This is a genomic window from Paraburkholderia sp. EG304, assembly GCF_046543485.1.
In the GTDB taxonomy this organism is placed as follows: Bacteria; Pseudomonadota; Gammaproteobacteria; order Burkholderiales; family Burkholderiaceae; genus Paraburkholderia; species Paraburkholderia youngii.
In genome coordinates this window covers 1-108,149 of sequence record NZ_JBKGUA010000026.1, presented here as the reverse complement: position 1 = coordinate 108,149, position 108,149 = coordinate 1, and the positions used below count along the sequence as shown (strand labels likewise).

Sequence of the window (108,149 nt, the reverse complement as noted above, 5' to 3'; positions counted from 1 at the left end):
CCGCCATGCGGCAGTTCGCGATCCTCTACGAGGATCGCTTCACACGACCCAACAGCTAGAATGAAATTGATCGCCTGCCACGCCTGAAATGTTCAGACGCCTTGCACACAAAAATTCAGACACTCCCAGACCGCCACCACAAAAAAATTTTTTATCGTCGAACAGGGCAAATTCTTGTTCAAATGCGGGTCGTCGCCACTGGTCGAAAAGGACCGTGCAGCACGATCCGTTCCAGCCGAACCGGCCCCACAAACAGGCGATGTCTAAAAGCGGTCAACCTCCGGGTAATTGCGAGCTTTTGCAGCCAAATCATCCCGGCCCGCCAAGCCGTTTGTAGTCATGTGCAAACGCACATTTTGATGCGTTTTGCAAGCGTCCACGTCGCAACAATCTACTCCGAAGGGATTTCGCGGCTGCTGCGATGCAAAATTATTCTTATCTTGGTAATCTCCCACCCTCGGTCGGTCGGCTGCGGGTAAACGTGTAGCGGGAAACCCCTCCACGCGTCAATTTCAGCGCACTCCAACTTACATTTCTATTTCAATGCCTGCTGTTTTGGCGGCATTGACGCAGCGTTTTGTACTTCAAGTTTTGACAGAGCACATGCCATTGCCTCTCCTAAGTCTTCTCATCTGGATCCCAATAGTCGCCGGCTTCGTGGTTCTGCGCGCCGGGTCCGACGCGGCGCGTAATCGCACGCGCTGGCTCGCGCTGATCGGCGCGGTGGCGGGTTTCTTGCCGGTGATTCCGGTCGTGGCGAATTTCCGCAACGACGTGACCTCGATGCAGTTCGTCGAGAACGTCCGCTGGTCGCCGACGTTCGATATCGCATGGCATGTGGGAATCGACGGGATTTCGCTGTGGCTCGTCGCGCTGACCGCGCTGACGACGATCATCATCGTGATCGCGTCGTGGGAGTCGATCACGCAGCGCACCGCGCAGTACTACGGCGCGTTCCTGATGCTGTCGGGTTTCATGCAGGGCGTGTTCACGTCGCTCGACGGCATGATGTTCTTCGTTGCATTCGAGGCGACGCTGATCCCGCTGTACCTGCTGATCGGCACGTACGGTCACAAGAACCGCACGTATGCGGCGGTGAAGTTCTTCTTCGTGTCGTTCCTCGGCTCGCTGATGATGCTGATGTCGCTGCTCTATCTGTACAGCCAGACGCACAGCTTCGACCTCGCCGTGTGGCGCGAAGCGCATCTCGACATGGTGCCGCAGACGCTGATCTTCCTCGGCTTCCTCGCCGCGTTCGGTGTGAAGGTGCCGATGTGGCCGCTGCACACGTGGCTGCCCGACGTGCACCTCGACGGCCCGACCGGCGCCGCGGTGATGATCGGCATGCTGAAGATCGGCGGCTACGGTCTACTGCGTTTCGCGCTGCCGATCGCACCGCAAGCGAGCCACTTCTTTGCGCCGATGATGATCACGCTGTCGCTCGTCGCGGTGATCTATTCGAGCCTGCTCGCACTCGTGCAAACCGACATGCGCCGCCTGCTCGCGTATTCGACCGTCGCGCATATGGGCCTCGTCACGCTTGGTCTGTTCGTCTTCAACCGCTTCGGTCAGGCCGGCGCAATCGTGCAGATGATCTCCTATGGCGTAGTGTCCGGCGCGATGCTGTTGTGCACCGGCATGCTGTACGACCGCACGAAGAGCGCATCGATCGCCGAATACGGCGGCGTCGCGAACACGATGCCGCGCTTTGCCGGTTTCGTGATGCTGTTCTCGATGGCCAACATCGGTCTGCCGGGCACGTCGGGTTTCGTCGGCGAATTCATGGTGCTGATGGGCGCGATCCGCTTCAACTTCTGGATCGGCGCGATCGCCGCGACCACGCTGATCCTGAGCGCGGCCTACACGCTGTGGATGTATAAGCGCGTGATCTTCGGCGCGATCGCCAATGCGCGCGTTGCGAATCTGAAGGACCTCGGCAAGCGCGAGTTCGCGCTGCTCGGTGCGTTGGCGCTGCTCGTGCTCGCGATCGGACTTAATCCGAAGCCGTTTACCGATGCGATCGATCCGTCGGTCGGCACGCTGCTCGCGCAATCGGAACGCTCGGCGCTGCCTTCTGACAACGTGCCGGCCGAAGCTGGCGAGCATCTGCAGGCGGCGGTGCCCGGACCGGCACCCGTCGCCACGCACAATCCGGGTTAAAAGAACAGAGCGCAAGAACCGTTGTCGCATCCGCGCGTCAGGATGCGGCGACGCTTTTGCGCTTTTGCGCGTCGCTATCAACCCCTTTATGAATGCATGCACGGAGGAGTACTGCGAACCCGCCGCGCGCCAAGCGGTTTTCCAGCGCTTATTTGAAGGGGCTCTTGCGATGCGTCAACTTTTCGATGCTTCGTTTTGAAGCGTCGCAAACGACGCTGGTGAATAGGGTGTGCGGGGAAATGCGGCAACGTGTCGCACTGCGGCGCGCTGCAATAGATCGTTGCAAATTCGAGTGTTTATTACCATTGGATGCCCCCCTATTATGCGAGCGCTTATTACTGGAGAGCCGTCGAATGACGTTCGTTGAAGTCAAAAAAACGAGGCAGTGGATATGAAAGGACGGGCGCTGGGAAGGCCGGCAAGTTTCATTTCCGCCAGCCTCATGTTGCTGCTTTCGGGTTGCAGCAACCTCGATATTCTGAATCCGAAGGGGAGTGTGGGACTGGCGGAGCGTGATCTGATCGCGACTTCGGTGTGGGCCATGCTGATTGTCGTGGTGCCAGTCATTCTGATGACACTGTTTTTCGCGTGGCGTTATCGCGCGTCGAATAGAAACGCTGAATACAAACCGGGGTGGACGCATTCCACCGCGATCGAAGTCGTCGTCTGGACGATTCCGGCGCTGATCATTTTGTTCCTCGCCGTGTTGACGTGGAAGAGCACGCATGAGCTCGATCCGTATCGTCCGCTCGAGTCGGAGGTCAAGCCGATCAACGTCGAAGTCGTCGCGCTGGACTGGAAGTGGCTGTTCATCTATCCGGACCTCGGTATCGCGTCGGTGAACCAGCTCGCGATCCCGGTGGGCACGCCGGTGAACTTCCGGATCACGTCGGACACGGTGATGAACTCTTTCTTCATCCCGCAATTGGGCGGCCAGATCTACGCGATGGCAGGCATGCAGACGCGCCTGCACCTGATCGCCGATCACGCCGGCGACTACGCGGGCCTCGCGGCGAACTTCAGCGGCAAGGGCTTCTCGGACATGAAGTTCCGAACGCTCGCCTCGTCGCCTGAAGAGTTCAACGCCTGGGTCGAGAAGGTGCGCGCTTCGTCGGACCGCCTCGACATGGACCGCTATCACGCGGTATCGGAACCGAGCGAAAAGGACCCTGTGCGGTACTTCTCGACCGTCGATCCGAAGCTCTTCAACAACATCATTGCCAAATACAACAACGGCAACGTCATCGACAACATGAAAGACGCCAACTGTGCGCCTAAGGGGTAACTCATGTTCGGAAAACTCACTCTCGATGCGATTCCGTATCACGAGCCCATCATCGTCACGGCGGGCGCCGGCATGGCCCTCGCCGCATTGGCGGTGCTCGGCGGAATCACGTATTTCGGCAAATGGCGCTACCTGTGGAGCGAATGGCTGACGTCCGTCGACCATAAGAAGATCGGTGTCATGTACATCGTCGTTGCGTTCATCATGCTGCTGCGCGGCTTTGCCGACGCAATCATGATGCGTATGCAGCTGGCGCTGTCGTACCTGAGCCCAGGCTATTTGCCGCCGCATCACTACGACCAGATCTTCACCGCGCACGGCGTCATCATGATCTTCTTCATGGCGATGACGTTCATGATCGGTTTGATGAACATCATCGTGCCGCTACAGATCGGCGCGCGCGACGTCGCTTTCCCGTTCATCAACTCGCTGAGCTTCTGGCTGACGGCAGTCAGCGCGATTTTGATCAACATTTCGCTGGTGGTTGGTGAATTCGCACAGACGGGCTGGCTCGCTTATCCGCCGTTGTCGGAATTGCAGTTCAGTCCGGGTGTCGGCGTCGACTACTATCTGTGGAGTCTGCAGATCTCCGGTGTCGGCACGTTGCTGACCGGTGTGAACTTCTTCGTGACGATCGTGAAGATGCGCGCTCCGGGCATGTCGTGGATGAAGATGCCGGTATTCACGTGGACCTCGTTGTGCGCGAACGTGCTGATCATGGCGTCGTTCCCGATCCTGACCGTCACGCTCGCGCTGCTCGGTCTCGACCGTTACCTCGGCATGCACTTCTTCACGAACGAAGCCGGCGGCAACGCGATGCTGTACCTGAACCTGATCTGGGCCTGGGGTCACCCCGAGGTGTACATCCTGGTCCTGCCGGCGTTCGGTATCTTCTCGGAAGTCGTCGCGACCTTCGCGAAGAAGCCGCTGTTCGGCTACAAGACGATGGTCTGGGCGACTTGCGCGATCATGGTGCTGTCGTTCCTCGTGTGGCTGCATCACTTCTTCACGATGGGCTCGGGCGCGGACGTGAACGCGTTCTTCGGCATCGCGACGATGGTGATCTCGATTCCGACCGGCGTTAAGGTGTTCAACTGGCTGTTCACGATCTACAAGGGCCGTCTGCAATTCACGACTCCGGTTCTGTGGACGATCGGCTTCATCATCACGTTCACGATCGGCGGTATGACCGGCGTGATGCTGGCGATCCCGGGCGCGGACTTCATGCTGCACAACAGCCTGTTCCTGATCGCTCACTTCCACAACGTGATTATCGGTGGCGTGCTGTTCGGCTATCTGGCTGGCTTCAACTACTGGTTCCCAAAGGCGTTCGGCTTCAAGCTGAACGAGAAGCTCGGCAAGGCCGCGTTCTGGTTCTGGCAGATCGGTTTTTGGGTCGCATTCACGCCGCTGTACGTGCTCGGCTTCATGGGCGCGACTCGTCGTCTGAACCACTACGACAACCCGGACTGGCATCCGTGGATGATCATCGCCGCATTCGGCGCGGTGCTGATCGCAATCGGTATCGCTTGCCAGCTGCTGCAACTGGTCGTCAGCATCCGCGATCGCAACAAGATGGAAAACCGCGACCTCACGGGCGATCCGTGGGACGGTCATACGCTGGAATGGGCGACGAGCTCGCCGCCGCCGGTTTATAACTTCGCGCACATCCCGGATGTCCGCTCGCTCGACGCGTTCAGCGAAATGAAGTCGCGCAAGGGCGGTGTCAAAGTGCCGGCGTATCGCGACATTCACATGCCGTCGAATACGTCCGCGGGTCTGCTGGTGGGACTGTTCTCGCTGGTGCTCGGATTTGCAGCCGTGTGGCACATCTGGTGGCTTGCGATCGTTGGCCTGGTTGGCACCGTGCTCACCGTGATCGTCTACAGCTTCATGGACAACGACGGCTATTACATTCCGGCGGACACTGTCGCGCTGATTGAAGAGAAACGCAACGGCGGTGCTGGCGCCGTGGCCGGTGTCGGCGCAGGCGTCGGCAAGCAGGTCGCGCTGGAGGTGGACTGATGTTACAGAAGACTATTGCGGTTGAGCCGCATCTCGCGCCGGACCACGTGCCGTCGCACTCGGTGTTCGGCTTTTGGGTGTACCTGATGACCGACTGCATCATCTTCGCGGCACTGTTCGCAGTGTTCGCGGTGATGAGCCAGCAGTTCGCGGGCGGTCCGACCGGTAAGGAGCTGTTCGAGATTCCCGGCGTCGCGCTCGAAACGACGATGCTGCTGCTCTCGAGTATCACCTACGGTTTCGCGATGCTCGGCGCGCACAAGAACCGCAAGGGCGTGCTGCTCGGCTGGCTCGGCGTGACTTTCCTGCTGGGTCTCTCGTTCCTCGTGCTGGAATTGCGCGAGTTCTCGCACATGATCGCCGAAGGCGCGGGTCCGAGCCGCAGCGCGTTCCTGTCGTCGTTCTTCACGCTGGTCGGCACGCACGGACTGCACGTGACGTTCGGCCTGATCTGGATGGTGGTGCTGGCGCTGCAGGTGCTGCGTCATCGCGACCTGACCGAACGCGACATGATCCGTCTGACGTGCCTGAGCCTTTTCTGGCACTTCCTCGACGTCGTGTGGATCGGCGTTTTCACCTTTGTCTATCTTGCGAGCGTGATCTAAATGGACCATAGCCATAGCGCCCATGGCGCACACTCGGAAGGCGGTCACGGCAGCTTCGGCAGCTATATGACGGGCTTCGTGCTCTCCGTCATTCTGACCGTCGCGGCATTTGCGATCGTGATGACCGGCACGTTGACGGGCCAGAGCGCGTTGTTCGCGATCGCGGGCCTCGCGGTCGTGCAGATCCTCGTGCATCTGGTGTTCTTCCTGCATATGAACGCGTCGTCGTCGCAGCGCTGGAATGTGACGGCGTTTGTGTTCACTGCGTTGACCGCGGTTATCGTGGTCGGCGGAACGTTGTGGGTGATGCATAACGTCAGTATGAACATGATGTCGCGCTAAGCGGATAATGCTTTAGCGTTAGCTTCGATAAAAAGCCCCGCAAGATTGCGATCTTGCGGGGCTTTTGCTTTGATGGCGGCATGACGAGAGAGAACCCAAAACCTTATGCGACAGACATATCAGACGAAGAATGGGGCTTCGTCTGTAACGTGACAATGTTATTGAGTGGACGATTGGTTTGTCCGATCAGCGAGAAAACGTAACGTTCCAATTCTTTGAGATGCTTGAGGTCGCGCAGCCTATCGATACAGTCGACTTGATTTTCAATCATGGTTTGCCGACGCGGTTTCGCGAAACTCGGATGTGCGGTGAAATCGGCGATCTCGCTCCACTCAACGGGACAGGCTCCTGGTAACCGGCCTGAACCGCAGACGGTTGCACCGGTATGCGTTTGTCTGGGTAGTATTGCAGTGATCGACTTTGCTCAGTGGCTTTCGATGCGCTGAAAAGGCCCGGTGTGTCGAGCTCGAGTTATCCCCGCAAGTGCACAATACCCCCGACACCCACCCGCAACCCCTCGAAACCAAGGACCCCCCATGCCCCACCTCAAACCCCTCGAATACGCCGACGCATCCCCCGAAGTCCGCGCCGTCTACGACGACATCAAAGCGACTCGCCAGGTCGACGACGTGAACAACTTCTGGAAGTACATCGCGCAGCATCCGCCGACCCTCGCGCGCACGTGGGACAGCCTGAAGGAAGTGATGGCGCCCGGCGCGCTCGATCCACTCGTCAAGGAACTGCTGTACGTCGCGGTCAGCGTGACGAACAACTGCGGCTATTGCGTCGCGAGCCACACGGCGGCCGCGCGGCGCGCCGGCATGACCGACGAGATGTTCGGCGAGTTGCAGGCGATCGTCGGAATGGCTAACGAGACGAACCGGCTCGCGGTCGGCTATCGCGTGCCGATCGATCCGGCCTTCGAATAAGAGCATGAAGCGCACGTTGCGGCCCGATCGTACCGACCCGGCCCGCAACGCATGCATGCTTGCGCCGTTGCACGCAGCGGCGCGAGGCCTCGTGCTTACAGCGGCACGACCTTGATCGGCTCCGGATGGCAGACCGGGGTATAGACCGGCTCGCAGCCGTAGTGCACCGGATGGCAGGGATTGTAGGAGGGCGGGTTGTAGTAGGACGGCCCGCGAACCGGCGGTTTTTCGCCGTAACACGAAGGCGGGTATTCCGGCGAGTGGCACGAGTGGCCGCCGCGTACGGACTGTGCAGCTACGTGGTCGAGGTCGTCGCAGCGCGACAGGTCGGCAAGGGTCAAGTTGGACATGATGAATCTCCGGCAACGTTGGATGGGTAGCGAGCGCGCAAATGCTTTACGCTCGGGCGTTCCTGTTGCACGCACCATGCCATGCGGCGGGATTCAACGTCTGTACTGGCGCGAGCGCTGATCGACTACCTCCGCGCAGTCGGTAACTGATCGTCGTCGGCCAACTTGCGGCAGGCCGGTGTCGTTCAGCCGCCAACACGTCGGCCGATCAGCGCTTGCTCCATCCGGCGAGCAACGCGGGTAGCTCGGCCATCTCCCTGAACACGTGCACCGCGCCCGCGCCATGCAGCGCGGTCGCGCTGCTGTGGCCGAGGTGCGTCGGGCAATAGCCGAATACCGTCGCACCGGCCGCGACGCCCGCGGTTGTGCCCGTCACCGTATCCTCGACTACCGCGCAGCGTGCCGGGTCGACGCCGAGTGCCGCGGCCGCGGCGAGATAGACGTCGGGAAACGGCTTGCTGCGCGGCATTTCGTGTCCGCTGAAGATGCGTCCTTCGAAGCAGTCGAGGAGGCCGGCCTTCACGAGCTGCAATTCGATCTTGATGCGATCCGCGCCCGACGCCACCGCAATGCGTCCGTTCAACGTTCGGTGCAGCGCGTGTACCGCGAAAGACGCGCCGTCGATCGCACGCAACTCCCTGTCGAGCGCCGCGTTGCGACGCGCGCGGAACTGCGCCAGCCACTCGGCCGTGATGGCAAAGCCGGTGTGCGCTTCGATCAGTTCGGCTTCGTCCCTGACCATCTTGCCGACGAAAATGCGCATCGTCTCTTCGACGCTCATATGCCAGCCGAGCTCGCCGAGCATTTCGGTGAGCACGCGATTCGTGATGGGTTCGGAATCGACGAGCACGCCGTCGCAGTCGAAGAGCACGGCGTCGAAAGGAAAATCGGCCATCGGGGAGGGTAGGGATAGAGTTTGCTAAACCGGCAAGGATACCCCACCGGCTCGCGGGCCGCAGCGCGATGGCCGCCCGTCACGCGCGCGCAGTCATTCCCTGTACCCGTCGCTCAGCGTCTGCAGGAACGCGATGATGTCCCGAATGTCCTGGTCGTTCATCGCGGGTTGATCGCCGAACTTGCGGTCGAACGGCGCGTCGGCGACATCGATGTTCGCGTGATACCGCGGCGGCAGATCGTCGTACTTGATCACCTTGCCCGACGCATCGCGTGGATAGATCTTGTCCGGCGCCGTGTCGCGCAGATTGTAGAAGTCCATCACGTGCTTCAGGTCGTGATACACGCCGTTGTGAAAGAACACCTTGCGTTCGGCGACGTTGCGCAGCGTCGGCGTGAGGAACATGCCACAGTACTGGGTCTGCTTCGCGAGGTCGTCGCGAAACGGTCCGCATATCCCCAGGTCGAAGAACTTCGGGTCCTTGTTGATCGGAATCGCCGGATTGCGCGGCACACCCAATGCCTCGTATTGCGTATCGGTGAAGAGCGGCGGGAGGCCATCGCGGCTCGGCTGGCTCAGGTGGCAGCCCGCGCAATTCGCCTTGTTCTTATCGTTGAACAGTTGCAGACCGTGCAGTTCGGCATGCGTGAGCCGCGCCCTGCCTTCGAGCCAGTAGTCGTACTTGCTCGTGAACGCATGAAACGACGGATCTTCGATCTGATAGCGCCCCACCGCGAACATCGCTTCGGAAATCAGCAGGCTCGGGTTGTTCACGATGCCAGCTCCGAAGATCCGTTTGAACTGATCGAGGTAGCGCGTTTGCAGCAGCTTTCGCGCGACGTCGGCTTCGCTCGCGTTGGCCATCTCGACCGGATTCGTCAGCGGGCCGATTGCCTGGTTCTGCAACGTATCGGCGCGGCCGTCCCAGAACAGGCCGCCTTGCGGCACCATCGCCGGCGTCTTGGGCGCGGCGAGCGCGGTCTTCTGCGCGCGTTGCATGCCGGCGGCCTGCGAGGCGAACTGCGTCACGTCGACGGGAACGTCGGTATCGCCCTGATCGGGGCCGATGCTGAACGGCGCCTGCCGGTACAGATATGCGAGCGATGGCGGTGGACGATAGCCGGCCTGGTCAAGATGCAAGCCGCCCATCTGCACCGGCAACGCGTTATCCGGTCCATACGAATGCTGCGGCGAGTGACATGTCGCGCACGACTGCTGACCCGACGCGGACAGCGTCTTGTCGAAGAAGATCTGTTTGCCGAGCACCGCAACCGCACTGAGCGGCGCTTGCTGCGGACGCATCAGATGCACCGGATGCGGATTCGCACCGGTGATCTCCTCGACGATTTCGCCTACCGCCGGCGGCATCCACTCCGGATACACGAGTGCGTACGCGGAGAACGCGGCAAAGCCGAGCACGACAGTCGCTACGCTTCCCGCGAACAGCCGCAGCCACGCGCGGCGAGTGCTCGCGGAGTCCAGCAGCGGCGCTGGTGCAAATGCGTCTGACGGTCGGTTCATGACGTTGACGAATAGATCGAACGCATACTAAACAGCGACTTACACGTCAGCGGCACCCGCTCAAGTCGACGGCGGCTTAGACAGCTTCGTGCCGAGGTTTTCGTCGAGATACAACGGCGCGGTGTTGCCCGTACCCGAGAAATTGAACATGTTCATGATGCTGCCGGCCGTCGCATCGAAAGAGCCGCCGCCGAGGCGCTGGCCGCCGAGCCAGTTGTCCTCGATGAAGCGCACCACCGACGCCTGCGTGATCGGCGTGTCGTCGACGAAGTTGACCTTCGCCCACGGCGACACGACGATGAATGGCGTGCGCGTCCCCGGCCCGCAGCGGCCGTTCACCACGTCGCCGTTGACGCCTTGCGGCTGTACCGCGCCCGCGGCCGTGCACTGGCCCGCCGCGCTGAGGTTGTCGCTGCCGGCCACCGTCGCGCCGCCCGCCGATTGCGGACTCGTCGAGTCGAACGACGCGCTCGTCGGCGCCTTGTAGCGGTGGTCGTACCAGCCGTCCGAATCGTCGTAGGCAATGATCACCGCGGTGTTCTTCCAGTCAGGCTGCTGTTCGAGGAAGTTGATCACCTTCGTGACGAACGCCTGCTCGTCGATCGGGTCCGAGTTGCCCGGGTGGCCGTCGCCGATGGCCGGCGCCTTCAGGAAGTTGACCGACGGGTAGTTGCCGGCCTTCACCGCGGTGAAGAAATCGTCGGTGTCGTACTGGTGATGCACCGGGGTCGCGGAGTTATCGAGCGGATCGGTCCCACCGATCGCCGCCGTCGACGACGGCCGCGTATGCGCGAGGTTCGCGGTACTCGCGTAGTACTGGAACCACGCGTGGTGCTGCACGTAGTCGGCCTTGCTCGCGTTGAGCACCTGCGAGAACGTCGAACGCGCGCAGCCGGTCGTGCCGTTCGGGTTGACGGTCTGCAGATTGAAGCCGCCCATGAAGCCGCCCCACGTGATGTTCTTCGCGTTCAGCAGGTCGCCGATGTTCCTGTTCTTCGACGACATCGCGCCGGTCACCTTGCTGCCCGCCGCGATCGTGCAGGCGTCGCCGGTCGGGTCGAGGTCGCCGATCATCGTGTTGCCGCCGGCCGAGTCGGGGATTGCGTTGGCCGACGTGCCGCCCGTCAGGATCACGCCGTTGTTCTGGCCGGACACGACTGCGAGTGCGCCGGGCGTCGACGGTCCGTAGGTATCCGTATACGCGTTCTGGTTCATCGCGAAGTTCTGCGCGTAGTTCCACATCGCGGTGACCGTGTTGCCGTCGAAGTAGCCGAGCACCTGGCCTTTCGTCGCGAACGCGCCGGTGCTGCCGGCGATCGTCGTGCCGGCCGCCGTGAACAGCGGGAACGAATCCATCGCGCCGTTGTTATACGCGAGTTGCTCGGCCGCGTACGCGTGATTCTGGCTCGACGTATTCGCCTGCGAGCGATCGAGGCGGAACGGCAAGAGGTCCGCGGCCGGCAGCCCGAGACCCGCGATCGGCACCGTGCCGACCGTGCGGCCCGCCGTGTTCGGCGAGCTCGCCAGCGCGTTCGGGTTCGATGTCAGCAGATTGTTGCTGCTGAGGTTGTTGACTGTCGGCGTGCCCGCGGCCGCGGTGAATTGCGGTTCGCCGACCGGGTTGGTCGCTTGCGGATAGGTGCCGAAGTAGTGATCGAACGACACGTTCTCGCCGAAGATCACGACGACATGCTTGATCGGCGTCGCGGTCGTCAGCGAGTCCTGCGCGGACACCGGGGCGGCCGGCGACGATGCGCCCGTGGTCGACGCCGCGGGCGTGCTGACGCTGTTGTTGCCGCAGCCGGCGAGCATCAGCATCGCGGCGAACGGAATGGGTAACAAAGCTCTACGGAACATGTGACTGACTCCAGATTCGACCTTCGCCGCGGAATATGGGTAGAAATGCCGTTGCTGTTACTGTTGTTGCCGCAATCAGGCTGCCGACGATTTCAGCAGTCCGCGATTAAAGATTCGAGTCGCGGACATTACGCCGGCTATCGGTTCCCATTCATCTCCCTGACTTCCGGTTCGCGCCGCGCTAATCGTGAAGCGCTTTCTTCCCGCCGCACTTTTTTGCACGCAGAGCGACGGATTTCCCCCAATTGACCCGTTGAAGCAGAAACGGGGCCACGCTGTCTCCGGCTTTTTTCGGTCCTATGGGAGAAAACGACATGATCTCTAACCGCATGAGTCGCCTGCTCGGTTCCACGCTGAGCGCCGCGCTGTGCTGCGCGGCCACGCTGACGGCCACACCCGCCTTCGCGCAAGTGGTGATCGCGCCAATGGCGCCGCCGCCGCCGCGCGTCGAAGTCGTGCCCGCGCCGCGGGACGGCTACGTATGGGATCAGGGCCGCTGGCGCTGGGAGCATGGCCGCTATGTGTGGGCGCCGGGCCACTGGCAGCCGGTGCGCGTGGGCTATCGCTGGGTGCCCGGCCATTGGGCGCAACGTGGGCCGCACTGGCGCTGGATCGAAGGACATTGGGCTTGAGCGAGGCTTGCGATGAAAACACTCGTGATGATTCTGCTGGCGGCCTCGCTCGCCGGCTGTGTGGTCTATCCGGCACGTCCGGCCTATTACCGTCCGGCGGTCGTCGTATATTGACCGCGTACGTGATACCAGGCCGGATAGCGGCGTAGCGGCAGCAAAACCATAACAACACGACAGCTGAAGGAGCGGCGGCAAGTGAACGACGTTGATCCCGTGATGCGGCCCGCACGCGAACGCGCGCGCGTGACGTCGCGACGGAGCCGCACGCCTTGAGCGACGCGCCGCCCGATCCGGACGCCGAGCTGATCGCGCGGGTAGGCCGCGAGGAGCCCGGCGCGGTCCGCTCGCTGGTCGCGCGCAAGCTGCCGCGGCTGCTCGCGCTCGCCACGCGCATGCTCGGCGATCGCATGGAAGCGGAGGATGTCGCGCAGGAGGTCTTCGTGCGAATCTGGAAACAGGCGGCTCGCTGGCGCGAAGGCGAAGCGAAATTCGACACGTGGATGCATCGGGTCGCGCTCAATCTTTGCTACGACCGTTTGCGCGGCCAGCGCGAAGACCCGAGCGACGAACTGCCCGACACGGCCGATCCCGCCGCGCCACCCGAAGCGCGGCTCGAAGCACGCGCCGACCACGCGCGCGTGCGCGCGGCGCTCGCCGCGCTGCCGGCGCGACAGCGCGAAGCGCTCGTGCTGAGCTATTACCAGGAAATGTCGAACGTCGACGCTGCCGCCTTGATGGGCGTCAGCGTCGATGCGCTGGAGAGTCTGCTGAGCCGCGCGCGCCGCGGTTTGCGCGCTCAACTGGCCGGCAGCGGCCTTAGCAAGGACAAGTCATGACGCCCGAAAGATTCCAACAGATCGTTGCAGCGTACGGCGCCGACGCGCGTCGCTGGCCGGAGCGCGAACGCGCGGCCGCGCTGGAGTGGGCGCGCGCGCATCGCGACGAAACCGACGCGGCGTTGAGCGATGCGGCCGGCCTCGACGCATGGCTCGCCACGGACCGGATCGAGCCGCCGAGCCTCGAACTGCAGCGTCGCATCATCGATGGCGCGCCAGCGCGACGCCCGGCCGCGCGCTGGCGTTTTTGGTGGTCGGGCGCGGCGGTGGCAGGCGTCGGGCTGCTCGGTGGCGTGGCTGGTGCGCTCGCGGTGTCGTTCTTCGTGCTGACCGAGAACGCGCCGGTCGTGCATGAATCCTCGTATCTGACTTCGAGCTTCGGCGGCAGCTCCGCCGATTGGAGCGGCGAATGAACGGGCGCTCATGGAAATTTGCGCTGCTGGGCTCCGCGGTGCTCAACGTGTTCCTGCTCGGCGCGATCGCCGGCGGCGCGTATCAGTGGTTCGCCGCGCACGGTGCGAATCAGCCGGTGGCGCCGGACCAGCGCGCGTTGCGGTTCGCCGCCGAGCCGCTGTCGGCGCAGCAGCGCCAGGCGTTTATCGACGGCCTGAAGAACGCGCGGCGCGACGGTCGCCAGTATGCGCGTGACGCTCGCGAAGGGCGTCGCGAGGTATTGCGGTTGCTCGCCGCGCCGCAGTTCGATCGCGCCGCGCTCGATGCCGCGCTCGCGCGTACCCGCGCGGCCGACAGCAATCTGCGCGCGATGGTCGAAGCGAGCGTCGCCGATTTCGCGGCGACGCTGACGCCCGAGGAGCGCGTCAAATTCGCCGAGAGCTTGAAGCTGCGCGGGCAATGGCGCGAAGCGCAGCCCGCTCCGAACACGAAGAAGCCGGAGGCGAATGGCGCATCCGGCGAATAGAAAAATGCGTGCGGTGGCGACGGATTTTCGTGTGTCGGCCGTTTAACGGACATGCAGGCGTGTTACCTGCCGACGAGGATCGTATGGCCCACTCACCGAATCTGAATGCCGCGGCGATCGCACTGAACCGCTTCGGCCTCGGCGCGCGCGCCGACGATACGCCGCCAGCCGATCCGAAGGGATGGCTGCTCGCGCAGTTCGAGCAGTATCAGCCGCGGCCGGACGCGTGGGCGAACCAGCCCGATTCAATCGCGTTGTCGACGCAGCTCGTGCAGCAGCGCATGCAGATCGAGCAGCAGGCGAAACAGAAGGCGGGCGAAGAATCCAACTCGAACCAGAGTGCGAACAACCGCGCGACCAACATCGCCAGCAACGCGGCAGCAGCCAGCCAGACCGACGCGCAAGCTGCAAAGCAATCCGAGCGAAAGGCGTTTCGCGTCGAAATACTCGACATGTATCGCTCATCGGTGAATGCGCGAGTCGCCAGCGCGCTGAGCACTCAGACGCCATTTATCGAACGCCTCGTGCATTTCTGGGCGAACCACTTTGCGGTATCGGCGGAAAAGCCCGGCGTCGCGGCGCTCGCCGGGTCGTTCGAAGCGGAGGCGATTCGCCCTCACGTGCTGGGCCGTTTCGAGGACATGCTGGTCGCCGTCGAGCGTCATCCGGCCATGCAGCTGTTCCTCGATCAGACGCGCTCGGTTGGTCCCGACAGCATGGCCGCGCTGCGCGCCGCGCAACGCAATCCGGACAACAGACGCGGACTCAACGAGAACCTCGCGCGCGAGATCATGGAACTGCATACCCTCGGCGTGCGCAGCGGCTATAGCCAGGACGACGTGACCGAATTCGCGCGTGCGCTGACCGGCTGGAGTCTCGTCGGCAATCCGGGCAACGGCGGCGCCAATCCAAACCGGCGCACGCAGGAGCCAGGCGGCGAACCCGGCAGCTTCGTGTTTCGCCAGGCGCTGCACGAACCGGGCTCGCGCACGATCATGGGACGCCGCTACGACGAAGCCGGCGAACAGCAGGCGCTCGCGATCCTGCACGACCTCGCGCACGCGCCGGCCACCGCGCAGCATATCGGCACGAAGCTCGCGCGCCATTTCGTCGCCGATAATCCGCCGGCTGGCGTGAGCGCTCGTCTGGCCGATGCGTTCGCTCGCAGCGACGGCGATCTGCCGACCGTCTATCGCGCGTTGATCGATACACCGCAAGCGTGGTCGCCGGGCGCGGTGAAGTTCAAGACTCCGTGGGAGTGGACCATTTCGTCGATGCGCGGACTCGGCTGGCACGACCTCGGTAATCTGCAGAGCGCGCCGATCCTGACGCAGCTAGGCCAGCCGGTGTGGCGGCCGGGTTCGCCCGCCGGCTACGACGATATCGCCGCGAGCTGGGCCGCGCCCGATGCGCTCGTGCGCCGCGTCGAAGTCGCGCAACGTTTCGCTTCGCGCGTGGGTGACCGGCTCGATGCGCGCTCGCTCGGCCAGACCTTGCTGGCTGGCTCGCTCAGCGAGCCGACGGCCACGGCGGTATCGCGCGCGGAAAGCGCGTCGACGGCGATAGCGCTGCTGCTCGTATCGCCCGATTTTCAACGGAGGTGAACGCCATGCTGTCACGCCGCCAGTTTCTGAGCGTCGCCGCCGTCGGTGCCGGCGCACTGCTCGTGTCGCCGCGAATTGCGTTCGCGCATGTCGCGACCGACCGCCGCTTCGTGTTCGTGATCCAGCGTGGCGCGGCCGATGGCCTGAACATCGTCGTGCCTTACGCGGACCCCGCGTATGCGAGTTTGCGCGGACCGCTCGCAATCGATGCGTCGAACGCGCCGCATCTGGACGGCACGTTCGCGCTGCATCCGGCGCTCGCGCAAATGGCGAAGCTGTACGCGCAACGCGAGGCGCTGTTCGTGCACGCGGTCGCTTCGCCGTATCGCGACCGCTCGCATTTCGACGGACAGAATGTGCTGGAAACCGGCGGCACATCGCCGTATCAGACAAAGGATGGTTGGCTCAACCGGCTCGCCGCGCAATTGCCCGCGACCCGCGAGAACGCGATCGCGTTCGCGCCGACCGTGCCGATGGCGCTGCGCGGTCCCGCTTCGGTGACGTCGTATGCGCCGTCGGCGTTGCCGCAGGCGCCCGATGATCTGCTCGCGCGCGTGTCGCAGCTGTACGAGCAGGACGCGCAGTTGCGTCCGCTGTGGGAATCGGCGATGGCGGCGCGCGGCGTCGCGGGCGATGCCGGCGCACGTCAGGACCCGGCGAGCCTCGGCAAGCTCGCGGCGAGTTTTCTGGCGCGCGACGACGGTCCGCGTATCGCGATGATCGAGACCGGCGGGTGGGATACGCACAGCGCGCAGAATGCGCGGCTCGCGAATCAGCTGAAGGCGCTCGACACGATGCTCGCGGCGTTGCGCGACGGCATGGGACCATCGTGGAGCAAGACCACGGTGCTGGTCGCGACGGAGTTCGGCCGGACCGCGGCCGCGAACGGCACGGGCGGCACCGATCACGGCACCGGATCTGTCGCGATGGTGCTGGGCGGCTCGGTGCAGGGCGGTCGCGTGATAGCGGATTGGCCGGGGCTCGCGCCGCATCAGCTGTATCAGTCGCGTGACCTGAGGCCGACCACCTCGCTCGATGCGTTGATCGCTGGCGCCGCGAGTGAGAGCCTCGGGCTCGATCCGGAACGCACGGCAGCGGCGCTGTTTGGCCGGACGGTGGCGGGCAAACCGATGACGGGCGTCGTACGGGCGTGACGCGTGGATGGTCGGCGCGGCAAGCGAACTTATTGCGCTCAATCCGGAGCGCACCGCGGCCGCGCTATTCGGCCGGAGGATCGCGGCGCTCGGCCGACTCCAACGCGCAGTGAGACCTCAACGCGCGCAGACGGACGCTTCGCCTTGATTCGCCGCGACCTGATGCGTCGCCTGCACCGAGCGCTCGCCGACGCGATGATAGCGGCGGCCGTAGTAGATCAGCGCATCGCCCGCGTCCTGCGTTCGCGTGGCCTTCACCGCGCAGAAGAACACCGTGTGCGTGCCGACGACTGGGGATTAGCGGGAGACACCGCACGCGTCGCAGGTTCGCGGCGCTCCCGTTCGCGAGTCGGATGCCGACGCTCAGCTTCCACCACCTCCGCGGGACGGGAAATTCAGCGTGAGCTTATTGGTCACCGAGGTCACGCCTGGCACGCCTTTCGCCACGTCGGCAGCCTGCTGGATCATGCCGCTTTCAGGCACCGAGCCGGTCAGCGTCACCGCGCCGCCGCGCGCCCGCACGAACACGTTCGAGACGTTGAAGCCCTGCGCTCTCGCGAGCGCGCGCCGCACGTCGCGGCCGAGCTTGCGATCCGCCGCACGCGTCGATTGGGTGGTCGTGGCCGGCGCGGCTGCCGTGGCGGCAGGCGCCTGAGCGTCGCTTGCCTGCGCGTAGGCGCTGGATGCGGTTGCCACGCACAATGCAATTCCGAGCATCTTCAAAAGATTGACTGTTTTCACGGTTTCACCATCCTCGAAAAGTTGATGTCGCTTCCTTGCATGTTAGAAACGTCGCGCTTTTGTCGAGCTGGTCCCGACTCTGGGAAGTGCCTGTCTTGTAGAGGAGTGGCGGTTTGGGCCCTTCCGGCGCGGTTAAACGATACTCCTGGCGGGGCTGGCATGCCAAAAAACCGTACCGCGGGGAGGTGCGACCAGCTATAAGCGCGGGCGGGTGGCGGCCAGTTTGTCCCAGAACGACGGGGGCAACGAAATCCTCGAGTCTCCTTTACCGGCATCTCCGCGGGAAAACTCGACGGACGGACCGAGATAGCGGGGCGGCGAATACGGATTCAGCGAGTATCGCAGGCCCGTTGACCAAAAAAGATCGGGGACAGGCGTGCTGAAAGTGCGCTGTGCAAGCAGCCTCCCGCTCTTTGCATCGAATAGTCGGCCGACATATTCAGGGCTCCCGCTGCGGCCCGGAGTCCATCGCAACAGGCAAAGCTCTGCTCTGTATATGCCGTCGACAGGTGCCGAATGACGACACTCGAGTCCATGCGGAGTATGGTCGAAGAGCCCAAAATAAAGCCCTGCGCTAAGACCAGCCAATAATGCAGCACGCTTAAGGATGCGCTTCATAGGTAGAGCACGATCGGCGGGAAAAGCGGAACGTAGCGACGGTCCGAGTAGATGATGAAATCGCCGCCGCGCTGATGTCTGATTGCCCACTGCCGGAAGTCGCTGTTATGGATTGGGTAGTAAACCTGTCCTTTGATAACTGGATCGCCAAGCGTCACCGGCGACTCCACGTAGGGAATATAACGAGACGTGGCCGCCACGCCATCAAGTGGCATCACGATAACACCGTTGCTGCTCCAATGCCCTAGACATTGGGACCGCTCCCCGGGCTCATCGGTAAACGTGAAGTTGTCTTTTATGTACACCCATGCGCCAGTTACTTCGGCAGTCGTCCTTCGCGTGCCAAACGGCTCCCTTGACAGTCGAACATGACCTGTAGCGGCATAGATTACGAACGATCCAAGCGCGGCGGTCAAATCGTCGGGGACACCTGATCGCGTAGTATCCGCCATTAGCTTCAGTTTGATTTTTTCCGCAAACGTACCGTCAACTTCGACGTGTTGAAATTGAAAAAACTGATGCAGATGCTGGGGATCGTCCCGACAGATATGGTGCGTAGATAGCTCACTACTATGCCTGTAGAAACGGAGCTTCTTGTGAAGCACTTGAAGTGCCGCTGGTGACCGTATTGCATCGTTGACCAGGAAGTCGTATTTCCGTTTGGCGCGAGCGAACTTCAGTACCCAGTCCATCTTTATCGTGGTTGTATCGTACATGTCAGGCGGGTATGGCTTGCCCTCCTGATTGATTTCTTTGAGCTCGTCGCTGGGTACTGCGGAGTAGTTCAATCGGCCGGCAAACCATCGCTCCATCAACTTCGCTCGGATAGGCATCATTTCTTTGCGCAGAGCGTTCGGAATCTCCTGGATAATCGAATAGCGGTACCGTCTTTTTCAGGGCGACGATCTTCGTCGCTTCGGACGGTTTGGACGGCACAGGTGTGTTCAACCATGTTCTGAAACGGGAAACCGAATCGGCGACCTTGAGAAGATCGTTGATCATTTTTACGGTTGGATCAGGTTTGGGAGACTTGGCTGGGCGAGGCACGGCATTCGATTTCGCGAATGGCGAGTCCGGAAACGGCGGCGGTGCCTTGTCCGTCGAAAGCGAGACCTCATGCACGATCCGAGCCCCGTCTTGCTTCTTCCAACGCCAAAACAGCTTGTCGATCTTGTAGTAAGAGTATTTGTCGTCGTGGTTCATGGGCGCTTACGGCTCTTAAGCATAAGTGAATGGAACCGGATCGCCTCAAACGTTCGAATTCGACCATTGGGAATTGAGCATGGCCGTGACGTTTTCGATCCGCGCCACTATTGTTCGCGAGTCAGTCCGCGGCGAAATGCGGAGAAATCTGAAAGTGAGGCCGCAAGGGCACGCCGCTGCCCCGATACCAGTGCCAGGTGGCCTGCTGAGCGGACTCTGGTGCGGCATCCCGGAACATCTCGACCACTCCCACGGCTCGCATCATCGGCACCAGGCGGCCGTTTCACGGCAAAGGAATTTCGCCCACGGATATCCGTCGACGAACCGACGAACGCACCCGACGACCGTTACAGCGCGCATCCCGCCATTTGCCTGTAAGCTTCCGTGACGGGTTCGCGCCAAGGCTGCGCGACCCGCTTTGGTGCTTCACGATTCGCAGACGGACCCGCACGTTATTGCCAATTTTTTGGGAGATATCAGTTATGAAGAGCTTCGCCATTAAACGAATCATGCTTGGGGTTTCGGCCGTCGCACTGGTGGCCGGCACCATTCCGCTCGCGGTCGCACAGGGCTCGACGGATGCTGCGGCCCAGCAAGGCGCGACGACCACCACTCCCAAGCCAACGAAGGCCGAGCGCAAGGCAGAGCGCAAACAGGCTCGCGCGAAAAAGAACGCCGAGCTGAAAAAACTCGAAGACGCGGGCTACCAGCCGGCGCAGAACGATCCGAACTATCCGGACAAGCTGCAGGCGGCGCAGAAGAAGGCCGGCGTCGGTGCGCCGGCAAGCCAGTAACGGACAAGCGGACAAGCCCACGCCCGGCGCGGTAATCAGCGCCGATGAGACGCCGGGCGGCTTCGGTCAGGCTTTGCCGTCAGCAACGCGATCCGCGGGGAACGTGATCATGGCAACGAAGCATGAAGTGAAACGCTACAAGGCGAATCTCGCCGACGAACTGCACAGCGCCGCCCTGTACGAGACGCTCGCGCGCGTCGAGAAAGACGAGACCCGCAAGCAGGTCTATCAGGATCTCGCGCAATCGGAACACAGTCACGCGCAAGTGTGGGCCGACAAGCTCCGAGCCAACGGCATCGAACCGAAAGGCCGCGGTCATGCGATCAAAACGCGTTTGATGAAGGGGCTCGTGCGCGTGTGCGGCGCGGACTTCGTGCTGCCTACTCTTGCCGCCGCCGAATACGCGGACCGCAACAAATATCGAGGCCAACGCGACGCAGGCCACATGTCCGCCGACGAGCATCACCACGCGGCGGTCGTGCAGACGCTCGCGAGCACCAGCAATACCGACCTGTCGCCCGGCGCGCGCATCGCCGCGGCCGAGTCGTGGCACAAGGGCGCCGCATCGGGCAACGATCTGCGCGCGGCCGTCCTCGGCGCGAACGACGGCCTCGTGTCGAACTTCTGCCTGATCATGGGCGTCGCCGGCGCGGGCACCGGCAACAAGGCGATCCTGTTGACCGGCCTCGCCGGGCTGATCGCCGGTGCCTGTTCGATGGCGCTCGGCGAATGGCTGTCGGTCACCAATGCCCGCGAACTCGCGAGCACGCAGATCGCCAAGGAAGCCGAGGAGATCGAGGAACAGCCCGAAGCGGAGGAGCACGAGCTTGCGCTCATCTACCGCGCGAAAGGACTCGACGCGAACGAGGCGAAACGCGTCGCCGCGCAGATGATGCGCGACAAGGACAAGGCGCTCGACACCCTCACACGCGAGGAACTCGGTCTCGACCCGGCGGAACTGGGCGGCAATCCGTGGTCGGCGGCGGGCGTGTCGTTCTGTCTGTTCTCGCTGGGCGCGATTTTTCCGGTGATGCCTTTTCTGTGGTCGCACGGCGTCAGCGCGATCGTGCAGTGCGTCGTGCTGAGCATGCTGGCGCTGGCGTCGATCGGCGTGTTCACGTCGCTGTTCAACGGCCGCAGCGCGGGTTTTTCGGCGCTGCGCCAGATCATCATCGGGCTGATCGCGGCGGGATTTACGTTCGGCGTCGGACGTTTGCTGGGTGTGTCGATTTCCTGAGCGGTTCAGCTCCCACGCACCGTCTCGCCCCTGCCGCCGTCCGGGAGCAGCTTTTGCTCTGTCGCGACATCCTCCGCGCGCGGGCCAACCCGCGCCAATCCCTTCTCCCACAAGGCTTTCGCCGCCGAGTCGAGCGCTCACGGCGCGGCCGGGTGTCGCATTTCCTCATGTGCTTGTCGGAATTAGTCGGCTAACCGCACTTTTTTCTGGCAACTATGTAGGCACAGCGCGGGCGACGTCCGCAAGCGAGGAGAGCATTCGATGAATTCCCCCAAGGTCGTGGTCGAAGGGCTGTGCAAGGTATTCGGCACCAACCCTAAACAGGCGCTCGCAATGCTGGCCAGCGGCGCCACCAAAGAGGAGGTGTTTGCCCGCACCGGTCAGATCGTCGGCGTGCACAACGCGTCGTTCGAGGTTCGCGAGGGCGAGATCTTCGTGCTGATGGGACTGTCCGGCTCCGGCAAGTCGACGCTGATTCGCCTGATCAATCGGCTCGTCGAGCCCAGCGCCGGCAAGGTGCTGATCGACGGCCGCGATGTCGCGAGCGTGCCGCGCGCGGAGCTGACGGCGCTACGCCGCAAGGACATGAGCATGGTGTTCCAGTCCTTCGCGCTGATGCCGCAGCGCACCGTGCTGTCCAACGCGGCGTTCGGCCTCGAGGTCGCGGGCGTCGGCCGCAAGGAGCGGGAGGCGCGGGCGCTGACGGTGCTCGAACAGGTCGGCCTCGCGCCGTTCGCGCAGAAGCTGCCCGCCGAGCTGTCGGGCGGCATGCAGCAGCGCGTCGGGCTCGCGCGCGCGCTCACGGTCAACCCGTCGCTGATGATCATGGACGAGGCGTTCTCCGCGCTCGATCCGCTCAAGCGCAAGGAAATGCAGAACGTGCTGCTCGATCTGCAGCGCGAGCAGCAGCGCACGATCCTGTTCGTATCGCACGATCTGGAGGAGGCAATGCGCATCGGCACGCGCATCGCGATCATGGAAGGCGGCCGCGTCGTGCAGATCGGCACGCCGCAGGAAATCATCAAGAATCCGGCCGACGACTACGTGCGCGCGTTCTTCGAAGGCATCGACACGAGCCGCTATCTGACGGCCGGCGATCTGATGCAGACCGACGACGTGCCGCTGATGCACGCGCCGCAGATCGACGCGTCGAGCGTCGCCGCGACGCTGAACGGCAGCGCCGACTACGCGTTCGTGCTCGACAGCGAGCGCAGGATACGCGGCTTCGTGTGCCGCGACGCGACGGGCAGCGTGTCGCCGCAGCTCAACCAGATCGAATGCATCCATCGCAGCACGCCGCTCAACGACGTGGTCGAGCGCGTGGTGGCGAGCCGCGCGCCGCTGCCGGTCGTCGAAGCGGACGGTTCCTACTGCGGCTCGGTCAACAAGACGAACGTGCTGAGCGTTCTCACGCATCATCGAGGTTCCCATGTCTGAAATCATTCCGCTTGGCGCCTGGGTCGATCACGGCGTTCACTACCTGCTCGATCATGATGCGAAGACCTTCGACACGATTGGCAAGGTCATCGAGAGCTTCGCCGCGGCGGTCGAGCACAGCTTGCAGGCCGTGCCGATGTGGGCGCTGATGGCGTTCTTCGTCGGCATCGGCTTGTGGCGCGTCGGCTGGCGCTTCGCGGTGTTCACGCTGGCCGCGCTGCTGTTGATCTACGGCACCGGCTTCTGGGACCAGATGGTGATCACGCTCGGCCTCACGCTGTCGTCGACGGTGATCAGTCTCGTGCTCGGCGTGCCGCTCGGTATCTGGATGGCGAAGAGCCGCACCGTCGAAATGATCGTGCGCCCGGTGCTCGATCTGATGCAGACGATGCCCGCGTTCGTCTACCTGATTCCGGCCGCGATGCTGTTCGGCCTCGGCCGCGTGCCCGGCATCCTGTCGACGGTGATCTTCGCGATGCCGCCCGCGGTGCGTCTGACCGCGCTCGGCATCAAGCACGTGAATCACGAGATCGTCGAAGCGGGGCAGGCGTTCGGCTGCACGCCGTGGCAACTGCTCTACAAGGTGCAGTTTCCGAACGCGCTGCCGTCGATCATGACGGGTGTGAACCAGACCATCATGATGGCGCTGTCGATGGTGATCATTGCGTCGATGGTCGGCGCGGGCGGCCTCGGCAACGACGTACTCGCGAGCATCCAGCGGCTCGATATCGGGCTCGGCTTCGAAAGCGGCATGTCGGTTGTGATGCTGGCGATCATTCTGGACCGCATCACCGAGAGCTTCGGCCGGGCGCCGGGCAAGGCACGCGCACCGTTGTTCGCCGGGCTGCGCCAGGCGATGAAAGTGCGCCGGGAACCGGCGGCGCAACACGGCTGATGGTCTGATCCGATACGTCCATGAAGCGCGACGCAATCGCCACAACCGAAGAAGCCGATGCGCGGCTGTCCGCCGTCGCGCACGTCGGCTTCCTGACGCTGCCGAACTTCTCGATGATCGCGTTCACCAGTGCGGTCGAGGTGCTGCGCATGGCGAACTACGTGGGCCGCGCACAGTACTACCGGTGGTCGGTAGTCACACCGGATGGCGAGCCGGCGCGCGCGAGCAACGGCATCACGGTGAAGCCGACCACCACGCTCGCCGAGTCCGGCATGCCGGACCTGCTGTTCGTGTGCGCCGGCTGGCACGTGCGCGAGTATGTGAACGACGAGGTGATCGCGCTGCTGCGCGACGCGGGCGCGCGCGGCGTGCCGCTCGGCGGCATCTGCACGGGCCCGTATGCGCTGCTCGCGGCCGGGCTGCTCGACGGCTATCGGGCGACCGTGCATTGGGAGGACATGTCGCCGTTGCACCAGCGCTATCCGCACGTGCATTTCGACGACGAGCTGTTCGTGATCGACCGCGATCGGCTCACCTGCACCGGCGGCACCGCGCCGCTCGATCTGATGCTGCATCTGGTGGGCATGCGGCTCGGGCCCGCGGTGGCCGCGCAGGTGTCCGAGCAGTTCATCGTCGAGCGGATTCGCGGTTCGACCGATCACCAGCATATTCCGGTCGATGCACGGGTCGGCCTGTCGCGCGCCGAACTGATCGAAGTGGTGCGGCTGATGGAAGCGAACATCGAGGAGCCGCTATCGCTCGATGAACTCGCGCGGCTCGTGAACCTGTCGCAGCGTCATTTGCAGCGGATGTTCAAGCTGTTCCTGAACGTATCGCCGACGCATTACTACCTGAGCCTGCGGCTGCGCCGCGCGCGCGATCTGCTGCGCAATACCGATGCATCCATCGCACGTGTGACCACGGTGTGCGGTTTTCATTCGCCGTGTCATTTCAGCAAGGCGTATCGCGCGCAGTTCGGGCATGCGCCGAGCGTCGAGCGGCGCATGCCGGAGTAGCGCAGGCCGCGTCAATTCAGATCGCCTGCGCGCGCCCAGGAAACGTTTCGTCGTAGCACGAGCCGTCGTCGACTTGTTGCGCCGTGCCGCGCTGCTCGCGATACATCATCGGCGGCACGCCGAATTGTTTGCGAAATTCCCGCCCCAGGTGCGACGCGTCCGAAAAGCCGCAGCTCGACGCGATATCGGCGACGGTCTTGTCCGAACTCGTCAGCAGCCACGCGGCGGTGCGCAGCCGCACCTGCTTCGCGTAGGCCTGCGGCGCCTTGCCGGTCTGCGCCTTGAACAGCCGTTCCAATTGACGCGGCGACAGATCGAGCTTGCCCGCCAGTTCGTCGAGCGACAGCGCGCGGCCCACGTGCTGCTCCATCAGCAGGATCGCGCGCTTGACCTTCGGATGCGAGGCCGGCGCAAGACCGGGCGGATGCGGCTGCGGCGCGTTGCCTTTCTGCAGATCGTCGACGAGCAGGATGCGCAGCGCCTTCTGCACCGTCGCCGTTTCGAAGTGGCGCAGCAGGATCGCGGCGGCGACGTCGATCGACGCGCGCCCGCCCGAACACGTGATGCGCCGCCGGTCGATCACGAAGAGGCGGTCGGCGACCAGCATCTGTTCGTCGACCGACGGAAAGCGCTCGATGAAATCCCAGTAGTGAAACCAGCTCACGCAGATCCGATGGCCGTCGAGCACGCCCGCGCGCATCAGCGAGAACACGCCGGTGCACATGCCGACCAGCGTCGCGTCGCGCGCGGCGGCGCGGCGGATGAACGCGAGCGTCGCCTCGCTGGCGGCCGGCCCCGAGTGCAGCAGTCCGCCGACCACCACCACGTAATCGAACTTTTCCGCGGTCTCGAAGGTTTCCCACGGCGTGATCTGGATGCCGCAACTCGCGCGCACCGGAGCAAGGGTTTCCCCGATCACGCTCCACGAACAGCGCACCGGCTTGCTGAAGTCGCCTTCGTCGGCGGACAGGCGCAGCAGATCGACGAAACCCGAGAACGCGGTCAGCGTGAAGTTGGGCAGCAGGATGATGCCGAAGCGGATGCGCTGCTTCGTGGCTGTGTCGAGTGAGGAAGGGGCAAGCGTTTCAGCGGAATTCATGCGCGCGGCGGTCGGTGAAATGAACTGCGAAAGAGGGACGAACGTTGACCGAAAAGGGTATAGGCAAGCATAGCACCACGGACCTTCAGCATTGCCTGCCGCCATCGGGCCGCCTTTCGCTAATGCGTCGCAAGTCATCGCAAATCCGCCGGAAGGCCCGCCTGACGGGTCGTTTGACGACGCCATCCCATTGCGATGCCGTTTTTATTCTATCGATCGGGCCTGCCGTGCGGTGCAATAGACGCACTTTCCATCCGGGCGCATCAGTCGAGTCACAGCGCTTCCGGCGATCGCAACTCGCAGGACACAACGCACAAGGCAAGCCATGAACGTCAGCGTCTTCGATCTGTTCAAGATCGGCATCGGTCCATCGAGCTCACACACGGTCGGGCCGATGATCGCCGCATGCCGCTTCGCATCGCATGTCGAGGACGCGAATCTGCTCGGCTTCGTGCGGCGCGTCAGAGCCGAGCTGTTCGGCTCGCTCGGCGCGACCGGCAAGGGCCACGGCACCGATAAGGCGGTGCTGCTCGGCCTCGAAGGCAATCTGCCCGACCAGATCGATCCCGACCTGATCGAGCCGAGGCTGCGGGCGATCCGCGAAACCAAACAGCTCGTGCTGCTCGGCAAGCATCCGGTCGCGTTCGACGAGCGCGAGCATGTCGGCTTCTACCGCAAGCTGATGCCGGGCGCACCGGGCTCGGGCGTCGTGCATCCGAACGGCATGCGTTTCCAGGCTTTCGACGAGAACGGGCAGTTACTGGTCGAGAAAGAGTATTTCTCGATCGGCGGCGGCTTCGTCGTCAATCGCGACGGCGATCGCGTGAACGGACGTCGCGCGACTGCGGAGGTGCCGTATCCGTTTCGCACCGGCGACGATCTGATGCGCGTGTGCCGCGAAAGCGGCCTGTCGATCGCCGAAGTAACGTTGCGCAACGAATGCGCGACCCGGCCCGAACAGGAAGTGCGCGAAGGCCTGCTGGCGATCTGGCGAACGATGGCCGCGTGTGTCGAACGCGGCTGCAAGGTGCGCGGCGAACTGCCCGGCCCGATGCACGTGAAGCGTCGCGCGGCCGAACTGTGCGAGCGCTTGCGCGCACGCTCGGAGGAATCGCTGCGCGACCCGCTGTCGATGCTCGATTGGGTCAACCTGTACGCGATGGCCGTCAACGAGGAAAACGCCGCGGGCGGCCGGGTCGTCACCGCGCCGACCAATGGCGCGGCCGGCGTGATCCCGGCGGTGCTGCACTACTACGTGAAGTTCATGCATGCGGCGAACGACGCCGGCATCGTCGAGTTCCTGCTGACCGCCGCGGCGATCGGCATCATCTACAAGGAAACCGCGTCGATCTCCGGCGCCGAAGTGGGCTGCCAGGGCGAAGTGGGCGTGGCCTGCTCGATGGCTGCCGCGGCGCTGGCGGCCGTGATGGGCGGCACGCCCGCGCAGGTCGAGAACGCCGCCGAAATCGGCATGGAACACAACCTCGGCATGACGTGCGACCCGGTCGGCGGGCTCGTGCAGATTCCGTGCATCGAGCGCAACGCGATGGGCGCGATCAAGGCGATCAACGCGGCGCGCATCGCGATGAAGGGCGACGGCAAGCACGTGGTGTCGCTCGACAGCGTGATCCGCACGATGCGCGAAACCGGCGCCGACATGAAGACGAAATACAAGGAGACGTCGCGCGGCGGGCTGGCCGTGAACGTCATCGAGTGTTGAACCGCTACCGCTACACCGTATCTGCAAAACCGCAAAGGACCCACGATGAGCCGCTATTCGATATTCAGCCTGCTGCGCAACGGGATGTCGTATCACGAGAACTGGGAGCGGCAATGGCGCAGCCCCGAGCCCAAACGTGAGTACGACGTCGTGATCGTCGGCGGTGGCGGGCATGGTCTCGCGACCGCGTACTACCTCGCGAAGGAACACGGCGTGCGCAACGTCGCGGTGCTCGAGAAGGGCTGGATCGGCGGCGGCAATACCGCGCGCAATACGACGATCGTGCGCTCGAACTACCTGTGGGACGAATCCGCCGGGCTCTACGAGAAGGCGATGAAGCTGTGGGAAGGGCTCTCGCAGGATCTGAACTACAACGTGATGTTCAGCCAGCGCGGCGTGATGAACCTCGCGCATACGCTGCAGGACGTGCGCGATACCGAACGCCGCGTCAACGCGAACCGGTTGAACGGCGTCGACGCCGAATTTCTCACGCCCGCGCAGATCAAGGAACTCGAGCCGACCATCAATCTGAATAGCCGCTACCCGGTGCTCGGCGCCTCGATCCAGCGGCGCGGCGGCGTGGCCCGGCACGATGCGGTGGCCTGGGGCTTCGCGCGCGGCGCGGATCAGGCCGGCGTCGATATCGTGCAGAACTGCCAGGTGGTCGGCATTCGCCGCAACGGCAGCCAGGTGACGGGCGTCGACACGACCAAGGGCTTCATCAAGGCGAAGAAAGTCGCGGTGGTCACGGCCGGCAACACGTCGACGCTCGCCGATATGGCCGGCGTGCGCCTGCCGCTCGAAAGCCATCCGTTGCAGGCGCTGGTGTCGGAGCCGATCAAGCCGGTGGTCAACACGGTCGTGATGTCGAACGCGGTGCACGCGTACATCAGCCAGTCCGACAAGGGCGATCTGGTGATCGGCGCGGGCGTCGATCAGTACACCGGGTTTGGGCAGCGCGGCAGCTTCCACATCATCGAGGGCACGCTCGAGGCGATCGTCGAAATGTTCCCGGTGTTTTCTCGCGTGCGGATGAACCGGCAGTGGGGCGGCATCGTCGATGTGTCGCCGGACGCGTGCCCGATCATCAGCAAGACCGATGTGAAGGGGCTGTATTTCAACTGTGGCTGGGGGACGGGCGGCTTCAAGGCGACGCCCGGTTCGGGATGGGTCTTTGCGCACACGATCGCGAAGGACGAACCGCATCCGTTGAACGCGCCGTTTTCGCTCGACCGGTTCTATACCGGTCATCTGATCGATGAGCACGGCGCTGCTGCCGTAGCCCACTAGTCGACGAGGAGACACAGATGTTGCTGATCGAATGCCCGTGGTGCGGTCCCCGCGCCGAAACCGAATTCTCCTGCGGCGGCGAGGCGGACATCGCCCGCCCGCTCGACACCGAATCGCTGACCGACAAGGAATGGGGCGACTACCTGTTCATGCGCAAGAACCCGCGCGGCGTGCATCGCGAGCAATGGTTCCATACGCAGGGTTGCCGCCGCTGGTTCAAGGCGCAGCGCGACACCGTCAGTTATGCGTTCCAGGGCTATCAGACGTTCGAGCGTCCGTTGCTGGCGCTGGACGCTAGCGATCCACAGGCAGCCAACGCACAGGTAAAGGCGAAGGCACAAGAGGGCAAAGCATCATGAGCCAGAAAGACCGACTCCCAACCGGCGGCCGCATCAACCGCGCGATCGCGCTCAGCTTCACGTTCAACGGCGTCGAATACCAGGGCTATCAGGGCGATACGCTCGCGTCCGCATTGCTCGCCAACGGCATGCACTTCGTCGCGCGCAGCTGGAAATATCATCGGCCGCGCGGCATCGTGACCGCGGGCGTCGAGGAGCCGAACGCGGTCGTGCAACTGGAGACCGGCGCCTACACGGTGCCGAACGCGCGCGCCACCGAGGTCGAGTTGTACCAGGGCCTTGTCGCGAGCAGCGTGAACGCGAAGCCGAGCATCGAGAAAGACCGCATGGCGATCAACCAGAAGATCGCGCGCTTCATTCCAGCGGGCTTCTACTACAAGACCTTCATGTGGCCGCGCAAACTCTGGCCGAAGTACGAGGAAGCGATCCGCGACGCGGCCGGCCTCGGCACCGCGCCGAAACAGCGCGACGCGGACCGCTACGACAAGTGCTTCGCGCATTGCGACGTGCTGGTGGTCGGCGGCGGCCCGACCGGGCTCGCGGCCGCGCACGCGGCGGCGTTGTCCGGCGCGCGGGTGACGCTCGTCGACGATCAGTCCGAACTCGGCGGCTCGCTGCTGTCGTGTGCCGCGGAGATCGACGGCAAGCCCGCGCTGCAGTGGGTGCAGAAGATCGAAGACGAATTGCGGCAATTGCCCGACGTGAAGATCCTGAGCCGCAGCACCGCGTTCGGCTATCAGGACCACAATCTCGTTACGGTCACGCAGCGACTGACGGATCATCTGCCCGTGTCGCAACGCAAGGGCACGCGCGAACTGCTGTGGAAGATCCGCGCGAAACGCGTGATTCTGGCGACCGGCGCGCATGAACGGCCGATCGTGTTCGGCAACAACGATCTGCCTGGCGTGATGCTCGCGTCGGCGGTGTCGACCTATCTGCATCGCTATGCGGTGCTGCCGGGTCGCAACGCGGTCGTGTTCACCAACAACGACGACGGCTATCAATGCGCGCTCGATCTGAAAGCGGCCGGCGCGCAGGTGAGCGTCATCGATCCGCGCGCCGGTGAATCGAAGGGCACGCTGCCCGCGCTCGCGCGCCGCCACGGCATCAAGGTGCTGAACGGCACGGTCGTCACGGCGGCGCACGGCAAGCTGCGCGTCGCGTCGGTGTCGATCGCGTCGTATGCGAAAGGTCAGATCACCGCTCAACAGGGCCAACTGCCGTGCGATCTGCTCGCGATGTCGGGCGGCTGGAGCCCGGTGCTGCATCTGTTCGCGCAGTCGGGCGGCAAGGCCCACTGGCATGACGACAAGGCCTGCTTCGTGCCGGGCAAGGGGGTCCAGCCGGAGACCAGCGTCGGCGCCTGCGCGGGCGACTTCACGCTCGGCCAGGGCATCCGTTTCGCGGTCGATGCCGGCGTCGAAGCGGCGCGCGCGGCCGGGCACATCGTCGCGCGGCCCAAGCCGGTGCAGGTCGCCGAACTGAGCGAAACGAAGCTGGAGCCGCTGTGGCTCGTCGGCGGACGCGAACTGGCCACGCGCGGGCCCAAGCAGTTCGTCGATTTCCAGAACGACGTCTCGGCCGCCGATATCTTCCTCGCCGCGCGTGAAGGCTTCGAATCGGTCGAACACGTGAAGCGCTACACCGCGATGGGCTTCGGCACCGACCAGGGCAAGCTCGGCAACATCAACGGCATGGCGATTCTCGCGCAGGCGCTCGGCAAGACCATTCCCGAGACCGGCACCACGACGTTCCGGCCGAACTACACGCCAGTCACGTTCGGCACGTTTGCCGGCCGCGAACTGGGCGAATTGCTCGATCCGGTGCGCAAGACCGCGATCCATGAATGGCACGTCGAACATGGCGCGGCGTTCGAGGACGTCGGCAACTGGAAGCGGCCGTGGTTCTACCCGAAGAAAGGCGAGGACCTGCACGCGGCGGTTGCGCGCGAGTCGCTCGCGGTGCGCACGAGCGTCGGCATTCTCGATGCGTCGACGCTCGGCAAGATCGACATTCAGGGCCCGGACTCCGCAAAGCTGCTGAACTGGGTATACACGAACCCGTGGACCAAGCTCGAAGTCGGCAAGTGCCGCTACGGCCTGATGCTCGACGAAAACGGCATGATCTTCGACGACGGCGTGACCGTGCGTCTCGCCGATCAGCACTACATGATGACGACCACCACCGGCGGCGCGGCGCGTGTACTCACGTGGCTCGAACGCTGGCTGCAAACCGAATGGCCCGACCTGCGCGTGCGGCTCGCATCGGTCACCGATCACTGGGCGACGTTCGCGGTGGTCGGACCGCAGAGCCGCAAGGTGCTGCAAAAGGTTTGCGAGGACATCGACTTCGCGAATGCGGCGTTCCCGTTCATGACGTATCGCGAAGGCACGGTCGCGGGTGCGGCGGCGCGTGTGATGCGCATCAGCTTCTCCGGCGAACTCGCTTATGAAGTCAACGTGCCGGCCAACGTCGGACGCGCGGTGTGGGAAGCGTTGATGGCCGCGGGCGAGGAGTTCAATATCACGCCGTACGGCACCGAGACGATGCACGTGCTGCGCGCGGAGAAGGGCTACATCATCGTCGGCCAGGATACCGACGGTTCGATGACGCCGCACGACCTCGGCATGGGCGGGCTCGTCGCGAAGTCGAAGGACTTTCTCGGCAAGCGCTCGCTCTCCCGCTCGGACACCGCGAAGGCGGGCCGCAAGCAACTGGTCGGGCTGCTATCGGAGGATGCGTCGTTCGTGATCCCCGAGGGCTCGCAGATCGTCGCCGGTCCGTTCCAGGGCGAGACCGCGCCGATGCTGGGGCATGTCACGTCGAGCTATTACAGCCCGATTCTGCGGCGCTCGATCGCGATGGCGGTCGTCAAGGGCGGTCTCGACAAGATCGGCACGACCGTCACCATTCCGCTCGCGAGCGGCAAACAGATCGCGGCGAAAATCGCGAGTCCGGTGTTCTACGACAGCGAAGGAGCACGTCAACATGTGGAATGAAACAGGCGGAACGGTATCGGTCGTGGACCGTACGATCGGGCGGCAGAACGGCGCGTGGCAGGAGTCGCCGCTCGTCGGTGTGGATGGCCTGCTGAAACAGCATCAGGCCAGCGCGACTGCCGCGTTCCGGCTCGGCGAGCGGCCGTTTCTCGAACTCGTGAACGTGCGCGGCGATACGCGCGACGCGGCGTTCGTCCGTGCGGTGGAACAGGTGATCGGCTGCAAGCCGCCGGAGAAGGCGAACACCGTCGCGCGCGGCAACGGCTACGACATGGTGTGGCTCGGCCCGGACGAATGGCTCGTGCGTTCGGAGACCGCGCATGATGCGACCCGCACGGCGCCGTTGCTGGCGTTGCTCGGCGCGGCGTTCGCGGGCGTGTTCGCCTCGGCGGTCGATGTCGGCAGCGGCTATACCGTGCTCGAAATCAAGGGCACCCGGACGCGCGACGTGCTCGCGCGCGGCTGTCCGCTCGATCTGCATCCGAAACTATTCGGCGTGGGGCAGTGCGCGCAGAGCCATTATTTCAAGGCGTCGATCACGTTGCTGCCCACCGGCGCCGACAGTTTCGACATCGTCGTGCGCCGCAGCTTCGCCGATTACTTCGTCAGGATCATGCTCGACGCCGCCGAGCCGTTGATGTCCTGAGCGGGACACGATGGGCTTTGCCAATCGATGGCGGCCGGTGTGTGCGCGCCCCGGCCGCCGTTTTTTCCGTCTCTTCTTCCCCGTCTTCCGCCATGACGTCGACCCGGGTCGCCACCGCGCGTCTCACCGCGCGCGCGTGCGATGAGCACGATGCCAGTGCCGCGCTCGCGCTGCTCGATCAAAGCATCGCGCTGCGCCACCGCCGCATCGCGCTGATCCGTTATCTGCTCGCACGGCAACTCGGTGCGCCGCTCGAAGCGCGGCATCACGCGTACGTCGAAAAAGTCGCGGCCCGTCTGAGCGCAGAGGCGCTTGCGCGGATCGCCACCGCCGCGCATGCGCGGCTGCGCACGTAGCGCCGAAACCTGGCGGCATGGCGGACGCGTCACGACGCCTCTGTTCCATCCCGACGACGCATTTCTTCTATGTGGCCGATTTATGTCGGCATCTACTGAGGACACAGTTTGCCCCATCCACGCGGACGTCACCGCGTCAACCGCCGTATCCACGAGGGGATCACATGTCCACTGCTTTCCCGCTTCGCGCCAGCGCAGCCGCCCGGCTCGAACGCTTGCCGTTCTCCGGCTATCACCGAACCCTCTTCATCATCGTCGCGATCGCGTTCTTCTTCGATTCGGTCGACCTCGCCACGATGACCTTCGTGCTCGGTTCGATCAAGAACGAGTTCCAGCTGTCGACCGCGACGACGGGGCTCGTCGCCAGTGCGAGTTTCTTCGGCATGGTGATCGGCGCGGCCGTGGCGGGTCTGGTGGCGGATCGCTTCGGACGCCGGCCCGTGTTTCAATGGAGCATGGTGCTGTGGGGGCTGGCGTCGTATCTGTGTTCGACCGCGCAAAGCGTCGACGCGCTGATCCTGTATCGCGTGCTGCTCGGCGTCGGCATGGGGATGGAGTTTCCGATCGCGCAGACCTTGCTGTCGGAGTTCGTGCCCGCCGCATCGCGCGGCCGCCTGATTGCGCTGATGGATGGTTTCTGGCCACTCGGCTTCATCACGTCGGGCGTCGTGTCGTATTTCGTGCTGCCGAACTTCGGCTGGCGCAGCGAGTTCGCGCTGCTCGCGATTCCAGCGGTGTTCGTGCTGATCGTGCGCCGTGTGGTGCCCGAGTCGCCGCGTTGGCTCGAACATCGTGGCCGTCATGAGGAAGCCGATCGTATTCTCGCCGGCATCGAGGCCAAGGTGATGCGCTCGGCGAACGTGAGCCAGTTGCCAGCACCGGTGATGCTGGCGGAACCCCCGGCGGCGAAGGGCACTGGCGCGTTACGCGAAATCTGGAGCCTGGCGTACCGGCGTCGCACGATCATGGTCTGGACGCTGTGGTTCTTCGCATTGCTCGGCTTTTATGGGCTGACGTCGTGGCTCGGCGCGTTGATGCAGCAGGCTGGCTTCGCGGTGACGAAGTCCGTGCTGTACACGGTGCTGATTTCCTTGGGCGGCGTGCCCGGCTTCATCTGCGCGGCGTGGCTCGTCGAGCGCTGGGGCCGCAAGCCGACCTGTATCGCGTCGCTCGCGGGCAGCGCGGTGATGGCCTACGTCTACGGGCAAACGGCGCTGCATGTGCAGACGCCGGGGCTGCTGATCTGCGCCGGACTCGCGATGCAGTTCTTCATGTTCTCGATGTGGGCGGTGCTGTACACGTACACTCCCGAGCTCTACGGCACCGGCGCGCGGGCGACCGGATCGGGCTTCGCGTCGGCGGTCGGCCGGGTCGGCTCGCTCATCGGTCCTTATGTCGTGGGCGTCGTGCTGCCGGTCTTCGGACAGGGCGGCGTGTTCTCGCTGGGCGCGATGTGCTTTGTGGTCGCCGCGGCGGCAGTGTGGATACTCGGGATCGAAACGCGTGGCATGGCGCTTGAAACGCTCATGTCCGAAGCGGTCGGAGCCGATGCGCGCAGCGCGTTGACCCCTGTGCGGGAATGAAAGTCACGGGACGGAGCGCGCTGCACGCGACCGTACCCCGTCCCGCCGTACTCAATCCATCAATGCTCGCCGCCGTTCAGCGCCGTGAGGATCTGATGCGCGGCGCTCACGCGCGCCTCGTTCGGGAAATTGCGGTTGGCGAGCAGCACGATGCCGATGCGCTTTTGCGGCACGAAGGCGACATACGCGCCGAAGCCATTGGTCGAACCGGTCTTGTTGATCCAGACATTCTGCTGCGGCTGCAGCGGTGGTTTGATTTCGGTCGCCGGCTTGCCGTCGCGGACCATTTCCGCCGAATTGCCGGCCAGCAAGGTCGGCAGCGCGACTGGATACGGGTACTGCTCCCAGATCAGATCCTGGGTCAACACGCCCGCCTGGAAATAGCCGGTATGCGTGTCCGTGATCGCACGCTGGAGCTGGCTGTCGAGCGGAAGCAGGTTCATGTTCGCCTGCACGTAACGCAGCATATCGGCGGCGGTCGACTTCACCCCGTACGCTTCGGCGGCAATCACGCCGCCCGTCAGGCGGACGGGCGCACCATCTTTGGCATAGCCCTGCGCGTAGTCCGGCATCTTTGCCGCGGGGACGTCGATGTAGGTGCTCTTCATGCCGAGCGCCGGAAACACGCGTTGCTGCATTAGCACTGTGAAGTCCTGCCCCATGCTTTTCGCGGTGATCAGGCCCAGGGTGCCGATGCTGGGATTGGAGTAGGTGCGGAACGTGCCGGGCGCATGAGCGGGCTGCCAGTCGTGGAAGTACTGCAGCAATTCGGCGTTGTTGTGGATGTCGTCCGGAACCTGGAGCGGCAGACCGCCGGGCGTGTGCGTGCCGAGGTTCAGCAGGCTCACTTTGCCGAACGGCCGGCCGCGCAGCGTCGGCAGATAGCGCTCCGTGCTGTCCGCCAACGACAGCTTGCCGTCGAGCTGCGCATACGACGCGAGCGTCGCCGTGAAGGTCTTGCTGACCGAGCCGAGTTCGAACAGCGTATCGCGCGTGACCGGCTTACCGGTTTGCGTCGAGGCGACGCCGTAGTTGTACACGTAGGGCTTGCCGTCGTCGATCACGCCGACCGCCATCCCGGCGATATGGTATTTCGCCATCAGCGGCCGGATCGCGGCATCGACCGTGGGTTTGAGTTGCGCGGCGGCGGGCTCGGCCGCGTGGCTGGCGGCCGAGGTCGCGCACAGCGTGAACAGTGCGAAGGTGGCGGTTGTGATGTGTCTGAGCGCACGGATGTTCATGGCAAATCGGTTCTGGAGCGTGGATCGGCGATACGACTGAGCCAGCACTATCGGGGTTTTGCGAACCGCTGACAAACGAGGATAAGTTGCGCGAGGGTAAAGAAAAAGTTGTAGGCGGCAACGCTAACGTCTCCGGCGTTGTCGGCTGAAGCCAAACCCGTGTCGCGTTCGGCACAGGGATCGCTGCGGGCGGGCGCTACGCTCGTGAAACGGTGCGCCATGCAGCGTGCGGGCGCGCCGCTCACGAACATGGAGACGAGACAATGAGCAGCAATCGCGGCGTCGTGTATCTGGGGCAGGGCAAGGTCGAAGTGCAGTCGATCGACTATCCGAAGATGGTCGATCCACGCGGCCGTTCGATCGGCCATGGCGTAATCCTGAAGGTGGTGAGCACGAATATCTGCGGCTCCGATCAGCACATGGTGCGTGGCCGCACGACCGCCGAGGTCGGCCTGGTACTCGGGCACGAGATTACCGGCGAAGTGATCGAGGTAGGGCGCGACGTCGAAACGCTGAGCGTCGGCGATCTGGTGTCGGTGCCGTTCAACGTGGCCTGCGGACGCTGCCCGACCTGCAAGGCGCAGCATACCGGCGTGTGCCTGAATGTGAATCCGTCGCGCGCGGGCGGCGCGTATGGCTATGTCGACATGGGCGGATGGATAGGCGGCCAGGCCGAATACGTGCTGGTGCCTTACGCGGACTTCAACCTGCTGAAATTCCCGGACCGCGCGCAGGCGATGGCGAAGATCCGCGACCTGACCTGCCTGTCCGACATTCTGCCGACCGGCTATCACGGCGCGGTGATGGCCGGCGTGAAGCCCGGCGCGACTGTCTATATCGCGGGCGCGGGACCGGTCGGCATGGCGGCGGCCGCGTCCGCGCGCCTGCTGGGCGCAGCGTGCACGATCGTCGGCGACATGAACGAAGCGCGCCTCGCGCATGCGCGCAAGATGGGCTTCCAGACCATCAATCTGTCGAAGGACGCGACGCTCGGCGAACAGATCGAGCAGATCCTCGGCAAGCCCGAAGTGGATTGCGCGGTGGACTGCGTCGGCTTCGAAGCGCACGGTCATGGCAGCAGCGGCTCACACGAGGAAGCCCCGGCCACGGTGCTCAATTCGCTGATGGAAATCACCCGCGCGGCCGGCGCGATCGGCATTCCCGGCCTCTACGTGACCGATGATCCGGGCTCGACCGATGCCGCCGCACGAAAGGGCAGCCTCAGTTTGCGTTTCGGCCTGGGCTGGGCCAAGTCGCATTCGTTCCACACCGGGCAGACGCCGGTCATGAAGTACAACCGCAATCTGATGCAGGCGATCCTGTGGGATCGTTTGCCGATCGCCGATATCGTCAACGTGACGGTGGTATCGCTCGACGATGCGCCCGAGGGCTACCGGCAATTCGACGGCGGGGCGCCGAAGAAGTTTGTGATCGACCCGCATGGGCTTTTGAAGGCGGCTTGAGGTTCGCTAGCCGCGAGCGTGCCGCGACAGCGCTGGGTGGGCTGCTGGTCCACGCAGCGCGTCGTCTTTATGCACGCGCTGAACGGAGACACCGTTCAGCGCGTATTTTCATCGATCAAGCCGCCAACACGGGCGCACTGGACAGCGAGGGCACCTGGCTGCGGCGCTCGCGCGTCGGCGCGGTGCCGAACGCATCGCGGTAGCTCTTCGAGAAGTGGCAAGCCGACTGGAAGCCGCACGCCATCGTGATGTTCATGATCGACATGTCGGTCTGCAATAGCAGCTCGCGTGCGCGCCGCAGGCGCAGCGTCAGGTAGTAATGCGTCGGCGTCATGCCCAGGTGCTCGCGGAACAGCCGTTGCAACTGCCGTTGCGACATGCCGGCGAGCCGCGCGAGCTCCTCGCGCGACAGCGGCTCCTCGATGTTGTTCTCCATCAGCGAGATCACCTCGAACAGCGACTTGTTGGCCGAGCCGAGCCGCGCGACCAGCGGCATCTTTTGCTGCGCGCTGGTGTCGCGCACGTGTTCGACGATGAACTGCTCGGCGATCTGCGTGACGCGCGCGGTACCGACGCGTGGCGAAATCAGATTCAGCATCATGTCGAGCGGCGCGACGCCGCCGGTGCAGGTCACCCGATCCCGATCGATCACGAACAGCTCTTTCAGAAAGCGCGTGTCGGGAAACTCCTCCTTCAGCGCCGACATGTTTTCCCAATGAATCGCGCACGCATAACCGGCCAGCAGACCGGCGCGCGCGAGCGCATAGGTGCCCGTGCACAGACTGCCCAGCACGCAGCCCATGCGCGCGAAACGGCGCAGCGCGGACAGATGCTCGGCGGTGGTGGAGCGCTGCACGTCGATGCCGCCGACCACGAACACGATATCGGGTTGCCCGACGCATTCGACCGGACCGGTATCGACGGAAAGCCCGTTGCTCGCCATGACCGGCCCGCCGGCCGGACTCACGATCGACCAGCGGTAAAGCGTCTGGCCCGTCAGGTAGTTCGCCATGCGTAGCACTTCGATCGCGTTGGTGAACGCGATCATCGTGAAGTTGGGAACCGGCATAAATGCGAAATGCGACAACGATGCCGTGCGATCGGTGGACATGGGAACGGGGAATCCTGATGTAATTTTCGCGTCGCCGTGGGGAAGGCGACTATCTCAATTCTGAGTAGCAGGGCAACTACCATGCCATCAGGCTAAACCCTTGGATGCTCCGCACAAAGCCTGGAATGGCTAAGCAATCCGCTGATGAAATCGCTTCCAGGCGGCACCACAACGGCGCCGCGACGGCATACGGCGCACCCGAACGGCGCAGCAAGTCTGCGTTGTAGTGCAGCCCCACGCGGGCGGACTGCGCCGACTTGTCGAAAAAGGACGCGCATGGCGGAAAAGGCAAAGAACGCGTCTGAATTCGTAAATCGACGCGCGGGCCGACCGTCAAGAATAGATCCAAGGCAAAGCGGCGGCGCGACCCCGCCGGCAACCCGCAACGGCCTCCCCGTCAACGTTCTTACGGACCTTCCATGTCGAACCCGAATCCCTTCTTCGAAGACTCGCTACCGGCGCGCGATCCGGCAGTGCGCGGCGCCATTCTGAAAGAGCTCGAGCGTCAGCAGTCGCAAGTCGAGCTGATCGCGTCGGAAAACATCGTGTCGCGCGCGGTGCTCGACGCGCAGGGCTCGGTGCTGACCAACAAGTACGCGGAAGGGTACCCGGGCAAGCGCTACTACGGCGGCTGCGAATACGTCGACGAGATCGAGACGCTCGCGCTCGATCGTATCAAGCGGCTTTTCGACGCGAAGTTCGCCAACGTGCAGCCGCATTCCGGTGCGCAGGCGAACGGCGCGGTGATGCTCGCCCTGACGAAGCCGGGCGATACGGTGCTCGGCATGTCGCTCGACGCGGGCGGGCATCTGACGCACGGCGCGAAGCCCGCGTTGTCGGGCAAGTGGTTCAACGCGGTGCAGTACGGCGTGCGGCGCGACACGATGCTGATCGACTACGAGCAGATCGACGAACTAGCGCAACAGCACAAACCGACGCTGCTGATCGCTGGCTTCTCCGCCTATCCGCGCGCGCTCGACTTCGCACGGCTGCGCGCGATCGCCGACGGCGTCGGTGCGAAGCTGATGGTGGACATGGCGCATATCGCGGGCGTGATCGCGGCCGGCCGTCATGACAATCCGGTCCCGCATGCGCACGTGGTCACGTCGACCACCCACAAGACCTTGCGCGGTCCGCGCGGCGGCTTCGTGTTGACCAACGACGAAGAGATCGCGAAGAAGATCAACTCCGCCGTGTTCCCCGGCTTGCAGGGCGGCCCGCTGATGCACGTGATCGCCGGCAAGGCGGTCGCGTTCGGCGAGGCGCTGCAGCCGGGCTTCAAAACCTATATCGACAGCGTGCTCGCGAACGCGCGGGCGCTCGGCGACGTGCTGAAAGCGGGCGGCGTCGATCTGGTGACGGGCGGCACCGACAACCATCTGCTGCTGGTCGATCTGCGGCCGAAGGGGCTCAAGGGCAATCAGGTCGAGCAGGCGCTGGAGCGCGCGGGCATCACCTGCAACAAGAACGGCATTCCGTTCGATACGGAGAAGCCGACGGTCACGTCCGGCATTCGCCTCGGCACGCCGGCGGGCACGACGCGCGGCTTCGGCGTCAGCGAGTTTCGGGACGTCGGGCGTCTGATCGTCGAGGTGCTCGATGCGCTGCGGGCGTCCCCCGAAGGCGACGCCGCCACCGAACAACGCGTGCGCCGCGAGATTTTCGCGCTGTGCGACCGCTTCCCCATTTACTGATTACGTGCGGAGCAAACGATGAGTCAATTGCACGAGAACAGCATCATCATCGACGGGCTGAACATTTCGAAGTTCGAGCGCTCGGTGTTCGAAGACATGCGCAAAGGCGGCGTCACCGCCGTGAACTGCACGGTGTCGGTCTGGGAAAGCTTTCAGAAGACCGTCGACAACATCGCCGAAATGAAGCAGCAGATCCGCCAGTACAGCGAGATCCTCACGCTGGTGCGCACCACCGACGACATTTTCCGCGCGAAGAAAGAGAACAAGACCGGCATCATCTTCGGCTTCCAGAACGCGCATGCGTTCGAGGACAACCTCGGCTATATCGAAGCGTTCAAGGATCTCGGCGTCAACGTGGTGCAGCTTTGCTACAACACGCAGAACCTCGTCGGTACCGGCTGCTACGAGCGCGACGGCGGTCTGTCCGGCTACGGGCGCGAAGTGATTCAGGAGATGAACCGCGTCGGCATCATGGTCGATCTGTCGCATGTGGGCGGCAAGACTTCGTCGGAGGCGATCGCGGCGTCGAAGAAGCCGGTCTGCTATTCGCATTGCTGCCCGTCCGGGCTCAAGGAGCACCCGCGCAACAAGACCGACGAGCAACTGAAGAAGATCGCCGATGCGGGCGGCTTCGTCGGCGTGACGATGTTCGCGCCGTTCCTGAAGCGCGGCCCCGATGCGACCGTCGAAGACTACATCGAGGCGATCGAGTACGTGGTGAATCTGATCGGCGAGGACCAGGTAGGAATCGGCACGGACTTCACACAGGGCTACAGCACCGAGTTCTTCGGCTGGATCACGCACGACAAGGGCCGTTATCGCCAGTTGACGAACTTCGGCAAGGTCGTGAATCCGGAAGGCATTCGCACGATCGGCGAGTTTCCGAACCTGACCGCCGCGATGGAACGCGCCGGCTGGAGCGAGACGCGCATCCGCAAGATCATGGGCGAGAACTGGGTACGGGTGTTCGGCGAAGTCTGGAAGGTGTGAGCCTTTTTACAGCGGATAGAAACGGAGTTCCCCACATGCAACCTCAACTGCCCATCGATGTGAATCCGGACACCGGCGTCTGGACCACGGACGCGCTGCCGATGCTCTACGTGCCGCGTCATTTCTTCACCAACAACCACGTCGCCGTCGAGGAAGCGCTCGGCCGCGACACGTACGCCGAGATTCTCTACAAGGCCGGCTACAAGTCCGCCTATTTCTGGTGCGAGAAGGAAGCGAAACAGCACGGCCTCACCGGCATGGCGGTATTCGAGCACTACCTGAACCGTCTGTCGCAGCGCGGCTGGGGCCTGTTCAGGATCATCGAAGCCGATCCGGCGAACTCGCATGCGCGGATCGAACTGCGGCACTCGTCGTTCGTGCTCGCGCAACCGGGCAAGACCGGCAAGCTCTGCTACATGTTCGCCGGCTGGTTCGCGGGCGCGATGGACTGGGTCAACGACACCGTGCCCGACGGCGCGCGCAAGGGTCCGCCGTCGCAATCGAAAGAAGCACGCTGTGCGGCGGAAGGACACGAACACTGCGTGTTCGAAGTGTCGCCGCTGGCATCAATCTAATCCGAGCATTCCGAGGTCGACCGCGATGCGTTACCCGAACCTTTTCAAGCCGCTCACGTTGAACAAGCTGACGCTGCGCAACCGCATCGTCAGTACCGCGCACGCGGAGGTCTATGCGGAACCGGGCGGTCTGCCCGGCGACCGTTATATCCGCTACTACGAGGAAAAGGCCAAGGGCGGCGTCGGACTCGCCGTGTGCGGCGGGTCGAGCCCGGTGTCGATCGACAGCCCGCAAGGCTGGTGGAAGTCGGTGAATCTCGCGACCGACAAGATCGTCGATCCGCTCGCACGGCTCGCCGAAGCGATGCACACGCATGGCGCGAAGATCATGATTCAGGCCACGCACATGGGACGCCGTTCGGCGTTTCACGGCGAGCACTGGCCGCATCTGATGTCGCCGTCCGGTGTGCGCGAGCCGGTGCATCGCGGCAATGCGAAGATCATCGAGGTCGAGGAGATTCGCCGCATCATCGGCGACTTCGCGGCGGCGGCGAAGCGCGTGAAGGATGCGGGCATGGACGGCATCGAAATCTCGGCCGCGCACCAGCATCTGATCGATCAGTTCTGGAGCCCCCGCACCAACTTCCGTACCGACGAATGGGGCGGCTCGCTCGAAAACCGGCTGCGTTTCGGCGTCGAAGTGTTGCAGGCGGTGCGCGCCGCGGTGGGCGCCGACTTCTGCGTCGGCCTGCGCATGTGCGGCGACGAATTCCATGAAGACGGGCTCGATCACGAACAGCTGAAGGAAATCGCCCAGGCAATGAGCGAGAGCGGCCTGATCGACTATCTCGGCGTGATCGGTTCGGGCGCCGACACCCATAACACGCTCGCCAACTGCATGCCGCCGATGGCGCTGCCGCCCGAGCCGTTCGTGCATCTGGCGGCCGGCATCAAGCAGGTCGTCAAGGTGCCGGTGATGCACGCGCAAAGCATTCGCGACGCGGGCCAGGCCGAGCGGCTGCTGGCGAGCGGCATGGTCGATCTGGTCGGCATGACGCGCGCGCAGATCGCCGATCCGCATATGGTCATCAAGATCCGCGATGGCCGCGAGGACGAAATCAAGCAGTGCGTCGGCGCGAACTACTGCATCGACCGTCAGTACAACGGGCTCGACGTGCTGTGCGTGCAGAACGCCGCGACCTCACGCGAAGCGACGATGCCGCACGTGATCGTGAAGTCGCGCGGGCCGAAGCGCAAGGTCGTCGTGGTCGGCGCGGGACCGGCGGGGCTCGAAGCGGCGCGCGTCGCGAAGTCGCGCGGTCACGACGTGGTGCTGTTCGAGAAGAACGATCACGTCGGCGGCCAGATCATGCTGGCGGCGAAAGCGCCGCAGCGCGAGCAGATGGCGGGCATCGTGCGCTGGTTCGACATGGAGACGAAGCGCCTCGGCGTGGACCGCCGCCTCGGTGTCGCCGCCGACGAGCGGACCATCATGGCCGAGAAGCCCGACATCGTCGTGCTCGCCACCGGCGGTTCGGCGTTCACGTCGCAGGTCGCGGCATGGGGTGTCGACGCGGGGCTCGCGGTCAGTTCGTGGGACGTGCTGGCCGGCAAGGTCGAGCCGGGCAAAAACGTGCTCGTGTACGACGGCGTCAGCACGCATGCGGGCGCGGGCGTCGCTGATTTCATCGCGAGCCGTGGCGGGAACGTGGAGATCGTCACGCCCGACGTGAAGGTTGCCGACGACGTCGGCGGCACCACGTTCCCGATCTTCTATCGCCGGCTGTACGCACAAGGCGTGATCCATACGCCCAATTACTGGCTCGACAAGGTGTATGAGGAGGACGGCAAGAAGATCGCCGTGATCCGCAACGAGTACACCGAGGAGCAGGAAGAACGCGCGGTCGATCAGGTGGTGATCGAAAACGGCAGTACGCCGAACGACCAGCTTTACTGGAAGCTGAAGCCTGAATCGCTCAATCGCGGCCAGGTCGACGTGCACAAGCTGTTCGCGTCCGAACCGCAGCCGTGTCTGGACGAAGAACTCGGCAACGGCCGCTTCCTGCTGTTCCGGGTCGGCGACTGCATCTCGATGCACAACATTCACGGCGCGATCTACGACGCGCTGCGCCTTTGCAAGGATTTCTGACGATGAGCCCCGTGTTTGTCATCACCGTCCTGCTGTGGGTGTCGGTGGCCGGTCTCGCGTTCGCGCTGGCACGCCGCGCCGCCTACTGGCGCGAGGGCCGCGCGACCGTCGCGGGCGCCTACGGCTGGGCCAATCTGCTCGCGATCCCGAAGCGCTACTTCGTCGACCTGCATCATGTGGTTGCGCGCGATCCGTACATCGCCCGCACGCACGTTGCGACGGCGGGCGGAGCGATCCTCGCGATGGCGCTCGTGTTCGTCAACTACGGCTTCGCGATCTACTCGCCGTGGCTCGACAAGCTGATCTTCGTCGCCGCGCTGGCGATGCTGATCGGCACGGTGTTCGTCTGGCGCCGCCGGCATGGCGCGAAAGCAGTGCCGGCGCGGCTCTCGCGGGGACCGTGGGATCAGTTGCCGTTGCTGCTGGGTTCGTTCGCGCTCGGTCTCGCCTTGTTCATCGCATTGCCCGCGACGGCGATGTCCGGTGCTCTTGCTGTGATCGTCGCGCTGCTGATCGCGGCGGGCGCGTTCACGATGACGTTCGGCGCGGCGCGCGGCGGTCCGATGAAGCATGCGTTGGCCGGGTTGCTCCACCTCGCGTTTCATCCGCGTCAGGAGCGCTTTGCCGATGCGGCCGCGGCGCGTAACGCTCCTGACGCGGTGCCGCCCACCGCATTGAAAATGCCGCTGCTCGACGCGAAGGAATACGGGGTCGGCAAGCCGGTCGAATTCCGCTGGAACCAGTTGCTGAGCTTCGATGCCTGCGTGCAATGCGGTAAATGCGAAGCGGCGTGCCCCGCGTTCGCGGCGGGACAGCCGTTGAACCCGAAGAAGCTGATTCAGGATCTGGTGACCGGCATGGTCGGCGGCACCGACGCGCAGTACGCGGGCAGCCCGACGCCCGGCATTCCGGTCGGCAAGCATGGGGGCGCGCCGGGCAAGCCGCTGATCTCGTCGCTGATCGAAGCCGACACGCTGTGGTCGTGCACGACCTGCCGCGCCTGCGTGCAGGAGTGCCCGATGCTGATCGAGCACGTCGACGCGATCGTGGACATGCGCCGCAACCAGACGCTCGTCGAGGGCAGCGTGCCGGGCAAAGGGCCGGCGACGCTCGCGAATCTGCGCGAGACCGGCAGCAGCAACGGCTACGACATCGGTGCGCGTTACGACTGGGCCGTCGATCTGCAGGTGCAGGTCGCGCAGCCTGGCCGTCATGTGGACGTGCTGCTGATCGCCGGCGAAGGCGCGTTCGACATGCGCTATCAGCGCACGCTGCGCGCGCTGGTCAAGGTGCTGAACCGCGCCGGCGTCGATTACGCGGTGCTGGGCGGCGTCGAAACCGATACCGGCGACACCGCGCGGCGTCTCGGCGACGAAGCCACGTTCCAGCAACTGGCTCGTACGCTGATCGGCACGCTCTCGCAGTACTCGTTCGCGCGCATCGTCACCGCCGATCCGCATGTGCTGCATAGCCTGCGCAACGAGTATCGCGCGCTCGGCGGCTTCTACCAGGTGCAGCATCACACGGCGCTGATCGACGAACTGATCGCGAGCGGCAAGCTGTCGCCGCGCGCGGCCGCCGCCGTGACGGAGCGCAACATCGCGTATCACGACCCGTGCTATCTGGGCCGTTACAACGGTGAGACCGAAGCGCCGCGCCGTGTGTTGAAGAGCATCGGCATCAAGGTGGTCGAGATGGAGCGGCACGGGATGCGCGGACGCTGCTGCGGTGGCGGCGGCGGCGCACCGTTGACCGATATTCCCGGCAAACGGCGGATTCCCGATATCCGTATCGATGACGCGCGCGCGAGCGGCGCGGAGATCGTCGCGGTCGGCTGCCCGAATTGCACGGCGATGCTCGAAGGGGTAGTGGGGCCGCGCCCGGAAGTGCTGGACGTGGCCGAACTGGTCGCCGCGGCGCTGGAGTAACGCGATGATGAATACGCTCAAACGAATCGATCCGCGCCGGCCGTTCACGGTGACGGCACACGGACTCAAGCGCATCACGCTCGGCGCAATTGGCGTGACGGCTGCCGGCGGCAGTGCGTCGTTAGCTGATGCGCGTCATGCCGCGCATCGCGAGCAGCCGAAGCCGCGCCGTACGACGGCCACGCCGCACCATGTGCTGCTGGTAGCGGCGCACGCGGATCGCGGCGCGCTCGATGAACATGCGCGGCAAACGCTCGCCGCCGCGGCGCTGATCGCGGACTTGCAAACCGAAGTCGCGCTGCTGGTGTTCGGCGAATTTACCGGCGATGCCGCCGCGCTCGGCGCCGACAAACTGATCGAATTGCCGATGTTTCATCGCCGCACGTACGCGCCGGACGATGAGCTGAATGCGCTGGCGGCCTGCGTCGCCGCATACGCGCCGGCCCATGTCTTCCTGCCCGACAACGCGACCGGCGACGGCGACCTGGGCCGCCGTTATGCGTCGGTGGCCGATGCGAGCGTCGCGACGCACGTCGTCGAGATCGATGCGGCGCACGTGTCCACCTATATCCGCGCGAATACGGCGCTAGCCAGCCGCGCGCTGCCCGAAGTCGTGCTGCTCGCGCCGAATGCGGTCGACCCGAAGCTGCCGTTCGTCGGCGCGGGCGAACGGGTCGCGTGGCGCTTCGACCGGGAAGCGGATCGCCCGCTCGTGCAACGCGCAATACGCGATCTCGGCATCGACGAAATCGACGCAGCGCAGGTCGCGTTGGAAGAAGCGGACTTCATCGTATCTGCGGGCAATGGCGTGAGCGACGTAGCCGCGTTCGAGCGGCTCGCGACGACCCTCGGCGCGGCGATCGGCGCGAGCCGGGTCGCCGTCGACGACGGCAAGTTCACGCGCGACAAGCAGATCGGCGCGACCGGCAAGACCGTCGAGGCGAGCGTGTATATCGCGTTCGGTATCTCCGGCGCTGTGCAGCATCTGCAGGGCATCAAGGATTGCCGCCATGTGATCGCGGTGAACCTCGACGCGAGCGCGCCGATCGCCAAGCGCGCGAATCTGACCGTGATCGCGGACGCGCAGGAAACCATCGCGGCGCTCAACGAAGCGGCGGCCGCGGCGCGCGGCGCGCGTGCGACGTCGGCCGCACTGCTGCAGCCGGGCAAGCTTGCCGAAGGAGTGCTCGCATGAAGATCGCCGTATTGGTTTCAATCGGACGTCATCCGGTTAGCGGCGTCGCGCGCTACAGCCGCAACGATGCGGCGGCGTTGACGCTGGCGCTGTCGCTCGCGAGAACGCACGGCGCGACGCTCGACGTGCTGCATGCGGGCGATCCGTCGAACGCCGCACTGAACGAATATCTGGCGCTCGGCGCGCGTTCGGTCGAAGTGCTGGAGATGCCACCCGACGCCGATCCGGCGCCGCAACTCGCCGCGCGTTTGCGTGGCTATGAACTGGTTCTCACCGGCACGCGCGCCGAAGGCGGCTTCGATAGCGGCATGCTGCCGTATCGCGTCGCGCATGCGCTGGCGGTACCGCTCGTCGGCGCCGCCGTGGATCTGGCTGTGCGCGACGGTTGTGCGCAAGTCCGGCAGTTCATGCCGAAGGGCCTGCGACGGCGCGTCGAAGTGCGACTGCCCGCGTTGATCGCCGTGCATCCGCTCGCGAACGCCGCGACCTCGTACGCGTATGCGCGGCTGCGCGAAGGCAGGATCGAGCGCACCGCCGCGGTCGGCGGCGCCGCGCCGCAGCGCACCACTCCCGAACAGTCCGCGTGGACGATCGGCCCCGCCTCGAAACCGGTGCGACTCGCCGCCGCCGAAAAGCGCTCGGGCCACGCCCGCATGCTGTCGGCGACGACGACCGAGAGCCGCGGCGGCAGCGTCGTAATTGAAGGGAGTTCCGTCGAAAAAGCACAAGTGATCCTCGCGTATTTGCGCGAGCATCAACTGGTGGATTACTGAATTCCGGCTCGGGCCAGCATGCGACCAGGAGGGCCTGGCGCGGCGCCAGACGTGACACGCAACGGAGCACACAATGAAAGTTTCCGCAGACGTTCGCGCAATGATCGAACGCCGCAAGCAGAATTACACGCTGGAAGCGCCGTTCTATACGAGCGAGGAAATATTCGCGCTCGATCTCGACGCGATTTTCCGCCAGCACTGGATTCAGGTCGCGGTCGAGCCCGACGTGCCCGAGCCGGGCGACTATGTGACGGTCGAGATCGGCAACGACTCGATCCTGATCGTGCGCGACGACGACATGCAGGTGCGCGCGTTTCATAACGTCTGCCGCCATCGCGGCGCGCGTCTGTGCAATACCGGCAAGGGCTCGCTCGGCAATATCGTCTGTCCGTATCACAGCTGGACGTATAGCCTCAATGGCGACCTGATGTTCGCCGAGCACATGGGCGAACAGTTCGACCGCTGCAAACATAGCCTGAAGGCGGTGCATGTCGAAAATCTCGCGGGGCTGATTTTCATCTGTCTCGCCGAGCAGCCGCCCGCCGATTTTTCAGTGATGCGCGCCGCGATGGAGCCGTATCTGTTGCCGCACGATCTGGCCGGCTGCAAGATCGCCGCGTCGATCGACATCATCGAGGAGGGCAACTGGAAGCTGACGATGGAGAACAATCGCGAGTGCTATCACTGCGTCGCGAACCATCCGGAGCTGACCATCTCGCTGTACGAATACGGTTTCGGTTATCAGCGCACGCCGGCGAACGAAGAGGGCATGGCCGCGTTCGAGGCGACGGTCGCGCGCCGCACCGCGCAGTGGGAGGCGATGCAGTTGCCATCGGCGGAAATCGAGCGGCTCGCCGATCTGGTCACCGGGTTTCGCACGCAACGTCTGCCGCTCGATCGCGACGGCGAATCGCAGACGCTCGACGCGAAGGTCGCCTCGAAGAAACTGCTCGGCGGTTTCAAGGAGGCCGACCTCGGCGGCCTGTCGTTCTGGACCCAGCCGAATTCGTGGCATCACTTCATGAGCGACCATATCGTCAGTTTCTCGGTGATTCCGCTGTCGGCCGGCAAGACGCTGGTGCGCACCAAATGGCTCGTGCACAAGGACGCGCGCGAAGGCATCGATTACGACGTCGACAATCTGACCGCCGTGTGGCGAGCGACCAACGACCAGGATCGCGCGCTCGTCGAATATTCGCAGCGCGGCGCGACGAGCAGCGCGTATGAGCCGGGTCCGTATTCGCCGTTCACCGAAGGACTCGTCGAAAAGTTCTGCGAATGGTATATCGGCCGTCTCGCGGATTACGACGCGAACCCGCGAGCAGCGCACGACGAGAAAGTCGTGTCGTTCGCGCGCTGAGTGCAACACCGCAATGACGAGCGGGGGGACAACCATGATGCGCGATCAGGCCATGTTTCAAGCGGATATCGAGCAGACTTCACAGAATCCAGCGGGCGCGTTGAGCCGTGTGACGCAGCCGCGCTTCTGGGACGCGCTGCCGGCGCGCTGGAGCAGTGATTCCGACGACACGCTGGAGTGCTGCCAGGTCCGCAGCGAAACGCACGACGTGAAGAGCTTCTTCTTCCGCGCGCCATCCGGCCGCGCGTTCGTGTTCGAGCCGGGGCAATTCATCACGCTGGAGCTGGAGATCGACGGCGAGCGGATCAATCGCTGCTATACGATCTCGTCGCCGCCCACGCGACCGCATACGATTTCGATCACCGTCAAGCGCGTGCCGGGCGGCCCGGTGTCCAACTGGCTGCACGACCATCTGCATGCGGGCATGCAGGTACGCGTGCTGGGGCCTGCCGGCGAATTCACCTGCGCGCGGCATCCGGCGCGCAAGTTCCTGTTTTTGTCGGCGGGCTCGGGCATCACGCCGCTGATGTCGATGAGCCGTACGCATCATGAACTCGGCGAGGACAGCGATATCGTCTTCGTGCATAGCGCGCGCACGCCGGACGACATCATCTTCGCGCGCGAACTCGATCTGATCGCCGCAAATCAGGCGCATTTCCGCACCGCGTTCGTCTGCGAGCGCGTGGGCGCGCGCACCAATTGGCCCGGCATCACCGGCTTTCTGACGCTGCCGCTGCTGAAACTGATTGCGCCGGATTTTCTGGAGCGCGAAATCTTCACCTGCGGCCCCGCGCCTTATATGCAGGCGGTGCGCAAGCTGCTCGACGAAGGGGGCTTCGATCGCCGGCACTATCACGAGGAAAGCTTCTCGTTCGAGACCGTCAGCGAGGTGGCCGCGCCATTGGCCGAAGCGCATGCCGCCGACGAGCTGCGCGATGCGCCGGCGCCAGTCGAAACCGAAGCGCGCTACAAGGTGAGCTTTGCGCGCAGTCATCGCGAGATCGAGTGCGGCGCTGGCCAGCACGTGCTCGAAGCGGCGAAGCAGGCGGGCGTGCGGCTGCCGGCGTCGTGCACGCAAGGCATGTGCGGCACCTGCAAGGTCAAGCTCGTGTCGGGCGAAGTGGCGATGAAGCACGCGGGCGGTATCCGTCAGCGCGAGATCGATCAGGGCATGGTGCTGCTGTGCTGTAGCAAGCCGCTGAGCGATCTCGTCGTCGACAAGTAATACGACTGATAACACCACAAGAAACAGCAAACACTGCGCGGATGTGCGTGGAAGTCGCATGCGGACAACTGCATGTCGCAAAACAACACTACCTGGCAATTCTGGCTGGCGATTCTAAATGCGCGATCTGCGGTTCGATGGCAAACGCGTCAATTGGCAAATGTATCAACGGGAGAACGTCGATGAGACTGATCGGAAAGATAGTGGTGGCAAGCGCGTTGGGGGTGATGCTGGCGGCGGTCAGTGCGGGCGTGTCGGCCGATTCGAAGCCGACCATCAAGATCGGTTACGTGGAGGGCTGGGACGATAGCGTTGCGACGTCGAACGTGGCCGCCGAGGTGATCCAAAAACGCCTCGGTTATCAGGTGCAACTGGTGCCGGTGGCGGCCGGTGTGATGTGGCAAGGCGTGGCGCGCGGCGATCTCGACGCGACGCTGTCCGCGTGGCTGCCAGTCACGCACGGCGCGTACTGGAACAACTTCAAGGACAAGGTGGTCGACCTCGGGGCGAACTTCAACGACGCGAAGATCGGGCTGATCGTGCCGGACAACGTGGACGTGAAGAGCGTCGGCGATCTGCAGGCGAAGAAGGCGGAATTCGGCGCGCGCATCGTCGGCATCGACGCTGGAGCTGGCGTGATGCAGAAAACCAGCGAGGCGATCAAGGCGTACGGACTCGACTATCAGCTGATGCCGAGTTCCGGCAGCGCGATGACCGCCGAACTGGCGCGCTCGGAGGCGGCCAGCAAGCCGATTATCGTGACCGGCTGGAAGCCGCACTGGATGTTCGCGAAGTACAAGCTGAAATTCCTCGACGATCCGAAGAAGGTGTTCGGTGAAGCGGAGCACGTCGATACGGTGGTGAATCCCGAGCTCGAGAAAAAAGCGCCGACGGTGGTCGCGTTCTTGAAGAAGTTCCAATGGAAGCCGGGCGAGATCGACACGGTGATGCTGGCCACGCAGAATGGTGAAAAGCCGACTGCGGCGGCCGACGCGTGGATCAGCGCGCATTCGGACCGCGTGGATAGCTGGGTGAAGTAAGTCGGCAAGCGCCGGCTCAGCCTGATGAAAACGCCGCTTTTCAGCGGCGTTTTTCTGTTTACCGCAGCACGACGGTGCGCTCGCCGTTGATGAACACGCGCCGCTCGACGAACGCCTTCACCGCGCGCGCGAGCGTGATGCATTCGACGTCGCGTCCGGTCGTCAGCAGCCGTTCGGGGCTGTACGAATGATCGACCGGTTCGACTCCCTGCTCGATGATCGGACCTTCGTCGAGATCGTCGGTGACGAAATGGGCGGTGGCGCCGATCACCTTGACGCCGCGCGCATGGGCCTGATGATACGGTTTCGCCCCCTTGAACCCCGGCAGGAACGAATGATGGATATTGATCGCGCGACCGGCGAGCGCGCGGCTCGTTTCGGCGGACAGGATCTGCATGTAGCGCGCGAGAATCAGCAGCTCGGCGCCGGACGAGTCGAACAGCTCGAGCAGTTGCGTTTCCTGTTGCGGCTTCGTGTCGGCGGTGATCGGCAGATGATGGAACGGCAGGCCGTGCTGCCGCGCGAGCGGTTCGAGATCGCGATGATTCGAGCCGATGCCGACGATGTCCATTTTCAGCTCGCCCATGCGCCAGCGAAACAGCAGATCGGCGAGGCAGTGTTCGAGCTTCGACACCATGATCATGACCTTCGGCCGGACCGACAGATCGTGGATCGCCCACGTCATCCGGAAGCGTTCGGCGATCGGCGCGAATTCCTGCTTCAGCGTGGCGATCTGCAACGCGTCGTCGCGATCGACGTGGTGAAACACACAGCGCACGAAAAAGCGCTCGCTGAGTTCGTCGTCGAAAACGGTGAGTTCGTCGACATAGCAACGATGCCGTTCGAGAAAGCCGGCGACGGCGGCAACCTGGCCCGCCGCGCTCGGACACGCGACGGTGAGGACCCTTTGAGCAGGACGGGAAATGGCGGACATGAGCTCTCCACATTGACGATCAGGCGCGGCCGCGGGGCGCGGCGCGCATCGTCGCAGTAGAGCAAATCGGGCGATCGCGGGGATAGAAGCTAACCGCCGTTGCGCTGGAATGGGAACGCCAGGAGGATCTGCCGCGCTAGTCCGCGGGGTCCGCCGCGAGCCTTCGCTTCAGCGTATCGATCAATGCGCGCACTTTCGCCGGCGGGTGACTCGTCGGCGGAAACACGGCCTGGATGCTCGCCGGCGCGGTTGCCCATTCGGGCAGCAGCCGGATCAGCCGTCCCGCCGCGACGTCGTCCGCGATCGAAAAATCCGTCAGCAGACCGATGCCGCCGCCCGCGAGCGTCGCCGCGCGGCAGGCATCGGCCGTGTTGACACGCAGAGCGGACTCACAGCGCACGCTCGCGGTTCTACCGTCGGCGTGGCGCAGATCGAGCGTCAACGGATGCGGCAGCACCGACAACGCGCAATAGGGCAGGGTCTCCAAAGCGGCCGGCGTATTCGGCACGCCCCACGTGTGCAGGAACTCGGGACTCGCGACGAGCCACTTGACGAAGCTGCCGAGCTTCACCGCGCGATAGTTCGAATCCGCGAGACGACCAAGCCGGATCGCGACGTCGATGCCATCGGCAATCAGATCGACGTAGCGGTCACTGCTCAGCAGCTCCACGTCGAGCTGTGCGTGGGTGCGGCGCAATTCGACCAGCGCGGGCGTGACGACGAGCGCGCCGTAGTCGTTCGGCGCACTGACGCGCAGCGTGCCGCGCACCGGCGAGGTTTCTCCGCCGAGCGCGTTCAACGCGTCCTCGGTGGCGCGCAGTATCTTCACGCTCGCCTCGTAGAACGTGCGGCCCGCCTCGGTGACGCCGAGCCGCCGCGTGGTGCGCACCAGCAGGCTCGCGCCGACCTCCGCCTCGAGTCGCTGCATGTGCGTGCTGACCATCGTCTTCGCGAGTCCGAGCCGCGTCGCGGCGGCGCTCAGCGAGCCCGCCTCGATGACCGCGACGAAGATCGCGAGGCGGTTCAGGTTCACGTTGCGCACATCGGCCATGATCGATTGTCCATTCTCGCTTGACTGTGTTTCCCGGATTATCGGGCTTCCGCGCGGTAGTGCCTACGCCCTATGCTGGGCGTGTCATTCAACCTGTCCGGAGACCTCCATGTCCGCCACCCGACCCGCCCAGCCTATCAAGCTGTATACGACACGGCTGTCAGGCCACGGTCATCGCGTGAAGCTGTTTCTGTCGCTGCTCGATCTGCCGTTCGAGGTGATCGAGCTGGACATGAAGGCGGGCGAGAACCGCAAGCCCGAGTACCTCGCGCTGAACCCGTTCGGTCAGGTGCCGACGATTCAGGACGGCGAGCTGACGCTGTTCGACTCGAACGCGATTCTCGTTTATCTGGCGAAGCGCTATGGCGACGCGTCGTGGCTGCCCAACGATCCAATCGGCGCCGCAGCGGTGCAGCGCTGGCTGTCGCTCGCGGCAGGCCAGATCGCATACGGGCCGTGCGCGGCGCGGCTCGTTACCGTATTCGGCGCGCCGCTCGACCACGAGCGTGCTAAGCAGATCGCCGTCAAGCTGTTCGACGTGATCGACGCGGAGCTTGCCGGCAAGCCGTTCGTGGCTGGCGCGCACGTCACGATCGCCGATATCGCCGCGCACACGTATATCGCTCACGCACCCGAAGGCGGCGTGTCGTTGCAGCCGTATCCCAATATTCGTGCGTGGCTGGGTCGCGTGGAAGCATTGCCGCGTTTCATCGCGATGCCGTCGACGAAGGCGGGTTTGCTGGCGGCGTGATACGCGTTCAGAGCCGCTTCAGATCTTGCAAGGGAGTCAGATCATGTCCGAGTTCGTTCCGCTCAATAACTGGGGAGCCGACGTGTCGCCGTTTCATGCCGGCGAGCAGGATGCGCAGCAGCGCGCGGGTGTGCGCGACGTGGCGGAGTCGATGGGGCGTCGGGGCATTCGCCGTTTCATGCCGGAGCAGCATCGCGAGTTCTTTGCCGCGCAGCCGTTGCTCGTGATCGGCGGCGTCGATGCGAGCGGTCAGCCGTGGGCGACGCTACGCGCGAGTTCGCCGGGCTTCGTCACGTCACCCGACGCGCGCACGCTGCGCATCGAAGGCGGCGCATTGGCTGGCGATCCGCTCGCCGCGGCGTGCCGCGAAGGGGCGCAGCTCGGCGCGCTGGGTATCGAACCGCGCACGCGGCGCCGCAATCGGGTGAATGGCGTCGTACGGTCCGTGCAGGGCGACGCGTTGCAGCTCGAAGTCATGCAGAGTTTCGGCAATTGCCCGAAGTACATCCAGAGCCGTACGCCGTCTTTCATCGAGCGGGACCCGGCCGCGACGGGCGTGCAGCCCGAGATCTCCACCCGCCTGGACAGTGCCGACCGCGAATTGCTCGCGAGCGCGGACACGTTCTTTATCGCTAGTGCGAATCTGAGCGAGGAAGCGGGGGTGGGGAAGGGTGTAGACGTTTCGCATCGCGGCGGCGCACCGGGCTTCGTGCGCGTGGACGACGCAAATACGCTGACCACGCCCGACTACAGCGGCAACCGCTTCTTCAACACGATCGGCAACCTCGTGCACGATCCGCGCGCGGGCCTGCTGTTCATCGACTTCGCAACCGGCGATCTGCTTTATCTGGCGGTGCGAGCGGAGATCGTCTGGGACGGCGACGAACTCGCGGCATTTGCGGGCGCGCAGCGGCTCGTGCGGTTCCATGTGGACGAAGTCCGGCGCAGCCGCGGCGCGTTGCCGTTCCAATGGTCGCAGGTCGAATTCGCGCCGCAGTTTTTGCCAAAGGTTCGAGAAAGCGCCTGAGCCGATGCGAACGCGCGTGCGTTAGCCTGGTGCGGCCGCCGTTTTAGTGTGCATTTCGGCCGAGCCGGTAAGACACGCCGAGTCTGGTGGCCAGTTGCCATACATAGACCCGCGAGTAAGAGATGCCGAACTGACGGCTTATCAGCTCGCGCATGCGCGCATTGCTCCAGCCATCGGAGTCGAAGCCATAGTCGCGCGGCGAGGCCCTCAGCGCCTCGGCCAACCAGTCCAGATCCGCCACCGCGAGTGCGGAATGGCGCCCGCCGACGCTCATGTTTCTGAGCGCGTCGAGCCCGCCTTGCTCCAATAGCTTGCGGTATCGCTCGACGGTCGTCTTTGCCATTCCCATCTGTTTCGCGACCTCGGCCGCAGCGATGCCGTCGAGCAGTTTCTTGCCCGCCGTGAGACGTCGTGCGACGGTCGGTAAATCGTCATTCGGTCGATGCATTGAAGAACTCCGCCGTTGGGTCGCTGACCGGACTGCAATCGGTTGCTGGTGTAGACAGAGAAGAGGGCACGCCCACTTACAGATAATCGAAAAGTCGCCCGCTGTGTCTAAAAGAATAAAAAATCAATCGCGTCTTTCCTCTGATAGAAAACGACGTAATCGTCGAGTAAGACGTCCGCACTATCTTTTTCTTTCTACAACCGTAAAGATCTTCCTTGCGATTGAATTTCACGTTTGCTAACCTGATTGAACTGATTTAAAGAAAAGATCAATCTGGCTGGGCTCGCGCCGATAGCCGCCAAATACCGCCAAGCCGCACAGAGCTTGGCGTCTGGGGCTTGATAGTGGGCGCGGCAGGTCGGAAGACAGAATCGTTTGAATGCGTGGATTTCTGTTTTGCGAATGCAATTCGAATGCATTTTTCGATGCAGGGTCGCATTCGCTTGAAATCTGCGAAAAATGGGTTCTGAAGATTGAAAACCGTTTCGCGGCGCTTTTCCAGGCGGACTATAGGAAAACGGGACATTCGCGCAGAGTATCGCTGTGAATCCCGACTCCGGTAACCATCTGCTTAATTTGACTGCGTCGCTCAATACCCGGAAATACTTTCCCCCGGGCACTTTCTGACTCGATACGCATAAAACGATCAAAGGTGACAGCAGCGCTCTCATCGGTGCCATTGGGCACTGCAAGCAGGTGGTAAGGAGAATGACATGAACACTGATAGGACCCGCGATATTGCCGCGATGCTATTGCGTGCCGCCAGGCGCAAGAGACTCGTGTCTTATCAGGAACTGCACGCTCTTTTCGGTCGCGACGAACCGTTGCAAAGCCGTTATCGCGCGTTGGCGGACGCGGCGCGCTCGCTGAGCGATTGCGCGTCGCTCGACTACGGCTGCCTGATGAGCCTTGATAACGGCCTGCCGGGGGATGACTTCTTTAATCGTTTCAGGCACGACAGGCCGGGTGAATACGAAAAGGTGATGGGCTTCGGATCGGCGGGACGCTCGACGACCAAGAAACGACTGATTGCGGATGCCGAGCGTCTACGGGTGTTCGAACATGCATCGAAGACCGAGGCAAACGGCAACGCGGCGAACGCGTTGTGTCCGTGCGCCGCGTCGAAATGTACGTAGCGCATGCGCAGTCTTCTGGCGCGAGGAGACGCTCGCCGGGCGGGAGAAAATGCGAAACGTCTCTGAGCCACAAGCCAATAGACAACGATAAAAAATCCGCTTGAGCTGCGATAGCGGTATTCGCGGTAGCTTGAAAGCTTATTCCTCAAGGGCACAAAGAAAGATTTAGCAATTGTCTAATTGCGGCATATCGCGCGCATGGAAGCACCCGATCCGAGTGGAGGGTCGTAATTCGTGAAGGATCTGATTGAGTGCGCGGAAAGTTGACATTGAATTGTCGAGCCAGCTTTGTTGACGATCACTGAATCGTCCAGCATCCGGGCGTCGATTGCGGTACGACGGAGACTCGCGCTTTGGACAGCTCGCTATCGTGATTGGGCATCGTCGGTGTCCCGTGGTGGCGGTCTTCGACAAATATGGAATTTGACATAATATAAATTATCAATATTTTTGACGTAGGTCCCAAATAGAAATGTCGGGTTTCCGCTAAATAGAAATGTCGTGTTCTGGGTAGTTTGACTGCCGGACATCCGCTCAGGGAGCCGGCGATGAACGCGACTCGGACGATCACGATGACGATGCGCGAGATCGATCGGCTGAAGGTCATCCAGGCCGTGACCGAGGCCCGGCTCAAGCCGGGCCAGGCCGCCGAACGTCTGGGGTTGAGCGTGCGCCAGATCGAACGGCTGGTGCTGCGTTACGACGCGGCCGGCGTGGCCGGGCTGGTGTCAGGCAAGCGTGGGCGTGCGGGCAACCACCAGCTGCCTGCTGGCAAGGCGCAGCGGGCGCTGGCGCTGATCCGCGAACGCTACGCGGATTTCGGGCCGACCCTGGCGCGCGAGAAGCTGCGGGAATGTCATGGCATCGAACTGGCGGTCGAAACGGTGCGCACGCTGATGATTGCCGCGGGACTGTGGGTGCCGCGCAGGGATCGGCCGCCGAAGGTGTACCAGCCGCGTAACCGCCGCGCGTGCCTCGGTGAACTGATCCAGATCGACGGCAGCGATCACCGCTGGTTCGAGGACCGGGCGCCCGCCTGCACGCTGCTGGTCTTCATCGACGACGCGACCGGACGGCTGATGACGCTGCACTTCACGGCGACGGAGTCGACCTTCAGCTATTTCGAGGCACTGTCGAAGTATCTGGGCGCGCACGGCAAGCCGGTGGCGTTCTACAGCGACAAGGCCAGCGTCTTCTACGTGAAGCAACGCTCGGAGACGGCGGGCAAAGGCGTCACCCAGTTTAGCCGGGCGCTGTATGAGCTCAATATCGACGCATTCTGTGCCAACACGAGCCAGGCCAAGGGACGCGTGGAACGCGCGAACCAGACGTTGCAGGACCGGCTGGTCAAGGAGCTGAGGCTGCGCGGCATCAGCACGCGGGACGCCGCGAATGCGTATGCGCCCTCCTTCATCGCCGACTTCAACCGGCGGTTCGGCAAGCCACCCAGGAGCGACTACGATGCACACCGGCCGCTGCGCGACGACGAGGATCTGCGGCAGATCCTGGCCTACCGTGTCCCGCACAGGATCTCGAATGCACTGACGGTGCAGTACGACCGGGTGCTGTACCTGCTCGATGACACGCCCGTCAGCCGGGCGCTTACGCATGAATATGTCGAGGTCGTCGAGTATCCCGATGGCGTGATCGAGGTGCAGGCCCGCGGCGCGGTACTGCCGTACCGGCAATATGACCGCATCACCCATATCGATCAGGGCGCGGAGATTGAGAACAAGCGCCTCGCGGGCGCACTGGAAGTCGCCCGCCGCGTTCAGGCCATCCGCGACGATCGCCGGGCAGCGGGGTCCCCATCGCGCACGCACTGCGGCGAGCAGGTCCAGGCAAAGAAGGCGCTGATCGGGCTGAAGAAGCAGCGCGCAATCGAGGTCGCCGACCTTAATCAGGCGATTCTCGAAGTCAGCTCAAAATGAGGGATGGACAGGGGGCGGCTTCGCCGCCCCGCCCCAAAACCTTGAAAAAAGACAGGAAACAGCGAGAAAAACCCGACATTTCTATTTAGCTGGCACCACGACGTTTGAACTTGACGGGGACATTTGATGCGGTGCAATCGTACAATCGGAAAATTACGCGGCGGCTCCGCTAGACCGGCTCGCGCGGGACTTCAAGGCAGCCTTTCCCGACATGCGCGGATTCTCCTCGCGCAACCTAAAGTACATGCGAGCCCTGGCGCAAGCCTTTTCCGCAGCCGGAATCTGTGCAACAGCCCGTTGCACAATTACCGTGGTCGCATGTCGTCATGCTGCTCGACAAGCTGGACGGCGGCGCATGCGCGTGCCGGCAGCGCCGTCACGAATTTCGCCGACCGGCTGCCCCCCCAGCAATCCGATCTCGCGCGCGACGCCCTCAAGGATCCCTATATCTTTGACTTCCTCGGCTTGACCGAGAACGCCCAGGAGCGCGACATCGAGCGTGCACTCACGCAGCACATCACGCGGTTTCTCCTCGAACCGGGTACCGGCTGGAGGTCGGCGGTGACGAGTTTTTCATCGACCTGCTTTTCTATCATCTGAAGCTGCGCTGCTATGTCGTCGTCTAACTGAAAACGACGCCGTTCAGGCCCGAGTACGCAGGCCAGCTCAACTTCTACCTTTCCGCGATCGACGCACAGGTCAAGGCTCCGGAAGACCAGCCGACCATTGGACTGCTACTGTGCAAGGAGAAGAACCGGCTCGTTGCGGAATATGCGCTGCGCGGCGTTGCCAAGCCGATGGGTGTCGCCGAATATCAGCTTTTGCGCCATGTGCCTGAATCGCTGGAAAGCGGGCTGCCATCCATCGACCAGATCGAGGCGGAACGCCGACCGGACTTGCCGACGCACACGGCCACTGAGCCACACGCGCGATTGGACGATTGCGCGATACATGGTGCCTGCGATGACGCCCTTGTCTGCCGGGACTTGTACGCACCCGAGCTTTTTCGAGCCGCTGCTGCGCATCCATCCGCCCCGGGGCTATTGAGTATGTTCGGGCGCACGAGACGCAGTCTCCTGCCCTACGTCGCCCATCTAACCGCGCTGCACGTCGCGCCAGACTGTCGCTTCGCTTGAGCAATCAGTTCCTTGAACACCTCGATCCCGGCATCCGTGAACCGGTTACCGTGACCAACTACTCAGCGAGGACGTCCAGATCGCGGATGATCCCGAGGCACCCGTCCTCTGACTCCAGATTCATCCAGATTCATATTCGCCAGTTCGTCAAGCCAGTCCCTCCGACTCTCCGAGCATCGCGTCGCCTGACCAGACAGCCGCGCAACCAGCGCAAAGATTCGGCGTTGAAACAGCGCCGTCCGTCACGTCTCAACCAGCTCAAGCCCCTTTTCGGCACACCATTGCATCAACACGCTTTCGTCAGCATCGGCCGCCAAAGAATACCAACGCTCGGGAACGGCTTCACGCTCGAGCAAACCTTTGAAACGCGCACAGGCCCCCTGCCGCCGGAAGAATCCCTCGACCTGCTCGTAACGCGCAGGCAACTCCTGCGCGACAAAGCGCAGCGCGTGATGTCCTCCGAGATCAAACTCGTTCTTATGCGGTATCGCAAGATAAGTATCTGAAGTTTCAAGATTGTCGGGGAGCTCCTCGTCGAACGCGTCACTGGAATCGGAAGTCCACCAGATCACGCCCGTATCGAGCGAGACATACGCGTTATGCTCCATTGGACCTCCGTAACTGACGAAGTCAAAGGCCATCGCAAGATCGTCGTGTATGACTGCGACCATAGCTCTGCCCCGCTAGCGTTGCCACGTTCGAGCGGCCGGGCTGGAATACCGTTTCCGAGCCAACGTTCGGGGCCCATTCCGCAGCGTCGGCGTTGCAATTCAAAGCTCTTCGCTCGGATCAGCGATATCGAGCCGGAAATACCGTCCTTCCATGCTCATGAGCATTCGCCCAAGCTCGTTCCACGAGACCTTCTTGCCGTCGATCACCACAAGCGGCAGGTATCCTGCCTGCGACTCGTCCCGTCCGATACGCCCACGGACCGTGCTGTCGATAATCCGGCGTTCATGAATAGCGATGCGCCTCACCGACAGCGCGCGACTTACCATGTTAGGTCCCCAACACCTGGCGCCCGGCTTCCACAGCGTTTCCCCGGAAAGTATTCCATCCAGTGCCAACTATCCTTAGCTCAATTCGATGTTTTACCTTCTCCGTCCATGCGGTTTAGATTCGCAGCACAGTGCGACTTCCCCCTTCACACGGCGAAAGCCTGGACAACGAATCGACTACGACATGAACCGCGAGACAACCCGCTCCATCGCTCCGATCAAACGCGCCGCTGCCGCGCTTGCCGTCGCCCTCGGCGTATTGACAGGATTCAACGCCGTAGCCCACGCCCAAGGTGATGCCGATGTACCTTCGCTCAAAGGCAAGCGCATAGGTATTACGGCGGTGGGCACGGACCACTACTGGGATCTGAAAGCCTATCAAGGCGCCATCGACGAGGTGAAGCGTCTGGGCGGCACGCCGATCGCGCTTGACGCGGGCCGTAACGACAATCGCCAGATCGCGCAGATACAGACGCTCATCGCGCAGAAGCCCGACGCCATCATCGAGCAGCTCGGTACCGCGACCGTGCTGGAGCCGTGGTTGCAAAAAATCCGCCAGGCCAGCATCCCGCTGTTCACCATCGATACGGCGTCCCCGTCGAGCCTCAACGCCACCACATCGGACAATTTTTTCATCGGCGAACAACTGGCGCTCAAACTCGTCAACGACATCCATGGCGAAGGCAACATACTCGTATTCAACGGCTTCTACGGCGTGCCCGTGTGCGCGATCCGTTACGACCAGTTGAAGGCCGTGCTCAAGTATTACCCGAAGGTGCACATCATCGAGCCTGAATTGCGCGATGTGATTCCCAACACCGTGCAGAGCGCCTATGCGCAGGTGAGCCAGTTGCTCACGAAATACCCCAAGGGGCAAATCTCGGCGATCTGGGCCGCGTGGGACGTGCCGCAGGTGGGGGCGACCCAGGCCGTCGATGCAGCGCATCGCAGCGAGATTCGCACCTATGCCGTCGACGGCAGTCCGGACGTGGTGTCGCTAGTCAAGGATCCGAAGTCGAGCGCTGCCGCCGTGGTGGCGCAGCAGCCCGCGCTGATCGGCAAGACCGCCGTCGACAATGTCGCGCGCTATCTCGGTGGCGAGCGCAATCTGCCGCCCTACACTTACGTCCCGTCGATTCTCGTGACCAAGGACAACGCTGCCGAAGTGCAGAAGACGCTCGGTCAGTCCGCACAGTCCGGCCAGTTCGCCTCGAAATGAGTGAGCCGCTCAACGGCAAGCGGGCCGCAGCCGTTGCGCCCGCACTCGAACTGCGCGCTCTCTCGAAGCAGTACGGCGGCGTGCAGGCGCTGCGTGGCGCATCGTTGAGCGCCGCGCGGGGCACGGTGCATGGACTGATTGGCCAGAACGGCGCAGGAAAATCCACGCTCATCAAGATTCTCGCGGGGCTCGAGCGAGCGGACGCGGGCGAGATTAAGGTCGATGGCGTTGAGATTGGCGCGGGAGTGCGCAGCGAGATTGCCTTCATTCACCAGGAGCGTCTGCTCTCACCGACATTCACGGTGGCCGAAGCGCTCGCGCTCGGTGACGAGCCAGTAGCCGTGCCCGGCGTGCGCCGTCTGCGCGCCCTGCTGCCGCTCGATTTGCGCCGCATGCGCCGCCGCGCGAACGAGGCGCTGGCCGTGCATTTCGACATCGCGTTGCCACCGGAGCGTCTGATCGGCGAATTGAGCGTCGCAGAGCAGCAGATCGTACAGATCACGCGCGCGCTCATGCGCACGCCGCGCATCCTCGTGTTCGATGAGCCGACCGCCGCGCTCGTGAGTAGCGAGGTCGAGCGCCTGTTGCAGACCATTGATCGCCTCCGTGCACGCGGACTCACGATCCTCTATGTCTCGCACTATCTGAACGAGATCGCCTCGCTGTGCGACCAGGTGACGGTGTTGCGCGATGGCGTCGATGTGGCGCACGTCGATGCGCGCGACACGCCCCTCGACGTGCTTGTCTCGGCGATGATCGGCACACAGCCTGCGGCGCGTTCGCGCCGTGAAACCGCATCGCCTCGGGAGGTCGTGCTTGAAGCACGCGATCTCTGCGCCACGGGACGCTTCGGGCCGTTGTCCTTCGCGCTAAGGCGGGGCGAAGTGCTGGGCGTAACGGGGCTGGTCGGCTCGGGCGGCAAGCCGCTGGTGCGCAGCCTGTTCGGCCTGGAGCGCGGAGTCCGTGGCGAATTGCGTGTGCGCGGCAAGCCCGTGCGCTTGCGCCGACCGGCCGACGCAGTGCGCCAGGGCATCGCTTTCGTGCCTGAGGATCGACGCCGCCAGGGCGTCGCGACTGCACTGTCCGTGCGCGACAACCTTTCACTGCCGAGCCTCGCGCGCTTCAGCCGCTTTGGCGTCTTGAATACGCGCCGCGAGACCGCGTCAGCATGTGCACTGATCGACACGCTCGGCGTGCGCACGCCTGGCCCGCACGCGCCTGTGCGCCATCTCTCGGGCGGTAACCAGCAGAAGGTCGCGCTCGGCAAGTGGCTCGGCCGCAAGACAGTCGACGGCGCGGCTATCTATATCCTCGACGAGCCGACAGTCGGTGTGGACGTCGGCGCGAAAGCGGACATTTATCGCCTCATCGATGCCCTCGTGGCTGAAGGCGCGGCCGTGCTGATTTTCTCCAGCGACCTGCACGAACTGCTCGATGTGACCGACCGCGTACTCGTGCTTGCGCGTGGCGCGATCGTCCAGAACGTGCCCTCGCACGCTGCCAATACCCAGGACCTGCTCGCGTGGGCCACGCTCGCGCGGTCGCGCGAAGAAAGCGCACCGAAACAGGAGAATGCAGCATGATCGGCAAGGTGATCGAGCGCCTGGATGCGCTGCGGGGCAACGACGATCTTGCCGGAGATCGCGCCGGTTCGGCGACGCCCCAGCCAGACGCCCCTCGCGCGCAATTCTGGCTGCGCGGCGGCGCCGTGCTGGCCTTCGCACTGGTGTTCGCGGTTTTCGCGGCGACCTCCCCGCTCTTTCTCACGCTCGCCAATCTCGCCAATATCGTGCAGCAGTCGGCCGTGCTCGGCGTGCTCGGGTTCGGTCTGACCGCAGTGCTGATCGGCGGCGGCGCGGACTCGATCAAGGGTGGACTGGATCTGTCGATCGCCGCGAACATGGGTCTATGCGCGGCTGCTCATGCGGTGGCACTGCGTGCGGGTGTGTCGAGCGCGGGCGCGGTCGGCCTCGCGCTCGCGGCAGGCGTGACGATCGGCGCGCTCAACGCCTTCGCGGTGCTCGGCCTGCGCATCCTGCCGCTGCTTGCCACGCTCACGACGATGAACCTTTGCGCGGGCCTCGAGCTCGTGCTCACGCAGAACACCTCGGTGCCGGCTACTTCCCCGCTGCTCGCCTTCCTGATCGGTGAAGGCGCATCAGGTATCCCGCATCTTGCGACAGCGTTGCTCGCCGTCGCCGTGCTCGTCACTCTGCTGGTGCACTACACGCCATTTGGGCTGCGCCTGCGCGCGTGCGGGGAAGACGCCCAGGCAGCCCGCGCGGCGGGATTGAATGTGCGCGCTTATGCGGCCGCAAGCTACATTCTCGGCGGCTTCGCGGCGGCGCTCGCCGCGCTGGCGTCGTCGGCGCTCCTGAGCGGCAGTTCGCCGGGCGCGAGCGAAAACCTGCTCGCCGTCGTGGCAGCGGCGCTGCTCGGGGTGGTTTTCTCGCGCCGCATGCTGCCGACGATGCCGGGCACGCTACTGGCCGTGCTCTTCCTCGGCGTCGTCAGCAACGGGTTTCAGCTCGACAACGTCTCCAGTTACTGGGTCAACGGCGTGGAAGGAGCGCTGATTCTGTTCGTCGTCTCCACCACGGCGCTGCTGCGTCGCCGTCACCTCGGAACGCATGCTCATGACTGATCGGCTCGTGCACATCCAGCGCTTTTCGCTGCCGGGCGCGCTGGTCGCCGTCAGCCTATTCTTCGCGGTGTGCTCGCCAGGTTTTGCGCAGCCCCGCAATCTAGGCAATGTGCTGCTCAACGATTTCGCGCTGCTGGCGATTGCTGCGCTCGGCATGACCCTTGCGCTATCGATCGGCGCCGTCGACCTGTCGCTTGGCACGGCTATCGACGTGAGCAGCCTCGTTTTCGTCCTTTTGAGCGCACATCACGTGGGGGTACCGCTGGCCGCCCTCGCCGTGCTCGGCGCAGCGCTGCTGGTGGGCGCGTTCAACGGCATGCTGGTGGCGGCCCTCGGCATCGCACCATTTCTGGCGACGCTCGGCACGCTCTTCATCGGGCAGACTCTGCAGCAGCTTGCGACCGATGGCGGTCAGCCCGTCTACCTGCTCGGCCTCCCGTTGCCGCCGCTGTTCGGCGCGCTGGCGCACGGCACGTGCGCCGGCGTACCGGTGCCCTTGTGGATCGTGGCGGCGCTCGCGCTAGTCGTACACGTGTCGCTCGCGCATTCGGTGTTCGGCCGCTACAGTGCCGCACTCGGCACGCAACCGGGCGTCGCTCGTTATTCCGGCCTGCCGGTTGCGATCATTGTCGTCGCAACTTTCGTGGCGGGCGCGCTGGTCTATGGCGTGGTGGGCCTGCTGCTGTCATCGATGGTGAAAGCCTATGTGCCGCAAGCTGGCAACGGCTACCTGCTCAACGCGATCGGCGCGACCTTCATCGGCACAACGCTGTCGCGCGCGCGGCGACCCAATGTGCCCGGCACGCTACTCGGCGTGCTGCTGCTGAGCCTCGTGGCAAACGGGCTGTTGCTGATCGGCTGGAACTTCTACTGGCAGCAGGTCGCCACGGGCGTGCTGATCTTCGCGGTGCTGGCGTTCAGCTTCGCATCGCGGAGCGAGCAACAGGCCTAGTATTCGGCGGACGAATCAGGAGTTTGGTATGGCCGAGCCCACGCAGCCATGTTTGATTCATAGGTGTTTGATCACACTGCCCGTCAGCATGCGTAGCTCGTCGAACTGCGTGGCGAGTTCGAGGCACACGATAAAGGCCAGCATCGCTGATGGTCCCGGGTAACGCTCCATCCATCGCAGCGCCGGAGTGGCGCAGCGCACGCGAATCGCGTCTCGCGTCATCAGATAGGTGATTCCGACTCCCACGAGCGCGCCCGCCAGCAAGTCGGTCGGGTAATGAAAGCCAAGATAGGCACGCGGCAGGCAAATGACCAGCACCACATAGAGAATCGCCAGCACGCCGATGCCCCGCCACACGAGGAAGATGCCAGTGGCGACCGCCATCCATAACATCGCGTGGTCGCTTGGGAAGGAACTCCAATTCGACAGCTGTGCGTCCTCGATGACGTGACCTGCAAAGTGCAGATGCAGTTCGCCGCTAAAAACAGGGCGCGCTCTGAACGGTAACCAGTGAGCCAGCAATCTTCCGACGAGGAGCGCCAGGAGACCGCTGAAAAGCGTTGTGAGCACCATTTCTCGCCGCCATTCTCGACGCTCATCTGGCTGAAACCACATCCACCACAGCAACGGTATGAGTACGAGCCCTTTGAAGGTGTAGAGGTCGGCAATGACCTCTATGGTTTTGGCCGCGAGATAACCGAAGTGGAGGGAGGATAGATATGTCTCGATAGACGAATCGAAGCTATTCATAGTCTTGTAAGAAAATCGGACAAAGCCAATTTCCGATGCGACTAGCTCGTATCGGGCTCTGTCGTCGGCAAAGCCTTGAACCAAAGACGTTGCAACCGACGACGATAAGCAATAACGACAGCCTCCTCGATGCGCCCCGTCGACCGATGCATTGTCTAGTCCGTCTAACTCTCGTGCGTCATGGTCGTCTGCGGTCGATATTTGAACTCAACGGGGACGCAGTTCATAGAGCCGATGTTCAGGTAACGTCGCAACGAGTTGCCATCCATCAAGCGTCTCGGGTAAGCGCCGGTACGGGTCAAGTACCGCAAGATAGACCGTCGTGAACCGGCTTGTAAGGTCAGGAAAACGATCCAGCAGCTCAGTGGACCACGCGCGTAACATGTCGCCATTTGCCAGGACATTCGGTTTTCGGGTAGAGCTGTCGTCCTGGAACTCCCTCAATGCTACGTTCTCGCTCCGGTAAAGCACGGGTTGCTGGCCCGCTTTGAGATACAAATCGGGCACGAGAACGCCATTCACTGTTGCGAGCGCCACCACCTTGTCCAAATATGGGTTCCAGCGGTAGGGGTCCTTCCATGGAGAGCGGTCGGCGGTGTCCTGCTTGTACTGGAACAAGACGGAACCAGCCTTCAAGGACGCGAACGTGGTGCGGTAAGTCTGAATGACAGGACTGCCGACCTGCCAATCCTCAGTCACGGTCACGATCCGGAAAACAAAGACAAGCGTGAGAGCGAGTGCGCCGACTCCCTGGAGACGTGGCGCCACCGAATGTCGTACGCCAACCAGCGCAGTCAGCAAAAACGCGAAGCTGATCGCGCATCGCTCTATCACACCGTACGAAGCAAACGCGTCAAACGGTGCGAGCAGGACTACCAGCGGAAGCGAAAAGACGGTTATCCGGAACTCTGGCTGGCACGTCCACCATTTCAGAACCAGACCAATGACCACGAACAGGCTCAGACCAGCCACGATAGCCACATCGCCTGCACGATTGCCCACTGAAAAGACATCGATGCAAAGAGCGAGCTTCGAAAGTACGTGGGTAACGCCGAAATGGGTTGACCCATGAAGGCCGCCGGTGCTGCTGTGGATCAACAGTGCAAGGGGGAGCAGCAACGGAACCAGGCTCGCGGCCGCGTGACGAGCCAGTGAATGAATCGAGACCTTCCCCTCTCGAAGAAGACAACCAAGTTCCCACGTGCCGACAACCAGAGCGAAAACGGCAAGCGGAAACAGATGGCAAAAATAAATGACAAGGGCACTGAAGCACGAAACCAGTACCCGCGCGACGGTGGCCCGGCGCAACGCCACGTGCGCAGCGATCGCCCAAAAGGAAATCCCGAGACCAAACAGAAAGTTATCGTAGCCGCGTATGAGTATCCAGTTATAGAGCAGCAGGAAGCTGATAAACGGTAACCACGACCAACGGCCATTGGCAACACGGCTCAACACGAGGCAACCCGACGTCAATAGCGCGAGTTCGACGAGGGTAAACAGCCAGGCAGCCCATTCTACGGGTATCAGTTTCGTGAACCACGGTAGGGCGAGGTCCATGGCAAGGTCGGGCACGGCTTCCCACCGAACGACAAAATTTCTTGCATACGATGCCGGATGAGAAAGGATATCGAGCCGGACGATATTGTAAAAGTGTTGCCCAAGAGGAGGATACGGCGTGACGAAGAATGGCATCGACGCAACCACGGCCGCAATCAGCCACACACTCCACAGACGCAAAGGAGAAATGCCAGTGTTCATCGGGCTTCTGATAGTCATCAAAAACCTCGGAAGGTTGATCTGGAACCCTCCACGCAAGGTATTCTCGATTTGTTGGGTTATACGAAATGCACATTGCTTACGGAAGATGTCGCGTAGCTAAACCCGTGGCCGGCTTTCGATCGCATCGTGCTATATGTCATTTTTTTGACGAGTATACGCGCGCCACTGTAACCATTTGTTCGTCACCTCACACAAAGCTCAAGACATTCCTTTGCGCTCGCTCACGAAGGCACGGAGGTTCCTGGACAGGCGGGAAAAATGAAGCGATAAAGCAGACGAAATCGGTTTATCCGTCGCCGGTCACCAACGTCGTCGTCGGCTGTGCCGTTCGCTGGTATGACAGTTCGGCCTCTTCCTGCGCGGCAAACCGAACGAGACATGTAGAGACGACCACGCACGACAAGAATCTGCTATTCAAGCCCGCGTCGGTCGAGGGCCTGGGCCCGCTAAGCTCCACGGGTCCAGACGTCCTTGCATTTCGTCATACGCCTTCGACGAGAACCGCACGATAGCGCGCGCCCTTGAAACGGTGCTGCGCGACTTCCTGACAGGCAGGGCCGTCGTACCACGCGCGCGGCCTGTTCTCGAAGAGACTTCGCCGAGTAGCTACGTCAAACCGGTGTATCGACGGCCGAGCGTTACCCGGAGCGTTGTCTATGGGCCAGCAACTGGCCACGTTCGAAAGCGGAGCCGCGTCCTGACGATGCGCTGCTGATCGACTGGCCGACGCGCTGCGCGCGGGATGAGGAGACCGTTAGAAGGTCCTCGTGGATAACGGTTTTGCGAGCCGGTGACTGTGTGGAGCGTGAGTACCGCGCGTTGTACGCCGCCTTCGTCTTGCACCGGTTCGAAGTGACGCTTCGACACTGCCAGCCTTTGTCACGCTTCTCGCAGCTTACTGCGCGGCAGGAATCCACGCAGCGGTGGCCGCATCACTCGAACGGAACGCAGGGAATTTCTCGCCAAGATCCGCAATCGTTTTGATGTCGTTCTTCAACAGATCGTCGCGCGTGATCAGCGTCGGCTTTACCGCGATGTGATGACCCGGGTCCTGTCCTGCCACCAGCAAGGCCGCCGCACGTACCGACACGGCGCCGACCACGGCGGGATTGGTCGCCGCTGTCGCCACCCAAGCGCTGCCTGGCGCGCGGATCGCTTCGATATCGGCAGTCGAAATGTCCGCACTGTAGATGCGCAGCTTCGACGACAGCCTGGCTTCGTCAGCGGCCAGTTTGGCGCCGCGCGCAAATTCGTCGTACGGTGCGAACACGACGCGGATCTCCGGATGCGCGCGGTACGCGGCCGACGCCTGATTCGCAACGGACTGCGCGATCGGGTTATCCACCGTGCCCCAACGCGCCTTCTCCTGCACGTTCGGATGCGCGCGCTTGAAGTCGCGCCACACCGCGTCACGCCTGTCGAGCGGCGCGAAGCCCGCGACATACACGTAACCCGCTGCGAACGCGTCGCCGTTGTCCTTCACAGCCTGATCGAGCAACAGCGACGCGAGATCGTGATCGCTCTGCTCGATTTGCGGCACCTTCGGATTGGCGAGATCCACGTCGAACGCGACGACCTTGACGCCCTTGTCCAGCGCACGCTGCACGACGTCTTTCAGCGACTCCGGCAAGCCGTGATTGACGATGATCGCCGAGACACCCAGGCTGATTGCCTGCTGGATCTGCTCGCGCTGCTCCGACGCATCCTGGCGGCCCTCGTAGATGCGCAAGTCGACACCTAGCGCCCTCGCCTGCTTCTGCGCGCCCGCTTCGTAAGCCTGGAAGAAGTCACCCGTCGACAGATAGTTGACGAGCGCGATCCGCACACCGCCCTTGTCGAACGGCGCCGGTGCGCCTTTGAGCGGCTCGCAATGTGCGGATACGGCAGACAGCACGGCAGCCGAGCACAACGTCAGTGCGCCCAGCGCACGCACCCAGATCGAACGGCTTTGAAACAGCGATTTCATCGAAAGTCCCCTTGTTTGATGCCTGATTACTGGCAGCGTCAGTTCCATGCGTGACGTGCCGGTTTCACGCCGTTCAGATAGTAGTTGCCGACGAGGTGATACTTCCATCGGACGGGATCGTGCAGCGTATGCGTGCGCGCGTTGCGCCAGTGACGGTCGAAGTTGTGTTCGCTTAGGGTCGACTGGGTGCCGGCCAGTTCGAAGAGCTTTTCGCCGGCCAGCAGCGCGATTTCGGTCGTCAATACTTTTGCCTCGCCGACGGCGACCGAGGCACGCGCGACATCGTCTGCCGTGGTCGCGCCTTTGGCCGAGAGTTCGTCGAGCGCGCGTGCAGCGCGTTCGAGCAGGGCTTCGGCGGCATGCAGCTGGATGTGCAGGCGGCCGATTTCACGCAGCGTAAGCGGATCGTCGCTGGCCTTGTCGACGCCGCTGTCGACCCACGGTCGCGTGCGCGTGCGAACGAATTCGAGCGTATCGGCGATGGCGGCTTTCGCGATGCCTGCGTCGATGGCAGCCTGAATGATCTGCGACACGGGGCCATTGAGTGTTGGTTCGTCGGAAACGCGCTGCGCAGGCAGCACATGCGACGCCGGCACGCGCACGTCTTCCAGCGTGACCGTACCGCTTGCCGTCGTACGCTGGCCAAAGCCGGACCAGTCGTCGATGACTTCAAGACCCGCCGTGCCCTTGGGGATATACGCGAGCCACGCTTTGCGTTTTTCATCGAGGCCAAGCACGGGCACGTAGTGCGCGAATAGTGCCCCTGTCGAATAGAACTTCGTGCCGTCGATCACATAGTCGTCGCCATCGCGCCGCACCGTGGTCCTGAGATCGAGCACGTTCTTCGTGCCCTTTTCGGAGAAGCCGTTGCCGAAGCGCTTGCCCGCCAGGATCTCCGCAAAGAAATAGCGCTTTTGTTCTTCGGTGCCTGTCAACACGATCACATCGACCAGGCCGAAATGATTCTGCGGCAACTGGCCAAGCGACGGGTCGGCCGCAGAGACGATCTTGATGACCTCCGTCAGCGTGACGAACGACACGCCCGCGCCGCCATACGCCTTCGGCACCGTGATGCCCCACAGCCCCGATTGCGAGAACCACTCGATTTCTTCGCGCGGCAACCGGCGCTCGCGATCGCGCTCGGATGCACCCGCCGCAATACGCCGCGCCAGCTCATGCGCGACGGCAATGGCTTGCGCATCGTCGGCGATCACCCGCACCGCGCGGGCATGCGCGTCCGCCCGCTGTTGATCGGCTACGTCGGTTTCGGCCATGAATGTCTCCCTTTGATGACGATTGGCACAATCTAGCAACGCTCGTCACGAACACAAACTGAGCGATTCGAAATTAGATATGACGTCGATGCGCAGAAGGTTTTCTCGTTTCACACGCGCGCACCCGAACGCGAGCCGACACTGAATGTGAAAGCCAATGCAAACACGAGCATCACGCCCTTGATGAAGTCCTGCATGTAGTACGGCGCGTTCAGCATGGTCAGGCCGTTGAGCAGCACGCCGACGAACACCGCGCCCACCACCGTGCCGAGCACGTTGGGCCGCTTCGCGCCCCATACCGCGTAGCCGACCAGCGCCGCCGCGACGGCGTCGAGCAGCAACGAATGCCCCGCGCTCACATCGCCCCGGCCGACGCGTGCCGCAATCAGCACACCGCCCAACGCGGCAATCGTCGATGACGCGACATAGGCCGCGATGCGATAACGAGCCGTCGGCGCGCCGGCGAGGCGCGCGGCCGTTTCGTTGCCGCCGATCGCATAGATCACCCGCCCCCAGCGCGTCGCCTCCATGACGAAGCACGCCACCGCCGTCAACGCCGCCAGCAGCAGAACAGGCAGCGGCACGATGTCGAGCAGGCGCGAACGCCCCAGCGCGAGAAACAGATCGGGAAAGCTGCCCGTCGCTTCCGTGCCGTCGGGCAGCACGGTGCCCGTCGCAAGCGAACGCCCGCCTGTCGGAATCAATTGCAGACCCGCCAGCAGGAACAGCGTGCCGAGCGTGGCAAGCTGGTCGGGCACGCGCAGACGTGTGATAAGCACACCATTGAACAGGCCCGCGACCACGCCGAATGCCAGACAGGCCAGCACGGCGCTCCACGCTCCGCCATGCCATACGATCAGCACATAGCTCGCGACCATTTGCGCGGTTGCAGCGACGCTGCCTACCGAGAGATCGAAGCCGCCTGCCGCCAGCGTGATCGTGACGCCTATGCCCAGCAGCGCGACGATCGACACGGCCTGCAGAATGCTCAGCAGATTGTCGACGTTCAGAAAGGCCGGCTCGCGCACCGCGAACACGACGATCAGCACGGCCAGCACCAGCAGGATGCCCGTGCGTTCCAGATGCTCGCGCAGACTGCCCGAGCGCGGGCGCGCCGACGATTGGGCAGGGACGTTCGTCGTCACGGACGGGGTGGTGGATTTCATGAATGAGGGAGAGCAACAAAAGAAAGAGAATCGGCGGGAGCCGCGCGCTCGAGTGTCGTACCGCGATCGAAATGCACGACACGATCGGCGATTTCGAACGCTTCTTCGAGATCGCTGACGAACACCAGCGTGGCACGCCCCGCCGCACGCTTGCGCAGCAGTGCCACGATGTCGGCGCGCGCGCCTGCATCGACGCCCTGAAACGGTTCGTCGAGCAGCAACAGCTTCGATGGTTCCGCGTGCCAACGCGCGAGCACGACCTTTTGCTGATTGCCGCCCGACAGACGCGACAGCCGGTCGTCCGGTCCCGTGCAGCGCACGCCGAATGCGGCAATCGCCTCGCCGGCCGCCGCCCGCTCCGTCTCACGACGCACGAAGCCGCCCTTATGCCAGCGTGACAGAAATGGAAAACTGAGCGTGCCCGCGATCGATGCGAACGGCACGCTGTCCGGAAAGAGCGACGAGCGCCAGCGGTCCTCTCCCGCGAGGTAGACACCCGCGCGAATCGCGTCAGCGGGCGAGCGCGGTCGCCATGGCTTGCCGAGCAAGTGCATGTCGCCTTGCACGGCGCGCGTTTCGCCAAAGATGACGCGCGCGAGACGCGATTTTCCGCCGCCGATGGGGCCAGCGATCGCCACGATCTTGCCTTCTTCGACGTCCAGATCGAAAGGTATCGAGGCTGGCGTCAGCTTCAGATCGCGCGCGCTGAACACCACATTGCTGGATGTGCCGCTGTCGTGCGGCGCAGCGCGATCGGCGGGCAGTGCATGGCCGATCATCGTTTCTACCGCGGCGTCGAAATCGATGGGCGGACGCAGATCCGCCACGATGCGGCCATCGCGCATGACGGTCACGCGGTCCGCGATGCGGCGCAGGTCACCTAGCCGGTGAGACACCAGCAAGATCGCCGCGCCGTCGGCACGCAAACGCTCGATCAAGGCGAAAAGCCGCTCCGCTTCGGGCGCAGAAAGACTCGCCGTCGGCTCATCGAGAATCAGCAACGACGGATTGCCGGCCAATGCACGCGCCAGGGTCACAAGTTGCTGCCCTGCCAGCGACAGCGTATGCAACGGCGCAGACAGGTCGACTTCGAGTCCGACGCGCAGCGCAAGGGGCCGCGCGGCATCGACGCGCACCGCTGGCGTCATACGCCACGCAGACGCCGCATCGCAAAGCTGATCGAGCAACAGGTTATCCGCAATAGATAAGGCCGGTACCACGGCATCGGCGGTGCTCTGATGCACGGTCGCGACGCCAAGCCGTTTGGCCTGCTGCGGCGACGAAGGCGCGAAGGTTTCGCCGCGCAAAGTCAGCGCACCGCTATCCGCTCCGTAGACGCCGCTGATTATCTTGACGAGCGTCGATTTGCCAGCGCCGTTCGCGCCCATCAACGCAACCACTTCTCCCGCACGGATGTCGAGGTCGAGATGGGTCAGCGCAGTCGTCGCGCCGAATCGCTTCGTGATGGAGACGGCCTTCAGGACAGGCTGATTCATTGCAGGGAGGATCGCTTCTGGATGCATGACCGTTCATGCTAGACAAGCTCGTCCATGCCGCAAACGAATCGCTATTCATATGCTTAGTATTCTCAACCGCTTGATGGCATTTTCTGTCCCCGCAGTCATACCACCGCTATCGCGCCGACATTAGTCGCCATACGGATAACGATCTGCCAATCCGTTATTTACGTGCGGCGAGCGGTGATTTTTATACTCGCCATTGTCCAGCGCTCAACCCGCGTCGTGGGCTTCGCTACTGCCTTTTCAAAGGATGTGCATGACCTCATCGAACGCCGCCGATCTCTCCGTCGGAACCGACTACGAATCACTCGCCAATCGCTTTCGCCCAATCTTCGAGCGGATCGCCGCGGGCGCGGCACAGCGCGACCGTTCGCGCGAATTGCCGCATGAAGCGATTGGCTGGCTCAAGGACGCGGGCTTCGGCGCAGTGCGGATACCGGTCGCGCATGGCGGTGCCGGTGCGTCGCTGCCGCAACTGTTTCGTCTTCTGATCGAACTCGCCGCGGCCGATTCGAATCTGCCGCAGGCGTTGCGCGCGCACTTCGCTTTCGTCGAAGACTGGCTGAATGTGCCGCCCGGCGCCGAGCGCAACACCTGGTTCGACCGTTTCGTGAGCGGACAACTGGTGGGCAGCGCGTGGTCTGAAGTGGGCGACGTCGCCGTCGGCACGCTGTCGACCAGGGTATCCCGACGCGATGGCCAGTACGTGCTGAATGGCTCGAAGTACTACAGCACAGGTAGCATCTTTGCCGAGTGGATCGACGTGCTCGCGAAACGCGAGGAAGACGGCGCCGACGTAATCGCCGCCGTCAGCACGAATCAACCCGGTGTGTCACGCAAGGACGACTGGGACGGGTTCGGCCAGACAACCACGGGCAGCGGCACGACGGTATTCACCAATGCCTCGGTCGATGCCCATAACATCATTGCGTTCGAGCGGCGCTTCAAGTATCAGACCGCGTTTTATCAGTTGGTGCATGTCGCCACACTGGCGGGCATCGGTGCGGCCATTACGCGCGACGTCGGCACGCTGGTGCGGCAGCGCAAGCGCATCTATAGCCACGGCAACGCGCCGCACGTGAGCGAAGACGCGCAGATCCAGCAGGTGGCAGGCGAAATCGCCTCATGGGCCTATGCGGCACAGGCGCTGACCGGGCAGGCGGCGCAGCCTTTGCAACGCGCGTACGAAGCCCGTTTTTCCAACGATGCCGAAGCGCAGCATCGCGCCAACGTCGATGCCGAACTCGAATCGGCGCAGAGCCAGCTTGTCGTGTCGGACCTCGTATTGCGCGCGGCGACGCATCTGTTCGATGCGCTCGGTGCGTCGGCGACCAGCACCACGCAGGCGCTCGATCGTCACTGGCGCAACGCGCGCACCGTGTCGTCGCACAATCCCCTCGTCTACAAGGCGCGCATCGTCGGCGACTGGGTGATTAACGGCAAGGAGCCGCCGTTTATCTGGAGTATCGGCAACGGCCCCGGCCGAGGGAGCAAGTGAGCGTCATGACCAAACCCATTCGCTTCAATGCATTCGAGATGAATTGCGTCGGTCATCAGTCGCCGGGCTTGTGGGCGCATCCGCGCGACCGCTCCTGGCAATACAAGGATCTCGAATACTGGACGGATCTCGCGAAGGTATTGGAGAAAGGTATTTTCGACGGCATCTTTATCGCCGACGTGATCGGCTATTACGACGTCTACAAAGGCAACAACTATCACGCGCTGCATCAGGCCGCGCAGATTCCCGTCAACGATCCGCTGCAACTCGCCGCGCCGATTGCGATGGTCACCGAGCACCTTGGCATCGGCATCACGGCGTCGACGAGCTTCGAGCATCCGTATACCTTCGCGCGCCGCCTCTCGACCGCAGATCATCTGACGAAGGGCCGGCTCGCGTGGAATATCGTCACGTCGTATCTGGAGAGCGGCGCGAAGAACATCAGCGAAGGCGGATTGCGCGATCACGGCAATCGCTATGAAGTCGCGACGGAATACGTCGAAGTCTTGTACAAGCTTCTGGAAGGAAGCTGGGAAGACGGCGCGGTTGTCCGCGACCGCGAGAAGCGCGTGTTCACGCATCCGGAGAAGGTCCACGAAATCGGCCACAAGGGCAAGTACTTCGAAGTGCCCGGCTATCACCTTTGCGAGCCTTCTGCGCAGCGCACGCCGGTGCTCTTTCAGGCGGGTGCATCGGGTCCGGGTAAGGCATTCGCTGCGCAGCACGCCGAATGCGTGTTCGTCGCCGCGCCGACGCAAGCCGTGCTGAAAAACTACGTGAGCGATGTGCGACGCCAGGCAGCGGAAGCAGGCCGCGATCCGGACAAGCTGCTTATCTACAACCTCGTCACCGTGATCGTCGATGAAACGGATGCGAAGGCGCAGGCCAAGTTCGAAGAGTACAAGCGCTATGTGTCGTATGACGGGTCGCTCGTGTTCATGTCGGGATGGACGGGTATCGACTTCGGCCAGTACGCGCCCACCGATCTCGTGAGACGCGTCGAAACCAACGCCATCGTCTCGGCCGTCGAACATCTGTCAGGGGGCGACAAGGCATGGACCATCGAGGAACTCGCGATCTGGGGCGGCGTCGGCGGCATGGGTCCTGTATTCGTCGGATCTCCTTCGACGGTGGCGGACATCCTGCAGCAATGGGTCGAGGCGACCGGCGTTGACGGATTCAATCTTGCGTATGCCATCGCGCACGAAACGTTCGAAGACGTCGTCCATTACCTCGTGCCGGAGTTGCAGCGCCGTGGCGTGTACCCGACCGCGTACACGCCCGGCACGCTGCGCGAGAAGCTGTTCGGCGACGGTGCGCGTCTGCCGCAGACGCATCCGGCTACCCGCTTTCGCGATATCGAGCGGGTCAAGCGCGAGTCGCAACAGGCGCAGCCGGTCACGGCAACGCCCACCGTTGCCGAACCCCATGCGGTGAGGTAAGCGCGTTGTGGCCCGTCATACCGCTGTTCACATTCCTGCGTCTATCCGGCCGTGCCAAGCGCTTATGCGATCTTGCCCGTGCACGCTTCGGCAAGCATCAGAAGAACAATAGCGTGCGCAGTTCGATACTCCGACGCGGTCTTGCGTCCGGCGGCGACGACGGATCATCGAATGCCGTATGTGCTGTCAGCCGCGCGACACCGTCGCCAGCGGAATCGTAGATTTTCAGGAGCAGGACTTCTTCCGGCTTCATCAGCGGAAAGTAGTACCAGCGGTGCTTCGGGTTGTACACGAACGCATAGGTCTCGCCGACTTTGTCCTGATAGATCAGATCCGCCGGCACCAGATCAGTCGGCGCGATACTGCGCGCATCGCACAACGCCAGCGGCGACGATTCGACCGTCGATCCGATCGGACGCCACAGGTTGACGATCGCCACCCTGCCCTTGAGCAGTTCTTCCGCTTCGTGCGGCGGCAGGTGATCGCGCACGCGGCGCGGACCCGATACGAAGGTCTGGTCGTTGTGAATGAACTTGACCGGCTCGCGCACGTTGCCTGGACGCGCCGCATGGCCATCGCGAATCGTGTGATCGAAGATGACGGCGCGCTTCGCGCCCGTCCAGCGCCTTAGCAGCGCCTCGGACTCGGGATAGTAAATGCGTTCTATCGCAGCAGGGTCCGTGAAATCGCGGAGCGCGCTCGCGTACTGCCGCAACTCGAAACCGTTGCGGTCCAACGATAAACCACCCGGCGGTGGCGAAACCCGCGCATTGACGATATTCACACGCTGCGTCCGATACACGCCACTGCGCTGCGGCACGCCAGCAGGCGGCTCATAAGCGTAGGTAGCGGGCTTTTCCCCCGTCGCGACGAGATAGTTCAAGGCGGCTTCGACGACGGCCGGCTGTTCAATGACGACATCGCTCATTAGTTGCGCTCCTTGCCTGCGAGTGAACGAATTCAGTCCGGCGCTATTTCGCCGATGATCTGACACGAATCGGATGTGACTGTGATGTTGAAGTAGCCGGCGCGCGCATAGCGGGCAATGCGTTCGAGGCGCTCAGGATCGTCCTTCCACGTATGCTCTGGTACAGACGGCACAGCCCGCGCCTGCGCGCGCTGACGCACGAATTCGAACGGATGAAGCACGGCCAGACGGCAAAACGATGCGAGGCTCATCGACATGATGCGCCCTCCTGCTCATGGCAACCTCAGTTGAATCTAGTCAGTGAAGTGGCAATGCACAAACAAGCATTTGTGCTTTGCTTTGCAACGTTTGGACCTTGTATAGGCTGGCCGTTCGAAGCGCGTGGCGCGTCTGCGCAGCGGCACACCCGCCGACGAAAGCCGACGCGCAGTCTGCTTCCCAAGGCGCGTCGGTGCGTCGGATGCACCGACGCTCTACACGATTTGCACATTCCTTCCGCCACGCTATCAATGTGCAAAACGCTTATTTGGGCGTCGCAAGGGTGGCTTTTTGGGCCGCTCACGAATGCCTCTTGAACGAATCAAGCGCACATCGTAGTTCGATAAAAAGCCGTTGAAAACGAATTGATCCGCACAACGATGTCAGCAGATGCAACAGCGTGGGCGGCTCAGAAGCGTGACTTACGACGACATCGGGACCTCGCCAGCGGGACCAAAGCGGTTGTAAGATTGCTCGGGTGCCAGTTTGCCGGTCGTCCAGGGCCCCTTCGCAATGAAACTACTTCCAAAGCAACTGAACACCCGCCTGCAACTGCGCAAGCAACTGCGTCGCGCCAGCGGCTTTCAAATCGCTATTGCGCATCGCCTGCGACAGCTTAACGTGGAGGATTGGCGCACAGTCACTGCTGCGCAAAGCTTTTATTTTTCGCCTGAATACCTGCAAATGATCGAAGTGGCCGGTCCGGCCAATCTGGAGCCGCGCTACGCCTTGATCTCGGATGACGACGGACCGCGAGCCGCAGTCTGCATGCAAATCGTCCAGGTAAGCCTCGAGCACTTCGGTGAACCAGGCAAGCGCAAACTCAAAGTGCCGCTCACCGAGCGTATTCTTGTCTGCGGCAACCTGCTCAGTTACGGGCAGCACGGCGTTTGTTTCGCGCCCGGCAGTACTCCTGCGGAACTGTGGCCCGCCGTGGCGGACGCACTGTATCGTACCCGCCGATGCGAAAAGCTGGACGGACAGACCAACCTTATTGTGGTTAAGGACATTCTCGAAGCCGACAAGGAACCCAGCGCCTGCCTCGGCAAACTCAGCTATTCCGCCGTCGAAACCGAACCCAACATGGTGCTGACGCTACCCGAAGGCGTCCATACCCACGCTGACTATCTTGCCAATCTTGCTTCCAAGTACCGCAATGCGGTCAAGTCCCAGATCTACAAACCGTTCGATGCGGCTGGGTTCCGGATGGAACGTCTTGACGACGTGGCGTCGGTTACTGGACATCTGCAAGATCTTTACCTGCAGACCCACACCAATGCCAGGTTGCGGCCATTTATGCTGGATCAGGAATACTGGCCAGCGTTAGCGGCAGCCGCCGGCGCAAGAATCGTTTTCCACGTCGCGGTCAAGGGTAGCCATATTTATGGCTTCGTTGTCACGCTCAAGGACGCGGACACGGCGGTCGTCTGGCACATCGGTTTCGATCGCGAAGCTGCTACCAATGGCGTGCCGCTTTATCTACGCCTTCTGCATGCGTCGCTGACGCAGGCAATCGATTTCGGTTGCCGACGCGTCTCTTTCGGCAGAACGGCGCTCGCACCCAAAGCCCGCATCGGCTGCCGGCCGGAGCCGATGCAGGTTTGGGTGCGCCACCGCCAGCCTCTGCTGAACCGGGCGATCAGCCCTTTGCTGCGACTGATCCAGCATGAAGACGCGCCGGAATACTCTCCGTTCAAAAAAGACAACCAACCGCTCTGAAGCGCTTTGATATCTGCTCGAAGCAATCCATCAGGCCGCGGACCGCGGCCTACGTGACCGTCTGCTGCTGCGCGATCCTGGCATCGCCTCCGGTTCGCGGTCCACACGCCGAAATTCAATGGTTTGCTGTCGGAGTTTTCACGCGTCAAGATCCATGTCGGTGCTGTTGCAGTTTGTGTTGTGTGTTCTTTTGTCTGCCGCGGCACCGCCTATGTGTCTGCCTGAGCCGTCGAAAACACGAACTCGCCTAAAGAGCCGTGTCGATAGCCAACGCGTCGAGAGGCTTGCGCTGATAGCCATTCGTCGAGGAAGCAGGCGATGACGTTCTGAAAGGTTTGCGCGATCGAGCGATGCTGTCGATGCTGCTGCGGCACCGCCCGAGAGCGCGCCACATTAACTTACCCGCGGAGTTCTATGCAAAACGCTGGGAGCGGTACGGATCCATCAGGTTCACCATCACGCCGTCAAGCAATTCGGTCGTGATGAACTGAGACAGTCCGGCCGCAAGACTGATGCCTGCGTTCGTTGTAATGGAAAGCACGCCGGGCAGGTCTTCAGAACGGCTCACGACGGGCAGTCCATCAGCGGGAATGACGCGACGCGTTTCGGTGACTTTCTCCACGACGGCGTCCTTCAAGCCGGGCAGCACGCGCGCGGCGACACGTACAAGCTCCTCGGGGTCGGGCGTGCCTGGATCGCCAACGGGCGAACCGGAGAAGTGCCTGGCGATGACCACACGACCGTCGATGCGCTGGATCGCGTGAACATGCGCGCCAAGAATGACCGAATCGAAAATGCGTGGCAACGGCGCGAGATGGACGACGCTCCCCATGCTGTGGATGAGCGGTGCCTTAAGCCCCGTGCCTTCGACGAGTTCCGGGTTCGCGATGCCGCCCGCGAAGATGAGAATGTCGGCCTCGCGCTTGCCACTTCCGCTCTGGATCTCGTAACCGCCCGCCGTCTTCGCGAAGCCTAGATACGCATCGTGTGGCGAGTATTGCGCCCCGTGTGCGACCGCGGCATCGAGCATCCTTGACGTTAGCTGCACCGGGGACATCATCCCTTCGTCGGGCGTGTAGAAAATGTCCGTCTCGGCTCCCGGCTCAAACCCCGGCTCAATCTCGCGTGCCTCGGCCGCGGTGACGCGGTACGTCGGGCTGCCCCAGCGCAGGCGCCGGTCCAGTTCCGCCGCGAGTTCCCGTGCCTCGTCGGTGCCGGGCTCGGCGCTTTGAAAGCAGCCTGACCAGCGAATCGGCAGACCGTCGATTTCGCTTTGCAGGTAACGCCAGCGCAGGTGCGACAGGCGATGCAGATTGAAGTAATGCTGCGCGCCAACTTCGCCAAGCGAGTCCGCATTGCGGAACTTCGTCTGATTCGTTACCCACGCGAATGATCCAGAAGTGGCGCCTTTCGCGACTTCGTTCTTGTCGAGCACGGTGACGCGCGCGCCGCGTTTCGCGAAATCATAAGCGAGTGTGGTGCCGATGATGCCAGCGCCGATGATGATGACTTTAGGTGCCGAATTCATAGAGTGCCTCTTTGCATTGGTGCAAGAAGTGTTGCCAGGGTGAGATTCTTAAGTCCGAGTTGCTGTGGCTGACCGGCGTCAGCGATGGCTACGCCGTCCTTTCCGCTCAGCTGCGAGCCTCTCTTCGCTGCAGAGAGTGTTCGCTGGCGCTCGCTGCCATGCTCGGAGCATTCGCCGCGCCGAGCGACACGTTACGGGTCTCGGGAGCCATGCGAACCGATACGAGCAGGCCAATCAGGCTGATCCCACCCGCGATAAGCAGACCAGTCGCGCTTCCAAAATGGACTAGCACGGTAGGAAGGAGGAACGTTCCTGCCGCGGCTCCGATGCGGCTTGCAGACATCGCGAGTCCCATACCGGTTGCACGAAGATCAGTCGGAAAAACCTCGTTCGGGTAGATGAATTGCAGCCCGGAGCCGGCAGCTTCGGCCACCGTGAAGAGAACGAACAAACCGATCGCAACCATGGCAATGTTCGACATCGGCGTTGCCAGAAGAAAAAGCGCGAGCGTTGCAAGAACGAAAGAGACCAGACAAAGCGTGCGCCGACCGACGCGGTTGACGACGAACATGCCGATCGCAGTTCCGACGATGGCAAACGAAATGATCACGAGCGAGCCGGCGAGTGGCTGAGTGACGCCGAGCGATTTCAATAGCATCGGTTGAAACGTCTTGATTGCGAACGAAGGCGCAATCTGACACATCCAGAAGATCGAGCAAAACACCAGCATGCGCCCATAGCCTCGCGAAAGCAGTTCGCGGATTTTGGACAGCCCGAGGCCACGCCCGGAGGTGCTGACTCGGGTTTCAGCAACGAGCGCCTCAAAGTCAACCTGCGGCCCAAGATGCTGTGCCACGATGCCACGAGCGGCGTCTACGCGTCCTGCGGAAATCAACCAGCGCGGCGACTCGGGGATGTTAAGGCGCAGCAGCAGGAAGATTGCCGAAGGAATCGCAGCGCTTGCAAGAATGTAGCGCCATACACCGCTTTCGCTGCCGCTAACGATCAAACCCGTTGCAAGGCTTATGGTGTATCCGACCCAGAGCAAAAGCACGAGGCTCGCGAGCACCGGCCCGCGAAGCTTCCGAGGCAGAAATTCAGCTGCGAGCGCGGTCGCTATGGGATAGTCCGCGCCCAGCGCAACCCCCATGACGAAACGAAGGATGAACAACGTCGTCACGTCATGCACGAACAGGTGCGCGAGTGAGCAGATAACGAATACGGCGAGATTAAGCACATACATCTTCTGGCGGCCGAAGCGGTCCGTCATGGGTCCGAAAACCAGGCCGCCGGCGAACATGCCGATCAGGCTCGACGCGCCGATCAGACCGATCTGCAGCGCGTTCAGCGCGAGGTCCTTCGCAATGAACGGCAGCGCTACAACGATGATCCCTAGCAGATACCCGTCACAGAACGGTCCCCCTGCCGCCACGAGGGCTATCCTCTTATGAAAGCGGCTCGGAGGTAAATCTTCGATGCCGACGAGTGCCTTGCCCATATGTGCCTCCAAACGTTACCGAATCAAATGACGGGATTTGTTTTTCTATTCAGCTAGGCTAAGGTGGGGGCACAATATCGGTCAATGTCAGATTTTATTCACCAAATATCGAAGGATTCGATATGCTGTTCAGCGAGGAGATCAACACGTTCCTGGCGGTGGTCCGCTCGGGAAGTTTGCTTCAGGCGGCCGAGATCGTATCTACGACGCAATCGACAGTCTCGTATCGGATCCAGTCCCTCGAGCGCCGGTTAGGACATCCGCTGTTGCGGCGTTCGAGGGGCGCGCGGGGCATATCGCTGACGGCGGAAGGTGAGCGTTTTCTCGACATTGCCGAGCGCTGGAAAATGCTCGAAATAGAGGCTGAGCAACTTCAGGCGAACCAGGTGCGGCACCTCGCTGTCGGTTCCGTGGACGCCGTTGCAATCAACGTGCTACCGCCGTTCGTCGCTGCGCTCTCTGATGAGACACCGCCTGTCCGATTACATATGGAAAGCTCGCGCTATTTCCAGCTCGCTAACCGGGTTGTTTCTGGTCACCTTGACGTAGCCTTCACACTGACTCCATCCGAACACGTCGATCTTGTTTCAAGAAAGATCCGAGACTATGCGATGTTTGTGGTCTACGCTGCGTCGGGTTCAGCCCCGTTGCCCGAAGTTCTCGACATGACGGATCTCGATCCATCAAGAGAAATTCATCTGCCGTGGTCGCCTCAGTTCGATCTATGGCGCGCTCGGCGCGGGTTTTCGCGGCACGTAAATTGGGTGGAGAAAGCACACATGCTGGCGCCGATGCTGAGAAACGGAGCGTGGGCCATTGTTCCTGCTTTTTTAACGACGCCATTGGCCAAGGAGACCGGATGCACGATCCATCGGATCGCTTTAAATCCACCCGATCCGCTTTCTCTTTTCATGATTTTGCGCAAACAGAGTGGCGATCCCAATGCACGACTGCAGCAACTCATCGAGATGGCTCTCACAGCCCTCAAATGACGTGACGCGGCAATAGAAGGAGAGGCCGGCGAAGATCACCTTTTCACGCTTCGCTTGCGGGTCTTCTTCGGCGTTGAGTCCGGCACTATCCGCGCCATTTTCTCCATCAGCTCGTCGTGCTCCTCGCGCAGCACTTCGATGAACGCGGACGCCAGCCGTTCGCGCGGCCGGTGCGGCGGGAACAGCAGATACATCGGGAACATCACCGCCGGCGAGAACGGCCGGATCGCGATGTCCGGCCCGACGAAGTCCAGCGCCACGCCTGGATGTGCGAGCGTCACACCCATGCCGCAGCGCACCAGCTCGCAGCAGATCGCCGTATATTGCGCCTCGATCGCCAGCTTGCGTTCGACGCCCGCCCGCAGGAACACCTCATCCATCTGCGCGCGCGTGCCGTCGCCGTGACACAGCGAGATGAACGACTCGCCCTCGAGATCAGCGGGCCTGATGACAGCCTTTGAAGCAAGCCGGTGCACCGCCGGCATCACGCACACGGCGGCCACTTTGGACAGCATCTCAACTTCGCAATTCGACGCCTCGCTGATGTACACCGCCACGCCCAGATCGCAGAACTGCGACGCCGTCCAGTGATTCACCGTGCCCGAGGTATTGACGTGCAGCGACACGGTCACACCGGGATGCAGCGCCTGAAAACGCTTGATCGCATGCGGCACGAGTGTGAGACCCGCTGAAGGCATCGCCGCGATGCGCAGACGCCCACTGCCCAGATTGCGGATCTGCGCAGCGGCGTTCGTGAGCCCCTGCAAGCCGACATACGCGCGCTCCACTTCGCGGAAAAACGCCGTGCCCTCGCTGGTCGGAATCAGCCGCACGCCGCTGCGCTGGAACAGCAGCAAGCCGGTCTCGCGCTCCAACTGCGAGATCAGACGGCTCACATTCGGTTGCGACGTGAAAAGCGCTTTGGCCGCCGCCGTCATCGACCCGGCTACCATCACCGCCCGAAATGCCTCGACATGTTTCAGGTTCATCGGTTTCAACCCATATCAACCATGTATAAGCCAACGTACGGCGCGACGCGCCTCGTGATGGCGCGGATCCCTTCTGACGAAACGATCCGCGTCGGAGCAACCTGAAAAGTCCTAGCATGCGACGTTCCCGATACTCATGCGCCGCACTTCGTCACTTGACCGTGACGGTGCCCTTCGCGGCGTCGCTGGCGGCATCCTTGCCTTGAGCCGGTTCAGGATGATCGCCTTTCGGGCCGTGAAAGATATGCTGGAATAGTTCCTTGTTCTTTGCGCCATTCAAAAGGTTCCGCAGCGCGGCATCGTCATCCGCGGGCTTGAACGAAAGCACTCGCTTGCGGTAGCGCTCCCTGCGTTCGTCGAGCATGTAGCTCGCCGGTAACGGCAGTTCCCGGCTGCCCACATCGAGATCGATGCCCTCGAAGGTCAGCAGCCCCGCATCGTGATTGATGAAGCACGCGGCAGGCTTGGTCCGGTCGATCACATAGACGCACTGCTTCTGCAGATTGCCGGCCTCCGGCAGCTTGCCGCGGAAGATCTTGTCCCGCAGGAAAGTGCACATTTCTTCCCAGCACTCCGCGGTGGATTTTCCCTTCGCGCAAGACCGCAAGATTTCGGCCTTCAGAATGTCCTCTGGCACGGCATAGTAAATCGGATAACCGGCCCTCAGGTAAAGTTGTAGTTGCAACACTTCGTAACAGCGCCCCAACGCATGGATCGACGGTACGAGCAAAGACCTTTCATCCGACTCGTCACCTTCGCTGGGTCCGATCGCCGTCTGGCTGCTATTTTATTCGTATTGGACTATATGACCATCCCCGGCACAGACTGTGATGCATGGACACGCCACCAGAGCGTCCATTCCCACACTGACTGGAGATCGCCGTCATGCAAGAATCGCCGCGCCGCCGTTGCCGTTCTACGCTCCGCGCCCTCGCCTCCGCACTGTCCGTCGTCTGTCTGACCGCTCCCTTCCACGTCCACGCCGAAACCACGCTGTATGTCGCGAACGTCGGCGGCTCGAACGAGCAGTTGTACCGGCAGAAAGTCATTCCGCCGTTCGAAAAAGCGCATGACGTGAAGATCGTCTATGTGGCGGGCAATTCAAGCGACACGCTCGCGAAGCTTCAGGCGCAGAAAGGCCATCAACAGATCAACGTTGCGGTGATGGACGACGGCCCCATGTATCAGGCGATGCAGCTCGGCCTGTGCGCGAAGGTCGAGGATGCGCCCGTGATGAAAGACCTCTACCCGCTCGCGCGGCTGGGCCCGACGGCCGTCGGCGTCGGCATGGTCGCGACCGGCATCGGCTACAACGAAGAGGCGTTCAGAAAGCTCGGCCTGCCCGCGCCCGATTCATGGCAGGCGCTCACCGACAAGCGCCTGAAGGGCAAGCTCGGCGTGCCGCCCATGACGAACACGTATGGACTGCACACGCTCGTCATGCTCGCGCGTCTGAACGGCGGCGGCGAAAAGAACATCGATCCGGGCTTCAACGCGATGACGAAACAGGTCGCACCCAACGTGCTGTCGTGGGCGCCGACGCCGGGCGAAATGGACGGCTTGATGCAATCCGGCGACGTCATCATGGCGCCGTACGGCAGCGGCCGCGCCGTCGCGTTGCAAAACACGGGCTTTCCGCTCAAATTCGTGTATCCGAAGGAGGGAGGCGTCGCGCTACAGGTAGCGGCCTGCGCGCTCGCCGAGAACGCACAGCCCAAGCTCTCGCAGGAGTTCATCCAGTATCTGCTGAGCCCGGAAGTGCAGGCGATGCAGGCGCAGGCAATCGGGCTCGGCCCCGTCAACAAGACCGTTGAGCTGACGCCCGAGGTCGCGGCGCGCGTGCCGTATGGTCCGGAACAGGTGCGCAAGTTGACGGCAATGGACTGGGCCACGATCAACCAGCATCGCACGGAATGGACGGAGCGCTGGAACCGCTCGGTCGAACGCTGAGCGCCGCAACCGCAGCATAGCCGCTTCACAGTTCCCACGTCCCGACTCCGAACCGGACCGACGCCATGACCTTTCTCACCCTGCAGGGCATCTCGAAGCGCTACGGCCATTTCACTGCCGTCGAGCAGCTCGATCTGTCCGTCGAACGCGGCGAGTTCCTGTCGCTGCTCGGGCCGTCCGGCTGCGGCAAGACGACCACGCTGCAGATGATCGCCGGCTTTGTCACGCCGAGCGCAGGCCGTATTACGCTCGGCGGACGCGACATCACGCACGAGCGCCCCGAAAAGCGCGGCATGGGCGTCGTGTTTCAGAGCTATGCGCTGTTTCCGCATATGACGGTGGCGGGCAACGTGGGCTTCGGTCTCGAAATGCGCAACATGAAGCGCGACGAACGCGCGGTGCGCATCACCGAAGCGCTCGATCTGGTGCGGCTCAACGGGCTCGACGCGCGTTATCCGAAGGAACTGTCGGGCGGACAGCGTCAGCGCGTCGCGATTGCGCGGGCGCTGGCGATGCGCCCCAACCTGCTGCTGCTCGACGAACCGATGTCGAATCTCGACGCGAAGCTGCGCGAGGAGATGCACATCGAACTGCGCGCGATTCAGAAGCGACTCGGCATCACGACCATCCTGGTCACACACGACCAGGTCGAAGCGATGACGATGAGCGACCGTATCGCGGTGTTGCACAAGGGACGCATTGCGCAACTGAGCACGCCGTTCGATGCCTATGAACGTCCCGCTACGCCGTTTGCATCGACCTTTCTGGGGCGCACCAACACGCTGCCTGGCGAAGTGCGGGAGCGTAATCCGCGCTGCGCCGTCGTGGATGTGGCGGGCACGACGCTGCACGTGCCGCACGAAGGGCGCGATGTCGAAGGCGCAGTGCACGTCTACATTCGCCCGGAGAAAGTACGCCTTGCGAATGGCGACGCGCGCATGCACGGACGTATTGCGAACCGCGTGTTCATCGGTAACCAGTGGCTGCTCGAAGTCGATACGGCGCTCGGCAAACTCCATGTCGCGCAGCCGAACTTCGGCGCGCCGCCGCCCGACGAAGGCCATGAAGTCGGACTCTCGTTCACCGACGACGATCTGCGCGTGCTGACCCGGGAGCGTGCTCATGGCAACGCTTGACGATTCACGCGCGGGCGCGGCGCCCTGGCTGCTCTCTTCGCCGGCACTGCTGCTGTTCGGCGCGCTGCTGTTCGTGCCGCTCGTGCTGACGCTGCTGCTGTCGTTTCGCGTGTTCAGCGATGTGGCCGGTGTGCAGGCCGCGTACACGCTGAAAAATTACGTCGAAGTGCTGAGCGATCCGTACTACGGCGAAATCTTTTTGCGCACGGTGGGTCTCGCGCTCGCCGTGACGCTGCTAAGCGTACTGCTCGGCGTGCCCGAAACCATCGTGCTCGCGCGCATGAAGCGGCCCTGGCAGTCGCTATGTCTGCTGATCGTACTCGGCCCGTTGCTGATTTCCGTCGTGGTGCGCACGCTCGGCTGGCAGATTCTGCTTGGCAATAACGGCGTGCTCAATAACGCGCTGCAAGCCTTTCACATTACGTCCGAGCCGATCCGTCTCGTGTTCACGATGACGGGCATGATCATCGCGCTCACGCATGTGCTGGTGCCGTTCATGGTGATGTCGGTGTGGGCGACGCTGCAAAAGCTCGATCCGCACGTCGAATGGGCGGGGCTGTCGATGGGCGGTTCGCCACTGCGCGTGTTCCGCCGCGTGGTGCTGCCGCAGATCATGCCCGGTGTGCTGTCGGGTTCAATCATCGTATTCGCGCTGTCCGCCTCGGCTTTCGCGACACCGGCGCTGATCGGCGGGCGCCGCCTGAAAGTGGTGGCCACCGCCGCCTACGACGAATTCCTCGGTACGCTGAACTGGCCGCTCGGCGCGAGCATCGCCGTGTTGCTGCTGATTGCGAACGTCGCGATCGTGATGGGTTGCAGCCGTCTCGCCGAGCGCCGTTTCAAGCATATTTTCGAGTGACGCCATGAAACAGAACGGATTGTGGGGCCTGCTGTTCAACGCGCTGTTCCTCACTTTCATCCTCGCACCGCTCGTCGCCGTGATGCTGGTCGCGTTCACCGACAAGGGCTTCATCTCGATGCCCTTCGACGGAGCGTCGCTGCGCTGGTTTCGCGCGATCCTGCAGAACGACGACATCGTGTCGGCATTCTGGCTTTCCGTGCGGCTCGCGTTCGTGGCGGCGACCATCGGCGTGGCGCTCGCGGTGCCCGCCGCGCTCGCTATTGCGCGCTATCGCTTCGCGGGCCGTGGCGCGCTGATGAGCTTCTTCCTGTCGCCGATGATGATTCCCGCCGTCGTGCTCGGCATCGCGTTCCTGCGCTTTCTGTCGCTGCTGCATCTGAGCGGCTCGTTCTGGGCGCTGGCGGCAACGCACGTGATCATCGTGCTGCCGTATGGGCTGCGCCTCGCGCTGTCGTCGGCCGTCGGGCTCGATCGCGATGCCGAACGCGCGGCGCTGTCGTGCGGTGCGAACCGCTTCACCGCGTTTCGCCGCGTCGTGCTGCCGATGATCCGCACGGGCGTCGCCGGCGGATGGGTGCTGTCGTTCATCCAGAGTTTCGACGAGCTGACGATGACCATATTCGTCGCGACCCCCGGCACGACCACGCTGCCCGTCGCCATGTACAACCAGATCGCGCAGACCATCGATCCGCTCGTCGCATCCGTGTCGGCGGTGCTGATCGTCGGCACGGTTCTGCTGATGGTGCTGCTCGACCGCATGGTCGGACTGGACCGCATCCTCATTGGAGAAGCTCGATGATTCGTCACGCTACCGACAACCCCGACGTGCTCGTGCTGGGCGGCGGACTGGTCGGTTCCGCCGTTGCCTGGGGCCTTGCGCGCGAAGGCGCGAACGTCACCGTGCTCGACCAGGACGACGGCGCGTTCCGCGCGTCGCGCGGCAACTTCGGGCTGGTCTGGATTCAGGGCAAGGGCTATGGCTTGTCGCCGTATGCACGCTGGTCGCGCAGCTCGGCTTCGCGCTGGCCGTCGCTCGCTGCGGCGTTGCTCGACGAAACCGGTATCGACGTCGCGCTGCGCCAGCCGGGCGGCTTCCACTTCTTTTTCTCCGAAGACGAAATCGCAGAACGCGCGAAGCGTCTCGGCGCCTTGCAGCGTGAACTGGGCGACTACCCGTATCAGTTGCTCGATGCGCGCGAAGTGCGAGAGCGTATTCCCGAAATCGGGCCGGACGTGATCGGCGCGAGCTACACGCCGATGGACGGCCACGTCAATCCGCTCAAGCTGCTGCGCGCGCTCCACGCGGGCATGCAGCGGCGCGGCGTGAAGCTCGTCAACAACGAGGAAGCGCTGCGCATCACACCCGAACACGGCGGCTTCACGGTACAAGGCAAACGCGGCACCTACCGCGCGGCGCGCGTCGTGCTCGCGGCGGGCCTCGGCAATCGCGCGCTCGCGCCGCACGTCGGACTGCATGCGCCCGTCGCACCGAATCGCGGACAGGTGCTGATCAGCGAACGCGTCGCGCCGTTCCTGCGTTACCCGACCCTCAACGTGCGCCAAACCGACGAAGGCACGCTGCAATTCGGCGATTCGATGGAAGAAGTCGGTTTCGACGACTTCACGACGACGCCTGTGCTGTCCGATATTGCGCGGCGCGGCGTGCGCGCCTTTCCGCTGCTGAAGAACGTGCGGCTGGTGCGCACGTGGGCCGCGTTGCGCGTCTACAGCCCCGATGGTTTTCCGATCTACGACGAATCCGCACGCCATCCCGGCGCGTTCGTCGTCACCTGCCACAGCGGCGTGACGCTGGCCGCCGCGCACGCGCTGCGCATCGCGCCGTGGATCGCGGGCGGCGCGATGCCCCATGAAATCCCCGCGCTGTCCGGCACGCGCTTTCTCGAATCCCCTGCACTCACCCCCGCTCACTGATTCCGACATGACCCCCACACCGCTCTTCAAGGCCTTGCCCGGCGCCGATGCGCCGGTCGACATCTGGTTCAACGATCAGCCGCTGCGCGTGCCGGGCGGCCGGTCGGTAGCGGCGGCGCTGCTCGCTGCCGGCATCGCGCGGTTCCGTGCGACACCCGTCTCGGGCGCGCCGCGCGCGCCGTATTGCATGATGGGCGCGTGCTTCGAGTGTCTCGTCGAGATCGACGGCGTGCCGAGCCGGCAAAGCTGCATGGTGACCGTGCGCGCCGGCATGCGCATCCGCTCGCAGGAGGGCGCGCGCGATCTGCCGCCCGTCGATGTTTCACGGGAGGACGCTCATGCCCGCTGATCACGCTGTCGAAACCGTGTCGAGTTTCCCTTCGGAAGCCGTCGATGTCGTCGTGGTCGGGGCCGGTCCCGCCGGCATGAGCGCGGCGACGCGCGCCGCGAGCGCTGGCCTGTCAGTGGTGCTGCTGGACGAACAGGACGCCGTCGGCGGGCAGATCTATCGGGCGATCGGCCGCGCCGATGCGCGCCGCAAGGAGATTCTCGGCCCGGATTACGCGGCGGGCGCATCGCTCGCCGACGCCTTCGCGCGCTCTGGCGCACGGCATGTCGCGCATGCGTCCGTGTGGCAGGTGACGCGCGAACATGCCGTGCACTATCTGAGGGACGGCAAGGTCGGCAGCTTCGACGCACGCCGCGTGATTCTGGCCACGGGCGCGCTGGAAAGGCCGTTCCCGATTCCCGGCTGGACGCTGCCCGGCGTACTGACGGCGGGCGCCGCGCAGATCCTGCTGAAAAGCGCGGGCGAGGTGCCCGCCGAGCCGCCCGTGCTGGCGGGCTGCGGTCCGCTGCTCTATCTGCTCGGTTGGCAGTACGTGCGTGCCGGCGTGCCGATCCGCGCACTCGTCGACACGACTCGTCACGAAGACCGCTGGCGCGCGAAGAAACATCTGCTGTCGGCGTTGCGCGCGTGGCCGTACCTGAGCAAGGGCCTGCAACTGATCCGCACGCTGCGCGCCGCGGGCGTGCCCATCTACGAAGCCGCCGACGAACTGCGCGTCGAGTCGAAGCAGGACGCGCAAGGCGTCGAGCGCGCCGCCGCGCTGAGTTTCAGCACGCAAGGCCGTGCGCAGCGGATCGACGCGAACGTGATCCTCCTGCATCAGGGCGTCGTGCCGAATACGCAGTTCACGCTGTCGTTGCGCGCGCACCACCATTGGGACGCCGCGCAGCTATGCTTCGCACCGACCACCGACGCATGGGGCGAACTCGACGTGCCGGGCATCTTCGTCGCGGGCGACGGCGGCGGTATCGGCGGTGCGCTGGCGGCGGCCGAACAGGGCGCGCTCGCCGCGCTACGGGTCGCCAGTCAACTCGGTGCCATCGATGCAGCTGCCTGCGAGCGCGAAGCCGAGCCGCACCGCCGCGCGCTGGGGAGCGTGATGCGCATCCGTCCGTTTCTGGACAGCCTGTACCGCCCGCGCGACGCGAACCGCATTCCGCGCGACGACGTGGTCGTGTGCCGATGCGAGGAAGTGACGGCGGGCGACGTGCGCGGTTTCGTCGAACTCGGCTGCCTCGGCCCGAACCAGGCGAAATCGTTCGGACGCTGCGGGATGGGCCCGTGTCAGGGTCGCATGTGCGGCCTGACCGTCACCGAAATCATCGCCGACGCGCGCAAGGTGCCGCCGGGCGAAGTCGGCTATTACCGCATCCGTCCGCCCATCAAGCCGCTGACGCTCGGAGAACTCGCCGGTGAATGACGCTACCCGCTCCTCTTCCGGCGCCGTGCGCGAGGCCGACGTGCTGGTGATCGGCGGCGGGCTGCACGGCTCGAGCAGCGCGTTCCATCTGGCCGCGCGCGGCGCGAACGTGATCGTGCTCGAAGCCGACTACGTCGGGCGGCACTCGTCAGGCGTCAATGCGGGGGGCGTGCGCACGCTCGGCCGCCCGCTGCCCGAGATTCCGCTCGCGTTGATGTCGCGCAAAATCTGGCACAGCCTGCGCGAAACGATCGGCGACGACGGCGGCTTCGTGCCGTCCGGCCAGTTGAAGATCGCGGAGACGGAAGCCGAACTCGACGAATGCCGCGCCCGCGTCGCGCAACTCGAAGCGCACGGCTTCACGCACGAAAAGCTGATCGACCGCGCGAGCGTGCTCGAACTCGAGCCGGCGCTCGCGCGGCACGTGACGGGCGGCATCTGGGTCGAGCGCGACGGCTATGCGCTGCCGTTCAAGACCACCACCGCCTTCCGACTCGCCGCGCAGCGGCATGGTGCGGCGTTTTTCGAAGGCACGCCGGTCACGCGCATCGAACAACGCGGCACGCGCTGGTTCGCGCAGACGCCGCGCGGCGGGTTCAGCGCGGACAAACTCGTCGTCACGGCGGGCGCGTGGGCGGGACAACTGGCCGAACAGGTGGGTGAACGCGTGCCCGTGCACCCCGAAGGGCTGATGCTGATGGTCACGCATCGCGTCGCGCCGTTCTGCCGCGCGACGCTGGGTGCAACCGGGCGTCCGTTGTCGTTCAAGCAGTTCGACAATGGCACCGTCGTGATCGGCGGCAAGCTGATCGGTATCGCCGATCTGCACGGCCGGCATGGCGAAGTCGATTTCGCGCGGCTCGTGCGTAGCGCCAATACCGTCGTCGATCTCTTCCCGCATTTGCGGCATCTCGGCGTGAACCGCGCGTGGGCCGGCGTCGAAGCATTCACCGACGATGCGCTGCCCGTGCTCTCACCTAGCCGCCGCGCGTCGAATCTCGTCTATTCGTTCGGCTATTGCGGCAGCGGTTTCCAGCTTGGACCGGCCTGCGGGCGGCTCGTATCCGAACTCGTGCTCGACGGCAAGGCTTCGCTGCCGCTCGACGACTTCGCGATCGACCGCTTTACGCGCCAGTCCGTGCCGCAGCCGACGGCCAGCGCCGCCGCGCACTGATCGCAGCCGAGCGCCGCCCGGCGCGCTTTCCTGTACTCAAACCAAGGAGAGCCGGGCGAAAAATCGACCGCCATAAGCCCATTCCGTCACGTCGACGACGCGCGCGTGTTGAATCAACCTGCGCACTGGGTACCCGAACCGGATTTGCGACAGCGCATCCTGGTCATCAATCCAACTACGCTTTATGGCTTTTGCTGCATTGTCCGGGTCCCGGAGGTTTTCAGAACCGGTACTTGAACCGGATCTGGCCGCCATTCTCGACCTCGTGCGCGGCAACGACGCCGTCATACTCCAGACGTACATCGAGACGTTTGGTCGTATAGACCTCTACCCCAGCGGAAAACTTGCCTGCAACGTGCGCATTGGTGAGCGTATTGGTGAAGCTGCCGAAACCCGGGGCAGCGGCGAACGACGCGTTGGTCGTGTAGCTATTGCCTGCAATGAAGCTCACCCCGGCGCCGACATAAGCGTCGACTGTCGCTGACCCTATCTGCGCGCGCGTCCCGATCCGCAGATTCGGCGTGCCGGTCGCAATGACGCTGTTCGCACTATTCACCTTCAGGTTGAGCGCGCCCGCACCGCTCTCCGTGTAGCCCGGGAGATTGATGTAGTTCAGGTCGCCGTCGAGCGCCGGCTCCAGGTAGAAACGGCCGAACGGAATCTGATAGGCCGCGCGCATGTGCATTCCGAGATTGAACGAATTGGGCGAGGCGGTCGCCACCGCATTGGCGCTCGGGATCACGCGCGAGCTGTTCAACCAGCCGTAGCTCGCGTCCACCGCACCGCTGAAAGTCCACGGCCCGACCTCGTGCTTGAGCGCGACGACGCCAAGAAGCGCATTGCCGTTGGCGCTCGTCAGGTTGTCGTTGCCGGTGAAACGGTCGGTCTCGTAGCCGATGGCGCCACCGAGGAACCAGCCGGGCTGTAGCTGGACCTGCCCGCCGACTTTCATCGTCGTACCTTGCCAGCCGAAACCTGGGAACGAAGCGTCGGCGCTGCGGTTTTCCCACATGCCCGTGGCGCGGAACCACACGCAGGAGCCCTGCTTTCTCACGGTGGTGTCGTCGTCGCCGAACTCTGGACAACTGAAGACGGAGCGCGAGAATGCCTGGCTGGACTGGTAGCGTGCAGCGGCAACGCCGAGCAACTCCTGGCCGGAAACGGCGGTTAGCGTCTGGGAATAGCCCGCCGTGCTACCGGCGCTACCGAAGGCTCCGAAGATGGGAGCAAAGGTAGGATCGGCACTGTTCCACAACCGGTCCAGATTGGCTGCGACACTCTGCTGCGTGGCCGAAGCCCCCTTGCTCGCACCGACGAAGTCCGCATCGGTTTTGATCGCGACGGTGTTGCCCTGCACCAGCGGCGTGAAGCGGTAGACCGGCGTAGAAGAACCCGCGAGCGCCGTATCCGGCCGAATTCCGCCGGCCGCCGACAGCACGGTGCTCGTGCTCTTCAGATAGCTCACCGGATCGGCCTGCACCTTGCCGGCAAGCGCGGCGGTACCCGTGATGTTGAGCAGATCGGACCGCTTGTTGGCCGGATCGATCTGTACGTTCAGCGTGCCAGTCGAACTCTGCACGAGATTGCCGGTGAGAATCGTATTGCCGATCGACTTCGCGCCGCCGACTTTCAGCGTACCGGCGTTGTTCACCGTGCCGCCTCCGACGTTCAGCGTGGCCGGTGTGTCGATAACGCCCCCTGGCAGATTGTTGACAACGCTGTTGCCGGGGCCACCAAGGACGTGGATGTCACCGGTGATAGTGCCGGAGTTGTTGACCGTGGTGGTGGCGGACGCCTCGCCATACAACGTGGGGTCCACCAGGATCGCGTATTTGCCCAAGGTCTGGATGGTGCCCTGGTTGGTGATGATGTTGTTATTGCCGCCGATCAGACGGACGGCGGCAGCGTCGCGAAACTCCGGGTCCAATCCCCCCATTGAGGAGGTCCGGAAATTGGGATCGGTCGTGCCGCCTATGACTTTCGACCCGGGCGCCAGGTGGATCGAGATTTGCCCGCCTTTCTGGCCGTCGCTTTGCGCGAGGATGCCGGCGGACCCGACACCTGTGGCCATGACCGTGTCGTTATCCCTGACGTTGACGGCGACCAGGCCGCCCACGCCGGCGCCACCCGCGCTGCCACGTGCCACATCATGCAGCGGGCCGAGCGGGCTTGAGTTGTAGTTGGAGGCCACCAGACCACCGCCACCGCCGATCGATTGCGCGAAGATTGCCGGCGCGTACCGGCCGGTCGTCACGACCTTCCCGCCGTTTACCACGATGACGTTGACGGTGCCGCCATTGCCGCTGTTGGCAAATACCACGCCGCCCGTATTGTCACCGTAGTAGTTCGGGGCGGACGGGTCGCCGGCAAAGCCCCCGCCACCGCCGATCGATTGTGCGACGATCCCATACGCACCGTCGCCGGTGGTAGAGACAGTGTGATTGGTGTCCACGACAAGAACGTTGCCGCCATTGCCGCTCGCGCCGCCGGCGCCAACGAGCGCGTTCGTGTTCGTGTTGATCTGTCCGCCCGCCACGAACCCGCCCCCGCCGCCGATCGACTGCGCGACGATACCGTGCGCGTCAAGCCCGTTCGTCGTCACGTTGCCTTGCGTGTTGACAGTGACGCCGCCGCCATTTCCCGAACTGCCGTTCTGACCACCGAAGCTCAGTGTCACCCCGTAGATGTCGGCGATCCGTCCCTGCGGATTCTGGACGGCTTTGGAAGGATCGAATGTCTCATCGCTGCTCGCGGTCGTCACGACACCGCCGCCGCCTCCGATACTTTGCGCGAGGATGCCGACGCTGTGCTTGCCAAGTGTCGTGACCGTGCCGCCGTTGCTGACGCTTACGTCGCCGCCATTCCCGGCGCCTCCGCCATTGCCGCCCACGGCGATCGACAGGCTTTTCAGCGAACCGCTGACCGCCCCCGACATCGCGCCGTTGCCGCCACCGCCGCCTACGCTCTGCGCGTACACGCCGAACGCTTCCACCCCCTGCGTCTCGACTGCACCATTTGCCTTCTGCACGACACTCACCGCCCCGCCCGAGCCCGCCGCGCCACCGCTGCCGCCCACGGCGACCGCGGCCTGCACCTTCGAATCATTATTCGACTTGCCGGTCGAACTCGCCGCGCCGCCGCTGCCGCCGCCGCCGCCAACGCTCTGCGCGAAGATGCCGTGGGATTGCGCGCCATAGGTGCCGATCGCGCCGGTGTTGCTGGCGTTCACCGCGCCGCCCAGGCCACCCGCGCCGCCACTGCCGCCGACCGCCACGCCGACGCTGATCTGGTTCACGGTGCCCAGAACTTTCGATACCCCGTCCGGCTGCGTGAGAAGCTTTTCCAGGTCACCATAAGTCGCTTTGATTTTTTCGCCGAGCACTCCGACCTGCAGGATGTTGTTGCCCAGGTTCTGCACGTTCTGGTTGAGGCCAAGGCCCTGACCCAGAATGCCAAACAGCGTCTGGGCGTTGGAGATCGTGTCGAGGCCGCCGCTGCCGCCCGCGGCCGCCGCGCCCTTGCCGCCTTTGCCCCCGCCGCCGCCGACGCTTTGCGCGAAGATGCCGGTCGAGGCCGCGCCGCGGGTGACGATGTTGCCGTTGTTGGTCGTCGTCACCGTGTTGCCGTCGCCGCCGACGCCACCCTTGCCGCCAACACCCACGGCGATGGCATCTTTGCCGCCGCTGGCCGCAGCGGTACCTCCGCCGCCTGCGCCGCCGCCGCCGCCCACGCTCTGGGCGAACACGGCATCGGCGCCGTCGCCACGCGTCGCGATCGAACCGTCGTTGGTCAGGCCGACCGTGCCGCCCGTCCCCCCCGTTCCACCCGTTCCGCCCACCGCGATTGACGCGCTGAAGCTGGCTTTGGCGTTAGCCGCCGTTGCCGAGGCATCGCCCGTTCCGCCATTGCCGCCGCCACCGCCAATTGACTGTGCGAACACACCATGGGCGTCCTGGCCCAGGGTTGCGACGAGCCCTGAGTTTTCGAGGTTGACGGCGCCGCCCGTGCCGCCGCTGCCGCCGCTGCCCCCGAGAGCCACGGAGACCGACAGGGACGCCCCCTTGGCAGGCGACGCGGAGTAGGACGCGGCGGTTGCGTCGCCGCCCGTACCACCGCCGCCACCGACGGACTGCGCGAAAACGCCGGTCGCGCTGTCGCCCGCAGTGGTGATCAGGCCGGAATTATCAAGCGTGACATTGCCGCCGGTGTTGCCGGTCCCGCCGGCGCCGCCGATAGCGGCGCTGACACTGATCGAAGGAATATTTGGGCTGGCCGATGCGGCAACGGCACGCGCCGTGGCGCTGCCGCCGGAGCCGCCGCCGCCGCCGATACTTTGCAGCACGACACCTTCGGCGTCCGAACCATACGTAACGACCTGCCCCGTGTTGGTCAGCGACACCGCGCCGGCCGCGCCGCCTCCGCCGCCTTGTCCGCCGACGGCAACCGAGCTCGACAGCGGGCCGCCGACGGTGAACGCTGTAGCGTTGCCGCCATTGCCGCCACCGCCGCCGATCGACTGAGCCTTGATACCGGCTGCGTGGTCGCCGTAGGTCGTGACGAGTGCGCCGTTGTCAACGGTGACCTGGCCGCCCGCGCCGCCACCGTGGGCATCACCGCCGATCACCATGGTGATCAGCCCCCCGCCGCTCGACGTCGCGCTGCCGGCATTGCCGCCGGAGCCGCCAATGCTTTGCGCAAGGATGCCGGCTCCACCGCTCTGGTCGAGGCTGCCAAACACGCTGTTCTGGCCCAGCGTGAGTTTCACCGCGCCGCCATTGCCGCCCTGGCCGCCGTTGCCGCCGATCTCGAAGCCCGCGCCAGCGGTGACGCCGCTGGCGTCACCGCCGCTTCCGCCGCCACCGCCGATGCTTTGCGCGATCAGCGGGATGCTGCCTACGCCTGATTGACTGCCGACCGTGACAAAGGAGTGGTCCGAGTTCACCGTGACCGCGCCGCCATCGCCGCCCGCGGCACCTGCACCGCCCGTGCCGGCCAGCGCGAAGCTGACACTACCGCCATTGCCCCCGCCGCCTCCGACACTTTGCACCAACGCGCCATGTGTATATGGGCCGTTCGTTTTAATCGTCGCCGTGTTCGCCGCGTCTCCAAGGGTCAGCGAAGCCTCCCCGCCAGCGCCTGCCTTACCACCATCACCGCCTTCACCCACGACAGTGCTCTGGGCGCCGTCACCGATACCGCCGGCGCCTCCATTGGCCTGCACCAGCACCCCCTCACCCCCGATCAACCCGGTAGCAGACTGCCCGGCCGGAACATTCGCGGTGTAATCGATGGAACCAAGGACGGTGGCGCTGGCGCTGCCGGCAATTCCGCCGTTGCCGCCCACACCACCCTCGTTGCGGAATGAGCCGTCGATGGCAGTGCCACCGCCCCCGCCCGCTCCGCCGTTCGCCTTGGCGGTTACGCCGCTGCCCGGCTGATACCGACTATTCGCCGGTTGCATCTGATCGGAGAACACGATCTGGCCACCGCTGCCGAGTTCCGCGCTCGCTGTGCCGCCGTTGCCTCCGTTGCCGCCGGTCCCGCCAAAACTGCCACTTCCACCGTACGCGCCACCAGCGCTGCCGCCCGTACCGCCATCGGCGTCGGCCTGCATCGGAAAGATCTGGCCTGCCGGGGTGCTGGCGGTCAGACTGCCGTTCTGAAAGGCAAGCGTCGCGGTACCGCCGGCGCCGCCGTTGCCGCCCTTGCCTCCATGGCCTTCTACAACCAAATCGCCCGGAGTCGGCGAGTTGCCACCTACCCCGCCGGTCCCGCCCAGGGCGGACGCTCGCAGGCCGACACCATAGAACTGAATGCTGCCGGAGGCGCTAAGCGCTGCCTGACCACCCCGCCCCCCTGCTCCGCCGTTGCCGCCGTAGAGCGGCTCAGTACCTTGGGCATTGGACACGGCACCCACTCCGCCGGTGCCGCCATTGGCTTGCACGTCGAGCGCAACTTCCGGAAGGACACCTTTCGGGTCGGGACCAACCGTGCCGCTAAACTGCACGGAGACCGCGCCGCCATTGCCTGCCGCCCCGCCGTTTCCCGTGTGGGCGGAGCCATTGGCGTCATAACCGCCCTGTCCGCCGGCACCACCATCACCACCGTCGACGGACCATCCCGCTCCCATCGTGGGGCTGATGAAGGTCGGCGCGAATCCCCCCTTCACCGTAATTCCGCTGTTGACACTGTTAAAGGAACCACCTGACTGACCAGCGAAGCCATCCTGGCCCACTCCGTTCCAAGAGCCGTCGTCGGCGCCTTTGCATCCCGCCTGTCCCGCGGCGTTCAGGTAGTACTGCGGAAGCGGCGCTGCGCCAAACGACTGATTGGAAAAGTTGGTCTGTGCCGGCGCCGCAGGCAGCGCCGGGTTGGCGCTGCTGTTGCACTGGGCTCGCACAGCGACCGGAACAAACAGCGCGGCAAGCGACGTTACGGCAGAAGCCAACGCAACCACGGTCCGACGCTTGCGGCCGCAGCAATCCTCAAAACAAGGCGCCGACGTCAATGTCCGCGCAGACTCACAATGCGATGAATGCTTGAATATGTACACGAACTTCCTCATTCGGTTCTGTCGCAATAACAGGTGCAACTGGTTCCAGTCTTTTGAAAAGACATCGAATCTGTCTGCGAGTCGCACAGAGACTGGTTTTACTGGCGACCCGGCTCGATCGGACAAAATCCGATTTCTGGACACGACGAATGACCGCAAGCCGGCACTCGCAAGTGATGCCTACGAAATTGAGCGCTGCACAGGAAGATGATTAATTTCTAACTTTCGCCGGAATAATTCGGCGGAGGCATGGTCACATAATCATGAAACTTAAAAGCGACTTAATATGGTTAAATGTTTTCATAATAAATCTCACGATCCAGCGTGCCGAGGCACCCAATGCGCGTTTGAAAAGACATCAATCCGTTGCGCTTAAGTTGCATAGTGCGCGTGATAACTTAGATAACTATTAGTAGGAGGGAACATCAGGTGCCGCTAGCCGGGCTTTGTTCAATGGAACAAAAATGCGAATATCGAGGAGCTGAAGAGCGCGGCGCGAATTTCGAGCCTGGGACTCCGCTTCCACGACGGGCGTCGCGCTATGGCAAGCCGGTTGGTGTTCTATGGTGACCGGGAGAAGGTGTTCTGCTGAACATCGGCCGGCAAGACCGGCAACGGCGTAATGTTGACGAAAGTATGGATTAGCACGATTCGATATGTGAATGGCTGCTTCCTGAGCGCCGCAGAACTATGCTTTTCTTCGGGGGTCTCCGATCGTCACAAGTGCTTCGAAGAAGAATATTTGGAGATTCGCTTTATTTCCGCCAACAAGAGCCCGGAAAATTGACATCGCCGTCGTACGGGAACATAGCCGAAACGCGCGGTCACACCTCGGGCGATTCGCCGAGCGTCACAGTCCAGCCGAGGCCACGCACGTTGCGAATCACAGACTGTCCGAACTTCTTGCGTACACCGTGGATCAGCACGTCGACCGCGTTGCTCTCGACTTCCTTACCCCAACCATAAAGCTTCCCCTCGAGCTGATCTCGCGAAAGGATAGTGCCGGGGCGTTCAAGGAACGCGAACATCAATGCGAATTCGCGCGCCGACAGAACGGATGACACTCCGTTGCAGCATAGAGTTCGTTTGTCGAGATCGAGGTTCAACGTGTCATTGCCTAGACGCGACGACGCAAAGCCTGCCCTGCGACGCAACACGGCACGAATCCGCGCGAGCAGTTCGGGCAGGTGGAAGGGCTTGAGAACGTAGTCGTCAGCGCCGAAATCGAGCCCTTGGACCCGGGCGTCAAGGTCGTCAAGTGCGGTCAGGATCAGTACGGGCACCTTGCTCCCCTTCTCACGCGCCGCCTTCAGCAATTCGATGCCGCCCATGCCGGGCAAACCAAGATCGAGCAAGACCAGCGTATATTCAACGGCAGCGATGGCCGCGCTGCCGGCATTGCCGTCGCGGACCCAGTCGACGCTGTACTCCGCATCCTGAAGCGCGCGCAGCAAACTTTGACCGATCTGCAGGTCGTCTTCGACTATGAGCACTCGCATAGTGCAATGTCCACGGCAATGGAGCGTTGTCGTTGGGCGCAGGGCAAGGAACATTCTTCCGCGGGCGCGTTTCTCGCCTGAGCGATTTGCGATTCATGCGTAATGCGCCGGTTTTTCTCAAGAGTTCGGAAGCTTCGCATCAGGCGAATTAGCTCTCCGCGGGAAAACCTTCCTGAACCACTCGAGAATGCCGGAACTGATGAAGCTGTATCGCCCCGGATTTCCACAGGTGGCTGAACACTCACTATCCTCGGAATCGACGGGCAGTAAACACACATTAAACATGTTGTCCCTCTCGCGTAGGCGACGATCTTGCGCTAGGGATTCCCTCGCAATAACTCCCGGAATCCACTCTGCACCGGGGCTTTTCAGCCCGCCAATCCGCAATTTTCGTCTCAGGAAATATTTTAGATCCTAAGAATTAGATTGGAATGAGAATCGACGGAACGGCCCTTCCTCGGGCCTATTAAATGGGGTCGGTCGCGATGCACGGCTGCGGATGAAGTCAGGCGACCTATGCATGCGCCCGCTGCGCCGCCAAAGTGTCCTTCCCTCGCCGCGATGATTGGCGTCGACCGACGTTCGATCACGCTACTCCCCGACACGTGACATCAAAGCAACGTCAGAAACACATTCCAATCTTCTTATGTCTTCAAGTATTCGATCCATTTCCATTGATCGACAGATGTACTGTAAAGGGTTGCGATAATCCTTAGAACATCTCCAAAGCGCTCGCCGCAAGTCGCTACTGCAATCGCACTGATCGCAGGCATCACCAAAAGAGCTGCAAGCAACTCGCTGCTCAGAGAAGGCGACCTGACAGGAACGTAGTCACAATGCCAGTATGTACGGTGCCTATTTAATGAGAATTAGCGTTGCGCCGCTTCCAGACCGAAACCCGTGACCGGGTGCCATTCAGGGCCCACTCTCCTACATAGTGCCGCGCGCCGGCAGAACGATTGTAGCGATCAGACCACTGTGTCCATCGCTGCGGTTTGCAAGCGAAATAGAACCCCGGTACTTCGCCACGACCGATTTGACGATCGAAAGCCCGAGACCACTACCTTCCGAATCCTCCGCACGCAGACGGAAGAAGCGATCAAACACCCGGTCCAGGGACGCTTCCGGAATGCCCGGTCCGTTGTCGGTCACGCGCACCACCACGTCGTCGGCGCTTCGGAACAGATCGATGTCGACGGTTCCGCCGGCAGGCGTATAGCGCAGTGCGTTCTCAAGCAGATTGCGCACGGCCATACGCAATTCTCCTTCACGCGCTTCAACTTGCGCGCTCTCGAACTTCCCTACACCAAGATCGATCGAGCGTGCATCTGCAACCGGCAGAAAATCCGCGACGAGCTTCTGAACCAACTGGGACAGATCCACTGTCTCGATTGCTGTCAGATCGAGCTGTGCATCAGCTCGCGCTAGCGAGAGAAGCTGTCGGATCATCGTCGACGCTCGAGCGATGGCCTCGCGCAATTCGCGCAGACGCTCGGAGCGTGCCGCCTCGTCGGGAGCGTTGACGAGGTTGTCGACGCGGAGCTGCATCGCAGCGATAGGCGTGCGCAACTCGTGCGCGGCATCGGCGACGAATCGTTTCTCAGCGTCGATACCAACCTGAAGCCGGGCAATCATCCGATTGACCGAAGCCGCGAACGGTCGTACCTCGTCCGGCACGCCCGATATATCGAGAGGCTCGAGATGCCGGATGCCGACTAACTCCGACTGCGCCGCTGCACGCGACAGCGACGCGAACGCCGCGTTGACGACAAAGGGAATAGCGAGCCAGACGAGTGGAATCAGGATGAGCGTGGGTATCAGGCTTTCGAGCGCGGCATGCCTTGCTGTCTCTTCGCGGAACGCCACCGGCTGTCCGACCTGGTACGTGTACTGGCCGTCGGCCTTTCTCAACGTGTAAATGCGATAGGCATGCCCGCCGATACTCTCGATCGAATATCCGTCCGGCGCATTGCGATCGAATAGCAGCTCCGGATCGGTATTATCCGTTGGCGCCGCGTCGCCGCTCCTCCAGATTTGCCCGACAAAGCCGTCGACGGAGTGCTGCGGCGGACCGTGTGAGCCTATCGCGCCGACGTTGCCGGCGGACAGCCAGATAGCGGCGCCCTGTAAGTGCACGTCGAGCAGTTCGCCGATGTGCTTGCGCGACAGCCAATACGACGTATACGCATCGATGAGGCCGACTGCCGTGACCAGTACGATCAACGTTACAGTAATCTGGTTTTTCAACGAGCTCATGCGATCGAGTTCAGCGTATATCAGCGGTTACCCGTGCGGCCACACAACCTTCCAGACATTGTCCGTATCGACGACGGGGTAGTCGCCGCCCTCAAATCGGCCCGCGACCACTCCATCGACGAAACGCCGGAAAATGATGCTCGTGTCGATGATCACGCTCGCTGCGACGTTTCCGTACCGACGCGATGCATCGGCCATCCAGCCGATCACGCGGACGCGCGGATGGCGGGCGGCCGCGACGATCACCGCGTCATTTGCATCTGCAACGAGTACGTCGGCACCGGCGTCGATCTGCTGCACGGTCAACTGCTGCGTGCGTCGGCGGTCACCCCAGTTGCCGACCCAATCTATCAGAACCGTTGCGTCGGGCGCCTTGGCAAGTACGGCCTGCCTGAAGCTTTGCGCCTCCGTACCGTCGACAGACTCTACGCCGCCGACGAAGCCGACGGTCTTCGTCTTCGACACGCTCGCGGCAACAGCACCAGCAAGCGCGCCACCGAGGCTCTTGCAATCGAGACAATAGTTGACGACGTTGGGGCCACTCGCCTTACCCGACAAGGTCGCGAAATAGGCTTGCGGGTATTGTGCTGCGGCCGTTGCGGTGACTGCGCTCAACTCAGCGCCTGCCAGAATGAAACCGCGTACACCTGCCGTGTAGTGGCGGCCGATAACCGTGAGAATTCGCGCGGCACCCAGACTGTCGGCATCGCGCACGACGGTCATCCGGTAGCCGTTGTGGCGGACCTGGAGGTAGCCGCGATATGCGGCTTCGCTGAATCCGAGATCGCTTCCGGCGAAGGGAATGAACAGCAACACGGGCCATCTGCTAACCGTGCCTGCAACGGATGCATGCGTCGCGCCTCGGAGTGCGGTCGGGGCGAACGCAGACAGTGCGAGCAGCGAACAGGCAACGCGACGTCGCTCGTTGACGGGGGCCGGTTTCATTCGGGCAGGGTTTCTATGCGCTTCCTCAGATAGTCGAATGTTCTGAAGAACTGACCTGAATACGTCCAAAGTCTATGCAGGCGCGGAAGATAACGTCAAGAGCGATTTGTCGCACCAACAGCGGGTTGTGGGTTTTTGCCGGCTTTGTCAGGTTAAGCGAAATGGGCTACTGCTTTCCACTCAGATAAGGTCACCGACCATGACAATTAAGTAGTCGAGATTTTTAGACTCGGGCTGCGGCTAATCCACATCAAGCTGAAGGTACAGCGCTCGGGAGGTGCTGCGCAACGAATTCTCCCCCTTGAGAATTAGGCTGGAATTAGATGCGTGAGACGGCGCCCCCGCCACGATCTCGCGAGAACGCGATCAAGTGGCGTGGTGATCCAGCGCACGGCTTTCTTTGTACGCAGGTTGCACCCCTCCGCGAGCTTGCTGCAGGCAACCATCCGGCTCGCAAAGCGCCGAATTGCGGGCTGGGTCCAGTCTTTTTCGAAGCTTCGCTTCGCCGAATTGCGGCCTAAGCTTTGGCTCAATTTTCTGCACTAAAACAAGGTAAGAACAGCGATGTCCACACGACGTCACCGGGCGTCTCACGCGATCGGCTTTGCCCTTGCCGCCGCGACGTTCGTCGTGTCTGGCACGGCGGTGGCCAGACATCCCACCCGACTCTCCTCGCTTTCCGCTGACGATCAGATTTTCATCAAGTTGCGTGACGCCGCCCGCGACAACGATCCCGAGCGTGCCGCGCAGCTGGCGAGACTGATCCGAAATTATCCGGCGCCGGCTTATCTCAGCTATTTTCAGATCAAGCCGCGTCTGTTCATCGGCGCGGGGCATGCGAATCTCGATGCGCCGGACGTACCGGTGCTATCGTTTCTGCAACGCTACGACGGACAGGCGATTGCCGACCGTCTGCGCAACGACTACCTGCGCGTGCTGGGCGCCCGCCACGACTGGAAGGATTTCGATTCCCAATATTCACTGTTCGTCCTGAACGACGACACGCAGGTGAACTGCTATGCGCTCGAGTCGCGCGCCGCGCGGGGTGAAAACGTCGCCGACGCGGCGCGCGCGCTGCTCGTCGAGCCGAAGTGGTACGGCGACGGCTGCGTCGATCTGATCACCGCGCTCGACGGTAATCACCAGTTCACTTCGGAGGATGTCTGGCAGAAGATTCGCGAGGCCTATGAACAGGGCGCGACGAGGACCGGTGGCGGACTGGTCGATGCGCTGGGCACGGCGCGCCCGGATCCGCTGCGGCTCGATCAGGCGAGGAACCAGCCGCGCGTGCTGCTGGCGAAAGGCGTCCCGATGGACTCGGCGTCCCATCAACTCGCGCTGCTCGCCATCACGCAGGTAGCGGCCAGCGATCCGGCAGCGGCCGCAGCCATCTTCACCGCGATCGCACCGGCGCTCGCCCTGGCGGAACGCGCTATCGGCTGGGGCACGATTGCCTATCAGGCGGCGACCCGGCAGCTGCCAGGCGCGGTGGACTGGTACCGGCTGTCGGCGAACGCGCCCCTGTCGAGCCAGGCCTATGAGTGGCGCACGCGCAGCGCGCTGCTGGCAGGAGACTGGATGATGGTGCGCTGGTCGATCGAGCAGATGCCGGCCGCGCTGCGCGCACAACCACCGTGGGTCTACTGGTACGCACGCGCGTTGAAGCAGGCCGGCGAGGTGACAGCGGCGAACCAGGAATTCGGGAAGATCGCGGGAACTTACACCTTCTATGGCCAACTGGCCTCCGAGGCGCTCGGCCAGCAGATCGTGATTCCGCCACAGATCAAAGTGACCGACGAAGAAGTTAAGAAGGCCAGCCAGACACCGGGCTTCGAACTGGCAAAACGTTTTTATGCGCTGAACCTGCGCACGGAAGGCAACCGGGAGTGGAACTGGCAGTTGCGCGGCATGACCGACCGGCAACTGCTCGCAGTCGCCGAGTACGCACGCCGCATCGAGCTCTACGACCGGACTGTGAGCACCGCCGACAGGACGCAGACCGAGCATGATTTTTCGCTGCGCTATCTGGCGCCCTTCCGCGCGATTGTCGAGCGAGATGCGCAGTCCAACGGGTCCCATATCGAATGGGCATATGGCCTCATTCGCCAGGAGTCGCGCTTCAACATCAGTGCGCGCTCGGAGGTTGGCGCAGGCGGCCTGATGCAGGTGATGCCGGAAACCGCGGAGATGGTCGCGAGGAAAATCGGGCTCGGTCCGCTCTCGCGGGCGAGGATGAATGAGCTCGACACGAACATCCAGCTCGGCACGTATTATCTGTCGATGATTTACAACCAGCTTGACCGTTCGGCCGTGCTCGCGACCGCCGGCTACAATGCCGGCCCTGGACGCCCGCGCAAGTGGCAGGCCAACCTCCCGCGTCCGGTGGAAGGCGCGATTTTCGCGGAAACTATTCCGTTCAACGAAACCCGCGACTACGTCAAGAATGTGTTGTCGAACACGGTCTACTACGCGGCGTTGTTTGATGGCCGCCCGCATTCGCTGATGGAGCTGCTTGGTCATATCGAGCCCCGATGACATAGCAACGCTTCCCCGCTGACCGCACGGATTAAACAAAGAGCCATTGTGGTACGTGGGCGAAGGTAACTGCAGTTCGGGGTATTCGAATGTAAGGGACTTCCCCGTCCCGAGGCTGCGGCGGAAGCCGCGGTTCGGCATCAAAGTGCCATGATGAGGTCTGAGCCTTCATCAATACCCACAGGAGGGGAAATCCATGCCCATTGTTACCGT

Annotated in this window: 87 protein-coding genes and 4 pseudogenes; 57 read left to right on the top strand and 34 right to left on the bottom strand. The window is 63.3% G+C overall.

The genetic code is table 11. The annotated features are described in order from the left end of the window. Positions 1-603: 603 nt before the first annotated feature. The 6 genes from ACLFKU_RS26975 (at position 604) to ACLFKU_RS26950 (ending at position 7,346) form a co-directional block, all read left to right on the top strand. Positions 604-2,160 (top strand): NADH-quinone oxidoreductase subunit M, encoded by a 1,557-nt coding sequence (locus ACLFKU_RS26975; protein ID WP_368583523.1) that lies wholly within the window; start codon positions 604-606, stop codon positions 2,158-2,160. A gap of 391 nt (positions 2,161-2,551) precedes the next feature. Continuing rightward, positions 2,552-3,445 carry a ubiquinol oxidase subunit II gene (cyoA, locus tag ACLFKU_RS26970; RefSeq protein ID WP_368583524.1) on the top strand — a complete coding sequence of 298 codons (894 nt, stop codon included), beginning with the start codon at positions 2,552-2,554 and terminating at the stop codon, positions 3,443-3,445. 3 nt (positions 3,446-3,448) lie between these two features. After that, the gene (gene cyoB, locus ACLFKU_RS26965) at positions 3,449-5,470 is read left to right on the top strand and encodes a cytochrome o ubiquinol oxidase subunit I (protein ID WP_410851118.1); all 2,022 of its coding nucleotides are present in this window, start codon (positions 3,449-3,451) and stop codon (positions 5,468-5,470) included. Next, positions 5,470-6,075, top strand: a complete 606-nt coding sequence (gene cyoC / locus ACLFKU_RS26960) for a cytochrome o ubiquinol oxidase subunit III (RefSeq protein WP_368583526.1) — start codon at positions 5,470-5,472, stop codon at positions 6,073-6,075. Before cyoB ends, cyoC begins: the two co-directional genes overlap by 1 nt. Next, positions 6,076-6,417 carry a cytochrome o ubiquinol oxidase subunit IV gene (cyoD, locus tag ACLFKU_RS26955; RefSeq protein ID WP_018437951.1) on the top strand — a complete coding sequence of 114 codons (342 nt, stop codon included), beginning with the start codon at positions 6,076-6,078 and terminating at the stop codon, positions 6,415-6,417. Positions 6,418-6,953: 536 nt separating this feature from the next. Continuing rightward, positions 6,954-7,346 carry a carboxymuconolactone decarboxylase family protein gene (locus ACLFKU_RS26950; RefSeq protein ID WP_368583527.1) on the top strand — a complete coding sequence of 131 codons (393 nt, stop codon included), beginning with the start codon at positions 6,954-6,956 and terminating at the stop codon, positions 7,344-7,346. 95 nt (positions 7,347-7,441) lie between these two features. Here ACLFKU_RS26950 and ACLFKU_RS26945 read toward each other — a convergent pair whose 3' ends face one another. The 4 genes from ACLFKU_RS26945 to ACLFKU_RS26930 all read right to left on the bottom strand — a co-directional run bounded on the left by ACLFKU_RS26945 (position 7,442) and on the right by ACLFKU_RS26930 (position 11,969). After that, the gene (locus ACLFKU_RS26945; RefSeq protein ID WP_368583528.1) at positions 7,442-7,696 is read right to left on the bottom strand and encodes a hypothetical protein; all 255 of its coding nucleotides are present in this window, start codon (positions 7,694-7,696) and stop codon (positions 7,442-7,444) included. Between the two features lie 208 nt (positions 7,697-7,904). Next, entirely contained in the window at positions 7,905-8,591 is a 687-nt protein-coding gene (locus tag ACLFKU_RS26940) for an HAD family hydrolase (RefSeq protein ID WP_410851117.1), read from the bottom strand. 93 nt (positions 8,592-8,684) lie between these two features. Next, a complete protein-coding gene (locus ACLFKU_RS26935; protein ID WP_410851116.1) occupies positions 8,685-10,112 on the bottom strand; it encodes a cytochrome-c peroxidase in 1,428 nt (475 codons plus the stop codon). Positions 10,113-10,172: 60 nt separating this feature from the next. Further along, on the bottom strand, positions 10,173-11,969 hold the full coding sequence (locus tag ACLFKU_RS26930) for an alkaline phosphatase family protein (protein WP_410851115.1): 1,797 nt from the start codon (positions 11,967-11,969) through the stop codon (positions 10,173-10,175). Positions 11,970-12,283: 314 nt separating this feature from the next. Here ACLFKU_RS26930 and ACLFKU_RS26925 point away from each other — a divergent pair, with 314 nt between their 5' ends. The 6 genes and pseudogenes from ACLFKU_RS26925 to ACLFKU_RS26900 all read left to right on the top strand — a co-directional run bounded on the left by ACLFKU_RS26925 (position 12,284) and on the right by ACLFKU_RS26900 (position 17,114). After that, complete coding sequence (locus ACLFKU_RS26925) at positions 12,284-12,601, top strand: YXWGXW repeat-containing protein (RefSeq protein ID WP_410851114.1); 318 nt, start codon at positions 12,284-12,286, stop codon at positions 12,599-12,601. Positions 12,602-12,840: 239 nt separating this feature from the next. Beyond that, positions 12,841-13,437: pseudogene (locus tag ACLFKU_RS26920) on the top strand (RNA polymerase sigma factor); the annotation flags it as partial. Next, a complete protein-coding gene (locus ACLFKU_RS26915; protein WP_410851113.1) occupies positions 13,434-13,850 on the top strand; it encodes a hypothetical protein in 417 nt (138 codons plus the stop codon). The pseudogene ACLFKU_RS26920 and the gene ACLFKU_RS26915, both read left to right, overlap by 4 nt. Beyond that, the gene (locus ACLFKU_RS26910) at positions 13,847-14,356 is read left to right on the top strand and encodes a periplasmic heavy metal sensor (RefSeq protein WP_368583534.1); all 510 of its coding nucleotides are present in this window, start codon (positions 13,847-13,849) and stop codon (positions 14,354-14,356) included. Before ACLFKU_RS26915 ends, ACLFKU_RS26910 begins: the two co-directional genes overlap by 4 nt. Positions 14,357-14,439: 83 nt before the next feature. After that, positions 14,440-15,960 (top strand): DUF1800 family protein, encoded by a 1,521-nt coding sequence (locus tag ACLFKU_RS26905; protein WP_368583535.1) that lies wholly within the window; start codon positions 14,440-14,442, stop codon positions 15,958-15,960. A 5-nt stretch (positions 15,961-15,965) separates the two neighbouring features. Continuing rightward, positions 15,966-17,114 carry a DUF1501 domain-containing protein gene (locus ACLFKU_RS26900; RefSeq protein ID WP_410851112.1) on the top strand — a complete coding sequence of 383 codons (1,149 nt, stop codon included), beginning with the start codon at positions 15,966-15,968 and terminating at the stop codon, positions 17,112-17,114. Positions 17,115-17,231: 117 nt separating this feature from the next. Here ACLFKU_RS26900 and ACLFKU_RS26895 read toward each other — a convergent pair whose 3' ends face one another. The 4 genes from ACLFKU_RS26895 to ACLFKU_RS26880 form a co-directional block, all read right to left on the bottom strand. Continuing rightward, complete coding sequence (locus tag ACLFKU_RS26895) at positions 17,232-17,372, bottom strand: hypothetical protein (protein ID WP_410851111.1); 141 nt, start codon at positions 17,370-17,372, stop codon at positions 17,232-17,234. Between the two features lie 105 nt (positions 17,373-17,477). After that, positions 17,478-17,855 carry a BON domain-containing protein gene (locus ACLFKU_RS26890; RefSeq protein ID WP_368583538.1) on the bottom strand — a complete coding sequence of 126 codons (378 nt, stop codon included), beginning with the start codon at positions 17,853-17,855 and terminating at the stop codon, positions 17,478-17,480. Positions 17,856-18,469: 614 nt separating this feature from the next. Continuing rightward, complete coding sequence (locus tag ACLFKU_RS26885; protein ID WP_410851110.1) at positions 18,470-19,285, bottom strand: DUF6402 family protein; 816 nt, start codon at positions 19,283-19,285, stop codon at positions 18,470-18,472. Beyond that, positions 19,191-19,676: a hypothetical protein gene (locus ACLFKU_RS26880; RefSeq protein ID WP_410851109.1), complete on the bottom strand. Its 486-nt coding sequence runs from the start codon at positions 19,674-19,676 to the stop codon at positions 19,191-19,193. Before ACLFKU_RS26880 ends, ACLFKU_RS26885 begins: the two co-directional genes overlap by 95 nt. A gap of 482 nt (positions 19,677-20,158) precedes the next feature. On the opposite strand from ACLFKU_RS26880, the gene ACLFKU_RS26875 reads away from it, so the two are divergent. The 5 genes from ACLFKU_RS26875 (at position 20,159) to ACLFKU_RS26855 (ending at position 25,055) form a co-directional block, all read left to right on the top strand. Continuing rightward, the gene (locus tag ACLFKU_RS26875; protein ID WP_026229180.1) at positions 20,159-20,470 is read left to right on the top strand and encodes a hypothetical protein; all 312 of its coding nucleotides are present in this window, start codon (positions 20,159-20,161) and stop codon (positions 20,468-20,470) included. 109 nt (positions 20,471-20,579) lie between these two features. Further along, positions 20,580-21,707: a VIT1/CCC1 transporter family protein gene (locus ACLFKU_RS26870; protein WP_410851108.1), complete on the top strand. Its 1,128-nt coding sequence runs from the start codon at positions 20,580-20,582 to the stop codon at positions 21,705-21,707. Between the two features lie 261 nt (positions 21,708-21,968). After that, positions 21,969-23,144: a glycine betaine/L-proline ABC transporter ATP-binding protein gene (locus tag ACLFKU_RS26865; RefSeq protein WP_184128054.1), complete on the top strand. Its 1,176-nt coding sequence runs from the start codon at positions 21,969-21,971 to the stop codon at positions 23,142-23,144. Further along, on the top strand, positions 23,137-24,039 hold the full coding sequence (gene choW, locus ACLFKU_RS26860) for a choline ABC transporter permease subunit (RefSeq protein WP_368583540.1): 903 nt from the start codon (positions 23,137-23,139) through the stop codon (positions 24,037-24,039). The genes ACLFKU_RS26865 and choW overlap by 8 nt, the downstream gene beginning before the upstream one ends. A 20-nt stretch (positions 24,040-24,059) precedes the next feature. Continuing rightward, the gene (locus tag ACLFKU_RS26855; RefSeq protein ID WP_410851107.1) at positions 24,060-25,055 is read left to right on the top strand and encodes a GlxA family transcriptional regulator; all 996 of its coding nucleotides are present in this window, start codon (positions 24,060-24,062) and stop codon (positions 25,053-25,055) included. Between the two features lie 16 nt (positions 25,056-25,071). Here ACLFKU_RS26855 and ACLFKU_RS26850 read toward each other — a convergent pair whose 3' ends face one another. Then, positions 25,072-26,154, bottom strand: a complete 1,083-nt coding sequence (locus ACLFKU_RS26850) for a GlxA family transcriptional regulator (protein WP_368583542.1) — start codon at positions 26,152-26,154, stop codon at positions 25,072-25,074. A 325-nt stretch (positions 26,155-26,479) separates the two neighbouring features. Between ACLFKU_RS26850 and ACLFKU_RS26845 the strand changes: the two genes are divergently transcribed. The 7 genes from ACLFKU_RS26845 (at position 26,480) to ACLFKU_RS26815 (ending at position 35,107) form a co-directional block, all read left to right on the top strand. After that, positions 26,480-27,874, top strand: coding sequence for an L-serine ammonia-lyase (locus ACLFKU_RS26845; protein ID WP_368583543.1), 1,395 nt, complete (start codon positions 26,480-26,482; stop codon positions 27,872-27,874). Positions 27,875-27,919: 45 nt separating this feature from the next. Further along, the gene (locus ACLFKU_RS26840) at positions 27,920-29,164 is read left to right on the top strand and encodes a sarcosine oxidase subunit beta family protein (protein WP_013091654.1); all 1,245 of its coding nucleotides are present in this window, start codon (positions 27,920-27,922) and stop codon (positions 29,162-29,164) included. Positions 29,165-29,181: 17 nt separating this feature from the next. Beyond that, complete coding sequence (locus tag ACLFKU_RS26835) at positions 29,182-29,523, top strand: sarcosine oxidase subunit delta (RefSeq protein WP_368583544.1); 342 nt, start codon at positions 29,182-29,184, stop codon at positions 29,521-29,523. Further along, positions 29,520-32,522, top strand: coding sequence for a sarcosine oxidase subunit alpha family protein (locus ACLFKU_RS26830; RefSeq protein ID WP_410851106.1), 3,003 nt, complete (start codon positions 29,520-29,522; stop codon positions 32,520-32,522). Before ACLFKU_RS26835 ends, ACLFKU_RS26830 begins: the two co-directional genes overlap by 4 nt. Continuing rightward, entirely contained in the window at positions 32,512-33,168 is a 657-nt protein-coding gene (locus ACLFKU_RS26825) for a sarcosine oxidase subunit gamma (RefSeq protein WP_410851105.1), read from the top strand. Before ACLFKU_RS26830 ends, ACLFKU_RS26825 begins: the two co-directional genes overlap by 11 nt. A gap of 92 nt (positions 33,169-33,260) precedes the next feature. After that, entirely contained in the window at positions 33,261-33,524 is a 264-nt protein-coding gene (locus ACLFKU_RS26820) for a hypothetical protein (RefSeq protein ID WP_176105894.1), read from the top strand. Positions 33,525-33,688: 164 nt separating this feature from the next. Next, positions 33,689-35,107, top strand: coding sequence for an MFS transporter (locus ACLFKU_RS26815; RefSeq protein WP_410851104.1), 1,419 nt, complete (start codon positions 33,689-33,691; stop codon positions 35,105-35,107). Between the two features lie 59 nt (positions 35,108-35,166). Here ACLFKU_RS26815 and ampC read toward each other — a convergent pair whose 3' ends face one another. Further along, on the bottom strand, positions 35,167-36,348 hold the full coding sequence (ampC, locus tag ACLFKU_RS26810) for a class C beta-lactamase (protein ID WP_410851103.1): 1,182 nt from the start codon (positions 36,346-36,348) through the stop codon (positions 35,167-35,169). A gap of 263 nt (positions 36,349-36,611) precedes the next feature. Between ampC and fdhA the strand changes: the two genes are divergently transcribed. Next, a complete protein-coding gene (gene fdhA / locus ACLFKU_RS26805) occupies positions 36,612-37,811 on the top strand; it encodes a formaldehyde dehydrogenase, glutathione-independent (protein ID WP_368583549.1) in 1,200 nt (399 codons plus the stop codon). A 115-nt stretch (positions 37,812-37,926) separates the two neighbouring features. Here fdhA and ACLFKU_RS26800 read toward each other — a convergent pair whose 3' ends face one another. Together ACLFKU_RS26800 and ACLFKU_RS26795 are read right to left on the bottom strand one after the other, a co-directional pair. Further along, complete coding sequence (locus tag ACLFKU_RS26800) at positions 37,927-38,922, bottom strand: GlxA family transcriptional regulator (RefSeq protein ID WP_368583550.1); 996 nt, start codon at positions 38,920-38,922, stop codon at positions 37,927-37,929. A 76-nt stretch (positions 38,923-38,998) separates the two neighbouring features. Next, entirely contained in the window at positions 38,999-39,259 is a 261-nt protein-coding gene (locus ACLFKU_RS26795) for a hypothetical protein (protein ID WP_410851102.1), read from the bottom strand. A gap of 82 nt (positions 39,260-39,341) precedes the next feature. Here ACLFKU_RS26795 and ACLFKU_RS26790 point away from each other — a divergent pair, with 82 nt between their 5' ends. The 10 genes from ACLFKU_RS26790 (at position 39,342) to ACLFKU_RS26745 (ending at position 51,791) form a co-directional block, all read left to right on the top strand. Continuing rightward, on the top strand, positions 39,342-40,616 hold the full coding sequence (locus ACLFKU_RS26790; RefSeq protein WP_410851101.1) for a serine hydroxymethyltransferase: 1,275 nt from the start codon (positions 39,342-39,344) through the stop codon (positions 40,614-40,616). Between the two features lie 18 nt (positions 40,617-40,634). Next, the gene (locus tag ACLFKU_RS26785; protein WP_410851100.1) at positions 40,635-41,606 is read left to right on the top strand and encodes a dipeptidase; all 972 of its coding nucleotides are present in this window, start codon (positions 40,635-40,637) and stop codon (positions 41,604-41,606) included. A gap of 35 nt (positions 41,607-41,641) precedes the next feature. After that, positions 41,642-42,181, top strand: a complete 540-nt coding sequence (locus ACLFKU_RS26780; protein ID WP_410851099.1) for a DUF5943 domain-containing protein — start codon at positions 41,642-41,644, stop codon at positions 42,179-42,181. A gap of 25 nt (positions 42,182-42,206) precedes the next feature. Next, positions 42,207-44,270, top strand: a complete 2,064-nt coding sequence (locus ACLFKU_RS26775; RefSeq protein WP_410851098.1) for an FAD-dependent oxidoreductase — start codon at positions 42,207-42,209, stop codon at positions 44,268-44,270. Between the two features lie 2 nt (positions 44,271-44,272). Beyond that, a complete protein-coding gene (locus ACLFKU_RS26770) occupies positions 44,273-46,198 on the top strand; it encodes a (Fe-S)-binding protein (protein WP_410851097.1) in 1,926 nt (641 codons plus the stop codon). A 7-nt stretch (positions 46,199-46,205) separates the two neighbouring features. Next, positions 46,206-47,393: an electron transfer flavoprotein subunit alpha/FixB family protein gene (locus ACLFKU_RS26765; protein WP_410851120.1), complete on the top strand. Its 1,188-nt coding sequence runs from the start codon at positions 46,206-46,208 to the stop codon at positions 47,391-47,393. Beyond that, positions 47,390-48,166, top strand: a complete 777-nt coding sequence (locus tag ACLFKU_RS26760) for an electron transfer flavoprotein subunit beta/FixA family protein (protein ID WP_410851096.1) — start codon at positions 47,390-47,392, stop codon at positions 48,164-48,166. Before ACLFKU_RS26765 ends, ACLFKU_RS26760 begins: the two co-directional genes overlap by 4 nt. A gap of 73 nt (positions 48,167-48,239) precedes the next feature. Next, positions 48,240-49,526, top strand: a complete 1,287-nt coding sequence (locus ACLFKU_RS26755; RefSeq protein ID WP_410851095.1) for an aromatic ring-hydroxylating oxygenase subunit alpha — start codon at positions 48,240-48,242, stop codon at positions 49,524-49,526. A gap of 34 nt (positions 49,527-49,560) precedes the next feature. After that, positions 49,561-50,751 (top strand): 2Fe-2S iron-sulfur cluster-binding protein, encoded by a 1,191-nt coding sequence (locus tag ACLFKU_RS26750; RefSeq protein ID WP_410851094.1) that lies wholly within the window; start codon positions 49,561-49,563, stop codon positions 50,749-50,751. Positions 50,752-50,933: 182 nt separating this feature from the next. Next, on the top strand, positions 50,934-51,791 hold the full coding sequence (locus ACLFKU_RS26745) for a glycine betaine ABC transporter substrate-binding protein (RefSeq protein WP_368583560.1): 858 nt from the start codon (positions 50,934-50,936) through the stop codon (positions 51,789-51,791). Positions 51,792-51,849: 58 nt separating this feature from the next. Here ACLFKU_RS26745 and purU read toward each other — a convergent pair whose 3' ends face one another. Then, positions 51,850-52,725 (bottom strand): formyltetrahydrofolate deformylase, encoded by an 876-nt coding sequence (purU, locus tag ACLFKU_RS26740; protein WP_410851093.1) that lies wholly within the window; start codon positions 52,723-52,725, stop codon positions 51,850-51,852. Positions 52,726-52,861: 136 nt separating this feature from the next. After that, positions 52,862-53,776, bottom strand: coding sequence for a LysR family transcriptional regulator (locus ACLFKU_RS26735; protein ID WP_410851092.1), 915 nt, complete (start codon positions 53,774-53,776; stop codon positions 52,862-52,864). Between the two features lie 109 nt (positions 53,777-53,885). Here ACLFKU_RS26735 and ACLFKU_RS26730 point away from each other — a divergent pair, with 109 nt between their 5' ends. Next, complete coding sequence (locus tag ACLFKU_RS26730) at positions 53,886-54,527, top strand: glutathione S-transferase family protein (RefSeq protein WP_410851091.1); 642 nt, start codon at positions 53,886-53,888, stop codon at positions 54,525-54,527. Positions 54,528-54,570: 43 nt separating this feature from the next. Continuing rightward, positions 54,571-55,527: pseudogene (locus ACLFKU_RS26725) on the top strand (pyridoxamine 5'-phosphate oxidase family protein); the annotation flags it as partial. Positions 55,528-55,597: 70 nt separating this feature from the next. Here ACLFKU_RS26725 and ACLFKU_RS26720 read toward each other — a convergent pair. Next, the gene (locus ACLFKU_RS26720) at positions 55,598-56,002 is read right to left on the bottom strand and encodes a helix-turn-helix domain-containing protein (protein WP_176105912.1); all 405 of its coding nucleotides are present in this window, start codon (positions 56,000-56,002) and stop codon (positions 55,598-55,600) included. Positions 56,003-56,715: 713 nt separating this feature from the next. Between ACLFKU_RS26720 and ACLFKU_RS26715 the strand changes: the two genes are divergently transcribed. The 3 genes and pseudogenes from ACLFKU_RS26715 to ACLFKU_RS26705 all read left to right on the top strand — a co-directional run. Further along, positions 56,716-57,138, top strand: coding sequence for a hypothetical protein (locus ACLFKU_RS26715; RefSeq protein WP_368583564.1), 423 nt, complete (start codon positions 56,716-56,718; stop codon positions 57,136-57,138). 548 nt (positions 57,139-57,686) lie between these two features. Then, positions 57,687-59,069 carry an ISNCY family transposase gene (locus ACLFKU_RS26710; protein WP_410851090.1) on the top strand — a complete coding sequence of 461 codons (1,383 nt, stop codon included), beginning with the start codon at positions 57,687-57,689 and terminating at the stop codon, positions 59,067-59,069. Positions 59,070-59,217: 148 nt separating this feature from the next. Then, positions 59,218-59,968, top strand: a pseudogene (locus ACLFKU_RS26705) (PDDEXK nuclease domain-containing protein); the annotation flags it as partial. A gap of 479 nt (positions 59,969-60,447) precedes the next feature. Here the strand turns inward: ACLFKU_RS26705 and ACLFKU_RS26700 are convergent. Both ACLFKU_RS26700 and ACLFKU_RS26695 read right to left on the bottom strand, forming a co-directional pair. Beyond that, entirely contained in the window at positions 60,448-60,813 is a 366-nt protein-coding gene (locus ACLFKU_RS26700; protein ID WP_410851089.1) for a hypothetical protein, read from the bottom strand. 162 nt (positions 60,814-60,975) lie between these two features. Then, positions 60,976-61,203 carry a hypothetical protein gene (locus ACLFKU_RS26695; protein WP_410851088.1) on the bottom strand — a complete coding sequence of 76 codons (228 nt, stop codon included), beginning with the start codon at positions 61,201-61,203 and terminating at the stop codon, positions 60,976-60,978. Between the two features lie 184 nt (positions 61,204-61,387). Here ACLFKU_RS26695 and ACLFKU_RS26690 point away from each other — a divergent pair, with 184 nt between their 5' ends. The 4 genes from ACLFKU_RS26690 to ACLFKU_RS26675 are packed head-to-tail and all read left to right on the top strand — an operon-like array spanning position 61,388 to position 66,018. Continuing rightward, positions 61,388-62,422, top strand: a complete 1,035-nt coding sequence (locus ACLFKU_RS26690; RefSeq protein WP_410851087.1) for a sugar ABC transporter substrate-binding protein — start codon at positions 61,388-61,390, stop codon at positions 62,420-62,422. Beyond that, positions 62,419-64,005: a sugar ABC transporter ATP-binding protein gene (locus ACLFKU_RS26685; protein WP_410851086.1), complete on the top strand. Its 1,587-nt coding sequence runs from the start codon at positions 62,419-62,421 to the stop codon at positions 64,003-64,005. The genes ACLFKU_RS26690 and ACLFKU_RS26685 overlap by 4 nt, the downstream gene beginning before the upstream one ends. Further along, positions 64,002-65,066 carry an ABC transporter permease gene (locus tag ACLFKU_RS26680; RefSeq protein WP_410851085.1) on the top strand — a complete coding sequence of 355 codons (1,065 nt, stop codon included), beginning with the start codon at positions 64,002-64,004 and terminating at the stop codon, positions 65,064-65,066. The genes ACLFKU_RS26685 and ACLFKU_RS26680 overlap by 4 nt, the downstream gene beginning before the upstream one ends. Then, positions 65,059-66,018 (top strand): ABC transporter permease, encoded by a 960-nt coding sequence (locus ACLFKU_RS26675; RefSeq protein WP_410851084.1) that lies wholly within the window; start codon positions 65,059-65,061, stop codon positions 66,016-66,018. The genes ACLFKU_RS26680 and ACLFKU_RS26675 overlap by 8 nt, the downstream gene beginning before the upstream one ends. A gap of 57 nt (positions 66,019-66,075) precedes the next feature. On the opposite strand, the gene ACLFKU_RS26670 is transcribed toward ACLFKU_RS26675, so the two are convergent. The 7 genes and pseudogenes from ACLFKU_RS26670 to ACLFKU_RS26640 form a co-directional block, all read right to left on the bottom strand. After that, complete coding sequence (locus ACLFKU_RS26670) at positions 66,076-66,768, bottom strand: phosphatase PAP2 family protein (RefSeq protein WP_410851083.1); 693 nt, start codon at positions 66,766-66,768, stop codon at positions 66,076-66,078. A gap of 207 nt (positions 66,769-66,975) precedes the next feature. Beyond that, complete coding sequence (locus ACLFKU_RS26665) at positions 66,976-68,544, bottom strand: hypothetical protein (RefSeq protein ID WP_410851082.1); 1,569 nt, start codon at positions 68,542-68,544, stop codon at positions 66,976-66,978. 484 nt (positions 68,545-69,028) lie between these two features. Further along, positions 69,029-69,121: pseudogene (locus tag ACLFKU_RS26660) on the bottom strand (DUF1330 domain-containing protein); the annotation flags it as partial. 321 nt (positions 69,122-69,442) lie between these two features. Then, positions 69,443-70,513, bottom strand: coding sequence for a substrate-binding domain-containing protein (locus ACLFKU_RS26655; RefSeq protein WP_410851081.1), 1,071 nt, complete (start codon positions 70,511-70,513; stop codon positions 69,443-69,445). A 38-nt stretch (positions 70,514-70,551) separates the two neighbouring features. Then, positions 70,552-71,787 carry an SfnB family sulfur acquisition oxidoreductase gene (locus tag ACLFKU_RS26650; protein ID WP_410851080.1) on the bottom strand — a complete coding sequence of 412 codons (1,236 nt, stop codon included), beginning with the start codon at positions 71,785-71,787 and terminating at the stop codon, positions 70,552-70,554. A gap of 110 nt (positions 71,788-71,897) precedes the next feature. Then, complete coding sequence (locus tag ACLFKU_RS26645; protein ID WP_410851079.1) at positions 71,898-72,953, bottom strand: ABC transporter permease; 1,056 nt, start codon at positions 72,951-72,953, stop codon at positions 71,898-71,900. Next, the gene (locus ACLFKU_RS26640; RefSeq protein WP_410851078.1) at positions 72,950-74,449 is read right to left on the bottom strand and encodes a sugar ABC transporter ATP-binding protein; all 1,500 of its coding nucleotides are present in this window, start codon (positions 74,447-74,449) and stop codon (positions 72,950-72,952) included. The genes ACLFKU_RS26645 and ACLFKU_RS26640 overlap by 4 nt, the downstream gene beginning before the upstream one ends. A gap of 280 nt (positions 74,450-74,729) precedes the next feature. Here ACLFKU_RS26640 and ACLFKU_RS26635 point away from each other — a divergent pair, with 280 nt between their 5' ends. Both ACLFKU_RS26635 and ACLFKU_RS26630 read left to right on the top strand, forming a co-directional pair. Further along, positions 74,730-75,971: an acyl-CoA dehydrogenase family protein gene (locus ACLFKU_RS26635; protein ID WP_410851077.1), complete on the top strand. Its 1,242-nt coding sequence runs from the start codon at positions 74,730-74,732 to the stop codon at positions 75,969-75,971. Positions 75,972-75,976: 5 nt separating this feature from the next. Further along, a complete protein-coding gene (locus ACLFKU_RS26630) occupies positions 75,977-77,413 on the top strand; it encodes an LLM class flavin-dependent oxidoreductase (RefSeq protein ID WP_410851076.1) in 1,437 nt (478 codons plus the stop codon). A 97-nt stretch (positions 77,414-77,510) separates the two neighbouring features. Here ACLFKU_RS26630 and ACLFKU_RS26625 read toward each other — a convergent pair whose 3' ends face one another. Next, positions 77,511-78,341: a CmcJ/NvfI family oxidoreductase gene (locus ACLFKU_RS26625; protein ID WP_410851075.1), complete on the bottom strand. Its 831-nt coding sequence runs from the start codon at positions 78,339-78,341 to the stop codon at positions 77,511-77,513. A gap of 32 nt (positions 78,342-78,373) precedes the next feature. Beyond that, positions 78,374-78,598 (bottom strand): hypothetical protein, encoded by a 225-nt coding sequence (locus tag ACLFKU_RS26620; protein WP_410851074.1) that lies wholly within the window; start codon positions 78,596-78,598, stop codon positions 78,374-78,376. A 514-nt stretch (positions 78,599-79,112) separates the two neighbouring features. Between ACLFKU_RS26620 and ACLFKU_RS26615 the strand changes: the two genes are divergently transcribed. Then, entirely contained in the window at positions 79,113-80,318 is a 1,206-nt protein-coding gene (locus ACLFKU_RS26615) for a GNAT family N-acetyltransferase (protein ID WP_410851073.1), read from the top strand. Between the two features lie 412 nt (positions 80,319-80,730). Here the strand turns inward: ACLFKU_RS26615 and ACLFKU_RS26610 are convergent, their stop codons facing one another. Together ACLFKU_RS26610 and ACLFKU_RS26605 are read right to left on the bottom strand one after the other, a co-directional pair. After that, positions 80,731-81,846 carry an NAD(P)/FAD-dependent oxidoreductase gene (locus ACLFKU_RS26610; RefSeq protein ID WP_410851072.1) on the bottom strand — a complete coding sequence of 372 codons (1,116 nt, stop codon included), beginning with the start codon at positions 81,844-81,846 and terminating at the stop codon, positions 80,731-80,733. Between the two features lie 106 nt (positions 81,847-81,952). Then, positions 81,953-83,344, bottom strand: a complete 1,392-nt coding sequence (locus ACLFKU_RS26605; RefSeq protein WP_410851071.1) for an MFS transporter — start codon at positions 83,342-83,344, stop codon at positions 81,953-81,955. 122 nt (positions 83,345-83,466) lie between these two features. Here ACLFKU_RS26605 and ACLFKU_RS26600 point away from each other — a divergent pair, with 122 nt between their 5' ends. Beyond that, complete coding sequence (locus ACLFKU_RS26600; RefSeq protein WP_013093470.1) at positions 83,467-84,336, top strand: LysR family transcriptional regulator; 870 nt, start codon at positions 83,467-83,469, stop codon at positions 84,334-84,336. Positions 84,337-84,371: 35 nt separating this feature from the next. On the opposite strand, the gene ACLFKU_RS26595 is transcribed toward ACLFKU_RS26600, so the two are convergent. Next, positions 84,372-85,325 (bottom strand): LysR substrate-binding domain-containing protein, encoded by a 954-nt coding sequence (locus ACLFKU_RS26595; RefSeq protein WP_368581622.1) that lies wholly within the window; start codon positions 85,323-85,325, stop codon positions 84,372-84,374. A gap of 151 nt (positions 85,326-85,476) precedes the next feature. Next, on the bottom strand, positions 85,477-86,055 hold the full coding sequence (locus ACLFKU_RS26590) for a hypothetical protein (RefSeq protein WP_410851070.1): 579 nt from the start codon (positions 86,053-86,055) through the stop codon (positions 85,477-85,479). A gap of 155 nt (positions 86,056-86,210) precedes the next feature. Between ACLFKU_RS26590 and ACLFKU_RS26585 the strand changes: the two genes are divergently transcribed. The 8 genes from ACLFKU_RS26585 to ACLFKU_RS26550 all read left to right on the top strand — a co-directional run bounded on the left by ACLFKU_RS26585 (position 86,211) and on the right by ACLFKU_RS26550 (position 94,148). After that, entirely contained in the window at positions 86,211-87,275 is a 1,065-nt protein-coding gene (locus ACLFKU_RS26585; protein WP_410851069.1) for an ABC transporter substrate-binding protein, read from the top strand. A 65-nt stretch (positions 87,276-87,340) separates the two neighbouring features. Further along, the gene (locus ACLFKU_RS26580; protein ID WP_368581620.1) at positions 87,341-88,411 is read left to right on the top strand and encodes an ABC transporter ATP-binding protein; all 1,071 of its coding nucleotides are present in this window, start codon (positions 87,341-87,343) and stop codon (positions 88,409-88,411) included. Then, on the top strand, positions 88,398-89,270 hold the full coding sequence (locus ACLFKU_RS26575) for an ABC transporter permease (protein WP_368581619.1): 873 nt from the start codon (positions 88,398-88,400) through the stop codon (positions 89,268-89,270). The genes ACLFKU_RS26580 and ACLFKU_RS26575 overlap by 14 nt, the downstream gene beginning before the upstream one ends. A 4-nt stretch (positions 89,271-89,274) precedes the next feature. Then, on the top strand, positions 89,275-90,072 hold the full coding sequence (locus tag ACLFKU_RS26570; RefSeq protein WP_410851068.1) for an ABC transporter permease: 798 nt from the start codon (positions 89,275-89,277) through the stop codon (positions 90,070-90,072). Continuing rightward, positions 90,069-91,205: an NAD(P)/FAD-dependent oxidoreductase gene (locus ACLFKU_RS26565; protein ID WP_410851067.1), complete on the top strand. Its 1,137-nt coding sequence runs from the start codon at positions 90,069-90,071 to the stop codon at positions 91,203-91,205. Before ACLFKU_RS26570 ends, ACLFKU_RS26565 begins: the two co-directional genes overlap by 4 nt. A 7-nt stretch (positions 91,206-91,212) precedes the next feature. Next, on the top strand, positions 91,213-91,554 hold the full coding sequence (locus ACLFKU_RS26560) for a (2Fe-2S)-binding protein (RefSeq protein WP_410851066.1): 342 nt from the start codon (positions 91,213-91,215) through the stop codon (positions 91,552-91,554). Continuing rightward, positions 91,544-92,974, top strand: coding sequence for an FAD-dependent oxidoreductase (locus tag ACLFKU_RS26555; protein WP_410851065.1), 1,431 nt, complete (start codon positions 91,544-91,546; stop codon positions 92,972-92,974). The genes ACLFKU_RS26560 and ACLFKU_RS26555 overlap by 11 nt, the downstream gene beginning before the upstream one ends. Next, positions 92,967-94,148 (top strand): NAD(P)/FAD-dependent oxidoreductase, encoded by a 1,182-nt coding sequence (locus ACLFKU_RS26550; protein ID WP_368581614.1) that lies wholly within the window; start codon positions 92,967-92,969, stop codon positions 94,146-94,148. The genes ACLFKU_RS26555 and ACLFKU_RS26550 overlap by 8 nt, the downstream gene beginning before the upstream one ends. A 220-nt stretch (positions 94,149-94,368) precedes the next feature. Here ACLFKU_RS26550 and ACLFKU_RS26545 read toward each other — a convergent pair whose 3' ends face one another. The 4 genes from ACLFKU_RS26545 to ACLFKU_RS26530 form a co-directional block, all read right to left on the bottom strand. Next, positions 94,369-100,788 carry an autotransporter outer membrane beta-barrel domain-containing protein gene (locus ACLFKU_RS26545; RefSeq protein WP_410851064.1) on the bottom strand — a complete coding sequence of 2,140 codons (6,420 nt, stop codon included), beginning with the start codon at positions 100,786-100,788 and terminating at the stop codon, positions 94,369-94,371. Between the two features lie 737 nt (positions 100,789-101,525). After that, on the bottom strand, positions 101,526-102,200 hold the full coding sequence (locus tag ACLFKU_RS26540; protein ID WP_410851119.1) for a response regulator transcription factor: 675 nt from the start codon (positions 102,198-102,200) through the stop codon (positions 101,526-101,528). Between the two features lie 930 nt (positions 102,201-103,130). Next, positions 103,131-104,111, bottom strand: coding sequence for an ATP-binding protein (locus ACLFKU_RS26535; RefSeq protein ID WP_410851063.1), 981 nt, complete (start codon positions 104,109-104,111; stop codon positions 103,131-103,133). Between the two features lie 372 nt (positions 104,112-104,483). After that, complete coding sequence (locus ACLFKU_RS26530; RefSeq protein WP_410851062.1) at positions 104,484-105,272, bottom strand: BMP family ABC transporter substrate-binding protein; 789 nt, start codon at positions 105,270-105,272, stop codon at positions 104,484-104,486. 693 nt (positions 105,273-105,965) lie between these two features. Between ACLFKU_RS26530 and ACLFKU_RS26525 the strand changes: the two genes are divergently transcribed. Beyond that, positions 105,966-107,936 carry a transglycosylase SLT domain-containing protein gene (locus tag ACLFKU_RS26525; RefSeq protein WP_410851061.1) on the top strand — a complete coding sequence of 657 codons (1,971 nt, stop codon included), beginning with the start codon at positions 105,966-105,968 and terminating at the stop codon, positions 107,934-107,936. The last annotated feature ends 213 nt before the right edge of the window (positions 107,937-108,149 follow it).

Coding starts and splice junctions, on each gene's coding strand:
- ACLFKU_RS26730 (WP_410851091.1), top strand. CDS start 53,886: ATGTCCGCCACCCGACCCGCCCAGCCTATCAAGCTGTATACGACACGG.
- ACLFKU_RS26945 (WP_368583528.1), bottom strand. CDS start 7,696: ATGTCCAACTTGACCCTTGCCGACCTGTCGCGCTGCGACGACCTCGAC.
- ACLFKU_RS26735 (WP_410851092.1), bottom strand. CDS start 53,776: ATGGCCGATGTGCGCAACGTGAACCTGAACCGCCTCGCGATCTTCGTC.
- purU (WP_410851093.1), bottom strand. CDS start 52,725: ATGTCCGCCATTTCCCGTCCTGCTCAAAGGGTCCTCACCGTCGCGTGT.
- ACLFKU_RS26935 (WP_410851116.1), bottom strand. CDS start 10,112: ATGAACCGACCGTCAGACGCATTTGCACCAGCGCCGCTGCTGGACTCC.
- ACLFKU_RS26605 (WP_410851071.1), bottom strand. CDS start 83,344: ATGGGCAAGGCACTCGTCGGCATCGAAGATTTACCTCCGAGCCGCTTT.
- ACLFKU_RS26580 (WP_368581620.1), top strand. CDS start 87,341: ATGACCTTTCTCACCCTGCAGGGCATCTCGAAGCGCTACGGCCATTTC.
- ACLFKU_RS26750 (WP_410851094.1), top strand. CDS start 49,561: ATGATGCGCGATCAGGCCATGTTTCAAGCGGATATCGAGCAGACTTCA.
- ACLFKU_RS26815 (WP_410851104.1), top strand. CDS start 33,689: ATGTCCACTGCTTTCCCGCTTCGCGCCAGCGCAGCCGCCCGGCTCGAA.
- ACLFKU_RS26700 (WP_410851089.1), bottom strand. CDS start 60,813: ATGGAGCATAACGCGTATGTCTCGCTCGATACGGGCGTGATCTGGTGG.
- ACLFKU_RS26975 (WP_368583523.1), top strand. CDS start 604: ATGCCATTGCCTCTCCTAAGTCTTCTCATCTGGATCCCAATAGTCGCC.
- ACLFKU_RS26790 (WP_410851101.1), top strand. CDS start 39,342: ATGTCGAACCCGAATCCCTTCTTCGAAGACTCGCTACCGGCGCGCGAT.
- ACLFKU_RS26940 (WP_410851117.1), bottom strand. CDS start 8,591: ATGGCCGATTTTCCTTTCGACGCCGTGCTCTTCGACTGCGACGGCGTG.
- ACLFKU_RS26880 (WP_410851109.1), bottom strand. CDS start 19,676: ATGAACCACGACGACAAATACTCTTACTACAAGATCGACAAGCTGTTT.
- ACLFKU_RS26825 (WP_410851105.1), top strand. CDS start 32,512: ATGTGGAATGAAACAGGCGGAACGGTATCGGTCGTGGACCGTACGATC.
- ACLFKU_RS26950 (WP_368583527.1), top strand. CDS start 6,954: ATGCCCCACCTCAAACCCCTCGAATACGCCGACGCATCCCCCGAAGTC.
- ACLFKU_RS26785 (WP_410851100.1), top strand. CDS start 40,635: ATGAGTCAATTGCACGAGAACAGCATCATCATCGACGGGCTGAACATT.
- ACLFKU_RS26585 (WP_410851069.1), top strand. CDS start 86,211: ATGCAAGAATCGCCGCGCCGCCGTTGCCGTTCTACGCTCCGCGCCCTC.
- ACLFKU_RS26635 (WP_410851077.1), top strand. CDS start 74,730: ATGACCTCATCGAACGCCGCCGATCTCTCCGTCGGAACCGACTACGAA.
- ACLFKU_RS26885 (WP_410851110.1), bottom strand. CDS start 19,285: ATGGAGCGATGGTTTGCCGGCCGATTGAACTACTCCGCAGTACCCAGC.
- ACLFKU_RS26755 (WP_410851095.1), top strand. CDS start 48,240: ATGAAAGTTTCCGCAGACGTTCGCGCAATGATCGAACGCCGCAAGCAG.
- ACLFKU_RS26710 (WP_410851090.1), top strand. CDS start 57,687: ATGAACGCGACTCGGACGATCACGATGACGATGCGCGAGATCGATCGG.
- ACLFKU_RS26720 (WP_176105912.1), bottom strand. CDS start 56,002: ATGCATCGACCGAATGACGATTTACCGACCGTCGCACGACGTCTCACG.
- ACLFKU_RS26910 (WP_368583534.1), top strand. CDS start 13,847: ATGAACGGGCGCTCATGGAAATTTGCGCTGCTGGGCTCCGCGGTGCTC.
- ACLFKU_RS26775 (WP_410851098.1), top strand. CDS start 42,207: ATGCGTTACCCGAACCTTTTCAAGCCGCTCACGTTGAACAAGCTGACG.
- ACLFKU_RS26555 (WP_410851065.1), top strand. CDS start 91,544: ATGCCCGCTGATCACGCTGTCGAAACCGTGTCGAGTTTCCCTTCGGAA.
- ACLFKU_RS26865 (WP_184128054.1), top strand. CDS start 21,969: ATGAATTCCCCCAAGGTCGTGGTCGAAGGGCTGTGCAAGGTATTCGGC.
- ACLFKU_RS26575 (WP_368581619.1), top strand. CDS start 88,398: ATGGCAACGCTTGACGATTCACGCGCGGGCGCGGCGCCCTGGCTGCTC.
- ACLFKU_RS26540 (WP_410851119.1), bottom strand. CDS start 102,200: ATGCGAGTGCTCATAGTCGAAGACGACCTGCAGATCGGTCAAAGTTTG.
- cyoB (WP_410851118.1), top strand. CDS start 3,449: ATGTTCGGAAAACTCACTCTCGATGCGATTCCGTATCACGAGCCCATC.
- ACLFKU_RS26905 (WP_368583535.1), top strand. CDS start 14,440: ATGGCCCACTCACCGAATCTGAATGCCGCGGCGATCGCACTGAACCGC.
- cyoA (WP_368583524.1), top strand. CDS start 2,552: ATGAAAGGACGGGCGCTGGGAAGGCCGGCAAGTTTCATTTCCGCCAGC.
- ACLFKU_RS26870 (WP_410851108.1), top strand. CDS start 20,580: ATGGCAACGAAGCATGAAGTGAAACGCTACAAGGCGAATCTCGCCGAC.
- ACLFKU_RS26715 (WP_368583564.1), top strand. CDS start 56,716: ATGAACACTGATAGGACCCGCGATATTGCCGCGATGCTATTGCGTGCC.
- ACLFKU_RS26930 (WP_410851115.1), bottom strand. CDS start 11,969: ATGTTCCGTAGAGCTTTGTTACCCATTCCGTTCGCCGCGATGCTGATG.
- ACLFKU_RS26615 (WP_410851073.1), top strand. CDS start 79,113: ATGAAACTACTTCCAAAGCAACTGAACACCCGCCTGCAACTGCGCAAG.
- ampC (WP_410851103.1), bottom strand. CDS start 36,348: ATGAACATCCGTGCGCTCAGACACATCACAACCGCCACCTTCGCACTG.
- ACLFKU_RS26570 (WP_410851068.1), top strand. CDS start 89,275: ATGAAACAGAACGGATTGTGGGGCCTGCTGTTCAACGCGCTGTTCCTC.
- ACLFKU_RS26600 (WP_013093470.1), top strand. CDS start 83,467: ATGCTGTTCAGCGAGGAGATCAACACGTTCCTGGCGGTGGTCCGCTCG.
- ACLFKU_RS26610 (WP_410851072.1), bottom strand. CDS start 81,846: ATGAATTCGGCACCTAAAGTCATCATCATCGGCGCTGGCATCATCGGC.
- ACLFKU_RS26650 (WP_410851080.1), bottom strand. CDS start 71,787: ATGGCCGAAACCGACGTAGCCGATCAACAGCGGGCGGACGCGCATGCC.
- ACLFKU_RS26645 (WP_410851079.1), bottom strand. CDS start 72,953: ATGAAATCCACCACCCCGTCCGTGACGACGAACGTCCCTGCCCAATCG.
- ACLFKU_RS26830 (WP_410851106.1), top strand. CDS start 29,520: ATGAGCCAGAAAGACCGACTCCCAACCGGCGGCCGCATCAACCGCGCG.
- ACLFKU_RS26675 (WP_410851084.1), top strand. CDS start 65,059: ATGACTGATCGGCTCGTGCACATCCAGCGCTTTTCGCTGCCGGGCGCG.
- ACLFKU_RS26915 (WP_410851113.1), top strand. CDS start 13,434: ATGACGCCCGAAAGATTCCAACAGATCGTTGCAGCGTACGGCGCCGAC.
- ACLFKU_RS26685 (WP_410851086.1), top strand. CDS start 62,419: ATGAGTGAGCCGCTCAACGGCAAGCGGGCCGCAGCCGTTGCGCCCGCA.
- ACLFKU_RS26770 (WP_410851097.1), top strand. CDS start 44,273: ATGAGCCCCGTGTTTGTCATCACCGTCCTGCTGTGGGTGTCGGTGGCC.
- cyoD (WP_018437951.1), top strand. CDS start 6,076: ATGGACCATAGCCATAGCGCCCATGGCGCACACTCGGAAGGCGGTCAC.
- ACLFKU_RS26560 (WP_410851066.1), top strand. CDS start 91,213: ATGACCCCCACACCGCTCTTCAAGGCCTTGCCCGGCGCCGATGCGCCG.
- ACLFKU_RS26690 (WP_410851087.1), top strand. CDS start 61,388: ATGAACCGCGAGACAACCCGCTCCATCGCTCCGATCAAACGCGCCGCT.
- ACLFKU_RS26840 (WP_013091654.1), top strand. CDS start 27,920: ATGAGCCGCTATTCGATATTCAGCCTGCTGCGCAACGGGATGTCGTAT.
- cyoC (WP_368583526.1), top strand. CDS start 5,470: ATGTTACAGAAGACTATTGCGGTTGAGCCGCATCTCGCGCCGGACCAC.
- ACLFKU_RS26780 (WP_410851099.1), top strand. CDS start 41,642: ATGCAACCTCAACTGCCCATCGATGTGAATCCGGACACCGGCGTCTGG.
- ACLFKU_RS26595 (WP_368581622.1), bottom strand. CDS start 85,325: ATGAACCTGAAACATGTCGAGGCATTTCGGGCGGTGATGGTAGCCGGG.
- ACLFKU_RS26655 (WP_410851081.1), bottom strand. CDS start 70,513: ATGAAATCGCTGTTTCAAAGCCGTTCGATCTGGGTGCGTGCGCTGGGC.
- ACLFKU_RS26845 (WP_368583543.1), top strand. CDS start 26,480: ATGAACGTCAGCGTCTTCGATCTGTTCAAGATCGGCATCGGTCCATCG.
- ACLFKU_RS26695 (WP_410851088.1), bottom strand. CDS start 61,203: ATGGTAAGTCGCGCGCTGTCGGTGAGGCGCATCGCTATTCATGAACGC.
- ACLFKU_RS26680 (WP_410851085.1), top strand. CDS start 64,002: ATGATCGGCAAGGTGATCGAGCGCCTGGATGCGCTGCGGGGCAACGAC.
- ACLFKU_RS26855 (WP_410851107.1), top strand. CDS start 24,060: ATGAAGCGCGACGCAATCGCCACAACCGAAGAAGCCGATGCGCGGCTG.
- ACLFKU_RS26620 (WP_410851074.1), bottom strand. CDS start 78,598: ATGTCGATGAGCCTCGCATCGTTTTGCCGTCTGGCCGTGCTTCATCCG.
- ACLFKU_RS26630 (WP_410851076.1), top strand. CDS start 75,977: ATGACCAAACCCATTCGCTTCAATGCATTCGAGATGAATTGCGTCGGT.
- ACLFKU_RS26900 (WP_410851112.1), top strand. CDS start 15,966: ATGCTGTCACGCCGCCAGTTTCTGAGCGTCGCCGCCGTCGGTGCCGGC.
- fdhA (WP_368583549.1), top strand. CDS start 36,612: ATGAGCAGCAATCGCGGCGTCGTGTATCTGGGGCAGGGCAAGGTCGAA.
- ACLFKU_RS26765 (WP_410851120.1), top strand. CDS start 46,206: ATGAATACGCTCAAACGAATCGATCCGCGCCGGCCGTTCACGGTGACG.
- ACLFKU_RS26670 (WP_410851083.1), bottom strand. CDS start 66,768: ATGAATAGCTTCGATTCGTCTATCGAGACATATCTATCCTCCCTCCAC.
- ACLFKU_RS26640 (WP_410851078.1), bottom strand. CDS start 74,449: ATGAATCAGCCTGTCCTGAAGGCCGTCTCCATCACGAAGCGATTCGGC.
- ACLFKU_RS26800 (WP_368583550.1), bottom strand. CDS start 38,922: ATGTCCACCGATCGCACGGCATCGTTGTCGCATTTCGCATTTATGCCG.
- choW (WP_368583540.1), top strand. CDS start 23,137: ATGTCTGAAATCATTCCGCTTGGCGCCTGGGTCGATCACGGCGTTCAC.
- ACLFKU_RS26925 (WP_410851114.1), top strand. CDS start 12,284: ATGATCTCTAACCGCATGAGTCGCCTGCTCGGTTCCACGCTGAGCGCC.
- ACLFKU_RS26525 (WP_410851061.1), top strand. CDS start 105,966: ATGTCCACACGACGTCACCGGGCGTCTCACGCGATCGGCTTTGCCCTT.
- ACLFKU_RS26665 (WP_410851082.1), bottom strand. CDS start 68,544: ATGACTATCAGAAGCCCGATGAACACTGGCATTTCTCCTTTGCGTCTG.
- ACLFKU_RS26835 (WP_368583544.1), top strand. CDS start 29,182: ATGTTGCTGATCGAATGCCCGTGGTGCGGTCCCCGCGCCGAAACCGAA.
- ACLFKU_RS26565 (WP_410851067.1), top strand. CDS start 90,069: ATGATTCGTCACGCTACCGACAACCCCGACGTGCTCGTGCTGGGCGGC.
- ACLFKU_RS26875 (WP_026229180.1), top strand. CDS start 20,159: ATGAAGAGCTTCGCCATTAAACGAATCATGCTTGGGGTTTCGGCCGTC.
- ACLFKU_RS26760 (WP_410851096.1), top strand. CDS start 47,390: ATGAAGATCGCCGTATTGGTTTCAATCGGACGTCATCCGGTTAGCGGC.
- ACLFKU_RS26625 (WP_410851075.1), bottom strand. CDS start 78,341: ATGAGCGATGTCGTCATTGAACAGCCGGCCGTCGTCGAAGCCGCCTTG.
- ACLFKU_RS26820 (WP_176105894.1), top strand. CDS start 33,261: ATGACGTCGACCCGGGTCGCCACCGCGCGTCTCACCGCGCGCGCGTGC.
- ACLFKU_RS26850 (WP_368583542.1), bottom strand. CDS start 26,154: ATGAATTCCGCTGAAACGCTTGCCCCTTCCTCACTCGACACAGCCACG.
- ACLFKU_RS26745 (WP_368583560.1), top strand. CDS start 50,934: ATGAGACTGATCGGAAAGATAGTGGTGGCAAGCGCGTTGGGGGTGATG.